General features: G+C 61.4%; 96 protein-coding genes and 7 tRNA genes (2 of these 103 running past the window's edge). 42 read left to right on the top strand and 61 right to left on the bottom strand.

Features of this window, described 5'->3' with window-relative positions:
- From DESPIGER_RS04260 to DESPIGER_RS04235, 6 genes are all read left to right on the top strand, one after another.
- A protein-coding gene (locus DESPIGER_RS04260) for a glycosyltransferase family 4 protein (protein WP_072333496.1) crosses the window boundary here: on the top strand, positions 1–198 show its 3' end. 885 nt of this gene lie to the left of the window's left edge; only the last 198 of its 1083 coding nucleotides appear in the window; its start codon lies off the left edge, out of view; its stop codon occupies positions 196–198.
- Positions 195–638 (top strand): hypothetical protein, encoded by a 444-nt coding sequence (locus DESPIGER_RS04255; protein ID WP_072333494.1) that lies wholly within the window; start codon positions 195–197, stop codon positions 636–638. Before DESPIGER_RS04260 ends, DESPIGER_RS04255 begins: the two co-directional genes overlap by 4 nt.
- 7 nt (positions 639–645) lie before the next feature.
- Positions 646–1806: a glycosyltransferase family 2 protein gene (locus DESPIGER_RS04250; RefSeq protein ID WP_072333491.1), complete on the top strand. Its 1161-nt coding sequence runs from the start codon at positions 646–648 to the stop codon at positions 1804–1806.
- A 74-nt stretch (positions 1807–1880) separates the two neighbouring features.
- Entirely contained in the window at positions 1881–3062 is a 1182-nt protein-coding gene (locus DESPIGER_RS04245) for an ABC transporter permease (RefSeq protein WP_231927637.1), read from the top strand.
- Between the two features lie 7 nt (positions 3063–3069).
- Positions 3070–5019, top strand: coding sequence for an ATP-binding cassette domain-containing protein (locus DESPIGER_RS04240; RefSeq protein WP_072333486.1), 1950 nt, complete (start codon positions 3070–3072; stop codon positions 5017–5019).
- A 152-nt stretch (positions 5020–5171) separates the two neighbouring features.
- Complete coding sequence (locus DESPIGER_RS04235; RefSeq protein WP_072333483.1) at positions 5172–6179, top strand: GNAT family N-acetyltransferase; 1008 nt, start codon at positions 5172–5174, stop codon at positions 6177–6179.
- Positions 6180–6484: 305 nt separating this feature from the next.
- Here DESPIGER_RS04235 and glgP read toward each other — a convergent pair whose 3' ends face one another.
- The 6 genes from glgP to DESPIGER_RS04205 all read right to left on the bottom strand — a co-directional run bounded on the left by glgP (position 6485) and on the right by DESPIGER_RS04205 (position 18514).
- Entirely contained in the window at positions 6485–10735 is a 4251-nt protein-coding gene (glgP, locus tag DESPIGER_RS04230; RefSeq protein ID WP_072333480.1) for an alpha-glucan family phosphorylase, read from the bottom strand.
- A 104-nt stretch (positions 10736–10839) separates the two neighbouring features.
- The gene (locus DESPIGER_RS04225; RefSeq protein WP_072333477.1) at positions 10840–12051 is read right to left on the bottom strand and encodes a glycoside hydrolase family 57 protein; all 1212 of its coding nucleotides are present in this window, start codon (positions 12049–12051) and stop codon (positions 10840–10842) included.
- 1 nt (position 12052) lies between these two features.
- Positions 12053–13516, bottom strand: a complete 1464-nt coding sequence (locus DESPIGER_RS04220; RefSeq protein ID WP_072333474.1) for a glycosyltransferase — start codon at positions 13514–13516, stop codon at positions 12053–12055.
- Entirely contained in the window at positions 13516–15564 is a 2049-nt protein-coding gene (locus DESPIGER_RS04215) for an amylo-alpha-1,6-glucosidase (RefSeq protein ID WP_072333471.1), read from the bottom strand. Before DESPIGER_RS04215 ends, DESPIGER_RS04220 begins: the two co-directional genes overlap by 1 nt.
- A 265-nt stretch (positions 15565–15829) precedes the next feature.
- Positions 15830–17917, bottom strand: coding sequence for an HD domain-containing phosphohydrolase (locus DESPIGER_RS04210; RefSeq protein WP_072333468.1), 2088 nt, complete (start codon positions 17915–17917; stop codon positions 15830–15832).
- Between the two features lie 3 nt (positions 17918–17920).
- Positions 17921–18514 (bottom strand): transglutaminase-like cysteine peptidase, encoded by a 594-nt coding sequence (locus DESPIGER_RS04205; RefSeq protein WP_231927636.1) that lies wholly within the window; start codon positions 18512–18514, stop codon positions 17921–17923.
- Positions 18515–19078: 564 nt separating this feature from the next.
- Between DESPIGER_RS04205 and DESPIGER_RS04200 the strand changes: the two genes are divergently transcribed.
- The 4 genes from DESPIGER_RS04200 (at position 19079) to DESPIGER_RS04185 (ending at position 26633) form a co-directional block, all read left to right on the top strand.
- A complete protein-coding gene (locus tag DESPIGER_RS04200; protein WP_231927635.1) occupies positions 19079–20425 on the top strand; it encodes a TolC family outer membrane protein in 1347 nt (448 codons plus the stop codon).
- Between the two features lie 153 nt (positions 20426–20578).
- Positions 20579–22882, top strand: coding sequence for a type I secretion system permease/ATPase (locus DESPIGER_RS04195; RefSeq protein ID WP_083575290.1), 2304 nt, complete (start codon positions 20579–20581; stop codon positions 22880–22882).
- Between the two features lie 136 nt (positions 22883–23018).
- Positions 23019–24542 (top strand): HlyD family type I secretion periplasmic adaptor subunit, encoded by a 1524-nt coding sequence (locus tag DESPIGER_RS04190; protein WP_231927634.1) that lies wholly within the window; start codon positions 23019–23021, stop codon positions 24540–24542.
- Positions 24543–24563: 21 nt separating this feature from the next.
- A complete protein-coding gene (locus DESPIGER_RS04185; RefSeq protein ID WP_072333459.1) occupies positions 24564–26633 on the top strand; it encodes an HD domain-containing phosphohydrolase in 2070 nt (689 codons plus the stop codon).
- A 79-nt stretch (positions 26634–26712) separates the two neighbouring features.
- Here DESPIGER_RS04185 and DESPIGER_RS04180 read toward each other — a convergent pair whose 3' ends face one another.
- A complete protein-coding gene (locus DESPIGER_RS04180) occupies positions 26713–27309 on the bottom strand; it encodes a hypothetical protein (RefSeq protein WP_072333457.1) in 597 nt (198 codons plus the stop codon).
- A 196-nt stretch (positions 27310–27505) separates the two neighbouring features.
- Between DESPIGER_RS04180 and fdhF the strand changes: the two genes are divergently transcribed.
- Both fdhF and DESPIGER_RS12620 read left to right on the top strand, forming a co-directional pair.
- A complete protein-coding gene (gene fdhF, locus DESPIGER_RS04175; protein ID WP_083575289.1) occupies positions 27506–29536 on the top strand; it encodes a formate dehydrogenase subunit alpha in 2031 nt (676 codons plus the stop codon).
- Positions 29537–29539: 3 nt separating this feature from the next.
- Positions 29540–31459 carry a 4Fe-4S dicluster domain-containing protein gene (locus DESPIGER_RS12620; RefSeq protein ID WP_083575288.1) on the top strand — a complete coding sequence of 640 codons (1920 nt, stop codon included), beginning with the start codon at positions 29540–29542 and terminating at the stop codon, positions 31457–31459.
- 297 nt (positions 31460–31756) lie between these two features.
- Here the strand turns inward: DESPIGER_RS12620 and DESPIGER_RS04160 are convergent, their stop codons facing one another.
- From DESPIGER_RS04160 to DESPIGER_RS04145, 4 genes are all read right to left on the bottom strand, one after another.
- A complete protein-coding gene (locus DESPIGER_RS04160; protein WP_072333454.1) occupies positions 31757–32611 on the bottom strand; it encodes an EamA family transporter in 855 nt (284 codons plus the stop codon).
- 116 nt (positions 32612–32727) lie between these two features.
- A complete protein-coding gene (locus DESPIGER_RS04155; RefSeq protein ID WP_072333451.1) occupies positions 32728–32967 on the bottom strand; it encodes a hypothetical protein in 240 nt (79 codons plus the stop codon).
- An 81-nt stretch (positions 32968–33048) separates the two neighbouring features.
- On the bottom strand, positions 33049–33213 hold the full coding sequence (locus DESPIGER_RS04150; RefSeq protein WP_072333448.1) for a bacteriocin-type signal sequence: 165 nt from the start codon (positions 33211–33213) through the stop codon (positions 33049–33051).
- Between the two features lie 14 nt (positions 33214–33227).
- Positions 33228–34667, bottom strand: a complete 1440-nt coding sequence (locus DESPIGER_RS04145) for a putative sulfate exporter family transporter (protein ID WP_072333445.1) — start codon at positions 34665–34667, stop codon at positions 33228–33230.
- A gap of 445 nt (positions 34668–35112) precedes the next feature.
- Here DESPIGER_RS04145 and DESPIGER_RS04140 point away from each other — a divergent pair.
- The 4 genes from DESPIGER_RS04140 (at position 35113) to tnpA (ending at position 37392) form a co-directional block, all read left to right on the top strand.
- Positions 35113–35189 (top strand) — tRNA-Pro (locus DESPIGER_RS04140).
- A gap of 463 nt (positions 35190–35652) precedes the next feature.
- Positions 35653–35729, top strand: a tRNA-Pro gene (locus tag DESPIGER_RS04135).
- A gap of 193 nt (positions 35730–35922) precedes the next feature.
- Entirely contained in the window at positions 35923–36657 is a 735-nt protein-coding gene (locus DESPIGER_RS04130) for a DUF4851 domain-containing protein (RefSeq protein WP_072333442.1), read from the top strand.
- Between the two features lie 279 nt (positions 36658–36936).
- The gene (tnpA, locus tag DESPIGER_RS04125) at positions 36937–37392 is read left to right on the top strand and encodes an IS200/IS605 family transposase (protein WP_072333439.1); all 456 of its coding nucleotides are present in this window, start codon (positions 36937–36939) and stop codon (positions 37390–37392) included.
- Between the two features lie 340 nt (positions 37393–37732).
- Here the strand turns inward: tnpA and DESPIGER_RS04120 are convergent.
- From DESPIGER_RS04120 to DESPIGER_RS04065, 12 genes are all read right to left on the bottom strand, one after another.
- Positions 37733–37809 (bottom strand) — tRNA-Pro (locus tag DESPIGER_RS04120).
- A 247-nt stretch (positions 37810–38056) separates the two neighbouring features.
- A complete protein-coding gene (locus tag DESPIGER_RS04115; RefSeq protein WP_072333436.1) occupies positions 38057–38959 on the bottom strand; it encodes an NAD(P)-dependent oxidoreductase in 903 nt (300 codons plus the stop codon).
- A 65-nt stretch (positions 38960–39024) separates the two neighbouring features.
- The gene (locus tag DESPIGER_RS04110) at positions 39025–40689 is read right to left on the bottom strand and encodes a formylglycine-generating enzyme family protein (RefSeq protein WP_083575286.1); all 1665 of its coding nucleotides are present in this window, start codon (positions 40687–40689) and stop codon (positions 39025–39027) included.
- A complete protein-coding gene (locus DESPIGER_RS04105) occupies positions 40679–41956 on the bottom strand; it encodes an FtsX-like permease family protein (RefSeq protein ID WP_072333431.1) in 1278 nt (425 codons plus the stop codon). Before DESPIGER_RS04105 ends, DESPIGER_RS04110 begins: the two co-directional genes overlap by 11 nt.
- Positions 41957–41960: 4 nt before the next feature.
- Positions 41961–42698: an ABC transporter ATP-binding protein gene (locus DESPIGER_RS04100; protein WP_072333428.1), complete on the bottom strand. Its 738-nt coding sequence runs from the start codon at positions 42696–42698 to the stop codon at positions 41961–41963.
- Positions 42699–42710: 12 nt separating this feature from the next.
- Positions 42711–44642 (bottom strand): vWA domain-containing protein, encoded by a 1932-nt coding sequence (locus DESPIGER_RS04095; RefSeq protein ID WP_072333425.1) that lies wholly within the window; start codon positions 44640–44642, stop codon positions 42711–42713.
- Positions 44643–44652: 10 nt separating this feature from the next.
- Positions 44653–45738, bottom strand: a complete 1086-nt coding sequence (locus DESPIGER_RS12865) for a sel1 repeat family protein (RefSeq protein WP_072333422.1) — start codon at positions 45736–45738, stop codon at positions 44653–44655.
- Between the two features lie 2 nt (positions 45739–45740).
- Positions 45741–48374, bottom strand: a complete 2634-nt coding sequence (locus DESPIGER_RS04085) for a virulence factor SrfC family protein (RefSeq protein WP_072333419.1) — start codon at positions 48372–48374, stop codon at positions 45741–45743.
- A 24-nt stretch (positions 48375–48398) separates the two neighbouring features.
- On the bottom strand, positions 48399–51521 hold the full coding sequence (locus tag DESPIGER_RS04080; protein ID WP_072333416.1) for a virulence factor SrfB: 3123 nt from the start codon (positions 51519–51521) through the stop codon (positions 48399–48401).
- 2 nt (positions 51522–51523) lie between these two features.
- Complete coding sequence (locus DESPIGER_RS04075) at positions 51524–52822, bottom strand: SrfA family protein (RefSeq protein ID WP_072333413.1); 1299 nt, start codon at positions 52820–52822, stop codon at positions 51524–51526.
- Positions 52819–54009 (bottom strand): S1 family peptidase, encoded by a 1191-nt coding sequence (locus DESPIGER_RS04070; RefSeq protein ID WP_072333410.1) that lies wholly within the window; start codon positions 54007–54009, stop codon positions 52819–52821. Before DESPIGER_RS04070 ends, DESPIGER_RS04075 begins: the two co-directional genes overlap by 4 nt.
- A 58-nt stretch (positions 54010–54067) precedes the next feature.
- A complete protein-coding gene (locus DESPIGER_RS04065; RefSeq protein ID WP_072333407.1) occupies positions 54068–54823 on the bottom strand; it encodes a glycine zipper domain-containing protein in 756 nt (251 codons plus the stop codon).
- A gap of 203 nt (positions 54824–55026) precedes the next feature.
- Between DESPIGER_RS04065 and DESPIGER_RS04060 the strand changes: the two genes are divergently transcribed.
- From DESPIGER_RS04060 to DESPIGER_RS04050, 3 genes are all read left to right on the top strand, one after another.
- Positions 55027–55980, top strand: coding sequence for a TAXI family TRAP transporter solute-binding subunit (locus tag DESPIGER_RS04060; RefSeq protein ID WP_072333404.1), 954 nt, complete (start codon positions 55027–55029; stop codon positions 55978–55980).
- Positions 55981–56016: 36 nt separating this feature from the next.
- A complete protein-coding gene (locus DESPIGER_RS04055) occupies positions 56017–56532 on the top strand; it encodes a DUF1850 domain-containing protein (RefSeq protein ID WP_072333401.1) in 516 nt (171 codons plus the stop codon).
- 91 nt (positions 56533–56623) lie between these two features.
- Complete coding sequence (locus tag DESPIGER_RS04050; RefSeq protein WP_083575283.1) at positions 56624–58690, top strand: TRAP transporter permease; 2067 nt, start codon at positions 56624–56626, stop codon at positions 58688–58690.
- A gap of 186 nt (positions 58691–58876) precedes the next feature.
- Here DESPIGER_RS04050 and DESPIGER_RS04045 read toward each other — a convergent pair whose 3' ends face one another.
- Complete coding sequence (locus DESPIGER_RS04045) at positions 58877–59140, bottom strand: hypothetical protein (RefSeq protein WP_072333395.1); 264 nt, start codon at positions 59138–59140, stop codon at positions 58877–58879.
- A gap of 162 nt (positions 59141–59302) precedes the next feature.
- Here DESPIGER_RS04045 and hslU point away from each other — a divergent pair, with 162 nt between their 5' ends.
- The 5 genes from hslU to DESPIGER_RS12855 all read left to right on the top strand — a co-directional run bounded on the left by hslU (position 59303) and on the right by DESPIGER_RS12855 (position 63069).
- Positions 59303–60613: an ATP-dependent protease ATPase subunit HslU gene (hslU, locus tag DESPIGER_RS04040; RefSeq protein ID WP_072333393.1), complete on the top strand. Its 1311-nt coding sequence runs from the start codon at positions 59303–59305 to the stop codon at positions 60611–60613.
- A 246-nt stretch (positions 60614–60859) separates the two neighbouring features.
- Positions 60860–61654 (top strand): endonuclease I family protein, encoded by a 795-nt coding sequence (locus tag DESPIGER_RS04035; RefSeq protein ID WP_331712393.1) that lies wholly within the window; start codon positions 60860–60862, stop codon positions 61652–61654.
- A 68-nt stretch (positions 61655–61722) separates the two neighbouring features.
- Positions 61723–61809: transfer RNA gene (locus DESPIGER_RS04030), tRNA-Leu, on the top strand.
- Between the two features lie 236 nt (positions 61810–62045).
- Positions 62046–62468 carry a hypothetical protein gene (locus DESPIGER_RS12860; protein WP_156831631.1) on the top strand — a complete coding sequence of 141 codons (423 nt, stop codon included), beginning with the start codon at positions 62046–62048 and terminating at the stop codon, positions 62466–62468.
- Positions 62455–63069 (top strand): hypothetical protein, encoded by a 615-nt coding sequence (locus DESPIGER_RS12855; protein WP_156831630.1) that lies wholly within the window; start codon positions 62455–62457, stop codon positions 63067–63069. Before DESPIGER_RS12860 ends, DESPIGER_RS12855 begins: the two co-directional genes overlap by 14 nt.
- Before the next feature lie 40 nt (positions 63070–63109).
- On the opposite strand, the gene DESPIGER_RS04025 is transcribed toward DESPIGER_RS12855, so the two are convergent.
- Positions 63110–74635 (bottom strand): PLxRFG domain-containing protein, encoded by an 11526-nt coding sequence (locus DESPIGER_RS04025; protein ID WP_162273850.1) that lies wholly within the window; start codon positions 74633–74635, stop codon positions 63110–63112.
- 604 nt (positions 74636–75239) lie between these two features.
- Here DESPIGER_RS04025 and DESPIGER_RS04000 point away from each other — a divergent pair.
- The 3 genes from DESPIGER_RS04000 (at position 75240) to DESPIGER_RS03990 (ending at position 76671) form a co-directional block, all read left to right on the top strand.
- Complete coding sequence (locus tag DESPIGER_RS04000) at positions 75240–75494, top strand: type II toxin-antitoxin system Phd/YefM family antitoxin (RefSeq protein ID WP_072333374.1); 255 nt, start codon at positions 75240–75242, stop codon at positions 75492–75494.
- Positions 75495–75496: 2 nt separating this feature from the next.
- The gene (locus DESPIGER_RS03995) at positions 75497–75757 is read left to right on the top strand and encodes a Txe/YoeB family addiction module toxin (RefSeq protein WP_072333371.1); all 261 of its coding nucleotides are present in this window, start codon (positions 75497–75499) and stop codon (positions 75755–75757) included.
- Between the two features lie 149 nt (positions 75758–75906).
- Positions 75907–76671 carry an endonuclease gene (locus tag DESPIGER_RS03990; protein ID WP_072333368.1) on the top strand — a complete coding sequence of 255 codons (765 nt, stop codon included), beginning with the start codon at positions 75907–75909 and terminating at the stop codon, positions 76669–76671.
- A gap of 503 nt (positions 76672–77174) precedes the next feature.
- Here the strand turns inward: DESPIGER_RS03990 and DESPIGER_RS03985 are convergent.
- From DESPIGER_RS03985 to DESPIGER_RS03870, 24 genes are all read right to left on the bottom strand, one after another.
- Complete coding sequence (locus DESPIGER_RS03985; protein ID WP_072333365.1) at positions 77175–78725, bottom strand: hypothetical protein; 1551 nt, start codon at positions 78723–78725, stop codon at positions 77175–77177.
- Between the two features lie 9 nt (positions 78726–78734).
- On the bottom strand, positions 78735–79517 hold the full coding sequence (locus DESPIGER_RS03980; RefSeq protein WP_072333362.1) for a hypothetical protein: 783 nt from the start codon (positions 79515–79517) through the stop codon (positions 78735–78737).
- A 12-nt stretch (positions 79518–79529) separates the two neighbouring features.
- Positions 79530–80162 carry a hypothetical protein gene (locus DESPIGER_RS03975; RefSeq protein ID WP_231927633.1) on the bottom strand — a complete coding sequence of 211 codons (633 nt, stop codon included), beginning with the start codon at positions 80160–80162 and terminating at the stop codon, positions 79530–79532.
- A gap of 26 nt (positions 80163–80188) precedes the next feature.
- Positions 80189–80728, bottom strand: a complete 540-nt coding sequence (locus tag DESPIGER_RS03970) for a GNAT family N-acetyltransferase (protein WP_072333356.1) — start codon at positions 80726–80728, stop codon at positions 80189–80191.
- Positions 80718–81494 (bottom strand): hypothetical protein, encoded by a 777-nt coding sequence (locus tag DESPIGER_RS03965; RefSeq protein WP_072333353.1) that lies wholly within the window; start codon positions 81492–81494, stop codon positions 80718–80720. The genes DESPIGER_RS03970 and DESPIGER_RS03965 overlap by 11 nt, the downstream gene beginning before the upstream one ends.
- A complete protein-coding gene (locus tag DESPIGER_RS03960) occupies positions 81484–83331 on the bottom strand; it encodes a hypothetical protein (RefSeq protein ID WP_072333350.1) in 1848 nt (615 codons plus the stop codon). Before DESPIGER_RS03960 ends, DESPIGER_RS03965 begins: the two co-directional genes overlap by 11 nt.
- Before the next feature lie 2 nt (positions 83332–83333).
- Entirely contained in the window at positions 83334–83744 is a 411-nt protein-coding gene (locus DESPIGER_RS03955; RefSeq protein WP_072333347.1) for a hypothetical protein, read from the bottom strand.
- Between the two features lie 56 nt (positions 83745–83800).
- Complete coding sequence (locus tag DESPIGER_RS03950; protein ID WP_072333344.1) at positions 83801–84013, bottom strand: hypothetical protein; 213 nt, start codon at positions 84011–84013, stop codon at positions 83801–83803.
- On the bottom strand, positions 84013–84690 hold the full coding sequence (locus DESPIGER_RS03945) for a hypothetical protein (protein WP_072333341.1): 678 nt from the start codon (positions 84688–84690) through the stop codon (positions 84013–84015). The genes DESPIGER_RS03950 and DESPIGER_RS03945 overlap by 1 nt, the downstream gene beginning before the upstream one ends.
- A 1-nt stretch (position 84691) precedes the next feature.
- Complete coding sequence (locus DESPIGER_RS13400) at positions 84692–86053, bottom strand: hypothetical protein (protein ID WP_072333338.1); 1362 nt, start codon at positions 86051–86053, stop codon at positions 84692–84694.
- A 2-nt stretch (positions 86054–86055) separates the two neighbouring features.
- Positions 86056–86379: a hypothetical protein gene (locus DESPIGER_RS03935; protein ID WP_072333335.1), complete on the bottom strand. Its 324-nt coding sequence runs from the start codon at positions 86377–86379 to the stop codon at positions 86056–86058.
- A gap of 63 nt (positions 86380–86442) precedes the next feature.
- Positions 86443–87087 carry a hypothetical protein gene (locus tag DESPIGER_RS03930; protein WP_072333331.1) on the bottom strand — a complete coding sequence of 215 codons (645 nt, stop codon included), beginning with the start codon at positions 87085–87087 and terminating at the stop codon, positions 86443–86445.
- 45 nt (positions 87088–87132) lie between these two features.
- Complete coding sequence (locus DESPIGER_RS03925) at positions 87133–88947, bottom strand: hypothetical protein (protein ID WP_072333328.1); 1815 nt, start codon at positions 88945–88947, stop codon at positions 87133–87135.
- A 9-nt stretch (positions 88948–88956) separates the two neighbouring features.
- Positions 88957–89493, bottom strand: coding sequence for a hypothetical protein (locus DESPIGER_RS03920; RefSeq protein ID WP_072333325.1), 537 nt, complete (start codon positions 89491–89493; stop codon positions 88957–88959).
- Positions 89493–90197, bottom strand: a complete 705-nt coding sequence (locus DESPIGER_RS03915) for a DUF6682 family protein (protein WP_072333322.1) — start codon at positions 90195–90197, stop codon at positions 89493–89495. The genes DESPIGER_RS03920 and DESPIGER_RS03915 overlap by 1 nt, the downstream gene beginning before the upstream one ends.
- Before the next feature lie 2 nt (positions 90198–90199).
- Positions 90200–90691: a hypothetical protein gene (locus DESPIGER_RS03910; RefSeq protein WP_072333319.1), complete on the bottom strand. Its 492-nt coding sequence runs from the start codon at positions 90689–90691 to the stop codon at positions 90200–90202.
- 10 nt (positions 90692–90701) lie between these two features.
- Positions 90702–91736: a N4-gp56 family major capsid protein gene (locus tag DESPIGER_RS03905; RefSeq protein WP_072333316.1), complete on the bottom strand. Its 1035-nt coding sequence runs from the start codon at positions 91734–91736 to the stop codon at positions 90702–90704.
- A gap of 9 nt (positions 91737–91745) precedes the next feature.
- Positions 91746–92639, bottom strand: a complete 894-nt coding sequence (locus DESPIGER_RS03900; RefSeq protein WP_072333313.1) for a hypothetical protein — start codon at positions 92637–92639, stop codon at positions 91746–91748.
- Between the two features lie 15 nt (positions 92640–92654).
- Positions 92655–92885: a hypothetical protein gene (locus tag DESPIGER_RS03895; protein ID WP_072333310.1), complete on the bottom strand. Its 231-nt coding sequence runs from the start codon at positions 92883–92885 to the stop codon at positions 92655–92657.
- A complete protein-coding gene (locus tag DESPIGER_RS03890; protein ID WP_072333307.1) occupies positions 92882–95017 on the bottom strand; it encodes a hypothetical protein in 2136 nt (711 codons plus the stop codon). Before DESPIGER_RS03890 ends, DESPIGER_RS03895 begins: the two co-directional genes overlap by 4 nt.
- Before the next feature lie 8 nt (positions 95018–95025).
- Positions 95026–95343 (bottom strand): hypothetical protein, encoded by a 318-nt coding sequence (locus tag DESPIGER_RS03885; protein WP_156831629.1) that lies wholly within the window; start codon positions 95341–95343, stop codon positions 95026–95028.
- Positions 95344–95541: 198 nt separating this feature from the next.
- Positions 95542–95769 (bottom strand): hypothetical protein, encoded by a 228-nt coding sequence (locus tag DESPIGER_RS03880; protein ID WP_072333301.1) that lies wholly within the window; start codon positions 95767–95769, stop codon positions 95542–95544.
- A 1-nt stretch (position 95770) separates the two neighbouring features.
- Complete coding sequence (locus DESPIGER_RS03875; RefSeq protein WP_072333298.1) at positions 95771–96052, bottom strand: RNA-binding protein; 282 nt, start codon at positions 96050–96052, stop codon at positions 95771–95773.
- 12 nt (positions 96053–96064) lie between these two features.
- Positions 96065–96661, bottom strand: coding sequence for a glycoside hydrolase family 108 protein (locus tag DESPIGER_RS03870; protein WP_072333295.1), 597 nt, complete (start codon positions 96659–96661; stop codon positions 96065–96067).
- Positions 96662–96830: 169 nt separating this feature from the next.
- Here DESPIGER_RS03870 and DESPIGER_RS03865 point away from each other — a divergent pair, with 169 nt between their 5' ends.
- Complete coding sequence (locus DESPIGER_RS03865; RefSeq protein ID WP_072333291.1) at positions 96831–97136, top strand: HigA family addiction module antitoxin; 306 nt, start codon at positions 96831–96833, stop codon at positions 97134–97136.
- 189 nt (positions 97137–97325) lie between these two features.
- On the opposite strand, the gene DESPIGER_RS03860 is transcribed toward DESPIGER_RS03865, so the two are convergent.
- From DESPIGER_RS03860 to DESPIGER_RS03810, 11 genes are all read right to left on the bottom strand, one after another.
- Entirely contained in the window at positions 97326–97985 is a 660-nt protein-coding gene (locus tag DESPIGER_RS03860; RefSeq protein ID WP_072333288.1) for a hypothetical protein, read from the bottom strand.
- Position 97986: 1 nt separating this feature from the next.
- Positions 97987–99444, bottom strand: a complete 1458-nt coding sequence (gene terL, locus DESPIGER_RS03855) for a phage terminase large subunit (protein ID WP_083575281.1) — start codon at positions 99442–99444, stop codon at positions 97987–97989.
- A gap of 4 nt (positions 99445–99448) precedes the next feature.
- Positions 99449–99997: a hypothetical protein gene (locus tag DESPIGER_RS03850; RefSeq protein ID WP_072333282.1), complete on the bottom strand. Its 549-nt coding sequence runs from the start codon at positions 99995–99997 to the stop codon at positions 99449–99451.
- The gene (locus DESPIGER_RS03845; RefSeq protein WP_072333279.1) at positions 99997–100233 is read right to left on the bottom strand and encodes a hypothetical protein; all 237 of its coding nucleotides are present in this window, start codon (positions 100231–100233) and stop codon (positions 99997–99999) included. Before DESPIGER_RS03845 ends, DESPIGER_RS03850 begins: the two co-directional genes overlap by 1 nt.
- The gene (locus DESPIGER_RS03840; protein ID WP_072333276.1) at positions 100223–100612 is read right to left on the bottom strand and encodes a DUF1064 domain-containing protein; all 390 of its coding nucleotides are present in this window, start codon (positions 100610–100612) and stop codon (positions 100223–100225) included. The genes DESPIGER_RS03845 and DESPIGER_RS03840 overlap by 11 nt, the downstream gene beginning before the upstream one ends.
- Positions 100613–100624: 12 nt before the next feature.
- Positions 100625–101233, bottom strand: coding sequence for a hypothetical protein (locus DESPIGER_RS03835; protein WP_072333273.1), 609 nt, complete (start codon positions 101231–101233; stop codon positions 100625–100627).
- Positions 101230–102267 carry a hypothetical protein gene (locus DESPIGER_RS03830; RefSeq protein ID WP_072333270.1) on the bottom strand — a complete coding sequence of 346 codons (1038 nt, stop codon included), beginning with the start codon at positions 102265–102267 and terminating at the stop codon, positions 101230–101232. The genes DESPIGER_RS03835 and DESPIGER_RS03830 overlap by 4 nt, the downstream gene beginning before the upstream one ends.
- 1 nt (position 102268) lies before the next feature.
- Complete coding sequence (locus tag DESPIGER_RS03825) at positions 102269–102520, bottom strand: hypothetical protein (protein WP_072333267.1); 252 nt, start codon at positions 102518–102520, stop codon at positions 102269–102271.
- An 11-nt stretch (positions 102521–102531) separates the two neighbouring features.
- A complete protein-coding gene (locus DESPIGER_RS03820) occupies positions 102532–103065 on the bottom strand; it encodes a phage regulatory CII family protein (RefSeq protein ID WP_072333264.1) in 534 nt (177 codons plus the stop codon).
- Between the two features lie 195 nt (positions 103066–103260).
- A complete protein-coding gene (locus tag DESPIGER_RS03815) occupies positions 103261–103542 on the bottom strand; it encodes a hypothetical protein (RefSeq protein ID WP_072333262.1) in 282 nt (93 codons plus the stop codon).
- A 96-nt stretch (positions 103543–103638) separates the two neighbouring features.
- Positions 103639–104430 carry a phage antirepressor KilAC domain-containing protein gene (locus tag DESPIGER_RS03810; RefSeq protein ID WP_083575280.1) on the bottom strand — a complete coding sequence of 264 codons (792 nt, stop codon included), beginning with the start codon at positions 104428–104430 and terminating at the stop codon, positions 103639–103641.
- Between the two features lie 334 nt (positions 104431–104764).
- Here DESPIGER_RS03810 and DESPIGER_RS03805 point away from each other — a divergent pair, with 334 nt between their 5' ends.
- The 14 genes from DESPIGER_RS03805 to DESPIGER_RS03745 all read left to right on the top strand — a co-directional run bounded on the left by DESPIGER_RS03805 (position 104765) and on the right by DESPIGER_RS03745 (position 114534).
- Entirely contained in the window at positions 104765–105463 is a 699-nt protein-coding gene (locus tag DESPIGER_RS03805) for a S24 family peptidase (RefSeq protein ID WP_083575279.1), read from the top strand.
- 58 nt (positions 105464–105521) lie between these two features.
- Entirely contained in the window at positions 105522–105944 is a 423-nt protein-coding gene (locus DESPIGER_RS12850) for a hypothetical protein (protein WP_072333258.1), read from the top strand.
- Positions 105944–107257: a ParA family protein gene (locus DESPIGER_RS12845; RefSeq protein WP_072333256.1), complete on the top strand. Its 1314-nt coding sequence runs from the start codon at positions 105944–105946 to the stop codon at positions 107255–107257. The genes DESPIGER_RS12850 and DESPIGER_RS12845 overlap by 1 nt, the downstream gene beginning before the upstream one ends.
- Entirely contained in the window at positions 107257–108711 is a 1455-nt protein-coding gene (locus DESPIGER_RS12840; protein ID WP_072333254.1) for a hypothetical protein, read from the top strand. Before DESPIGER_RS12845 ends, DESPIGER_RS12840 begins: the two co-directional genes overlap by 1 nt.
- Before the next feature lie 374 nt (positions 108712–109085).
- Entirely contained in the window at positions 109086–109442 is a 357-nt protein-coding gene (locus tag DESPIGER_RS13450; RefSeq protein WP_231927632.1) for a DUF3873 family protein, read from the top strand.
- Positions 109443–109606: 164 nt separating this feature from the next.
- Positions 109607–109681: transfer RNA gene (locus DESPIGER_RS03780), tRNA-Pro, on the top strand.
- A 76-nt stretch (positions 109682–109757) separates the two neighbouring features.
- Positions 109758–109832 (top strand) — tRNA-Ala (locus DESPIGER_RS03775).
- Positions 109833–109836: 4 nt separating this feature from the next.
- Positions 109837–109926 (top strand) — tRNA-Ser (locus tag DESPIGER_RS03770).
- Positions 109927–110300: 374 nt separating this feature from the next.
- Positions 110301–110945 (top strand): hypothetical protein, encoded by a 645-nt coding sequence (locus DESPIGER_RS03765; RefSeq protein ID WP_072333248.1) that lies wholly within the window; start codon positions 110301–110303, stop codon positions 110943–110945.
- Between the two features lie 106 nt (positions 110946–111051).
- The gene (locus DESPIGER_RS12835) at positions 111052–111192 is read left to right on the top strand and encodes a hypothetical protein (protein WP_156831628.1); all 141 of its coding nucleotides are present in this window, start codon (positions 111052–111054) and stop codon (positions 111190–111192) included.
- A gap of 2 nt (positions 111193–111194) precedes the next feature.
- On the top strand, positions 111195–112019 hold the full coding sequence (locus tag DESPIGER_RS03760) for a PD-(D/E)XK nuclease-like domain-containing protein (RefSeq protein WP_072333245.1): 825 nt from the start codon (positions 111195–111197) through the stop codon (positions 112017–112019).
- Positions 112019–113299, top strand: coding sequence for a recombinase RecT (locus DESPIGER_RS03755; protein ID WP_072333242.1), 1281 nt, complete (start codon positions 112019–112021; stop codon positions 113297–113299). The genes DESPIGER_RS03760 and DESPIGER_RS03755 overlap by 1 nt, the downstream gene beginning before the upstream one ends.
- A gap of 114 nt (positions 113300–113413) precedes the next feature.
- Positions 113414–113800, top strand: coding sequence for a hypothetical protein (locus DESPIGER_RS03750; RefSeq protein WP_072333238.1), 387 nt, complete (start codon positions 113414–113416; stop codon positions 113798–113800).
- Between the two features lie 17 nt (positions 113801–113817).
- Entirely contained in the window at positions 113818–114534 is a 717-nt protein-coding gene (locus tag DESPIGER_RS03745; RefSeq protein WP_072333235.1) for a hypothetical protein, read from the top strand.
- 85 nt (positions 114535–114619) lie between these two features.
- On the opposite strand, the gene DESPIGER_RS12600 is transcribed toward DESPIGER_RS03745, so the two are convergent.
- Positions 114620–115343, bottom strand: the 3' portion of a protein-coding gene (locus DESPIGER_RS12600; RefSeq protein WP_083575277.1) for a DUF2971 domain-containing protein. 68 nt of this gene lie beyond the right edge of the window; the window shows 724 of its 792 coding nt (coding positions 69–792); its start codon lies beyond the right edge, outside the window; it ends in the stop codon at positions 114620–114622.

Genomic DNA, 115343 nt, shown 5'->3' with positions numbered 1-115343 from the left:
GAGAGCGGCCTGCTCTCGCCGGTGGGGGACAGCGCCGCCTTTGCCGGCAACTGTGCCGCGCTGCTGGCGGATCCCGCGAAGGGAGACAGGTTCGGCCGGGCCGGACGGCAGCGGGTGGAGCAGAGTTTTTCGTTTGAAGCCATGGTGGCGGCGCATGAGGCCATCTTTCTGCGTCTGGCGGCACGGGAGCGGGCATGAAACATCTCGGAGCCTGTCTCTGCCTGTGCTGCTGCCTGGGCGCATCCCCGCTCTGGAGCCTCGCTGCCGGCCCCGCGGGAAGTCACGGGACCTATGAGGTGACGGAACTCTGGACGGGCGACATCCTGACGGCCAGTTTCCGCATGGGCATGTGTTTTGCTGCCGACGGCAAGTTGCGCGGTGTCGTCCTGCTCCGTTCCTCCAGCGGGCAGGTCGATGTCTATCATGTTTATGGTTCCGTGCAGAACAACACCTTTTCTGCCACGCATGGTTCAGGGCACCAGATCACCGGGCGCTTCCTGTCCGGCGACGATGTCGAGGTCAGGATCCGTCTGGGGAACGGCATGCGCTTCACGACAGTGGCCAAACGTTCCCGGGATGTCCCGCTGACGGACGACTGCGCGCCCCTGCCTGAAACATCAACGCATCAACAAAATTGAGGTCGTTATGGGGACTACCTTCTTTGTGCTGGCGCTGTTGCAGTGTGCCCTGCTTTTTTTCCTGTCCCGGGTGGGCAGCAGGCTTGACCGCGAAGAACGCAAGCCCGCCCCCCAGCGGACGCACTGGCCCCGCACCGGCCTGATCGTGCCTGCCGGGGGGAACCATCCGCGTATGCGCGAGGCCCTGGAAAGCCTGCTCAGGCAGGATTATCCCGCCCTGTACCCCGTCATCGTCACGGCTACCGCCGACGAACCGGCAGCCGGTATCGCGCGCGAGCTGCAGGCCCGCTATCCGCAGCTGCGGCATGTGGTGGCCGGTTTCGCCAAGGGCTGCGGCCAGAAGAACCATAACAGCCTCAAGGGGGTGGCGGCCGTGGAGGACGAGGTCGAGCTGCTGGCGTTCTGCGACAGCACGCATATCGCGCCCCGCGACTTCATCCGCCGTCTGGTGGCGCCCGTGGTGGACGGTGAGGATTTCAGCACCGGCTACCACAAGGTCGTGGCGCTGGACGCGGGCATCGTCACCATGGCCTATGCCCTGTGTGTCCAGCTGATGCGCTATCTGCAGGGCATATCGAGCTTCACCCAGCTGTGGGGCGGCGCCATGTGCTTCCGCCTGTCGGCCTTCCGCCGCTACGGCGTGCGCGAGTTCTGGATGACCAATGTGGTGGACGACTGTTCCCTGGCCGACCGCCTCATCCGGCTGGGGGCCCGTATCCGTCTGAGCGCCGATGCCGTCCTGATGACCGAGGCCCGCGATCATGATCTGGGCGTCTGGCGCCACTGGATGGACCGGCAGATCCTGTTCCTCAAGTTCTGTATCCCCTGCCAGTGGGTCCTGCTGGGCGTGCTGGCCTGCCTTATGCTGCTGCCCGTGCTCTGGGCAGTGCTCGCCCTGCTGGGCGTGCTGCTGGGCAAGCTTTCCTTCGGCTGGCTTCTGGGCGTGCTGGCCTACGCCGCGGCCCTGGCGCTGGTGCTGCGCGGCTGGGCCCGTTTCCAGGAATCCGTTTTTCCCGTCTGGCGCTGGATGGTCGCTTTTTGCGCCAGCGCCTGCATGTTCGTCTGGGTTTATCTGGGTACCATCCTTGCGGAGGGCGTCCTGTGGCAGGGCATCTGGTATGAGGTCGGCCGTCAGGGCCGCGTCATCAGGATGCGCCGCCAGAAGTAGGCCTTTCCGCCGCCGGTACCCGTTCAGCTATCTACAATCAGGATGCAACTCCTTATGGTGACAGCATGATTGCAATGTCGGACCTTTTTCGCGTGAGCTTGCGACAGGTCGTCCGCCAGCGTGGGTTTGGCGTGATCCTGTCCATCGCTCTGGGCATCACGGCCTTTATCGCCCTGTCCGTGCTGGGGCAGGAGATCCGCTACAAGGTGGGGCAGGACATGGTGCTCATGGGCGGGGTGAACATCATCCGTGTCTATATGGATGATGCGCAATATCCCGGCCAGCCGCGACGCGATTTTTCTCCCCGCACGGTGGAAGCGCTGCGCAAGATCCCCGGTGTGGGCATGATCAGCGAGAACATCCGCAACGGGGTCACGTTCAGCCTGCGGGCCAGCGGGGAACGGACGCTGGGGGTCCATTTCATCGGTGTGGACCAGTATTTTGCGGAGACCTATTCCCTGGAGCTCGTGGCCGGCCGGATGCTGTCCACGGATGATGTGCGCGGCCACCGGCGCGTCTGTATGCTGGGGCGCGAGGCCGCCACCAATCTGTACGGCGATCCTTCCCTGGCCGTGGGCAAGCTGCTCTTCCTGGGCAAGGACGTCATCGAGGTCGTGGGCGTGGTGACCGGCGTCATGCTGGGCGAATGGAACCAGGGCGGCTTTTTGCCGACCACGGTCATGGAAGACAGGAACTGGGGCTCCGGCAAGATCACGCGCCTGTTCGTCCGTGCCATCGGCTGGGAGGACGTGGCCCCGGTGGTCCGTCAGATCCCGGCTGTCGTCAGGGCCAATCAGGACGCGCCGTACCTGGTCATCTCCACGCAGGACGACCAGCTCGACCGCATCAAGACCACCTTCATGTGGGTGGAGGCCCTGCTCTGGCTGGGCATCGTGGCGTCCCTCATGCTGGGCGGTTTCGGCATCTGGTACGGGACCTTCGCGGCCGTGCGGGCCCGCACGCGTGAAGTGGGCCTGAAAAAGGCCATGGGCGGTTCGGACAAGGACATCCTGGCCCAGTTCCTGGCCGAGGCCCTGTGCAAGTCCGTGGCCGGCGGCCTGCTGGGCATCCTGGTGGGCACCCTCAGCGTCGAGGTGGGAGCCTGGTCGCTGGGCACCTCCATCTCGTATCCGCTGCTGGCGGCCAGCAGTGCCGGCAGTATTCTTTTCTCCGCCATCATTGGGGTGGCCGGCGGCCTGTATCCTGCCATTCAGGCCAGTCGCATGGATGTCGTTTCCGCCTTGCGTTTCGAGTAGGTGAACTATGGCGCCGGTTATCATTGCCAAAGATCTGTACAAGTGCTACGCGGGCTTTTCGCCTGTTTTGCGTGGCGTCAACATTGAGGTGGAGGCGGGGGAACTCGTGGCCATCATGGGCCCGTCCGGGTGCGGCAAGTCGACCATGCTGCACGTGCTGGGCATGCTGCATGCGCCAGATTCCGGTACGCTGGAGATCCTGGGGACCAATGTCCTGGAATTCAACCGGGAGCAGACAGCCGCTTTCCGGCGGGGCAACATGGGCTTCGTGATGCAGTCGAGCAATATGTTCGATCACTCCACGGTATTCGAGAATGTGGAATTCCCCCTTATTTACGAAAACGTGCCGCCTGCGGAGCGCTGGGAGCGGGTCATCCGGGCCCTGGAGCTGGTGCGGCTCTCCGCCCGCGTCCATTACCGCAGCAACCGTCTTTCCGGGGGCGAGCAGCAGCGTGTGGCCATCGCCCGCGCCATGGTGAACAATCCCCGCATCCTTCTGGCGGACGAACCCACCGGGGCCCTTGACGCCCGCACCAGCCGGGTGATCATGGACAACTTCCGCACCCTTTGCCACAAGGGCGGGGTCGCCATGATCATGGTGACCCACGACCCCAAGATGGCCGAGTTCTGCGACAGCATCTACACGCTGGAAGACGGCATCCTGGTCTGCAAGAAACACGAGCCCGTGCCCGTCAGCCCGGACCAGCAGCAGAACCTGCTGGCGGCGCCCACGCCCATCCTGCGCGGTGCCCTGGTGGCGGAAAAATTCCCCGAAGCCTCGGGCCGCTGCCTGATGGAAGAGGCCCACCGCATGCATGCGGCCGGGCTGCTTTCCCGCATCTACGCCATCGAAGGCGCCAGTTTCCTGAGCAGCGATTCGCAGGGCTATGCCCTGCCGCTGCCGGTGCGGCATATCAGCTCGTGGCGTTTCGTCTCCGTCATGCGCATGCTGTTCTCGCACTTGCGCGGCACATCCGCCACAGCCTGGGAGCTGTGGAAGTCCATCCCGTCCGGGAAGGGGGGCTTTTTCCACAACCTCTGGCTCATGGGCTGCGGGGCCCTGCTGGCCCGCTGGTGCCTGGAGGAGAAGATCGAGTTCCTGTACGCATCAGGCGCCCATGCCCCGGCCTCCGTTGCCTGGGTGGCGGCCCGCATGCTCCAGATCCCCTTTGCCTTTGCCGTGCGCACGGCGGATCTTGCTTCGCCGGCCAAGGACTGGCTGGTGAAGGCCGAGCAGGCGGCCTTCGTGCGCTGTGATACGGAGGCCACACGCAAGGCCGTCTGTGAGCTGCTGCCGTCCGTTGATCCGCAGCGCATCGTGCTCCTGCGTGACGCCCTGACCCTGACCCCGCCGGACGAAGATATCGCCATGCCGCCGTCCAAGGTGCCGGAACCGTTGCAGCTGCTGGCCGTGGGGACCATGACCAGCCGCAAGGGGTACGATATCCTGCTGCGGGCCTGCCTTGCCCTGCAGAAAGCCGGGGTGGACTTCCGCCTGACCCTGGTGGGGACCGGTCCCTGGCGTCTGCGCCTGCGGCTGCTTTCCTGGCGCCTTGGCCTGCGCAAGCTCGTCTCCTTCCCAGGGCAACTGCCGCACGAAGCCATGACCGACCTGTACCGCCGTGCGGACATCTTCATCGCGCCCGGCCATATGACCAGGGGCGGGGATATGGACGGCCTGCCGTCGGCCCTGACCGAGGCCATGGCCTTTGGTGTGGCTGTGGTGGTGAGCGATCTTCCCGGCCAGCTGGAAGTGGTCCAGAACGGCCGCAACGGCCTTGTCGTGCCGCAGAATGATGTCACGGCCCTGTCCCGGGCGTTGCTGGATCTGGCAGGCAGTGCGGAAAAGCGTCGCCATCTGGGCGCTGAAGGCTGGAAGCGCATCCGCGAGGTCCTGGACGAAGAGGCCACGGAAGCACGGCTGACCGCGCTTTTCAAGGCGGCCTGCCGGCGCTGAGAGCCTTTTTCCCCCTTTGTGATAAAACGGCCGGTCCTGCCACGGACCGGCCGTTTTGGCTGTGGCGCTGGCGGCATCAGGCACACCGCAACGTTTCCCGCTGACGGCAACACAGGGGCGCTGCCACCCGAAGCAACAGAAAAAGTCAAGTCATGGAACTGGAACATATCATGGAAAAAGACGCTCCCTGGCGGCCTGAGCTGTGCCGCATCTGGGAGCGGAGCGTCGATCTGGAGGCGCAGCCGGACCCTTTTTGCTGCGCACCGGTCTGGCAGCTGGCCGCGCACAGGGCCTTTGTCCCCGGGCGCCGTGTGCTGGCACACGGTACGGAGGACAGCGTCCTTGTCCTGGCAGAAGCCGCCTTGTCTTCCGGGCAGCCGCTCCTGACCTCGCTGGAGGCCCACTGGTTCTTTGGCTGTCCCCTGCTGGGGCCGGATGCGACCGGACTGCTGGCTGAGGCCCTGGCCCTCATGTCCCATAGATACGGGCATCTCCCGGCCCTGCTGCTGGGAGGGATCGTTCCGGGGAGCCGGAGGGCCCGTGAGCTGTTCACCTGCTGCGATCCGCTTTTCGACATCTATCTGGCGGGGGAATGCATCCAGGGCGGGGCATCGCTGGAAGGCGGTCTGGACGGTTTTTTGAGCCGCCGTTCCGCCAATCTGCGCAGCAAGTGGCGCAAATCTTTCCGCCGGGCCGCCGGCAGGGGAGTCACGTTCGAGCGCTCCTGTCCCGCTGACAGGGCAGGAGCCGATAGCGTCTATGCCCGGATGCTGGCCGTGGAACAGCACAGCTGGAAAGGACTGGGGCACTGCGGCATGACGGAATCCCCTGCCCGGGAATTCTATGCCGGCATGATCCGCCGTCTTGCCGTCCGGGGCGCGGCACGCGTGATGTTCGCCCGCCATGAGGGCCGGGACATCGGCTTCATTTTTGGCGGGATGCTGGGGCCCTGCTACCGCGGACAGCAGTTCAGCTATGATGCTGCCTGGAAGGACCTTTCCATCGGCAACCTTTTGCAGGTGGAGCAGGTCCGGTGGCTGTGCGAGGAAGGCGCTGTGCGCTACGATATGGGGACGGCCTCCGGGGATGCCATGGCCTACAAGAGGCACTGGACGGAAATGCATCCGGTCTCGCAGACCTGGTTCTTGCGGCCGCGCTGAACGCGAAGGCGCTGCCCGGGGGAGAAGACGGAGACCGTGATGGCCGTGCCGGCGAAGGGGGGATGCCAGTGGCTTGTGCCCGGGGCGCTGGGGGCAGCGGCAGGTTTTTCTTCGTGGCGGCATGACGGAAACGAGGAGGGCCGGCATCCTTGACGGATACGCCGTGCCCGGCCTTTTCAAGGGCCCTTGCCGCAAAAGGCATACGGCCGTCGCGGACGGCCCGCTGAAAAGCCGGACCGTAAAAACAAGAAGGGGGAATGCCGCAGGCAGCATCCCCCCTTCGGGTCATTTCATGGCCCGGGGCCTTAGCCCCACAGGACGAGGCGTGTCTCCAGGGGGGAGGAAAGCCCTTCGGTGCAGGGCATGACGCGGACACCGTACACATGGAGCCCGCTGCGGGCAGGCGTATAGGTGCAGACAAAGGTCATGGTCCCGTCCACGCCCTCGTTCTCCGGCGTCATCTCCACCACATCAGGCGTTTCCGTAAAGGTGGCCCCGTCACCGGGACCGGCCACCAGCTGGACCAGCAGTTCGTCGAGCTTCATGCTGCCGGGATGCACGGTCACGGCCACATGGAGGGACTGGCCGTCCAGCAGGCTGTCTTCCTTGATCCCTTCGATGCGGATGGTGTCCATCTGCACGGAGCCGAAGCGCACGTTGACATCCTGCTTCCAGTGGGTCAGGTGGCGGGCCAGGGCGTAATGATTGCTGCGGATCTCCAGATGACTGGTGGCGGCCGGGATGTAGTAGTCACTGAGATAGTCGCGCAGCATGCGGTGTGAACTGTACTGGGCGATGAGTGTCTGCATGGCCTTGCGGACGCGCAGCAGCCAGTTGTGGGGCCGGTTGTCCGCATCGCGCTCGAAGTAGAGGGGGATCACCTTGTCTTCCAGCAGGGAGTACAGGGAGGCGGCATCATCATAGTCGCTCTGCTCGGGGCCCAGGCTGTCCTTGCCCACCAGGGGGCCGATGGTCCAGCCATTGGCGCCGTTGTAGCCTTCGCACCACCAGCCGTCGGCCACGCTGAGGTTGAGGCCACCGTTGACCGATACTTTCTGGCCGCTGGTACCGCAGGCTTCGTAGGGACGGCGGGGATTGTTGAGCCACACGTCGCAGCCCTGCACCATCAGGCGCGAGACCGCCAGACTGTAATCCTCCATGAAGAAGATCTTGCCGAAGAATCGGGGCGACAGCATGTGCTGGTAGACTTCCCGGATCAGGCCGATGCCCTGGGCATCGGCAGGATGGGCCTTGCCGGCAAAGACGAAGATGACGGGCTGACCGGCCTTTTCCAGGATGCGGGCCAGACGGTCCACATCGGCGAACAGCAGGGTCGCACGCTTGTAGGGGGCAAAGCGGCGGGCAAAGCCGATCACCAGGGTCTCGGGCGTCAGGCGGGACGTCATCTCCTGCTGCTTTTCGTAGGGGATGGCGAATTTTTTGAAGAATTCCGGCAGACTGGAGCGGAGGGCTTCCAGCAGGTGCTTTTTCTGGGTCTGCCGGGCCATCCAGAGGTCGGCATCGGGAATGTCCGTGATGCGGGTCCAGTGCTGGTCTTCGGGCTTCAGTTCCTGCCAGCCTTCCCCCAGATACTTTTGCAGCAGGGGGCGCATGGCCGGCCCGGCGTAGGATGGCACATGGACGCCGTTGGTCACATGGGAGATGGGGATCTCCGCCACCGGGACACCCTGCCAGCCCTCCTGCCACATATGACGGGAGACCACGCCGTGCAGGGCGCTGACGCCGTTGGCCTTCATGGAATACTTGAGGGCCAGGACGGTCATCTCGAAGACGTTGCGTTCGCTGCCTTCAAAGCGGCCCATGTTGACCAGGGTCTGCCAGCTGATGCCCACGGTCTGGATATAGGGCTTGAAATAGGCCTCCATGCTTTCCAGCGAAAAGCGCTCGTTGCCGGCATCCACGGGCGTGTGGGTCGTGAAAAGGGTGCTGCCGCGCACGACTTCGCCGGCTTCTTCGAAGGACAGGCCGTTTTCCTGCATCAGCAGGCGGATGCGCTCGAAGACGAGGAAGGCCGAATGCCCCTCGTTCATGTGATAGGCGGCAGGGCGGATGTCCAGGGCGCGCAGCATGCTCACGCCGCCCCGGCCCAGCAGGATCTCCTGCCGCAGGCGGATATCGCGGTCCGCTTCATACAGGCGGGCCGTGATCTTGCGGTCCTCGGCCGTATTGGACGGCAGATTGGTGTCCAGCAGGTAGAGCCTGACCCGCCCCACACGCACCAGCCAGATCTGGACATGCAGGCGGCGGCCCGGCATCTGGAGATAGAGCTCGCGGGGTTTGCCGTCCGGGTCCTTGACCTGTTCGATGGGCAGCGTGGAAAAATCGTTTTCGGGATAGACAGGGGTCTGGTTGCCGTCCTTGTCGATGAGCTGGCGGAAGTAGCCGTTCTTGTACAGCAGGCCCACGGCCACCAGCGGGATGTTCAGGTCACTGGCGGATTTCAGATGGTCACCGGAAAGGACCCCCAGGCCACCGGAGTAGATGGGCAGGCATTCGCTCAGGCCGTATTCTGTGGAAAAATAGGCCAGAGGCTGCTGCGGGGTCAGGGGGCCGAAGCTTTGCGGCGTTTCGGCCATGTAGGCGTCGAAGGCCGCCATGGTCTGGTTGTACAGGCGCAGGTAGTTCTGCTCGTGGGCCACGATGATCAGCCGTGCCCGTGTGGCTTTTTCCAGTGTGGCGATGGGATTGTGGTTGCTGCGCTCCCATTCCTCTTCATTGAGGGCCGAGAACAGATGGTGGCATTCGGGATGCCAGCTCCACCAGAGGTTGTGGGCCAGTTCCCGCAGGCGGCCGATGACCGGGGGCAGTGAGGTCAGGGCCGTGAAGCTGTGCAGGTTGGGTGTGGTGGACATGGTGGCCGCCAGCACGCGGGTCAGGGTATTGCTGCCGCCGGGGGCATGCTGCGAGCCGCGCTGGCGCGCCTTGTCCAGGGCCAGGCCGTAGGCCTGCACATAGTAGGGGAAGAACTGTTCCCAGGAGCAGCCTTCGGCCACATGGCGCACCATGCACCGGTGTTCCTGCATCTGTTCTTCGGGCAGGGAGGCATACTGCAAAAGCACGTCGCGCAGGCTGGCAGCGGTCTCGTCATAGGACGTCTGGCGGCGGCAGAGGATGGTCACGCCGTTCTTTTCGCGCTGGCTGGAACGCACCCACAGACCAAAGCCGGAAAGGTCGGTGGTGACGGTGGGGACGGCGTGGGCGGCGCTTTCCTGCGGTGTATAGCCCCAGGGTTCATACCAGGAGGGGAACACGCCCAGATCGCAGGCGGCCAGCACCTCGTCATAACGCATGTTCAGGAAGCCGTCCTTGCCGTCGAGCTGGGCAGGGTCGAAGATGACCTGCACATGGTTCTCCGGTCTGTTGTCCAGGCCCAGACGCTGGCAGGCGTTGAGGATGGGGTCATTGGGCTGGTTGTAGACATGATGGCTGCTGATCCAGAAGGCGCCCTGCCCGGGGACTTTGGCCGGATCGCCGCTGACCGCGTCGGCATTGACCCCGCTGTGCCCGCCCATGACCGCGCACAGGGCCAGCACATTGGACTGGGACTGGCTGAGGGCCGTGTTGACCATGCCGAGGGCATCGAGAAAGACATCGATGCCCTTGTTGTGGTATTCGTAGCGGCCGGAGACGATGAAGATGCGGGTATCCGCGGGCAGCTGGCGGCGCAGCAGGCGGCCGGCGGCCTCCAGCAGACGCTGCCGGGAGGTGGCGGCCAGGTTCCGGTCCCGGCTGTAGTCGGGGATGACGCGCATGTCCAGGCCATTGAGGGTCAGCACGTCGGGCGTACGTCCCAGGAAGACGCCCGCCTCGTCGGCCGTGATGCGGCTGACGGTGGTGAAGCAGTCTGCTTCACGGGCTGAGGCCGTCTCCATGGAGCATTTGGCCGTGATGTTGTAGGCCCCGGCTTCATGCTTGGGGTTTATCTGGTGCATCTGTTTGTAGATGTCGAAGCCGGAGCCGGCCATGGAGCGTCCCAGCATGGTGGCGTGCGTGGTGAAGACCGTGCCCACATAGGGCGCGTTGGCCTTGAGGTAGAGCAGGCCGCCGCCGCACATCCATTCATGGAAATGGGCCAGGGCCGGGCCATCGGCGGGGATGTTCAGTGCCTTGCAGGCGGCCTCGATCACTTCGCCGCAGGCCGTGCTGAACATGACCGGTTCCACATAGTCCCAGCCGCCGGAGATGGAGTCCACACCGTAGCGGTTCCAGAGCGAGAACAGCAGCTGGCTCTGGTCATAGCGGTCACGGTAGCCGACCAGGACGACCTTGGGGCGGCCGGGGATGTTCCAGCGCCCGAAGCGGCAATTCAGGTTGCGCCGGTCGGTCTCCTGGCGCAGTTCCTGCCAGCAGGGCTCGTCGGTCTCTTCAAAGTCGGGATTGTTGCCCAGGTCGGGGCCCAGAAGGAAATAGTTCTCTCCAAAGGTGGCCAGGGCCTCCAGGATCTTGCTGCTGACGACGGCATAGATGCCGCCGACCTTGTTGCAGACCTCCCAGCTGACCTCAAAGAGGGTCGCGTTTGACAGATCTTGTGACATTGAGACGGATCTCCTTGCATTCATGGAAAGCCCCCGGGGATGACTTCCGGGCCATGCCTTCGTGCAGGGCATGATCCGTCAGGCAAACCGTGCCGGGAGACGCGCTAGCCGCGGGACGTTCCGGCAGCGGGCAGGGGGACATCCAGGGTCAGGCCGAAGTCGGCCAGTACGTTCATGTAGTTGATGTAGGCATCATAGGGGGTGCCGTACGGGTTGAAATAGCTGTGCACGTCGCCATCGGCGAACCACTTGGTGCACATATAATAAAAATGGTCGGAAGTCTGCAGGCGTCGCCAGGTGCGCAGCAGGTCTTCGCTGGCACTGGCCTTCACCTTTTCCTCCAGGCGATAGACGGCCGTGATGGCATCCTGCTGCATGTCGTTGCCCAGCCAGGCGGTGAGGTCGCGTTCGGCGTCGGCCCAGGACATGAAATTGTGCACGTCGAGACTGGCCACGGGCTGGAACATGACCGCCGCTTCGGTGGGGGTCACGAAAGTGAAGCCCGGCCGGGAAAGCAGGACATCCGGCAGGGCCTCCATGAACTGGAAGATGCCCGTGGATTCCCACTGGTGTTCCCCGAAGGTCTCGTAATCCATGAACAGGTTGATGATGTCCCCGGCGGCCCCGGCGGCCTGGGCCCAGCCGGCGAATTTTTCCGCCGTCAGCGGGAATTCCGGCCATTCATGGTTGGAGAAGCGGAAGGCGATATCGTCGGAAAGGCGGTAGTTCTTGAGCAGCAGGCGCAGGGCCCCGCATCCCGCCGGCCTGTAGACGAAGTTGGGGCTGCGCCAGCCCAGCACATGGTCGGCGCCTTCCGCCAGGATGGCCTTGTAGCCCATCTCCTCGACGGTGCGGGCCAGGGCGTTGTTGTAGATGAGCTCGGTATTGCGGAACGAGGTGGGCCGTACCCCAAAAAGTTCCTCGATGCGGTCGTCGTGCAGACGGACCTGCTCCCGGAACTCGTCAGGCGAGTAGAGGAAGGCCAGGGAATGGTTGTAGGTCTCGGAAAGCAGTTCCACGCAGCCGGTGGCTACCAGTTCACGGTAGCTCTGGATGACTTCCGGGGCATAGGTCTCGAACTGGTCCAGCGCCGTGCCGGAGATGGAGAAGCTCACCTTGAACTGTCCCTCATGGCGCCGGATGAGCCTGAGCAGCAGGGCGTTCATGGGAAGATAGCATTTGCGTGCCACCTTGAGCAGGATACCGCAATTGGCGTTCTCGTCTTCATACCAGGAGTTGGCCCCGATATCGAAGAAGGTGTAGTGGCGCAGACGGTAGGGCTGGTGTACCTGAAAATAGAAACAGATGGCGGCCATGCTATATCCTCCCCGCGACAAGCTGGTCGTAGATGACGCGCAGCTTGGTGGCGGCATTTTCCCAGCGGATGTTCTTCAGTTCTTCACGGCAATTGCGGACTTCCTCGGCGGCCAGCAGGGGATAGGCAAGAAGGGCGCAGATCTTGTTGGCCATTTCCCGCACATCCCAGAAGTCGACCTTGATGGCGTTGCGCACCACTTCCGCCACGCCGGACTGGCGCGAGATGAGGACAGGGACGTCGTAGGCCATGGCTTCCAGCGGTGCGATGCCGAAGGGCTCGGAAACGCTGGGCATGACGTAGAGGTCGCTCATGGCGTACATGCGGTCCACTTCACCGTTGCGCAAGAAGCCCGTGAAATGGAAACGGTCCCCGATGCGCAGGTGGGCCACCCGGCGCACCATATTGGGCAGCATGTCGCCGCTGCCGGCCATGATGAAACGCGTGTGGGGCAGGCGGTCCAGCACCAGCTTGGCGGCTTCGACAAAATAGTCGGGGCCTTTCTGGTAGGTGACGCGGCCCATGAACAGGACCCGCTTCTCGTGGCGGCAACGCTCGGGGATGACCACGCTCTTGTGGATGTCATTGCGGGAGACGGCGTTGTGGACCACGGAGATCTTTTCCTCCGGGATGCCGTACTGTTCCATGACTTCCTGCTTGGTGTAGTGGCTCACGGCCACGACGCGGTCGGCGGCCTCCATGCCGGCCTTTTCGATGCCGGCCACGGCCCTGTTGAGGTTGTCGCCGCTGCGGTCATGCTCCAGGGCGTGGATATGGGCCACCAGGGGTTTGCCCGTCAGCCGCTTGACCAGCATCCCGGCCGGATAGGTCATCCAGTCATGGACATGGATGACGTCGAATTCCAGGCGCCGGGCGATGGCCGCCGCCGCGCAGGCATAGCGGTAGACTTCGCTCATGAGGTCCTCGCCGTAGCCGCCGTGCAGCGTCAGCGTCTCGTACTGCTCCTGGACCTCTGACAGCTCGCGCAGATACCGTTCCCGTTCCGGGCCTTCATGCTGCAGCACTGACCGCAGGGTCGGATCGGACAGGCGCTTGCCGGCAAGCAGGCGCTGGAGCTCGCGGTGCTCTTTCAGGTAGCCGGCGCTGTCCAGATAGGGACGCAGCGGAGAATCGATATGCTCCAGGTGCAGTTTTTCACGCCAGATCTCTTCGATCTCCTCCCGGAAGCCGGGGACGGTCTCCGTGTGCGGGCGGTCATGCCGGCTCTCGCGCACGCCTTCTTCACGGCGGAGGCGGGAGCTGCGGGTGCAGATCCGGGTGCCCGAGGCGGAGAGCATGGTCAGGCCGTCCTGCAGGTGGACGGGACGGTCGCTTTCGGCGCGGGGCAGGACAAAAAAGATTTCCGTGCCTTTTTTGGCCAGTGCCGTGGCCATGCCCTGGCAGGCCGTGCCCAGTCCGCCGCTTTTGAAAGGAGGGAATTCCCAGCCGAACATGAGGACGCGCATTACCTGTCTCCTTGCAGCAGGGCCTGTTCCCACTGCGCATAGGCCTGTGGGGCGACCTTTTCCAGCCTGCCCAGCAGGCGCAGGCATTCCGCCACGCTCCAGGCCTGGGCGATGCAGCCGTTGGGCATGTGGGGCGGGTCGCCGTCGAAGATCTCGGAGATGCTCCCTATACCGGCACCGCCCAGATGGCTGCCGAAGAGGGGGATCAGGGTGTGCAGCAGATCGCGCGCCGCGCCCTCCTCATCCCAGGCCGCCCGCAACAGGGCATCGCCGTAAGCGCCCAGGAGCCAGGGCCAGACCGTGCCCTGGTGATAGGCTTTGTCGCGGGCCTCGGGGCCGCCCTCGTACAGGGAACAATACTCGCTGGCGCTGGGGGCCAGGGTGCGCAACCCGCAGGAGGTCAGCAGGCACTGGCGCACACGCGAGACCACAGGGGCGAAATTGTCCTCCTCAAGGATGGGGAAGGGCAGGGAAACGGCAAACAGCTGGTTGGGCCGCACGCGGAAGTCCCGTTCGCCGTCCCGCCAGACATCGGCCAGATAGTCCCCCCGGTAATCCGTGATCCAGTGCCGGTGGACGAAAACGGCGCGCATGCGGTCCCGCTGGGCCACGGAATCCTGCCAGTGGGGCTCGTCGAAACGCCGGGCAAGATGGTCGGCAAAGGCCAGGGCATTGTACCACAGGGCGCTGATCTCCACCGGCTGGCCATGCCGCGGCGTGACGGGCCTGCCGTTGACCACGGCGTCCATCCAGGTGAGCTGCGTATGCTCGTTGCCCACATCGAGGAAGCCTTCCTCGTCCGCATGGACAAAGGGGACCCGGCCTCCGGCATAGGCACTGAGGATCTCCCTGATGGCGGGCCAGCAGTGCTCTTTCACGAAGTCCATGCGCCGGGGATCGGCCTGGAGCAGCATCTGCACGGCCCAGACATACCAGAGGGAAGCGTCCACCGAGTTGTAGGCATGGTGCCCGTCAGCGGAAAAGACATTGGGGACGAGCCCGCCACGCATGGCAGCGCCCATGCCGGCGAGGATCTGTTCGCCCAGGGCCTGGCGACCGGCAAAAAAGGTCAGCCCGGGCAGGGCGATCATGCTGTCGCGTCCCCAGGAGCCGAACCAGTGGTACCCGGCCACGATGCTGTCGATCCGGCCGGTCGTGCTGCCGGGCGTGGTGATGAGGAAGCGTTTCCCTTCCCGGGCCAGGTGCTTCTGCAGGCTGTCCGCCTTTTCCTCCTTCTGGAGACGGCGCCGGCTCTCTTCCTGCCACAGGCGGTCGAGATCATGCCTGCGGTGTTCCTTTTGCAGGCTTTCCGTGGAAACCGTGAGGTAGACGGCATGGCCGGGGGCAAGGTCCACTTCGAAGATGCCGGGCATGAGCAGGTCTTCCTGGAAGGGGAAGCCCCGCTCCTGCTCCACGAGGTATTCGATGTTGTAATACCAGTCCTGGGCAGTCTGCCAGGAGAAAGGGCCGTCCATCTGCAAAAAAAGTTCGGGCAGCTGGGGATCCGGGCGGACGGAAGCCCCGTACAGCGTGGGTGAAACACCGCTGTCGACGGGCCTGTCGGCCCGGATGACGGCATGCATGTTGCGGAAGGCCAGCAGGGGCTTGATGCGCAGGCGCAGGGGAGGGGTCTCGGGGCTGGCGATGCTGGCCTTGTAGCGCACGAGGAGGACATGCCGTCCCGGCAGCAGCATGAGCTCGCGGGTCAGGGTCACATCACCGAAGCGATAGCGGAAAGAGGGCCAGAGCCCGGCAGAGGCGGCCTGCATGTATTCGTGCCCGCGCGGGAAGTAGACGCCCGGATGTTTGCGGCAGGAGAAGAAGAACTCCCTGCCTGCCATGAGCAGGGATTCCTCAAGCGTGGAGAGCAGCACATGGCGGCCTGCGGGCCGGGCCAGCTCGGTGACGAACAGGCCGTGATACTTGCGCGTATTGCAGCACACCAGGGAGCTGGACGCGTAGTCACCCAGGCCGTTGGTTTCCAGCCACTCCTTGCGGAGGGCCTTGCGCAGGTTCTGACAGGCGGGACGGTCAAACTGGAACTTCATGTATCCTCCTCAACCGGAAAGGATGGACATATCCGCGGAGACCGTAAAGAAGGGCCGCTGCATCCGCGAAAGCTGCAGGGCAGGGGAAGTTGAAACAGCGTTTTTCCGGGGCTGACGACTGGTTCGTGTTTGGTGTCAGTATAAATCAGGTCCTGCGGGGATGTCAAAACGGCTCCCCTGGAGAAGGGGGACGCATGCTTCCGGGACAGGCCGGTATGACAAGGGGGCGGCCTGTTCACGCCGCCCCCTTGCGGGATCCATGCCATCAGGCCGGGGAAGACCGGTCTTCCCCAGACAGGGCGGCGCGCAGGGCCTCTTCGGGGATCGCCCGCAATGCCTGGACGATGGCGGGATCGAAGGCGGAGCTGGCCGACAGGATGTCCAGGGCCTGGCCGATGGGCATCCCCCGCCTGTAGGCCCGGTCGCTGACCATGGAGCAAAAGGCGTTGACCACGGCCAGCAGGCGGGCATGGGGATTGATCCGGTCGCCCTTCAGGGCCCGCGGGCCGCTGCCGTCGAATTTTTCATTCATGTCATGCAGGGCGTCTGGGACAGGCAGCCCGAAATTGATCCCGCCCAGGATACGGAAGGCATACTCCGAAGACTGCAGCACGGCCTGCTGTTCCTCGGGGGTGAGCTTGCCTCTTTTGCGCAGCAGGTGGTGCGGCACGAAGATCTTGCCGATCTGCGAAAGCTGGGCGGCCATGCGCAGGGTCAGGACAGCCGTATCGTCCAGATCCATGTGCCGGGCCAGCAGCTCCGCCACATGTCGCATTTTCTTTGTATGGCCCACCAGGTTGGGGTCCACATATTCCACGGCGCGCACCAGGGCCTCCATAAGATGCCGCTGGCGTTCCTGGGCTTTCTGGGCCTGCCGGCGGAAGCGGGTGATGTCCTTGAAGATGGCCACGACGCTTCCGGGGAGGGGGGCCGCTTCGGCAGCGTCCGGCTCCTGCCTGTCCGGGAAAACATAGAGGGAGACCCTGTAAAGGTGCTCCTTGCCGTCAGCGCCGGGCAGGGCCAGCTCAACGCCGTCGAAGGACGGCTCCCTGAGCTTGCGGGCGATGCCGTCCTGCAACGTGAGGGCGGCCCCTTGGGGAAAGATGTCTTTGGGGTACTTGCCCGCAAGGTCTTCCTGCCGGGTGCCGCTGCAGATCCTGGCGAACTCGGGATTGAAGATGCGGATGCCGTCCGTAGCGCTGAACAGGACAAGACCCAGCCGCATGGAATTGTTGACGCTGTCCAGCATCTGTTTCTGGTCGCGGATGACGGTATACAGGGTCTTGAAGTAGGCGGCAGAGGCGCGGTGGGCGCGGCCCACAAGGCAGGAGAGCGCGAAGGCCAGCAGCAGGCCGATGCCCAGGCTTGCCAGCAGGCCGACGGCATAGATCTGCAGGGACCGGTGCCGGATCTCCCGGTCGATGTCCGCAGCGGGCAGGGAGGCCACCAGCATCAGCGTATCGGGAAGCGAGGAGGTGAAGGCCAGGGAATAGACGTCATCCCCTCCAGACATGGCAGGGCGTTTCTTGAAGTCCAGCGAATGGGCACCGGCCACGCCCGTGCGCAGGGGAAGCCGTTGCAGGGCACCGTCCTGCAGCAGGAAGACACCGCTCCTGTCCGGGCACAGATCCACCAGTCTGAGCAGGCTTTCCTTGTCCTGCAGGATGTTCGTCAGGGCCGCGTCCATGGGGAAGCACAGGAGCAGGCAGCCGACGACACGGGGCCTGTCCTTGCCGCTTATCTCGAACAGGGGCGCACCGGCCTGCAGGGCAAAATGGTCATCATGCTTGTGGATGGCGCCAAAGGAAAGCGTCCTTGAGGTGATGGCCTGCCGGACGAGAAGATCGTCGTCATGGTTGTCGGCAGCATCAGAGGCGCTGTCCACGATCTTTTGGCCATCGGGAAGGAACATGCGGATACGGTCAAGGCCGTTCTGGTAGGCGATGTCCGCCAGCAGTTGCTGCATGTATTCACGCTGGTCCAGCAGGGACAGCTGGTCGCTGTCGGACCCGGGACCGGCGGTACGTGAGTTCTTGTCCAGCAGGTCCGGGGGCAGGGCGGTCATGTCTGCGGCGAACAGGCGGACGCTTTCCGAAAGGGCCAGGGTGTTGACCTGTTCCAGCATGCCCCGCCGCCATTCCTGCAGGCGGATCTGCATGGTGTCGATCCTGGAGAGGAGGAAGCGGTTCTTGTCCGCCAGGATGGCCTGGGTGCTCCGGTCGACCTGCAGGGAACACAGGGCATAGGAAAGCAGCAGGACCAGCGCGAACAGGACGAGGCTGATGCTGATGCACAGCCGTTTGCTCATGAAGTGATGCGGCTTGGCGGGGATGTCGGGATCAGGAGTGTGCATGGATTACTCGTTTGTTTTTTTGCCTTTCATATGGGCCCAGCGTGCCTTCTCGTTGAACGAGAACTGCGGGACATAATGGCGCAGGCGTCCCTGGGGCAAAATGGCATTACTGATGTTGTCCAGGATGACGATGTCATTGTCCATGTAGACGGCCAGAACGGCATGGGACAGACGGCGCAGGGTATCGCGCAGGACGACGATACGCAGTTTGTCCGTATCCATGCCCAGTTCTTTGAGCGTGAAATACTTGATGATGGCGTAATCTTCGCAGTCCCCTGACTTTTTAAGGAACAGACTGGGCCAGACCCAGTAGTCGGCCTTGCCCCAGTTGGCGATATCCTCGCGGTAGGGGAAGCGGTTCCAGAACGTGTTGACATAGCGCAGCAGGTCCATGCCGCTTTTGCCCCGTGCCCCCTGCTTGAAGGTGTCCCAGGTGGCGGTCCTGGTGAAGACCTTGCCGGTAACGAAGATGGGTTCCAGCTCGTTCATGCGGCGGACCTCAGCCCAGGCGGGCAGGCTGTCGAGCGGGCGCCGGAACTCCACGGTGCCGAACAGGGGGATGGCCCCGGCCTGCGCCGGGAGGGGGATGAACAGCACGGACAGGAGGGCGGCAAGGCAGAGGACGGCACAGATGATCCGGTGCGGACGAATGACCGGTGACCGGAGGGAAGACCGGGCCGGATGCAGGGCGGGATGTGGATACGCAGGGATCATGGGACCGTCGGAAGGCTGATGTCTGGGAAGTCGGGACTTTTTTTGTACTGCGGTGGACGGCCCTTGTCGAGACAGGTGGGGGAAATATCCCGCGGGCAAAGATTGACTGGATATTTTTAAAAAGTTGGCATAGGACATGGCTTGTCCCGTGCAGTGGACATCCATTTTTATAATTTTTTATAACTCACTGTAACAACTACAGAATATCCTGTATTAACTTTTTTGTGAAAAACGGCAAAATCGTCATAACAAACTGACATGCCATATATATTTTTCAGGGATTTTCCGAAGTGGTGAAAAAGTGTAAACGTTGACTAAAAATATCAATTTTGCATAATAGAACTATCTATCAAATTTTACGAGAGAGGATGATAGCATATGGCGGCTTGCAGAAAATGGGGGGCGATATTCATTGCAGCATGTTGCCTGCTGGCCGGAGGGACACACATGTCCTGGGCCAGGGAAACTCCGGCACAGGGCAATGGCGCTGCGCACATCACGGTGAACGATACCGTCTACGGTGTGTTGCACAATCATCGCAGCCTGATGAGCATCAAAGAAAATCGCGAGGTTCTGGAACACGAGCTCAGCAAGGCCCGTGCCGGATTCGGTCCGCGTGTGGATGTGGCGGGGGAGATCGGCGTGGGTGTCCTGAGCGACACCACGTCACGCGGCCTGGATCTTGATGACCAGTGGCTGAGCGTGGGCAGTGTCTCCGCCAAGCTGGTGCAGCCCATCTGGGACGGCTTTGCCACGCGCAGCCGCGTACGCACGGCCCAGGCGACCCTGGATTCCGTCAAGGCCAGGGTCTTCGACACGGCCACGTCCCTTTCCCTGGACGGCATCATCGCCCATATCGATCTGCTGCGCCGCATCAAGCTGGTGGAGCTGGCCCGCAATAATGTGGCCCGTCACGAGACCATCCTGGCGCAGGCCCGTGACCGTGCCAGTATGGGGGCGGATACCCAGGCCGATGTGACGCAGGCGGAATCCCGCCTGCAGCGTGCCCATTCCTCCCTGTCCGAAGCGGAAGATGCCCTGCGTGTGGCCTATGCCACCTATTCCCGCCTGACCGGCATCTATACGGTGGGCAGGCTGGATGTGGTCCCCATGCCTGCGCAGATGCCCGACACGGCGGCCGCCTTCATCCAGATGGCGGAAAAGCACAATCCCAAGCTGGCTGCCTACCTGCAGGACATCCGCGCCGCCAAGGGCGAGAAGGAACTGGCCCAGTCCGCCATGTACCCGACCTTCCAGCTGGAGGCGGGTCCCGAGTACAGTGACCGCGGCGGCGACCGTGACCGCTGGCTCTACAGCTTCGATGTCCTGGCCACCGTGCGCTGGAACGTGTTCAACAGCGGCGCCGACGTGGCTGGCATCCGTGCCGCATCGGCGCGGGAACGCGAGGCCCGGCAGAACCTGTACGACTATATGGATACCCTGCGTCTGGACATGGAATCCACCTGGAGCAACTATCTGGCGGCCAAGGAACAGTACAAGTTCTATACCAGGGCCGTGGAAAACAATACCTATACGCGGCAGGCCTACCATGACCAGTTCCTGCTGGGGACGCGCAGCCTGCTGGACGTGCTGGACTCGGAGAACGAACTCTACAATTCCGCCAGCCAGGCCGAGACAGCCCGCGGCAACATCCTCGTAGGGGCCTACCGGATGTGCGCCCTGGCCGGTGATCTGCTGCCCCGCATGGGGGTCCCGGCGGAAGAGATCGCGTCGGGTCCCAAGGAGGCCCGCCCCGTCCAGGGGGAAGATTTCGAACTGGGCTGGTTCAAGTAAGCAGCACGTGCGGGCTTCTGGAGCCAGGCTTCCCTGTTCCCGGCAGTGTCGTGCTGCCGGGAACGGGTCTTTTGCAAGACAACAGGCAGGATACGTTCTGCCTGTTGTTTTGCGGCAGGACGTCCACAGGGTGGACATCAAAGGATCGTTTGTATGTCGGGAAACGGATCAGGGGAAACACGGGGCCCGGAGATGGCGGCCGGGGGACTGCGTCCTTCCGATGTCGATTTCATGCCGCCTTTGCTGCGCAGCCTTTCTTCTTTGTGCCGCCTCCGCGGCAAGGCACTGTCCCCCCAGTTCCTGCTGGCCGGGCTTTCGGGCAGCACCGTCTCGGCCCAGGCATGCCTGCGGGTGGCCCGCAAGGCGGGGCTGACGGGCAGTGTGCTGTACCGTCCCCGGCTGGCTGACCTCTCCAACCTCACCCTGCCCTGCATCCTGCTGCTTTCCGGGAACCGCAGCTGTGTCCTGACCCGGCTGCTGCCGGGGGCTCCGGCAGGGAAGGAGGCGGACGAAGCCGGAGCCGCCAGCGGGCAGGCCCGGGCCGAGGTCATCTTCCCGGAGACGGAAAGCACCAGCCAGCTGGTGCCCCTGGAGGCGTTGCAGGAAGAATATACCGGCTATGCCCTGTATGTGGCTGTTCCCGGCCGTCCGCAGGAGCATGTGGAAAAGCTGCGCCTGGCCAGGGGAAAGCGCTGGTTCTGGGATGTCCTGCGCTATTACGCGCCCATCTACCGGCATGTGGCGCTGGCCAGCGTCATCATCAACCTCATCGCCCTGGCCAGCCCCCTGTTCGCCATGAACGTCTATGACCGGGTCGTGCCCAACAACGCCATAGAGACCTTGTGGGTCCTCGCATCCGGTGTGATCATCATCTATCTGTTCGACTTCCTGCTGCGGGCCCTGCGCACGCATTTCGTGGACGTGGCCGGTCGCAATGCGGACATCGTGCTCTCCAGCAATCTGGTGGACAAGGTCCTGACCATGCGGCTGGAAAGCAAGCCGGAATCCACGGGATCGCTGGTCAACAACCTGCGTGAATTCGAGCAGTTGCGTGAATTTTTCAGTTCGTCCTCGCTGCTGGCCTGCATTGATGTCCCCTTTCTGGTCATCTTCCTGCTGCTGATCTCCTTCATTGCCGGCCCCATGGTCTTCCTGCCGCTGGCAGCCATGCCCGTCCTCATTGGTCTGGGGCTTTTTCTCCAGGCGGCGGCGCGGCGCTGCGCCGAGCAGAGCTACAAGCAGAACATGCAGAAGAATGCCCTGCTCGTGGAGATGGTCAACGGTCTGGAGACCATCAAGGCCTGCCAGGCCGAGAGCCGCATGCAGCGCCTTTGGGAGGCCGTGGTGGGCCTTTCCGCCAAATCGACGGCAGAGTCCCGCCGGTACAGCAGCCTTGCCGTGACGGCCTCCGCGCTGGTGACCCATCTGGTCACGGTGAGCATGATCATCTGGGGGGTCTACCGGATATCGGAGGGCCTGATGACCATGGGGGCCCTCATCGGCTGCAACATCCTTGTGGGTCGGGCCATGGCGCCGCTGATGCAGCTGGCTTCCCTGCTGACCCGCCTGCAGAACTCCCGTGTCGCCCTGCAGGCCCTTGATCTGCTCATGGAACTGCCTTCGGAAAACCAGTCGGAAAGTTCCTGCATGGACTTCGGCGAGTTGCAGCCCTCCTTCACGGTGGAGAACGTTTCCTTCGCCTATCCCAATTCCATGAGCCTGGCCCTGGAGGACGTGAGCTTGCGCATCAACCCCGGTGACAGGATCGGCATCATCGGTGCCATGGGCTCGGGCAAAAGCACCCTGGCCAAGCTGCTGACGGGCTTTTACCAGCCGCAGAAAGGCAGCATCAAATTCGGGGACGTGGACCTGCGCCAGCTGCCGACCACGGAGTTGCGCGGGCGCATCGGCGTCCTGCCGCAGGATGTGGTCCTGTTTTACGGCAGCATCCGGGAGAATATCGTCCTGGGGGACCCCACCATCAATGACCATCTGGTGTTCCGGGCCGCGGCCCTTGCCGGGGTGACGGACTTTGTCCGCAACAATCCCGCCGGGTTCGCCGCCCAGGTCGGCGAGCAGGGCAAGGCCCTTTCCGGCGGGCAGCGGCAGGCCGTGGCCCTGGCCCGTGCGCTGGTCCGCGATCCTGAAGTGCTGATCCTGGACGAGCCCACCAGCAATATGGACACGGACTCCGAGCTGCGCCTGCAGCAGCGCCTGGCGGCTGCCTCGCAGGGACGGACCCTGATCCTTGTGACCCATCGGCTGAGCATGCTGCGCATGGTGGACAAGCTGGTTGTCATGGAGAACGGCAGGTTGAGGATGTTCGGACCGCGCGATGCCATTTTGAAGCGTCTGCGCGACAGCGCCGCCGCAGCCCGGAAGCCTGCCCCGGCAAAGGGCAGGGAGGCTTCCGGGGCAACATCTGCCGTGAAGGAGGGGAAGGATGGACGCCCATAAGCCGGATCCCGCGGCGCAGGCCGGCGAACGGCCCGGCACGAGGCCACCGGAAGATATATTCTCGGCTTTGCCCCCGGAGGCTCCCGCACCTGACGGGCCGGACGGGAAACGCTCTTGGCCCGCACGCATCTGGCAGGTGCTCCGCCTGATTTTCATCGGGGATGCCGAGCACGAACAGCGTCCTGCCACCGGCATGGCAGAACGCCTGCGCGAGAATTTCAGCCAGGCGTCGTCGGCCGGTGCCAGACCCATGACGCGCAAGGAGCTGTTCGCGGCCCTGGATGCCCCCCTGCACGGGCTGATGCCGGATGACATCAATTATGCCGGCGAGGTGGACGCGGCCCTTTCACGCCGGCCTGCCTTCACGGCCCGCGCCCTGTCCGTGGCGGTGGCCCTGCTCATGGCGGCGCTGCTCCTCTGGGCGGCCTGGGCCCCCATCGACGAAGTGACCCATGCCGAAGGTTCCGTGGTGGGTTCCCGGCGCACGCAGTCGGTCTCCAACCTGGAAGGCGGCATCCTGCAGGCCGTGCTCGTCCGGGAGGGCGAGATCGTGGAAAAAGGGCAGGCCGTGGCCCAGCTGGAAAACGTCATGGCCGAAAGTTCGTACAGGGATGCCCTGTACAAGCTGGTGGAACACCGTCTGGCCATCCTGCGCCTGGAGGCCATGCTGCGCGACGAGGAACCGGTCTTCCCCGGCGACCTGCGGGCCTTCCTCAGGGAGATACTGGGGGAAGAGCCCGACAGCGCGCTTGTGGAGCGCGCCCGCCAGATCGTGGAGGACCAGCTGAATACCTGGAGGGCCCAGAGCTCGAAGCTGCAGGCCGAACTTTCCATGCTGGAGGCCCAGTATGCCCAGCGCCAGAGCGAGGTGGCGGAGCAGCTGGCACGCAAGAAACAGCTGGACGGCAGCCTTGTGCTGGAGACGGAACAGCGGGATACGGCCAAGCGCCTGTTGCTGCGCAACAATTATTCCCGCATGGATTATCTGGGGCTGGAGCAGAAGATCATCCAGACCCAGGGCGAGATCGACATGCTGGCCGCATCCATCCCCAAGGCACAGGCCATGATGGAGGAGGCCCGGCAGCGCATCGGCAGCCGGGTGGCCGAGGAACAGCTGGCCATCAGCCAGGAGATCAACAAACGGCGCACGGAGCTGGGTTCGGTGCGGGAATCCCTGACCGCCGGCGGCGACCGCGTGACGCGCACCGAAGTGCGCAGCCCCGTGCGGGGCAGCGTCAAGCAGATACTGGTCAATACGGTGGGCGGGGTCGTCAAGCCGGGCGAGGCCATCATGGACATCGTGCCCATGGACGAGAGCCTCCTGGTGGAGGTGCGCGTCCGCCCGCAGGACGTGGCCTTTTTGCGTCCCGGCCAGGACGTGATGATCAAGGTCTCGGCCTATGATTTCTCCATCTACGGCGGTCTGCCCGGCAAGCTGGAATCCATCAGCGCGGACACCATCGAAGACAAGAAGGGCGATTTTTATTACCTTGTCAAAGTCCGTACCAAGGAGACGGCCATACGCCATAATGACGAGATCCTGCCCATCATCCCGGGCATGATCGTGGTGGCCGACATCATCATCGGCAAGAAAACAGTGCTCGACTATATCCTCAAACCTGTGATGAAAGCCAGGCAAAACGCGCTGACAGAGCGCTGATCCCTGCCGTGCGGAGATCCTATGCGGAATCCTGAACGTGTGTCACTGCTGCCCCTGCTGACGGGACTGGTCCTGCTGCTCGCCCTGACGCTCATCGGGAGCATGCGCTTCAACAGCGCGGAGCAGCGCGAGATCCTCGACAGGACAGGAAACCAGCTGTCAGCCCATGCGTCCACAGCGGCGGCCATGGTGACGGTCTGGACCGGCGTCCAGCGCGATGCCGTGGCGGAGATGGCCCGCTATGACATGCTGCGCCTGCTGGCGTCGGAGATAGCGGAAACGGACCTTCCCGCGGCCCTGCTGCGCGAACTGGGGGAGAGCCCCTGGACAGGGCAGGAGCACGGGCGGCACAGCGGCCTTGATGCCCGGGACCGTCAGGCCCTGCGGGACATCTCGCCCCACGCCGCGCTCATTTACCGCAAATTTGCCGAATTCGTGTCCCGGCACGACGTTGCCGGGGCGACGCTTCTGGACCGGACCCTGGAACCGGTCATCCTTGTGGGGCAGGGATGGCAGGCGGAGACCAGGACGCTGCTGAAACAGCGCCGGAGCGAGGGCCTGCTGTCCGGGGATGGCATGCTGCCCGTCCGGCTCCAGGGCGAACGCCTGCTGGTGGATTTTTACTGTCCGGTGACGGCGCCGGGCTATGTTTCGGCCGATGGCTCGCCCCAGGGCATCCTGCTGGTCTCCTGTGACATCGGCAGGCTCCTGGAGGGGATAGGCCAGCCCTCCGGGATGGGCTATCTGGGCCTGCTGCTGGAGACCGGTGGCGGGCTGGTCCAGGCCATCGGCATGGGCGAGCGGCCGAGCCTCAACCAGGTGACCCTGCCCGCGGGCTTCGGCCAGGACATGACGCCCCGGGACATGGTGCTGCCCGCCATTGCCGGGACCAGGGACTGCCTCGTGGTCGGCCAGCCCGTGCCGGGGACGTCCTGGTATGCGGCCGTGGCCTGCCGGGCGGACAGCGTCCGTCAGGAACAGGACGACAGGGCCCGGCGGGTCTGGACCGTGGCCGGGCTGCTGTTCCTTTGTCTGGCCGGGGTCCTGGTCTGGTCCTACTGGTGGCTCGGCATCCGCCGGGAGCGGGGCGAGGTCCGGGAGCTGAAAGACCTGTACGCGACCATGTCCCGGCAGCGCTGCCTGCTGGACACGGTCCTGCGGGCCATGCATTCGGCGCTGGCCCTGGTGGATGGTGAGGGGCGCATCGTCTATGCCAATACGGAGTTCGCCCGTCTTGCCCGCTGCCAGGGGGAGGTGCTCCACCTCATGCAGGTGAGGCATCTGCCGGACTATCTGGCCCGGAGCCTGGAGCGTCATGTGGAGTTCGTCTGGCGGACAGGGACGGAATTTTCCGATCAGGAAGACATGATGGTCGAAGGCAAGCTGGTGCACCTCAATGTGCAGTGCCTGCCCTTTGGAGCGGAAGACGGCGCGCCAGGGAGCGTCGTGGTGGTCTACCGGGACATCACGGCCCATGTGGAGGCGGAACAGCGCCTTGCCACCATGCTGCGCCAGACCGTCGAAGCCTTCACTCATGCTGTGGAAGCGGTGGACCCCTACTTGAAGGGACAGTCCGGGCTGACCGGCGAGCTCGCCTATCATCTGGCGGCCTGGCTGGGCAAGGACGATCCGGCGCTGGAGTCCACGCTGCGCACGGCGGCCAGCCTGTCCCAGGTGGGCATGATCCGCCTACCGCACGAGCTGCTGACCAAGGCCGGTCCCCTGACGCCCGAGGAACGCCTCCAGATGGAAAAACATGTGGAGTATGCCGTGGAAGCCCTGCGGGGCATAGATTTCGGCCTGCCTGTCCTGGAGACCATCGAGCAGATGCACGAGCGCATGGACGGCTCCGGCTACCCCCGTAAGCTGCAGGGCGGGGCCATCTGTCTGCCGGCCCGCATCCTGGCCGTGGCCAATACCTTCTGTGCCCTGATGCGTCCGCGCTCCTACCGGCGCCGTCATGATGAACCGGCGGCCCTGGCCATTTTGCGGGAGCGCCCCTTCAAATATGACCAGCAGGTGGTGGATGCGCTGGCGGCGTTCCTGCAAAGCGCGCAGGGCAAGGAATTCGTCCAGACATTGCAGCAGTGACAACAGCATAAAGGGCGGTGCCTGTTCCGGTGCGGGAAGGGCACCGCCCTGTGGTCGTGCGCCGGGCGGTCTGGATGCCTCAGGGCATCCAGAGGTCCACCCCCTCCAGAGGATGCGCGGCACGCCAGCGGCGCAGCCCTTCCAGCGTGCGCACGCCCCCTTCCAGGACAGCCCGGTAATATTCCACCCCGTGGATGCCCTCGTTTTCCGGCGTCTCATATTTGAGGCGGAGGATGGTGTCCCGCGTTCCGTCGTCCAGGCGCCGGCAAAGACGGTCGGCAAAGCGTTCGAAAAAGCCGTCGAACGTCGAACCGCTCTCCATGTGGATGATGTCGATCTGCCAGGGGGCGCCGCCGGGGCGTTGCCAGATGCCATGCCATTCCAGACAGCGTTCCTTTGTCCTGCTGCCGTCCACGAAGTGCAGGCTGTTCAGGTGCGGCGAGCGGGCCAGGGCCGCCATGACGCGGAAGCTGAGGTCATGGTCCAGGACCGGCGTGTAGACATGGAAGTCGATGTCCCTGTGCCGGACCAGAAGATTTGTCCTGAACGAGCCTACGGCATTGACCACGGCGCCTGCGCGGCGCCAGTGTCCCCCGATATCCAGCTCTTCCGCAATGTGTCGGGCTTCTGCCTGCGCCATGCGGGCCATTTCCTGCCAGGGGGTGGCGTCATCCATGCGGGCCTCCTTGTGTGGTGCCGGTCTGTCTTCAGAAAAGAAAGCCCTTTCTCTTTGACATGTTGGGCACCTTTTTTTATGGAAAAAAACGACAAAATTTTCCACCCCGAAGCTGGAAAAAAGGCTCATGCCGGCGTGTGACGGACAGAGGACGTGCCGTCCCGGCCGGGCATGATGCGATATTGCGGAGAGACTTATGGATATTCGTCACACGGCGACAACCTGCCCGTACTGCGGCTGCGGTTGCGGCCTGACCCTGGAAACTGCGGAAGGACGCATTCAGCGTTCCGTGCCCACGCCCGACAGCCCGGTCAACCGGGGCAAGCTCTGCGTCAAGGGCTGGAACGTGCATGAATTCATACAGCACCCTGACCGTCTGAAAACGCCCCTGCTGCGGACGGGGCAGGGCTGGCAGCCCCTGGACTGGGAAAGCGCCCTGGACCATGCCGCCCGTGAGCTGGCCCGCATCCGCGACCAGTATGGCCCTGACAGCATCGGCGTGCTGACCTCCGCCCGCTGCACCAACGAAGAGAATTACCTGCTGCAGAAGCTCACCCGTTGCGCGCTGGGGACCAACAACATCGATCACTGCGCCCGCCTCTGACACGGCCCCACTGTGGCAGGTCTTGCCACTTCGTTCGGCAGCGGCGCCATGACCAACTCGTTCGACGAGCTGGCGCGGGCAGGCTGCCTGTTTGTGATCGGTTCCAACACCACGGTCGCCCATCCCATGGTGGGCATGCGGCTCATGCGCTGCCAGCGCGAGGGCGGCAGGCTCATCGTGGCCGATCCCCGCCGGACGGATCTCGCCCGTCTGGCGGACGTGCACCTGCGTCTGCGGCCGGGGACGGACGTGCCGCTGGTCAACGGCCTGATGCACATCATTTACGAAAACGGCTGGCACGATGCGGCCTTTATCGCGGAGCGCACGGAGAATTTCGACGAGCTGCGTGAAAGCCTGCGTGCATGGACGCCCGAGAAGACCGAGGAAGTCACCGGCGTGCCGCGTGAGCTCCTGTTCCGGGCTGCGGAACTCTATGCCCGCTCGGAGACCAGCGCCATCGTCTACTGCCTGGGCATCACCCAGCACCGCTGCGGCGTGAACAATGTCCGCTCCCTGGCCAACCTGTCCATGCTTTGCGGCCAGATCGGCCGCCCCTGCACGGGCGTGAACCCGCTGCGTGGCCAGAACAACGTGCAGGGCGCCTGCGACATGGGCGGGCTGCCCAACTACTATCCCGGCTACCAGTTCGTGGATGACGAGGCGGTCCGTCTGAAGTTCGAGGCGGCCTGGGGGCGCCCCCTGTCGCCCGCCCGCGGCCTGACGGCCATGGAGATGATGCACGGCCTGCAGGAGGGCAGGCTCAAGGCCATGATCATCATGGGCGAGAATCCCGTGGTCAGCGACCCGGATTCCGGCCATGTGGTGAAGGCCCTGTCGTCGGCGGAGTTCCTGCTCTGTATCGACATTTTCCCCACGCCGACCACGGAACTGGCGCATATGGTCCTGCCCGGCGCTTCCTTCGCCGAGACCGACGGCACCTTCACCAATTCCGAGCGCCGTGTGCAGCGCGTACGTCAGGCCATCCCGCCCATGGCGGGGCGGACCAACGGCCAGATCATCCAGGCCCTGTCCCGGCGGCTGGGCTATGACATGCACCATGCCTCGGCTTCCGAGGTCTTTGACGAGATCTGTTCCCTGGCGCCCAGCATGGGCGGCATGAGCTATGCCCGTCTGGAAGGAGAGGGGCTGTGCTGGCCCTGTCCCACGCCCGGCCATCCCGGCACGCCCATCCTGCATCTGGGGCGCTTCACCCGCGGCAAGGGGCTTTTTGCCGCCATTCCGCATGTGCCCCCGGCGGAACTGCCGGACGAGGAATACCCCCTCCTGCTCAGTACCGGCATGCGCCATGCCCACTACCTGACCGGGACCATGACGCGCCGCTGCGCCATGCTGGAGCGTGAACTGCCCGAACTGGTGACGGACATCAATCCCGCTGATGCCCGCAGGCTGGAGATCCGCGAGGGCGCCCGTCTGCGCATGGTCAGCCGCCGCGGCGCCGTGGTCTCGCGCATGCACATCACGGACGATGTGCCTGAGGGGCTGGTCTTTGCCCCCCTGCACTTTGCCGAAGCCATGGTCAATCTGCTGACCTGCACCGCCCTGGACCCGGTCAGCAAAACCCCTGAATACAAAATCAGTGCCGTCAGGCTGGAGAGGGTCTGAGCCATGCCCGCATACTATACCATGAATCCGGCGGATCTGCCCGCCCTGCTGACCGCCTGGCAGTCAGGCTCCCGTGTCCTGTGCCCCTGCAGGGAGCAGGACGGGACCACGCGCCTGGAGAGCTTTGCCCCGGACAAGGGCCTGTGCCTCGAGTATGCCAATCTTGCCATGCCGCCGGTGGATGTCCTGAACGGGTATCAGGACGTGCTGTTCCGCTGGGAAGGCAACGAACGTACCTATGTGGCCGAGCCCGGGGCGGAATCCATGGCCCCGACGGTCATTTTCGGCATGCGTCCCTGCGATGTGGCCGCCCTGGAATATCTGGATGATTTCTATCTGGGCGAGTACAGGGACATCAATTATTCCCTGCGGCGTGAAGCCGTCACCATCGTGGGCATGAACTGCCGCACGCCCGGCAAAAGCTGTTTTTGCGCAGCCACGGGCACAGGTCCTTTCGCCCGCAGCGGCTTCGACCTGATGCTGACGCTGGATGGCGGTCTGTGCTGGGTGGAATGCGCCACAGACAAGGGCGAGAACCTTGTGGGGCAGGCCCTGGTCTTTTTCCGGCCCGTGACCGAAGCGGCCCTGCGTGCCCGTCTGGACGAGCTGGAAAAGGACTGTCGCGAGGCCTTTCAGGAGCTGCCTGACCTCTCGCAGATCCGCACGGCCCTGCTGCAGGGCTTTGACCATCCGGTGTGGGAAGCGATCACGCCCACCTGCATACGCTGCACGGGCTGCACGGCCGTCTGCCCGACCTGCACCTGTTTCCAGTTCAATGAAGAACGCCTGGATGCCCGATCCGGCCGCCGTGTCCGCGTCAAGGATTCCTGCCAGACGGCGGGCTTCACGCGCAATGCCGGCTGGCACAACCCGCGCAGCAAGGCTGCCGCCGTGCGTCACCGCATCATGGACAAGCTGGTCTACATCCAGGACCGCTTCGGCAAAAAAGGTTGCGTGGGCTGTGGGCGCTGCATCGACGTCTGCCCGGCGGGCATCGACATCCGCAAGATAGCCGCTACTGTGGTGCGGGACTGCCCGCCCGAGGGGCAGCGCAAACCCGTGCCGGTCTCCATCCCGGAACGGGCATCCACCCGCATCGATCCCCAGCTGTTCACGCCCTATCCCGCGCGCATCGTGGCCATCCATGACGAGACCCCGGACATCCGCCGCTATGTGGTCCGCTACATGGATGAACGCCTTGCCGAGACCTTCCGCCTGACGGGGCAGTTCTTCATGGTCACGGTCTTTGGCGTGGGGGAAGTGGCCCTGTCCATCCCCTTCGGGGATCAGCACGACGGCCAGTTCGAGTTCTGCGTCAAAAAAGTGGGCAAGGTGACGTCGGCCCTGGCCAGGCTCGGCGTGGGGGATGTCATCGGCCTGCGCGGACCTTACGGCAAGGGCTTCCCCTACCGTTCCTTCGCTGGCCGTGACGTGCTGGTGGTGGGCTCCGGTGTGGGCCTGGCCCCTGTGCGGACCATCATCGTGCGTCTGCTCCAGGAGCGGGAACGCTATGGCCGTATCGCCATCATCGCCAGTGCCACGCGCTACGAGGGCCTGGTCTACAAGCAGGATCTGAAAGACTGGAGCAGGATCCCCGGCGTGACCGTGCAGTATGCCCTGGCCAGGCCCACGGATGCCGTCCAGGCCCATGTGGGCTACATCAATGACCTGCTGCCGGAACTGGATTTCGACTGGGCCAATGCCCGGGCCATCCTGTGTGCTTCGCCGCGCCGCATCAAGCTGGTGGCCCGTGACCTGCTGGGCCTCGGCATGAACGGCAGGGACATCTTCACCTCCCTGGAGACCCACATGCGCTGCGGTGTGGGCAAGTGCGGCCACTGCAAGGTAGGCGCGCACTACATGTGCCTGGACGGGCCCGTGTTCACCTATGAGGAAATGCTGCAGCTGCCGGAAGAATTCTAGGACCGGCGGAGAGCACACGAAGAAGGCGGGGACCCGATGTGTCCCCGCCTTCTTTTCGTATATGGCTTTGGCCTGCCGGATGTTGCAGATGCTCCCCCGCCATGCGGATGGTTTTGCTTTGCGGGAGAGCGGCGGAAGTGCGCCTGTATCCTCCGGCAGAGAGCCTCAGGAAAGGTGCGTATTCTTGGAAGAGGCACAATGGCGTGTTCCGTCAGACAGGGAACAGGCGCCGATGCGGGAAGGGACTGTGTCCCTGACGGTGTTGGGAAAGGTCTGTCCCGTATGGGCCGGTGTTGATTATTGCTTTCTGATGGTCAGCGTGGAGCCGATGGACGCACTGATGATGGCCGTGAGGGCCGCCCACTGGGCAAGGCTCAGCTGCTCGTCCAGGAAAAGGAAGCCGGAAAGGGCGGCAAGGGCCGGTTCCAGGCTCATGAGGATACTGAATGTGCGCGAGGGCAGGTTCTTGAGCGCGATGATCTCGACGCCGTAGGGCAGGGCAGAGGAAAAAATACCCAGGATCAGGGCCAGTGGCAGGACCGCGGGCCTGAACAGGTCCATCCCCGAGGAGAGCAGGCCCACGGGGAAAATGGCACAGCTGCCCACGAGCATGGCCAGGGCCACACAGGATTTGTCCAGGCTGCTGCCCGCTTTTTTGCCGAAGATGATATAGAGGGCCCAGCAGGCGCCGGAACACAGGGCAAGCACGGCGCCCAGCGGATCGATGCTGTCCGCGCTCTGACGCAGGGGCAGCAGGATGGCCAGGCCGGCCGCTGCCAGGATGACCCAGATGAAGTCCACGAGGCGGCGGGAAGAGAGCATGGCCACCGTCAGAGGACCGGTGAATTCCAGACCGACGGCGACCCCCAGCGGGATACGGCTCAGGGCCTCGTAAAAGCAAAGATTCATGCTTGCCGTGGCCAGGCCGAAAACGGCGATGATCTTCCAGGCGCTGCGGGGGATGGCTTTTTTCCAGGGGCGCATCACCACGAGCAGGATGGCGGAGGCCACCAGCAAACGCAGGGCCGTGGTACCGGCCGGGCCCACCAGGGGAAAGATGGTCTTGGCAAGCGAGGCGCTGGCCTGGATGGAAGACATGGAGACCAGCAGGAGCAGGACAGAGACGAGGGGAGAGGTGGCGGAAATGTTCATGGAAGCTGTCCGGTAGCCCTGGTGGCGGCGGGGTGGAGAGGGAAAGATGCCTTGCCACACCGCAAGGGGAGGCGCACGCATGTTCCCCCCCTTGCAGGCGTCAGCGCCGTGTGGTGCTAGCTTTGCTGCTTCTGGTCAGCATCAGGAAGCAGGGCCGCCTCCCACATTTCCTGATAATACATGCAGGTACCGGGATTCCAGGCCGTAGCCGTGGCATGGTCGTAGCTTTCCGTGATGGGCCAGTCGGTATGGGGACGCAGGGCTTCCTCAAAGGAAGGGGCCTCCACGATGCCGTCATACTCCAGGTTCAGGGTATAGTTGGGGCCCTTGAGGTAACGCAGATGATAACGCGGCATGATAATGTCCTTTGTACGCAAGAGCCGGGAAGGGCGCAGGCCCTTCCCGGCATCCTTATTACGTGTTCAACAACCCGAGGTCTAGTGGGTGGTCATCACGAACTTGCTGATGAGGAACAGCACCACCAGCAGGGCCACACCCAGACCCCAGCTCCAGTGGATGAGCTTCATTTCCGTCTCATCCAGGGGCTCGTATTCCATCTTCTGGACTTCTTCGTGGAATTTGACTTCTTTGTCTTCCATCATTGTTCTCCTTTAAACTAGGCGCCAACCACAGGCGGGGTCATGCCATGGAAGAAGGCGTAGGAAATGAACAGGCCAACCCAGATGATGAAGCCGAACAGGCAGACGATGTACACGATGGCCAGGCGGCCGATGCCTTCTTCCATCAGCTTGCGGAAGTTGGAAACCATACCGATGCTGAAGAAGGTCATCAGGAAGAAGATGACGCGGAAGCCGTTCATGGCGCCGGACATGGCCTTGCCGACCTTGTGCAGTTCAGGCGTGCTCAGGCAGACGATGAGCAGGATCAGGAAGGTACCCAGGTAACCCAGCACGAAGCGGGGGAAGCGGTCCATGACGTCGCCCCAGGTCATGGTGCGGTCGCCGCGGGTCTTGTCGAACTTGGCCGTCCAGATGTAGGCCAGGACCAGAGCCCAGATACCGATGAACATATCGATGAAGATCTTGACGGTGGTGGTCACCATCACGATCCAGCCGGGTTCCCATTCAGTGCCCAGACCGGCCATCTTGGCCAGAATCAGGGATTCGGTGATGGCACCGGAAGCGATGGCGCCACCGTCGGACTTCACGGCCAGGCCCATCCAGCCGCCGGCCACCATGGGCTCGGAGTACAGGAAGTACTGGGCGATGAAGGGCAGGATCAGCATTTCAATGCAGGTGAACACAACGACCAGGGAAGAAACCATGATCGGAACCACCGGCCGGGCGCGGATGGCACCACCGGTGGCGATAGCGGCGGACACACCGCAGATGGAGATACCGGAAGCCAGAGGGGCGGCCCATTCCTTGTTGAACTTGAAGTACTTACGGGCAACGTAGTAAACCACGGCCCAGTACAGCAGGTAAGCTTCAACAATGGCGCACAGGCCTCGGAAGATGACGTGACCGGCGAAACCGGCGGCGTCAGCAGCCTTCACACCCAGTTCGGCACCCAGAACCACGATGGCGATCTTGACGAACAGCTCGGGGCGGCAGGCATCGCGCAGGGTGTCAGCAACGCTGGGGGCGAAGTTACTGATCAGGATGCCCATGATCAGGGCGACAATCAGGCCGGCTTCCGTGCTCAGGCCCAGAGCCCACGGGATGCCCTGCTTGGCCAGCTGAGTGGGGTTAGCAGCGATGTAGGCATTGGCGCCGGCGGTGTAGCAGGCGATGGCGATGAAGAAGATCACGGTGAAGGAGCCCACGAAGCGGCCCACATTACCCTTCATCAGTTTGACGCCGAGAGCCAGCAGAGCGGTCACGAACACATAGGTGGCCACCAGAGACTGCCAGCCGGCCATCAGGCCCTTGGTAGCGGGCTTCCAGGCATCGACGGGGCTGTCCACCCACATGCCTATTTTCACCACCCAGCCAAGGAGATCCAGTCCAGCGAACTTGCCCAGGCCCAAGATGAAGATAATGCAGCCAAGCAGCAGGGCTACTTTGTCTTCATTAAAGGCTGATTTGGTTGTCATATCCAACCTCCTGATTGCAGGTTTCTCAACCTGGTGAAAAAATCCCTTCCCTGTAACATACTATGAAATATTATGTGACACAAGTAGGGAAACCGGAATATCCAGCCGGCATCCTGACCCCCCAGGCTGCACGGCCATCTGTCTTCTACACAGGAAAATTTTTTTGTCAATGCAGGTGGCTGCGTGGTTTTTCATAAAAATGTCCCGGCAAGAGAAGGAAAAAACAAGCATCCTGAGAAAAAAACGGGAAGAAAATGTTTTAAAAATAAATTAAAATCAATATGTTGCCAATGTTTCATGATATTTGTCATGGTTGAGAAATGCTTCACAATGTAACGGAATTGACAAAAATCGTCCTGAATTTTCACAAAAGCAAAATTTTTTTCTTTCCAAAGAATTTGTTGTTGACAAAAAATCATGCCAAGAGTAGATATCTTTTTCGCGTCGGGATGTAGCGCAGTCTGGGAGCGCACTTGAATGGGGTTCAAGGGGTCGAAGGTTCAAATCCTTTCATCCCGACCAGAAAACAGAAACCCCAAGGGATCTACGGAAACGTAGGTCCCTTTTCTGTTTTGCGGGGCAGAAGGCCCAGGCCTTTCCCCGTGTCCGGTGCCGTATGGTGCCGGGCGCCCGGGTCGTGACCATGCGGGTGGCGGGCACAAGGCGGAGCGGAGGGCATACCGCTCCCAGCCGGATCGATGGCCTTTCGCAGGCAGCCAGCGGTGGCAGGTCCTGACGCCGTATAGGCTGCGGGATGCCGCAGGCCGCCTTGTGCCCGCCATCCATCGGGTATGACAGCGCGGTGGGGCATGGCTGCGGCCGGGAAGTCCCCGCTCTCCTTCCGTACCGGGCAGAAGGCCGGAGCGCGCAGACCGTGACGCGGTTCTTGCCCTTTTCCGCACAGGGGGCCGGTGGCGCTGTTTGTAAAAAAACAGGATGTTTTTGTTGACAAGCCTGCTGTCTTCGTCTATCTACATCTTCGCGTCGGGATGTAGCGCAGTCTGGGAGCGCACTTGAATGGGGTTCAAGGGGTCGAAGGTTCAAATCCTTTCATCCCGACCAGAAAACAGAAACCCCAAGGGATCTACGGAAACGTAGGTCCCTTTTCTGTTTTCTGGGGTCTGGAATTCCTGTTACAAGGCTTCTGCCGGGATCAGATCCTCGCAGGGAACAGGGCTTTTGCTCTGCCACGGATACGGTTAACATGCTTGCGGCGGACGTATGGCTCCTGTCTGCCAAGCGTTCTGGAGGGACCATGAAAATCCTGCTGATCATCGTTGCCATCATCGCTGTGGCTGTTTTCGTTTTCTTTATGGGTGGGCAGCCTCCTTTGCGGGGAGCGGGCCAGCTGGCCGCGTCGGGCCAGACGGTCATCGTTTCTCGTGCCCGTCCCCCGTTCAGCTTTGCTCCGGCTGCGGACATGCAGCTGCAGAGCCTGGGGAACCGGACGTTGCGTCCCAAAACGCGGCACTCCGTGGATGGTGATGCCCGCATCTGGTTCGCTGTGTACAGCAATGGTACCGGCACCCTGATAACGGCAGTGGCGGACACAGAAGGGACCTGGGAATGGGAAGCCGCGCATCATCCGGCGTTCCCGGCCATCCGGGCGCAGCAGTACGCCTATAAGGGCGAGACCCTTTACGAAAATCTCATGCAGCTGGACGGCGGCAGCGATCCGTTCTGCACGGATCATGCAGCCTGTCTTGTGTACAGGGCCAAGCTGCTGCTGAACTTCCGCAGGACCCAGGTCATCATGGAATACCATGAACCTGTCCCGGAAGCCCGGATAAGGGACATCGCCTTTGACGGTACCGCCCTCAATGCCTTCCAGCAGCGGGCCCGCAAGACCTGCGAGATCCTGATGACGGATAAGGCCTGGCTTGAGGACAATATCAAGGGATTTAAGAAGCTGGATGGGGCTGACGACCGCTATTCCAGGACACGTCTTTCCCGCTGGGTCGGCGAAATGGAACGCGAGGGCCGCCCCTAGAAGTTTTTGTTCCTGTAGACAGCGGAGGACAGCAGACATACGGAAAGCATGACAGCTGTCTGTCATCCCCGATTTTTTCACGCATACAAAAAAGCCACGGAGGGTTACCTTCGTGGCTTTTTACTTATGGGCTTTAGCCTGTTGAGCGCCTGACAGGCGCGAAACAAAAAACCACCCGCTATGCGGGTGGAGACAATACGTTATACACACAAAAACACCTTTCCGCTACGATGAAGTTGTTCAAGCCCATCGCAACATTAACGGAAAGGTGTTTTTGTTATGGGAACCAAGGCTCATAGCCTAGCGCATACGAAATGGTTGTGCAAGTATCATATCGTCTTTACTCCAAAATATAGAAGGAAAATAATCTTCGCACAGCTCCGTGAAAGTATAAAAGAAATTCTGCAATGCCTCTGCAAATATAAAGGGGTTGAGATTCTGGAAGGGCATCTGATGCCGGATCATGTCCACATGCTGGTGTCCATTCCTCCTAAAATCAGTGTGGCAAATTTCATGGGCTACCTGAAAGGGAAAAGTTCGTTGATGATATTCGATAAGCACGCAAACCTTAAATATAAGTTTGGCAACAGAAAATTTTGGGCCGAAGGATATTATGTCAGTACGGTGGGGCTTAATGAGGCAACGATCAAAAAATATATCCAGGATCAGGAACGTCACGACATTATGAGAGACAAGCTGACATCACGCGAATATCAAGACCCCTTTAAGGGGTAGCCAAGGCGGCAAGGGCACTGGGCTTGAACAGCGTGAAAGCCAGCGTCTTTAGGCGCAGCCGGTAACAGGCCCTTACAGGGCCAGAGCAAACCACCCGCTTTGCGGGTGGTTCTGATTGTGAGCGAGGGCCTGTCTGACCGGCTGGCAGAAGCCCGATACTCTTCCCATAGTCCAAGGACCAGCGGGAAGTTTGGTCCCGTATGATCCGGTCCCGCGACATGGCCGGCAAGCAGGAACACCGGAAAGAGGGAAAGGGGCCAGCTCCCAAGCCCGGCTCCTCAGGCGCCAAAAACAGAAAAGGGACCCACGTTCCCGTAGATCCCTTGGGGTTTCTGTTTTCTGGTCGGGATGAAAGGATTTGAACCTTCGACCCCTTGAACCCCATTCAAGTGCGCTCCCAGACTGCGCTACATCCCGACACAAGAAAAGGCTTGTACGCGCCTTCCGTTTTGATGTCAACAATAAAAACAGCAGCTGCCTCAAAAAAAGGCAGTACGCCACTGACCCGGCCGTTTGAAGCTCATGGCATGAGGAAACGGACAGGCCGCGGGCGGCGCCAGTATCCCGGCAAGCCCATCCCGGCGCCTTCCGGCGCGCTCTCCTGCAGGACCGGAACAGCGGGGAAAGGCTGGCAGTTTTCAGGAGGACGCGTCAGGGACGGCGCTCAGGCGTGGGCCCGCCACTGTTTGCCGGACAGTTCGGCAAGTACCTGCAGCAGGACCTGCGTACCGTCCTTGCCGTGTCCCCGGGCCTGGGCCAGACGGTAGACCTGCTCCGCCAGCGCGACACCGGGCAGCACCAGCCCCATGCGCTTGCATTCCTCCAGGCACAGGCCCAGATCCTTGATGAAGTGTTCCACAAAGAAGCCGGGGGCATAGTCACAGCCCAGCAGGCGGCGTCCCAGAGTCCCCATGGCCGTGCTGCCCGCGGCGCCGGGCACCACCAGTTCCAGCCACTGGCGTACATCCAGACCGGCTTCCTGGGCAAAAAGCAGGGATTCGCAGACGCTGAACATGACGCCGGCGATGGCCACCTGGTTGGCCAGCTTTGCCTGCTGGCCCGTTCCGGCCGCACCGCAGTGCAGGATGTTCTTGCCCATGGCTTCGAAGCAGGGGCGCACACGCTCGAAGGCTTCCTTGTCACCGCCCACGAAGATGGACAGGCGGGCCTCACGCGCCCCGATATCCCCGCCCGTGACGGGGGCATCCAGACTGGCGCAGCCCCTGGCGGCAGCGGCGGCGGCGATGCGCCGGGCCAGCTCGGGACTGGAGGTGGTCATGTCACAGAGGATACCGCCCCCCTCCAGGCCGGACAACGCGCTCTGTTCACCCAGCATCACGTCCTCCACGTCACGGGGATAGCCCACGATGGAGAAGACGATATCGGCATTCCGGGCCACTTCACGAGGCGTTTCCGCCCAGCGGGCACCGCAGGCCAGCAGGCCTTCGGCCTTGGCTTTGGTACGGCTGTAGACGGTCAGCGGATAGCCCGCAGCCAGCAGATGCCCGGCCATGGAATGTCCCATGACGCCGGTGCCTATCCAGCCTAAACGCGGTTTGTTGTTCATCGAACCAGCTCCTTGTCTTGCCGCTGGTGCGGCGTGGGTGAATGCAGGCGGTATGCCCGGGAAAGCTACTTTGAACGGGTCTCCAGGATCTCCTGCAGCATGGCCCTGCCGGCGGGGAGTTTGCCTGCCCGCTCATTTTGGACATGCTGCCGCAGCAGTTCCGCATTGCGGCGCATGTTCTCGTTGAACAGGTCTTCTCCAGCATAATCCTTGAGCAGGCCGGCAAGCGCCCGTTCGAAATCGTCTTTGTCCAGACGGGCGGCCTCTTCCACTCGGGTCCGGTAGAAGGAGAGGGAACGGTCGATACCGGTCCGGAACTGTTCCAGTCCCTGTTCAGCCGTGTTCATGATACGCCGCAGGGTGGCGAGGGTCTCGCCCTTGGCGCTCCGGCTGTCCCGTTTCATGCTCTCATACTGGCTTTGCAGGGAATTGCGGCGGCTGGCATAGTTGCGGATGGTCTCCAGCATATAGACGGCCGTGCGCAGGGTGGACTGCATCTCCAGCTGTTGCTGCTGCTCCTGCAGGATGTTGTTTTCCTTAATGGCCTCGCGCAGGGCCAGCAGATTCTTGCGGCTGTTGTCGTCAGGCGCGGCAGCAAGGAGCCTGTCCAGCTCTTCCAGAGGGTTGCGGCCGGCATCTCTGGCCAGGGGGTTGCTCCGGCCCGCGGCGTTCCAGGCCTGTTGCAGGGCCGAAGGCCGTTCGCCGCCGGGGGTGTTGATGCCGGAAATGACAGGACGGAAGCCCAAATCGCGCGCATGGGCGGGGCCGTCCGCCAGAAAGAAGGCGCTTTCCTCACGACGGCCGGGCATGATCTCCGCTTCGCCGGAAAGGAAGGAACCGCCCTTGCGGACGAAGCCTCCGGCGGAACCGTGCAGGCGGCCGCCCACGGAGAAGCGGAACATGTCCAGCGCCATTTCGGCCGCATTGCCAGCCGTGTCATACAGGCCCAGCGGGTTGGGCTTGCGGGAGCCGATACGGGCGCAGTCTTCGGCGATGCGGGCCGCGCCTTCGGGACGGTAGACCGCATAATCGGCCAGGGGCGCGCCCGCGGGGAGGGCAAAGAAATCCTTTTCCATCAGCAGCTCGGGCCCGGCCGTCTGGCCGCCGCGGGCCGCGTATTCCCATTCGGTTTCCGTGGGCAGGCGCACAAAGCCCACATTACGGCTGTCCCCGGCGTAACGGGGCAGGGCATCGGGGGCATGCTGCAGCAGCCATTCCGTATAGCGGCGGGTGAATTCCACGGCCGCATACCAGCTGATGTCCGTCACGGGCCGGGCGGCATCCGCCACAGGCGCTTCCGCGCCGTTGCCCATGATGCTTTGCCATTGCAGGCGGCTCACTTCATATTTGGCCACCAGATAGAAAAAGTAGTCGCCTGCCGGGGCCTGGGCACGCCACCGGGCGGGCAGATCGACCCGGGAGAAGGGCGCGGAGAGAAAAGCCCTGTAGCGGCGGTCGTAAAAGGCCCGGTCGCTGTTGGCGGCATCATCGCGGCCGGGCCGGGCGGACATGTCCCAGAGCAGGCCTTTGCTGGGGACGGCCACCAGGCGGAAGACCATGCTCAGCCCGCCGGGCATGGGCAGGACGATATCGTCCTTGTCCGGGTGCGGGTTGCAGGCCTCGGCCGTGGAGACCTCACCGCCCCGTTTGGCCAGGGCAGCGTCGGCGGGCGCTGCCGGCAGGGCCGCCAGCAGCAGGAGCAGGAGCGAAAGGAGCAGCCTAGATCTCACGGATGACCTCCGAAGGTTCGGTACGCGCACCGCGCAGGGACGGCAGCAGGGCCGACAGCAGGGAGAGCAGACAGACCAGCAGCAGGGTCACGACGGCATGTTCCGGCAACAGGCGGCAGACATGTTCCATATCATCGAGACCGGCGGCAAAGATGCGGTTGACCACGCCCTGGGCAGCCGCATAGAGCCCCAGCGCCAGCCCCGTGCCCAGCACGGCCGTGAGCAGGGCCTGCAACAGGGGGAAGAGCAGGAGTTCCAGCGTGGAAAAGCCCCCCAGACGGAGCAGGCCGAGGAGCCGTTGCTTGCGCCGGACGGCGGCCAGGGTGCTGCTGGTGGTGGAGGCGGTGAAGCCGGCGGCAGCGGCCCCGCCGATGAGCAGGAAGATGATGTCCAGAGACGTGGAAAGGCGCCTGACCTGGTCGATGGCCTCGGCCTCGGTATGGACGGTGATGCCCTGCTGCCGGAACAAGTCGCGCAGGGGCGCCACGTCATCCAGGCTGCGGGCATACATGCGGAAGCCCGCATAAAGGCGCTCGGCAGGCGGCTGGTCGCCGTCAGCGGCATGTTCCGGGCCGAACAGGGGCACGGCGCGCCCGTCACGGAAATCTTCCGCCGCTTCCAGGAAGGGCAGGGGCACATAGGCCACATTTTTTTGCTGGGCGGCCAGGGGCAGCACGCCGATGACCTTCAGTGTCAGGCGCACGGCCTGCACCTTGCCGTTGCGGGTGCGTTCGAGCCTGCCCGTCAGCTGGTCGCCCGCCCGCAGGCCCAGGCGTTCGGCCACGGGTGCGGAAAGCACGACGCCGCTGGCAGCGGCCCGGGTGCGCAGGCGGCCCGGGTGGTCGGGATCGTCTTCGCTGTCCAGCAGCAGGGCCGGTACCGGCAGGGCATGGCGCGCCAGCAGGGGGTCGTCATGGCCGGTGGGTTCCATGGAAACGTGCAGGGGCGTTCCCCGCTCCGGCAACAGTTCCACCGTGGCGGCCAGGGTGCGGGTACGGGGCATGACGAAGGCCACCCGGCCGTCATCGCGCCACCGTTCCATATCGGCGGCGGAAAAATGCCCGCTGCCCACGGGGGAGATCTCCAGCGTGGCAGGATCGCTGCGCAGGCGTTCGGTCAGGGTCTCCACCACGCCGAACTTGACGCCGAAAAGTATCAGCAGCGGCGCCAGGACGGCCGCCAGCCCCAGGACGGCACAGGCGGAGAGCAGACGCTCGTGCAGGTAATCCCGCAGGGAAAGGTGGCAGATCTGTACAAGGGTATGCATGGCGTTACCGTTGGGGATGGTCGATGACGGAAAGGGGCCCCTCTTCCGTGGTGGAGCAGGCCAGGGGCACCAGCGTGAACCCGGCCTCCCGGGCCATCTGCGGATCGTGGGAGACCATGATCACCGTGGTCCCCTGCTGCCGGGCCAGACCGGCAAAGATGCCCAGGACCCTGCGGGACTGGTCCGGGTCCAGCGCGGCCGTGGGCTCGTCCGCCAGCACGATGGCGGGCCCGTGGGCCAGGGCACGGGCGATGGCCACGCGCTGCCGTTCTCCCACGGAAAGGCTGTCGGGCATCTGCAGCAGCAGGCGATCTATGCCCAGGGCCGTGGCCATGTTCCATACCGCTTCCAGACGGCGTCCCATGATCCCCAGACAGCGGCAGGGGAGCAGGATGTTGTCGCGGGCCGAGAGGAAGGGCAGCAGGCCGCCTGTCTGGAGCACATAGCCCAGATGTTTGCCGCGCAGACGGGCCAGGGCATCGAGACGGCCCGCCCGCCACAGGGCCAGCATGTCCGTCTCGCCGTCGGCCGTGCGCAGCAGAAAGCGGGAACCGTCGCCGCTGTCAGGCCGCAGGATGCCGGCCAGCACATCCAGGGCCGTACTTTTGCCGCAGCCGCTGGGGCCCGTCAGGGCCAGCAGCTGCCCCTGCCGCACATCCAGACTGCGGACATGCAGGCGGAACGCGCCCGCGCCCGGGCGGACGACACGCAGATCGCGCAGGGAGAAGACCGTATTTTCCATGCGTCCCCCGGCTTACGGCAACATGGACAGCGGCACCCGGTAGACCCAGTCCCCGGCGTTGCTCTGCCCGAAGCTTTCCCAGTTTTCCCGGTCGCGGTCATATTCCTCGTAGCGGGCCAGCCGGGACTTGAGGCGGTTGATGAAGGCCGTCTGTTCGCCGATGCTCATGCGGTACCAGTCTTCTTCACGCAGCAGCATGATGTCGCTCTTGTAGGGCAGGCCGTCCAGAAATTCGGCCAGCACGCCCAGTTCGGCAAGGCTCTTGCCCTGGGTGGGCATGTTGGGATCGCGGGCCATGCGGGCCGAGGCGGAAAGGATGCCCTGGAAAAAGTCGCGCGAATCGGTCTTCTTGGTCCGTTCGGCATTGTCGATGATGTTCTTCAGCTGGGTGCTGAGATCGCTGAGCTGGTTCTTGGTCAGCAGTACGGCCACTTCCACGCTGGGCACCTGGCGGCCCTGGGCCAGACGCTTGAGGTCCATGTCCGCGATCCAGGAATCCACCACGGACGGGGCGCGGTTCTCGTTCTTGCGGCCCAGATAGTCCAGCTGCATAGCGTAGCCCAGCCGCTCCGCCAGCTGGCGGGCCTGGGCTTCCTCGGTGGCGGGCACGGCCTCGTCCTTGGGACGGGTCATGATCTTGCCGCTGGCCGTGTTCTTGACCATGTCCACCATGGAGGTGGTCAGGATCTTCGTCACGATGCCGAACTGGCGGGCGGCCTCCTTGTGGCTGGAGGCGTTGACGGCCTGATAGTTGGCCTGATCGCCGGAAAGGCGGCTCAGGGCCCGGTAGGCCTGCTCGGCATAGGCGTGGTTCTTGCTGCCGCCGGGCGTCTTGACGTGCATGGTGGTGATCCAGATACCTTTCTGGCGGGCAAGGTCGTTCATCTCCGCGGCGCCGAGACGCTGCGAGGCGTACGGGTCATCGCCGCGCAGGGGCCCGGCATCCGTGACCAGCAGGATCAGGCGGGTGGAATAGGGGCCCCAGTTGAGGGAATCGATGGCCGTATAGATCCCGGCCAGCGAGTCTTCGTTGAAATCATGGCTGGAGACGGCCGCCTGTTCCACTTTGGCCAGGCGGCTTTCCAGGGCCTTGCGGTCCTTGGCCGTGGCAAAATCGCTGATGACCTGCGAGGTGTAGCCCAGCCTGGGGGTCTTTTTCGTGCTGCTGCGGAAGGCCACCACGGCAAAGCCCACGTTGTCGGTCATCCTGTCCTTTTCCAGACGGTCATAGAGCTGGCGGATGATGTCGCGGCTCTGGTCGATGTAGGGCTTCATGGAGATGGACGTGTCCATGACCAGGGCGATGCCGGTCTTGGGCGGACCGGCCACCGCGCCGGACGGGCTGCTGCCGGGATCGATGGAGGCCACCTGCAGCAGGTTCACGCCTTCAAAGGCCCGGTTCATGCCGAGGATGGGCATGAGATAAAAGCGCTTCTGGGCCACGGCCCCTTTCTGCTCCGCCGGTTCCGAAGCCAGGATGGGCAGACCGGCTGTATCCTTGCCGCCGGCCGCGGCCGCCACGAGGCTGTCCAGCTGCTTTTCCATGTCGGCGGCTTCGCACAGGCCCTTCAGGTCTTTTTCCGTCTTGAAGAAGAGCACGGGATCCCGGCCGGTACGCGGGGTGAAGAGCAGGGTCAGGGACTGGTTCCAGTCCGTGGCCTGATTCTTTTTCAGCCAGCCCAGGGGCGTACGGGTATCAAGGCCCACCTGCAGCCAGTCGCCCTGCCGGGCGTAGACATAGAGCACGGTAAAGGGCACCAGGGCCTCGCGCGCGGCCGGGGCGCCGTCGCGGGCCTCTTTCAGGGGCATGGCGCCGGGATGGGAGACAACGCGCTGGTACAGGGTCTTCTTGCCTTCCTGCAGAAGGGGCGCCGCCTGCGGGGCAGGCACGGCCACCAGCAGGAGCAGCAGGAGCGCGAAAAAGCGGATGCAGGTTCTGGGCATGGTCTTCTCCTTATTTCCACTCGCGCAGCAGGAGCGAGGCCTCGGCGTTGCCCTTGGCGGCTTCGCCTTCCACATGGCGGCGCAGGGCCGCCAGCGCCTTGTCCGCTTCCGCATAGCCCTTGCTTTTGGCGTTTTCATACCAGTGTTTCGCCTGGCTCATGTCCGCGGGGATGCTGCCGCGCGGCAGGTCCGACTGCGGATCATAGAACTGGCCCACCAGGAACATGGCTTCGGCATTGCCCTTCTGGGCAGCGTCTTCCAGCAGCAGGAAGGCCGCGTCGCTCTCATCGTTGCCGGCCTGGGGCGTACGTAGGGGACGGGCCAGCTCCAGGCTGGTGGCGGGGTCCGCCGTGCCTCGCAAATGTTCGCGGGCCTGCTGCAAGGGCGCCACCGCGGCAGGAGCTGCCGGGGCTTTTTTCGTCCCGGCCGCTGCCTCCTGCTGGGCCGGCGGAGCTTGCGGTGCCATGGGCGGGGGCGGTGGAGGCGTGGCCCGCAGGAAGAACCACCAGACAGCGGCCGCGGCCAGGGCCAGCAGGACGAGTCCCAGGACGATCCAGAGCAGGCTGCCGGATGATCTTTTTTCCTTCGCGGTCTCCGCAGCGGGCTGGTCCATGTCCAGCGGTGCTCCGGCCAGCAGCGGCGAAGGCTCCGCTTCCGGTTCGGGGTCGGCAGCCGGTGCGGGCATGGGGGCCGGTTCCGGCTCAGGCTCAGGGAGCAGCACCGGCTGCGGCGCGGACGCAGGCGCAGCAGGGGAGGCCGCATGGCCCATGCCGTCCCCGCCCTGCATGCGGGAATAGACGAGATCCTGGATCTGGAGAACGCATTTCTTGTCACCGGCCATGAACAGATAGCGTTCCAGCTTGTCCAGATTGTCCACCACGGCCGCACCTACCTGCAGGCGCAGGCAGCCGCTGTCGTCATCATGGGCGTCCACAGGCAGAGGGACACGGCTTTCCTGCCAGCCGGAAGCGGACAGGTATTTGCCGTCGCCCGAATAGATGGCCACATCGGCCGGGCCCGCGCCGGGGGCATCGTACACGCAGATGACGGCCGCGCCGGGCGTACGCGCGGCATCAGGGGCAATGATGGCTTTCATCGTTATCCTTTGAATGCCTGCAGGATGTCATACAGGCGTTTGTTCTGTTGGGGGTTGCGGATCTGCCGGCCGTCGAAGTCCGCGTTGGCGGTGATGCCGTGCATCAGGGCGCGCAGCCAGTCGGTATACCATTGCCGGTCATAGGGCGCTTCCACCTCGCCGATGAGCGGTTCTCCCACGGGATCGCTGACGGCCGGGAAAAGGACCACGGGCTTGTCCCGGAAGAGGATGGTGCGTTCCTGCTCGCTGTGGCGGCGCGGATCGAAGCCCAGCCAGTCCACGAAGGCGTTGATGGCATCTGCGGCCAGGCTGGCCTGTTTCCAGAGCAGGCGTTCCCGCTCGAGGTTGCTGTAGGCGGAGCAGGCACGCAGGTCTTCCTCCATCTGCTGGCGTACCCGGCAGCGCTGGGCCGAGAGCAGCAGCTCGTGGCAGAACTGGTCCAGCTCGCGCGCGGGCATGGCAAAGAAGGTGCGCGTCTCCGCGTCGGCCGCGAACTGGCGGGCCTGCTCCACCCAGGCATCGAACACGGCTTCGGCCAGCTCGGCCGCGCCGTCCTTGCCTGTGACGGGTGGCGTACCGGGCATCCCGGTGGCCACAGGGGCTTCATCGCCGAAAAGCTCGTCCAGTATGTCCTGCTGCGAGACGCGCACCCCGATGGAGGCAGGCGCGGCCCCGCCGTTTTCCGCCTCGGGCGTGGCGGACGTGACCTGCGCGCACAGCACATACAGGTCATGATCGCTGACCTGCAGGCGGTGGAGCATCTCGCCGAAGGTCTGGTTCTGGGCCACGCGGGCCAGCAGAACGGCCAGATCGCGGGCCAGGGCCTCTTTCTGACGGCGCAGTTCCTCGCGGTCATCGCTCTGGTAGTAGACACGCAGCGCCGTCAGGACGCGTTCGGCCTGTTCGTCCAGCCCCACACCGATCTGATGCCGTTTGAGCTCGGGGTTGCAGAGGGGGCGCAGGCGCTGTCGCAGCAGGCTGATGCCGCCGTCATTGAGCGTCATGGCCGCCTGCCAGACGGCTTCGGGATCATCCACATGGCGGCGCACCAGCGGCGAATCCACAAAGGCCCGGCGCACTTCTTCCACATAGGCGGTCTGGTCGGGACGGATGCCGCTTTCGTTGCCCTGGGCATCGAAGGTGAAGATGGCCTCGCAACGGAAATTGGGGTTGCGCAACAGGAAGATGTTGCGGAAGGGGTGGGCGCCGTCCCAGTTGGTGGGCCAGTCATGCTGCTTTCCGAAAAAGTCCAGCAGGGAGGACTGCAGGCGCGTGTTCCAGCGCTGTTCCACGGAAGGCGATCCGGCTTTTTTCTCGAACTCCATGTCCATCTTGGTGAGCACGAAAAACAGGGAGGGCGCCTTTCCGGCACGGTGGGCCGGGTCTTCGCCGTGGGTGGAGCAGATCCAGTCGTACACGGCACGGGGCAGATCCTGCACTTCCTGGTTGCCGGGGCCGATGCAGAGCAGCATGCTGGTCAGTTCATGCTCTTCGCAATAGCGTTCGAACAGGTAGGCCACCTTGCCGCGCAGGAAAAGGTTCTGCAGCGCGCCCTCGCGTTCCAGCTCCTTGTCCAGGTCCAGGATCTTGAGGCGGGAGCGGTAGCCAGGAAAGTCCAGCAGGTCCGTGTAGGAAAAGAAGTCGTCCGGCTGTTCCCTCATGAAGATGGTGATCTCCGCCGTCAGGGCAGTGACCACGGCACGGGGCAGGGCGGCCTTGCGTCCCCCCGTGCCCAGCAGGGTCAGGCGGTCTTCCGTACTGCCGGTCCCCAGCCCGGCCAGCAGGGCCACGTCGATGATGCTGGTCTGGCGCGGCAGCAGGGCCTCCAGCGGGCAGTCGGCCTCGGCCGGGTTGCCCAGGGCCTCCAGGGCCTGGCAAAGTTCGAGGAAGAGCTGCTGGAATTTGGGCTGGCTGTTCCAGATGATGCCGAAAAGTTCCGCCCGGTAGCTCAGGGGCAGCAGGGGGGCCAGGCTGACGGCCTGTGTCCAGTAGCCCTGTTGCAGCATCTGGACGCGCGGCTTGGAAAGGAAGTTGCGGTTGAGGTATTCGCGCAGGTCTTCCATGTCATCAGCGGTGATGCTGCTGACGCCGGGCGACGACTGGCGGGCCGTCTGCGTCAGACGTTCGAGGGCGGACCGCATGGCGTCGGCATCGGGCATCTGCTTGTGCTCGCAGTCGGCATAATAGGTATTGGCCAGCACACGGACCACGTCCATCTCGGAAAGCAGGCGCAGACGGATGGGGAATTCCGGCGTCAGCCCCTGGGGCGGCGTGGTGGTGAAGCGGGTCACCAGGCCGGTGGATTCCTTGCCGCCCTCGGGATTGATCTCGGTGATGAAATCCGATGTGCGGCCGCAGAAGTCCGCCAGCAGATCGCCGCGGCTGTCGCGGGCCAGGGCCGAGATGAGGTAGGATTTGCCGGACTGGCTGGGGCCGAAGACGCCCACGCACATCTTGCGGCGGGCGGCCTGTTCGCACTTGCCGAAAAAGCGGGCGGCCCGGCGCATCTCTTTTTGCAGCGTGGTGCATTCGCTGCCCACGGTCTCGCGATTGTCGGCCAGCCAGGCGGCGGCATGGCGCGACTGTTCCGCCAGACGGGCACAGCGTGCTGCCAGCTGGATGTCTTGTTCCTGCATGATGATGCTCCTGTCTGTCCGTCGCTAGTTGGCGGCGTTCACGACGCCGGTGTCCAGCCAGTAGCCTTCGTCCGTGGGCAGGGTCTGCAGACGGATCTCCAGATCCCGGGGCGGGACGAAGTTGCCGGCATTGTCCGTGATGGCGGTGATGCTGAATTCCCCTTCGCTGCGTTCTTCCCGTTCGCCGCCGCTGGCGGGCATGTCCTCGTCATCCAGCACTTCGGCCACGTTGAGGGTGACGTCCACCTTGTAGGGCAGGCGGCCGGAGGCGCGGGCGCGGGCGTCCTCGCTGGCGAAGGTCAGCAGGTGATAGCGGGTGGCCGGCCAGCGCTCGGCCCCCAGCTGGCGGTAGCCGATGCCCAGCTGGCCATTGAAGGCCACGGTACGGTTCAGCTCCACGCCGCTTTTGGCGTCCACATCCACCTTGAACCAGACCTTGGCGGCACGCAGCTGGGTATTGATGTCCAGCTCGCCGATGTAGCGGGCGGTGGAGGTCAGGCGCAGGGCGTTGGAATCGAAGGAGAACCCTTCGATATGCCCTTCGGCCAGAGCGCAGAGGATGGCGCCCACGACCACGGTGGTCTTGGGGTCCTGGATGCGGCCCAGCGTATCGGGGAAAGGATACCAGCTGCCCACATGATAGCGGCGCATGGGGATGATGCGGTCCGGCGGCACGGGCAGTTTGGCCATGATCGTGGAGGCGACCACCTTCCAGGCGCTGGGACGGCCCGTCAGCAGCAGCATGTCGGTATCGTACAGATGCACCAGCTCGCAAAGGGCCGAGAGCGTGGGGGCCAGCGTCCGCTGGATGGTGGCCTGGAGCTTTTGCGGGCTGACCGTGATGGGCACATCCATGATGGAAAAATCGTCCAGCCCGGGCACGGTGTCGCGTACCAGGGCCGTCACGGCATCCAGGGTGGACTGCTGCGGGCGCAGGGCCAGGGGGCCGGGACGGAAAGCGGCGTTTTCGTTCCGGGCATCGTCTTCTTCGTTCCGGCCGTTTGCCGGGGCATCGCCCACGGCAGGTTCGAAGAAATCCCCCAGGGTGCAGGTCTGGTCCAGATGGACGTCGCTGTCCTGCTCGCACACACGCAGCAGACCCAGGGCCACAGGCAGGGCCACCTGCCGCACCAGACGGATGCGGGTGTTGCGCTGCTCCTGCGACATGCCGATGGTATCGCGGCCGAAAAGCTGGGCCAGCAGCAGGCGCGGCTCCTGGACGCCCCGGGCCTGCAGGGCATCGGAAACGGCCGGGATGATGTGCTGGAGCACCACCTCGCGGGCCACTTCGTCACCGGCGATGTTGAAGCCGTCGCGGAATTCGGTATGCGGTACGATGCGGGCCGTGTCGCCTTCGCCGCTGGCCAGTTCATAGGTGGTGATGGACAGGTCCGTGGTGCCGCCGCCGATGTCGATGGACGCGATGCGCACGCAGGGATGATCGTTGTAGCGGGAACGTTTCTTGCCCATCAGGCGGAACAGATGGTGGGCATCGCCGTGCTGCTTGACGGTGAGCTCGTTGTAGAGCAGGACCAGCTGGGAGCAGCTGGCTTCGTCCCAGTCGCAGCGTACCAGCGGGCTGGTGCGGTAATCCCCGGACCGGATCCTGTTCTGCTGCTGCGGCGGCACATACCATTCCGACCAGCCGAGACCTTCCCAGATGACCTTGACGGCCCAGAGAACCCAGCGCCGGAAGATGCGTTTTTCCGCCACGGGCATGGCCGTGGGCACGGTGAAGATGAGGCGGCGCAGGCGCCGGGGCAGGTTGGGCAGCCGTCCCCGGGCACGGGTGGCGGGCGAGTTGATGGTGATGAGCGTCTGGGTGAGGATCTCGCCCAGCATGAACATCATCAGCGAGGAGCGCGTGAACAGGGACTCGAACACCGGTTCGGGCTGCTGCTTCCTGAGGGAAGGGCTGCGGCGGAACAGGGGATCGTCGAAGCAGGAGAGCGGCGTGCCCTGGGGATTGAGCTGGCGGGCGAACAGACCGCGGTTGACCATGGGTTCGGTGTTGCCGCTGGTGTTGTAGCGCCAGGTCTGCTGCCACGGGCGTTCGTCCCAGAGGTAGCGCTTGGGGCTGGACATGCCGGTGGTGCCTTCCGCGCAGACGGCCTGCGTGGCCAGGCGGGCCGCTTCGGGGCCGATGCGCACGGCCGAGGGCCAGGCAAAGGCCGGGGTCTGGCGGCCGGAGCGGCGGCTCAGGGTATCGTTGCCGAAGGTGGCGTCCACGAATTCCACCCGGGTCTCGAACGGGTCGGCATATTCCAGATCGGGCTGGCTCAAATCGCGCAGGCGCAGCACATAGCTCTGGTTGAGGTCCGTACTGCACTGGGGCGGCGTCTCCACCAGGATGCCCGTGGTGCGGGAGTTGCCGATGTCCAGGATCAGGTCCACGTCCACCGGTGTGTCCCGGGCAGGATTGATGACCTGCACGGCCACGTCCCTGACGGCCAGACGCACGATGTCCAGCCAGGTGAGATAGCTGGCCAGATGCTTGAGCACATAGGGATCCTCCTCGCCCCAGGCCGCGCCGCGGCGTTTGCCCTGGTTGCGTGCCGTGTACAGCTCCAGCAGCCACTGGTCCACCCAGGCCTCGTTGAGGAACCAGGAATTGTCCCGCACATGATGCGCCAGCATGAAATGCCCGTGGGCGCTGACATCCTGGGGGGACAGGGCGTGATAGCGGTCCTCGCCGGCGGGGCGCTCTTCCACGGTGGTATCGAAGAGGATGACCACGCGCAGCACGTTCGGGTCCCTGCTGGACGGCATGACCCGGGCCCGGGCCCAGTTGGAGGGACCGCATTCGAAGCATTTGCCGCCGTCGGGCCAGCACTGTTCCAGCGTGCGCAGGAAGGGCACGGGCAGCCACTGGCCGTCCCAGGTCCTGAGCTCTTTGGCGGCCTGCATGGAATAGGTGTCGCCCGTATACTCCCTGCCGGTCAGCTGGTCGGTGAAGACGTTGTCGCGGTTATCCAGGCAGTGGAGGAAATGCGTGTAGCGGCCGCCGCTGCCTTCTCCCTTGAGCTCTTCATAGAAATAGCGGACATGCTTGCCCAGGGCTTCCAGCGGCAGGGCGAAGTCCAGAAACTGGGGGCATCCGCCGGGGATGATGCTCACGGGCGAAAGGTAGTGGGGGATGGCATCCATGCTTATTTCCTCTTGAAGTCAGCTTTCCAGCGCAGGTTGCGTTTGCTCTGTTCCACGCCCTGGCAGCGGGTGCTCTTGTCGTTGCCGGTGCACTGCACCTGCTGGGGCACATACTGGTTGCCCCTGGGGCAGGGGGCCGTCCCGGCCCGCCAGACAAGGCGGTTGCCCTCGAACCTGGCCGTGGCCGGGCCGCTGCAGACCTGGCCGTTCTCCTCGCGCACGAAGCGCCGTCCCTGTCCCTTCTTGTCGAAGCAGTACTCGGCGATAATGGGCGTATTGGACGGGTGCGAGAACAGGCCCGTATCGCTCTGCCAGCAACCTTCCAGGAAGCTCAGGTCGTTCTTTTTGGCCGCATCGGCGGGGATGTTCAGATCCTCGTTCTTGCGGGGCTCGGGCTTGGGTTCCGGTTTGGGCTCAGGTTTGGGTTCCGGCTTGGGCTCGGGCGCAGGTTCGATGGGTTTGTCAGGCACCAGCTGGGGCGTGACCACTTCAGGATCGGGCTTTGCGGGTTCATGCTTCGGTTCCGGCTTGGGCTGCGGCGGTTTGCAGAGCAGGGCTTTTTCCCGCAGCTGGCGCAGCAGCTCTTCCAGTTCGCTCCGTTGCTTTTCCGCTGCCTGGGTGGCCTGGTCGAGACGGGGATCGGCCGCCGGTCTGAGGCAGGACGCGGGCAGGGGAGAGGGCAGGATGCCCAGGGCCGCCAGCAGCAGCCAGAGCAGGAGCAGGGCCAGCAGGAGCGGCAGCAGCCAGCCAAGACAACCGCTGCCGGCAGCGGCCACGGGCACGGCTGCCGCTGCAGCGGGGGCCGCCGCGGCAGCCACGGGGATGGCGCCGCCCATACGGCTGAGGTCCTGAGGCATGGCACCGACGGCTCCCGGGGCAAAGCCCCAGTTCACCAGTACGGGCTGGCCGCCCACGGACCAGAGGTCGTCTTCTTGGGGGTGTTGCAGGACCAGGGCGAGCATCTGGCCGGCCAGGGCCTCGCGGCTTTGGGCGTCCTTTCCCCATTGTTCCGACAGGTGCAGGATGTCCCGGGCCAGCTCCCCGGCACGGGCCCGCAGGCGTTCCGCCTCTTCGGCGGGGAGCGCGCTTACCGGCGTGGCGGTCCCGTCCACGCTGGCGTACCAGTCGATGCGCTGCTGGCCGGGATCGTGCTGTGGCTCGGCGATGAGGGCCGCATGGGCCGGACCCAGGTGCTGGGCGATGATGCTGCTGACCTGGGCGTGGCAGTCCGTGGCGAAGATGCCCTGGCTGGCCAGGGCGCGCATGGCGTTGCGCTGGCTGGTAAGCAGGAAAACGCTCATGGTCTCACCCCTTTCTGGCCATCGGCCTTTCCATCTTGTGCCTGCGCGGCGGCAGGCGTTGCTGCGGCCTGGGAGAATCCGATGCCGATCTCCCGCAAATAGGCGGTGATGCTGCTGCCCACGATGGCGATGCTGGACTGGCGGTAGGAGGCATCATCGAGCTTGATGAAGGTGTTGATGCCCACCACCTGCCCCTGCTCGTTGACCAGGGGGCCGCCGCTGTTGCCTTGCGAGACCGTGGCCGTATGCACGATCAGCGGCGGTGTGCGGTCCAGGATGACGCTGACAACACCTTCCGTGTACACTACCTCGGGCACGGCCGAGGCATTGCCCTGCAACAGGGCCATGAACTTGGGGTCGTCATTGGTCACGGCGCCGGGAAAGCCCCAGGCGCTGACGCGCTGGGTGCGCTCCACACCGGGTGCGAATTCCAGCGGCGTGATGGCCGCATCGGCCGGCAGCTCCAGCAGGGCGAAGTCCCGGCCCCCGGTCGTGCTGCGATGGCGCACGGTGGCCTGCAGGACACCGCCTGTGGCCTTGTTGATGATGAAAGCCTGGCCGGCATTGCCCACCACATGGGCATTGCTCAGCACATGACGGCGGGAGATGAAAAAGCCGGATCCCATGGACAGGCCCTGCGGCTGCCGGGCCAGCACAAGGACCGTGCTCTGTTCCAGCAGCTGGGCCATGCTGCCGGGGCGGGCCGGGGCTTGTTGCGGTGTGACCGGCGTGCCCTGGGGCGCCACATCGGACGGGATCTGCAGGGGCTCGCCGGAGCGGCCGCCGGGCACGGCACCGGGGACGGCGTCGGGAGGGGGCGGCAGCTGCGCCAGCTTTTCCTTGATGACGCAGGGCTCTTCCTTGAGCAGGGCCCGCAGCTGGGCAAGATAGGCGTCCATCTCGGCATTTTTGGCCAGCCGGGCTGCCAGGGCGGCTTCCTGGGCCTGCTTTTCCGCCTGGGCGGCCTGCCATTGCTTCCAGAGCAGCCAGCCGAGCAGGGCCAGGATCAGCAGGGACAGGACGATGCCCCAGAACAGGGGACGGCGGTACCAGGGGACAGGGACCGGGATGCCCTGGGGGGCGGGCCCCATGCCGCCGGAAGAAGCGCCGTCACCGGGGGCGTGCGTGGTTTCAGCGGTATCGGGGCGGGGGCCATCAGCGGTGCTTTTGCCGGGATCGTCAGCCATGAGGATATGCTCCGAAAAAAGGGCGCACTTCTCGCGGGGGAAGAAGGGCGCCCTGCTGTTACAGCATCAGATTGTTGACGGTCTGCTCATACGTGGCCAGGCGCATGTCCACGTCCTGGCGGGTACTTTCCAGCTCGCGGCGGGAATTGTTCCACGCCTTCTTTTCCTTGCGGGGGGCCTGCTGGCGTTGCGACACCTGCCCCTTGGCCTGAGCCTGGGCCAGGGTCTTCTGGTATTCGGCGTCGCGCTCGATGACATGGTCGGAGGTGAGCTTCAGGATGCGGGAGGTTTCCTCAAGACCGCTGCGGATCTCCATGTAGCGGTCCTGGAAGTCCTGCCGGGTTATGCTTCCGGCCTTGTACTGGGCCGCGGCCTTTTTGAACTGGTCATCATAGCAGCGGGCCGAGAGACGGGCGGCGGCGGTGGCGCGATCCATGCCCGCGCTGTCCTCGCCCAGCTGGGCGGCATAGCTGGCCAGCAGCCGGCGGTCGTTCTCCCGCTGCTGGGACTTGCCGTAGATGTTCCCGCCCACGGCGCCCGCGGCTCCACCGGCCACGGCACCGGCCAGGGCGCCTTCCACCTTGCCGGTGGCCAGGCCGCCGATGAGGGCGCCCAGCAGGGCACCGCCCGCAGCCCCTCCCGCCGTGCTGTTGGTGACCCTGTCCTCATCGGCCCGCAGCTGGGCCACAGGAGAGTAGCACTGGGGGTAATAGTTGACCTGGGTCGTCTGCGCGCCGTATTTGCTGGCGCAGCCGCCGAGCAGGAAGATGCACGCCGCTGCCACGGCCAGAAGGCTGAGATGACGCTTGACCATGTGTATCTCCTTGGCTGGATGCATGGTGTCTCGCTTTTGCCATGATATGCCTTTGCCGGGGAGCAAGTCAAATGGCCCGGCCATCGGGAAGGTGCAGGGCGCCTGATTTGCCCTTTTTGCGCATTTGGTATATGGACAACGATGGTAGTGAGGACGCCGTTTTTTGGGCGATGCGTTCTATAACCTCTTCTCGGGAGAGTCGTATGAAAAAAGTTCTCAGTCTTGTCCTGGCCGCGGGTCTGCTGCTGGCCGCTTCGCTGGCCCATGCCGATACCAAACGCCTGACCCTGGCTACCGGCGGGACCTCCGGGGTGTATTTCCCCCTGGGCGGTGCCATTGCCCAGGTGATCACCAACAAGAGCAACGGCGCCATCTCCGTGACGGCCCAGGCTACCGGTGCTTCCGGTGAGAACATGCGTCTGGTCCAGGCCGGTGATGTGGACTTTGCCATGGTGCAGAACGACGTTGCCGATTCCGCCTTCAACGGTCTGGCTCCCTTCCGCAGCAAGCTGGACAACGTGCGCGTCATCGGCCGCCTGTATCCTGAATATCTGCATGTGGTGGCCAGCAAGGACAGCGGTGTGAAGTCTCTCGAAGACTTCAAGGGCAAGAAGGTCTCCGTGGGCGCCCGCGGCAGCGGCAACGAAGTGAACTGCCGCCAGATTTTCGGCTTCTACGGCCTGGATTACAAGAACATCGAACCCATCTTCCTGCCTTACGGTGAAACCGCCGACCAGTTCAAGGACCGCCAGGTGGACGGCTTCGTGTTCACCATCGGTACGCCCAACCCCGCCATCCAGGACATCACCACCGCCCAGGAAGTGGTCTTCGTGCCCCTGGCCGGCCAGAAGGTCGACGAGATCGTCAAGAAGTTCCCCTACCTGGTGAAGGACTCCATCCCGGCCGGTACCTACCTGGGCCAGAAGGACGCTGTGCCCACCCTGTCCGTGCAGTGCATCCTGGTGGCCAACAAGGACATGCCTGACGATGTGGCCTACACCCTGACCAAGACCCTGTATGACAACCTGCCCGATGTGGCCAAGGCGCATAACAAGGGTTCCGAGATCTCTCTGGCGCACGCCGCTGACGGTGTGACCATCCCCTTCCATCCCGGTGCGGTCAAGTACTTCAAGGAAAAGGGCCTGGACATCAAGTAATTAGGGCCCCCAGGCAGACAGTTGATTCGGGATCATATGATGATGCGGCGCAATACCATCGCTTTTCTGCTGGCCATGCTGGTCTGCATGGCGGGCATGCTGTGGGTTGCGCCGCATCTTTTTTCCAGTGTGCAGGCGCAGGATATGCAACGCCTGGTGCTGCGCGACAGCAGCGGCAGGGAACTTTTCAGCCGTCCAGCACCGGACGGCAGCGCGTTTGCCATTCGTTACAGGCATTCCGTCGCTCTGAGTCCGGTGGAGGACTGGTTCAGTGTCAGCGGGGGCTGCATCTATCTGGAAAAAACGGTCTATCAGGATTTCGGGGCCGGCCTGCCGCATCAGCCGGGCCCGGGACAGCGGATGTATACGGAAAACGGAAAAGTTGTCATCAGCGGGTATCATATGGCCCTGCCTTCCTTTGACGTGCGCGTGGGACGTGTGGCGAACCACACCCTGCTGCTGCCTGAAGAGGGCGGGGGACAAACGGAGATCCCCCTGAATTCCCTGCTGGAGCCGGGACAAGCCATTACCCTTACAGTCGTTTTACCCTGATGCCATTTGGGAACATTGACTTGGCGTGACAGGTCACGCCGCGCATACTTACACAGGACATGAGAGGATGAGCCACGAAAAAAGAATGCATATGATTGATGAAAAAGGGGCAGGGGGATTTGCCCTGGAAGAAGGCAACAAACTCGATTCCGACGCCGTGGAAAGGATCCAGGAGACCGTGGACGTCTCCGAGATCGTTGCCAAATACGACAAGGAATCCGTTTACCGCTCCTTCAAGGGGTGGCTCGATATTTTTATCAAGATCCTCTGTATCGCCTTTTCCGCCTTCCACCTGTACACGGCCGCGACGGCGCCCTTTGCGCCGCAGATCCAGCGCGCGGTACATCTGGGCTTTGTGCTGACCCTGATCTATCTGCTGTACCCTGCCCGCGCCACGGGCAATATGAACAAACTGGCCTGGTATGACGCCATCCTGGCCATCGCCGGGGCCGTTGTCTGCGGCTATATCGTCTGGCAGTACGACATCATCGTGCTGGATGCCGGTCCGGCCACCGAGCTGGACTTCATCATGGGCTGCGCGTCCATCCTGCTGGTGCTGGAAGCGACCCGCCGCATCGTGGGCCTCCCCATCACCCTGGTGGCCGTGGTCTTTCTGCTGTACGCCAAGTTCGGCAACCTGATCCCCGGCATGCTGGGGCATCCCGGCTTCTCCGTACAGCGTATCGTCTCGCACATGTACCTGACCACGGAAGGCCTGTTCGGCATGCCGCTGGGCGTGTCGGCTTCCTTTGTCTTCCTGTTCATCCTGTTCGGTGCCTTCCTGCACAGCACCGGTCTGGGCAAATTCTTCATCGACCTGGCCCTGGCCGCCGCCGGCCGCTATGTGGGCGGTCCCGCCAAGGTGGCCGTGCTGGCCAGCGGTTTCTTCGGCACCATCTCCGGTTCTTCCGTGGCCAACACGGTGTCTACCGGTACCTTCACCATCCCGCTCATGAAGAGCGTGGGCTATCGCGGCGCCTTTGCCGGCGCCGTGGAAGCCGCCTCGTCCACCGGTGGCCAGATCATGCCGCCCATCATGGGGGCTGCGGCCTTCATCATGGCCCAGTTCCTGGGGGTCGGTTATGTGGAGATCGCCAAGGCGGCCCTGATCCCCGCGCTGCTGTATTATCTGGCCGTGGGCTTCATGGTGCATATGGAAGCCAAACGTCTGGGCCTCAGGGGGATCCCCAAGGAACGCCTGCCCCGTACCTGGGTGGTGCTGCGCCAGGGCGGCTATCTGCTGATCCCCATCATCGTGCTGATCTACATGCTCATGCAGGGCTACACGCCGCTCAAGGCCGCGTATTACTGCATCGTGACCACCGTGGTCATTTCCCTGGTGGCGGAAAACTGGAAAACCTGGCACGGTGCCCGCTACAGCAATGAAAATGTGGCGCGTGCCCTGGCCCAGACCAACTACCTGTCCCTCAAGGGCGTCCTGCAGGCCATGGAAAACGGTGGCCGCCTGGCCCTGGGGGTCGCCGCCGCCTGCGCCTGCACCGGCTTCGTCATCGGCGTGGTGACCCTGACCGGTCTCGGCCTGAAGCTGGCCAACGCCATCCTGACCATCTCGGCCGACAGCTTTGCCCTGACCCTGCTGCTGACCATGCTGGCCTCCATCGTTCTGGGCATGGGCCTGCCCACCACGGCCAAGTACATCGTGCTGGCCACCATCGCGGCCCCGGCCATCATGCACTTTGGCGTGCCTGCCATGGCGGCGCACCTCTTCATCCTGTACTTCGGCATCCTGGCCGACCTGACGCCCCCTGTGGCCCTGGCGGCCTATGCAGCGGCGGGGATCGCACGATCAGAGCCGAACGCCACAGGCTTCATGGCAGTCAAGCTGGCATTGGCCGGCTTCCTGATCCCGTACATCTTCTGCTACAATCCCGGCCTGCTGATGATCGGCGCCACCGGCTGGGAAGTGCTCTTCTACGCCTCCACCGCGGCGCTGGGCATCGCCAGCCTGTCCTTTGCCAGTGTGGGGTACTGGCGGCGTGATCTCTACTGGTGGGAACGTCTGATTCTGCTGGCGGGCGCCATCACCCTGATCACCCCCGGCGCCATCACGGATGCCATCGGTTGCGGTCTTCTGGTCGTGATCTATATCAGCCAGAAGATGCTGACCAAGGGCCCGGCGGGCAAGGTCGCCGAATAGGGACTGCGCTAGGGCAGCCAATAAAAAAGGCCGGTTCGTCCGGCCTTTTTTATTGGCTGCCGTGCGTGGAGCACGGACAGGACGCGTACTGGCCCGAATGTATGCCGTATGTCCTGGCGGAACGTCACGCGGGCACCTGGGCACACGTCCCGAGGACGGTGCAGGCGGGCATACGCGACGCCGGGTTCAGGATCTGCCGCTTGGCCCTTTTTTGCCTGAATCGCGGCCCGGCATCAGGCACCAGACGGCAAGCCCTCCCAGGGCGAACATGGTCAGGTCACGATGCGGGAAGGCCGCCAGGGCCAGCAGAAACAGAAGGATCATCAGGCATCGCCGGCAGGTGCCGCGCACCGCCATGCCCAGGAGCAGGAGGAGGACCGCCATGCCCAGCAGCGGCGGCAGCCAGTCAGGGGCCGGAGGCAGGGGGGGAAGAATAGGGGGAAGGTGCATGAGGCATGATAGAAAAAAGGCGGGTTCCCAGCAATGGGGGCATTGTCAGAAGAAAAATCATGCCCATATATAGAAAGGCATGACTGCCGAAAAAATGCCGGACCTTTTATACGGTACTGTCCGGCTGGAAAAGAGAGCGTCAATGGACGTGCAGGAGATGCAATGAGCACACTCACCCCGCGTGAAATCGTGGCAGAACTGGATAAATTCGTGGTGGGACAGGAGCAGGCCAAGCGCATGGTCGCTGTTGCTGTCCGCAATCGCTGGCGTCGTCAGCATCTTCCTGAGGAGCTGCGTGACGAAGTCGCGCCCAAGAACATCATCATGATGGGCCCCACCGGTGTGGGGAAAACGGAGATAGCCCGCCGTCTGGCAAAGCTGAGCGGGGCCCCCTTCATCAAGGTGGAGGCCACCAAGTTCACGGAAGTGGGCTATGTGGGCCGCGATGTGGAATCCATGGTGCGTGATCTCATGGAGATAGGCATCACTCTTGTGCGGGAAGAGGAAAACACCCGCGTCCGGGCTGCCGCCGAAGCGGCGGCCGAATCCCGACTGCTGGATCTGCTGCTGCCCAATTCCTTTGGCGGTGATCGCAATGACACCCGTGAAAAACTGCGCCAGCAGTTCCGGCTGGGTTTCATGGATGACCGCGAAGTGGAAGTCGAAGTGACTGAGCAGCCTGCCCAGGGGGTGGACATGTTCGCCATCCCGGGTATGGAGCAAATGGGGAACCAGGTGCGGGACATGTTCAGCAAGGCGTTCCCGCCGCGTCGCAGCCGCCGCAAGATGAAGGTCCGCGAGGCCTATAACGTCCTGATCCAGGAAGAATCCGGCAAACTGGTGGATCAGGAGGCCCTGGTGGACAAGGCCCGCGAGCGTGTGGAGCAGATGGGCATCATCTTCATCGATGAGATCGACAAGATCGCCAGCTCTTCCCAGAACCGCACCTCCGATATCTCGCGCGAAGGTGTGCAGCGCGACCTGCTGCCCATCGTGGAAGGCTCAGCGGTCAACACCAAGTACGGCATGGTGCGCACGGACCATATCCTGTTCATCGCGGCCGGGGCTTTCCATTTCAGCAAGCCGTCCGACATGATCCCCGAACTGCAGGGGCGCTTCCCCCTGCGGGTGGAACTCAATGCCCTGGGCCGGGAAGAGTTCCTGCGCATCCTGACGGAACCCCACAATGCCCTGACGCGCCAGTATGCGGCCCTGCTGGGGACGGAGCAGATCCGTCTGCAGTTCTCGGAAGACGGTATCGAAGAGATCGCCGCTTTTGCCGAAGAGATCAATGCCACCAGTGAGAACATCGGCGCGCGTCGTCTCTACACCATCATGGAAAAGATTCTGGCGGATATTTCTTTCGATGCACCGGACATGCCCGGTGCGCAGATCGTGGTCAACCGGGCCTATGTGCAGGAGCACCTGCGCGATGTCCGGGAAGATCAGGATCTGAGCCAGTATATTCTGTAGCCTCGTATTTTCGCTGCCCCTGCTGAGGCAGGACATGAAAGGCCCGTCTTTTTGGAGAGGGCCTTTTTTTATGGGCTTTTCCCGGATGTCACCGAGGTATATATAAAATTTGATATAGATAATTTTATTTTCTATACCTCTCGAAGATAGTTCGCGGAGTTCACGTTCTGGACGGACCGTGACCAGACCATGCGCGGACATTCTCGGGGGATCATCATGAGGAGAGCCGGAGCGCTGCTGTGGGCCGTGCTGCTGGTCCTGCCTGTGCAGGGCAGGGCAGCGGGCAATACGAACAATGACAGTTTCGCCAAAGCCAAGCGGCTGCTGGAGCAGGAAGTGTACTACGATCATCGCCAGACGCTCTATTGCGGCGCCGTGTTCGATGAGCACAAACGGGTCCGGTTGCCGCAGGGATTCACGACCGACAAGCACCGCAAACGTTCACTTCGTGTGGAGTGGGAGCACGTTGTCCCGGCCGAGAATTTCGGCAGGGCATTTCCAGAATGGCGGGAAGGTCACGCCCGTTGCATCGACCGCAAGGGCAAAGCCTTTCGGGGGCGGGCGTGTGCGGAAAAAATGAACGCCGATTACCGCCGCATGCAGGCCGACATGTATAACCTGTATCCCGCCATAGGCTCGGTCAATGCCGTACGGTCCAACAAAAATTTCCAGATGCTGGGGCCGGGTGTCCCTTCCGCCTTTGGTTCCTGTTCCATGAAGATCATCGGCAACAAGGCAGAGCCACCGGAGCGGGCACGCGGGCAGATCGCGCGTTCCTGTCTGTACATGGCTGACAGCTATGGCAGGCAGTACCGCATGAGCCGCCAGCAACGGCAGCTTATGCAGGCCTGGGCGCGTCAGTATCCTGTGGATGCCTGGGAATGCCGCCGGGCAAGACGCATCGAACGGCTGCAGGGGAACGAAAACAGATTCGTCAAGGAGCCTTGTCTGTCTGCAGGCCTTTGGCCTGAGCAGGAGACGGTATTTTTGCCAGAAGACGATGGAGATATTTTTTTGAAGAAATGCAGGCAGCAGAGGTAAAAAACTTGACGAAGGCAGGCATCGCCTGTACTCTCTAACGACTTTGTGGGATTCTAGCCTGCAGCTACGCCGGGATGGTGGAATTGGTAAACGCAACGGACTCAAAATCCGTCGGTGGCAACACCTTGCGAGTTCGAGTCTCGCTCCCGGTACCATAAAAATCAAGGGTTTACGGAAACGTGGGCCCTTTTTTCGTACCAAAATTCCGCACCAAATCTGCACCAAAAACGGCCTTTGCACCACGTTTGTACCAAATCTGCACCAAGCTTGCACCAAAAGGAAAGGTATGCTGGAGCGAAGTTGTCGTATGATGGAAATGTATTTTCTGTCTAAATTTTAGAGCAGTGATAATTGCGGCGGCACAATGAATTTTTATTCAGCTATGGGATATATGAATATTATTATTTTATTTTTGGCTTTGATAGCCATTATTATTATAGTTTATTCAGTTATTCCATATATCGTTGATAATTATAAATCTCAAAATTTATTATGTGCACTTTTAAAATATATGAATAGTCACAAAAATATTTCAATAATTGTTCTTTCGATTTTTGTAATTATTTGTATTTATATAAGATATACTTTCTATTTTGATAATACCATTCCTTCGTGGAGTGAAGAGAAAAATATAACTACTAAAGAGCAACAGCAATATGGGAAATATAAATTAAAACAGCACGTAAGAAGTGAAGATGGAATTTCTGATAATGGAGAAATTCCAGATAGTGATATTATATCTCCACGGTATACTGAGATGCCGAAAGATTTATCAACGGATAAGCCACAAGGAGCTATACGTGTTTACAATTAAAAAAATTAGCAAGTTTAGTATTTTTACATTTTGCTGCCTCTGTTGTTTGTGTATTGTATTTACTTCTGTTCCTTATTCAAAATCTCAGGAAGGCAAATATACGCATGGATTCAAATTATATCAGTATAATTTAGCTGTTGGTGATTCTGTTGCTGACAATCCCATACCGAATGCTGAATTAGGATCTTTTGTAGCAGAAAAATCAGAGTTTACTTATAAAGAGGTTGTAAATTATATTGGTGTTCCGCTTCATACAGCACGACTATATAGAGCAGTTGGGTTTTTAAGAGTTAAAGATGCTGGTTCATACACAATAATTATGACTTCAGAGGGAGGCTCTAAGTATGGATGCATTTTTGTAAAGCAGCAATTGGTTACATCCGGTCGTCATTCTCCATTTGTATTCACAGCTCCTGTTGCCTTTGATAAGCCTGGCGACTATGAAGTCGATATGAGAATATATGACTATATCGATAAAGATTTGGTAGTTCCTAAAGGTCATTCTTACCCTGGAAGATCAAAATTTAGTTTTATGATAAAAATTCCTGAGCAAGGAAAGCCACAACCAGCCCATAGAGTTCTTTTTCTTCCCCTGAAGTAAAAACGGCCCCGCCTCCTCTCGGAAGCGGGGCTTTCCCCTATTACACTCCCCACGTCGCCATCTGGGCTGCGCCTTTTTCTCTCTGGTCCCTGGTGGGCCTGTTCTCCCGCCTGCGTGCGGCCACACGCCGCAGCACGTCCTTGGGCATGATCTTCATGGCCGGCTTTCCTTCCGCTTCCATCTCCTTGTTCCACGCCTGCAATTTTTTATGCAGCTCGCGCATCATGTACGGGCGTCCCTTGCTTTCAAGGTCATCCAGGGCCTGGTTGGTGAAGTCGTCTATCCTGTCGCTACGCATCGACGTGCGCCTTTTCTCAGCCGCATAGGCTTCATAACTCTTGGTACTGCTGGTGGGCTGAAAACCCAGCGCCTTGCCAAAGGCTTCTCCGGTGGAAAGCTTCCGGGCGCCGGGCTGGCCAGGGCTGTTGATGGGCCGCCCGCGCATGGTCGTCTGTCCCTCCGTAGTCAGGCGCCAGGCTTGCATAATATTGGCCACAAAGGTCGGCACAAGCGCTTCCACCGCCCTGTAGTCAGCGCCGAAGCGCCTGGCTTCCAGGAATTTGGACGGCTTGTTCACGGCCAGATCATAGGGGATGCCCAGCAGATCGCCCAGGCTTTCCGTCATGGCCTCCTTGAACGTCTCGCCACGCTTCATGCCCTCCGTGAAGGGCGTCTCCATGCGCAGGGAGCCGCCAATATTCACCCCAAGCAGGGATGGCAGTCCATAACAGGCCACGTCCCGCAGCAGGTTGTTTGCCGGCAGGGCGTTCCTGATCTTTGCGGTCCAGTCCTCGTCATCCCCGGAAGCCGCGGCGCACAAGGCCGCCAGCGTCGCATAGAAGGGGAAGGCCGTCAGCCCGCCAAGGGCCACGGTCGCCCCCAGGCTCTTGCCAACGAAGGCGCGCCCCTCCTTGCCCTCATAGAGCAGGGCCCGCCACCACAGGTTCAGGATGTTGGCCCCGAAGCTGCGGAACGTGAACACGGGGGAGAGCATGCGTCCGGCCACATTGCTGCGCAGGAACTCCGGCTGGTTGCCGCGCCCGTATTCAAAGTGCGTATCGCGCACCAGCATGGCCGCAAAGTCCCGTGCCTGCTCGTGGGTCATCTTCTGGCCCGGCTCAAGCCCATATTCTTTTAAGGCCTTGGTCTTGAAGGCCCCGACACGGGCCGCCCGGTAGGCTGCCAGAGCAAGGGAGGCCCGGTTGAAGATCTCCACCTTGCTCATGGGCCAGCCCAGCAGTCGCGTGAAGCGTTCCCACATCCGCAGGGACGGCGAAGCAGAGATCTGCCCGCGGATTTCTTCCATGTAGGCATCCGTGATGACACTGTTGCCGTACAGTTCTTGCAGCATGGCCGTTTCTTCGGCAGTCAGCTTCTTGGCACCGTGCAGTCCCTTGCCAGAGTAGGTCAGGCCGATGGTATCCATGGCGCTTTTCAGCCAGTGGCCCCCGCCGCCGGTGACATACTGCTGCAAGCGGGGCACGCCCACCACGGCATTCTGGGTCAGGTTGACCACGGCGGTCTTGATATTCCCGCCCAGATACCAGGCAAAGGCCACGGACTTGATGTTGCCGGTGATCCTGTCGATCTGGTCACTGTTGCGCAGCATATCCTTGGTGTACTGCGCAGCATATTCCCACAGTCGGGGAGAGGCGCTGGCATCAATCTTGCCCAGGGCCCGGGCAAAGTCCGCAGCGGCTTCCATCTTGGTCAGCCAGCCGTTGAGACCGGCCATGTAGCTGTAAAGGACGCCCTTCACGTCCTGGGTCTCGAAGCCGGGGATATTCTGCCGGTGGATGCCATGGGCCCCGAAACCGCGGGCTTTCAGGACGTCGGCCACGCCAGAGAGCAGGGTGGAGCGCACGCGCTCGGCCTGTTCGCTGTCGCCCAGCCGGGACGCCGCGGCGGAGATGATCTGTTCCATGGCTTCCGGATCAATGGGAGCCCCCAGGATGTCATCCGGCAGCTTTTGGGCTTCGCGCGGATCCTCCCATGTGGCGTCGGGAAAGTCCTTCCTGTGCTCGGCAACGATCTTGGCCCATTCCTCGCGCACCGACGAGCCAAAAGGTACGTCAAAATGCTTGCGGAAGACCGTTTCCTTGCCCACCTTTGCCACTACGAAATATTTCCCTGTACGCTGATGCGGGAAGTAGTTGTGGATGTTCCCGAACTCCGTCCGGTATATTTCCAGGTCGGTATCGGCAAGGTCTGACATGGCGGCCATTTTGTTGTAGGCACGCAGGAAGGCGGCATCCAGAGCTTCGCGCACCTGCCCAAAGGCCTGCTTCACGCGCTCCGGCTCCGGCTGTTCCTTCAGCCATGCCCTGAACTTTTTCTGGTAGTCCGGGTTCAGCTCCAGGACGTCGCGTCCGTTCACAGTCTGGTCAACGACGTTGAATTTCTCGATGGCGTTCAAGGGCCCGATCTGCTTCCCGTCCCACTTCCAGATCATGGCAGCCAGCTGTTCCTGCTCCTTCTGGCCCAGACGCTTGCTGGCATCACCATCAAAGAGCAGAGGCACCTGCTCCAGCGTGGCCTTGAGAGCGGCGGAGCGCTCTTCCACACGCCGCAGCTGTCTGTCATAGACCTTGGCGAATCCGGCATGGTCCTTGGCCACCCAGTGCGGCAGCTTGAACAGGCGTTCGGCCAGGCTCAGGTCATGGCGCGGGATCAGCTTGCCCATTTCTTCATTGGACAGGATGTCTTCCACGTCAGCGCTCACACCACGGCCCATGACCTTTCGCAGTGCCCGGATGCCGGAAGCAACGCTCTCGGTAAGACCGGACGGGCGAGAGGCGAGGGAGGCCAGGGGAGTATTTTCCCCGCCCCTTCCGTGATCCGCCGGCTTGACCACGTCCTTTTCCGTGAGTATTTTAATCCCACGATAGCTCTCGCGGTTCACCACACTGGACAATTGCAGTCCAGCTCGTTCTCTGAACCAGCGGGAGCTACGTGTTTTGTCATAGTAGCGCAGGTTTCCTGCTGCGATCTGGTTCTTGGCCCACACCCAGCCCGGAACAGTTTTCCCCGTGTCGCGCCTCGTGCTGCGGTCGTGAATACTGGCAATATCGTTAACGCGAGTACGCCCTCTGTCCACGTCAAAATGAATGGCTGCGACAAGGTTTTCCCCATTCCGCTCCATTTCCGTCAACATGACATACGCGTTGGACATGGTGGCCGACTTGAATACCATGATTGGATTCGCCAGATGTTTCGGCAGGTCTCGAAGCGTATCAAGTGGGATATCGTGCTTCGTCAACACCTTTGTCAGATTGTGCCTCGTTATTTCCATCGGCAGAGGTTTGGCCCCCAGACGCTGTAATACATCTGGTGTGGCTCCAATCGTGAGCCCGCTGATTTTGTTTCCGCGTCCATCAGCAATGTCATCAAGCTGCCTTCCCCAGGCTTCCATATCCTTCTGTAGCTGCATCCAGGCAGCACGGGCGGCTTCCTGCTGGTCAGCGCTCAGGGAAGCGAAGGCACCGGCACTGTCCGTCCCTTCCTCCAAGGCCGCGTCAGGCATGGCAACAGGCCTTCCCTCCATCACATGCCCCTGCAGGGCGTCCAGCAGCCGCTCCATCTGGCTACGGCCCATGCGCCCCCTGCGACCGGTCAGCGTGTAGACCATGCCGTTCCAGGCACGCACAATGGCATCGACGACCCGGCGCCACAGGCTTTGTTCCTGCGTGCTGCGCAGCATCCTCTGGGCACGGCGTTCCGCCAGATTGGCCAGTGCTTCTTCCATGATGAGCAGCCTGGCAGCTTCGTTGCTGCGCGGGTCTCGTCCATACCGGCTGGCGATGTCGCGGATGCTGCTGTTTCCCATCCCGCCCATGATCTGCCAGAGCTGGTTGAGCAGCAGTCTACGCTGCGCCGGTGCCAGTGCAGAGCGCAGGCCATGATGCACCACGTTCTCGTGCAGCCAGACCTCTGCGGCCCGTTCAAGGCTTTCCAGATTCTCGACCACCAGCCACACGGTATCCGTTGTCGGATCGTACAGGCCTTCAACGCTGTCCGCCTGAGAAGCATAGGCATCGCGCAGGTTCTGCGGCAGGGCCCCGGCATTTTCCACGATCTCCACGCGGGCGGCATTGGCGGCCATGCCATTCATTTTGTCAGCCAGGCGACGCACAGCCTCCATGCTCGGGGCGCGTCTCCCCTTGAATTTGGGCGGCAGGAACTGGCCGGCGGTCCGGAACAATACCTGCCCCGTCCCATCATTGACGCCCAGACGTTCCCGAAGTATGTTCATCACATCACCCCGATTGGTCCGGTGTCCAGACGACCCTTCACTCGAAGGACCTTCACTTGAAGGATGGCCCGGCTTTAGCCAGTCGGGGCTTATTATTTTTGTCAGCTCGTGATCGTAAAAACGGTTGCCGTTGACATCTTCACGCAGCACGAAGCCCACCACATAATCCTGTTCGTCCAGCCTGATCTTGCCGGCAAAAATATGGGACAGAAGTTGAGGCGTCTTCCTGATGCTGTCGACATGGATACCGCCCTCAATGATCTGCGGGATGAAGGGCACGGATCGGGCCAGCAGCTCATCATATCCGTGGTGAAGACTGGCCTTAATACCAGATGGTGTCACCTGCACCCTCCATCCGGTATCCGCATTGTCCACCGTCGTCCCCTGGGGAAAGGCGGTACGCGCCCAGTCATATACTGCCTTGCGCATATTCCGGCTGTCCGCATCAATAGCCTTTCCCGGCCCGAACCACTGCGTGCTGTCGGCCTCGATCGTGGGCATGTCGGCAAAGCGTGAAGGCAGACTGTCCGGCCTGCGCGCAGGGCGTGAGGCCAGTGACGCCAGGGCCTGACTGTCCGTATCAGCCATGATTTTGCGGGCTTCATCCCGGTTGTTGTCGGCTACGAATCCGTAGCCCTGGCCTGACAGCGCCTGCAGGATGCCGGCGGCCTGACCTTCGGAAAGATGCCGCAGCACCATGCTCTGCCCGGAGCGGATGAAGTCTTGCCCCGCAGCCTCAAGCACGTCCCTGTTCAGGAAATACTGCGCCCCCTTGGCCTTGGACGAAGGGACGGAAACAGTGAAATCACTCCCGTCATGGGACAGTACAAGGAGCTTGTCCGCCGTTTTGACAGCAGCCTTGCCGGGCAGACCCCGCAAAAAGCGTATGGCCGCATCGGGCGACAGGGAAACATCCATCCCGTCAAGAAGTTTCTGGGGATCGGTGTCCTTGGGCAGCATGATGCCCGGGATCGTATTCCCCTCATGATCCTGAAAGGTGATGACATTGCCCTTTCCATTGACTTTCTGGAAGGCGGCCAGGATGTTGCCGGTGATGATATGGGCCTTTTCCCTGCTTTCTCTCTGGGCAGAATCGAACATCCCGTACAGCACGTCAGGATCGCGATGCGATGGAGTGACCGTAAGGGCATCTTCCTTCCTCACGGTCTGTGACAGCGGGATGGTGATCTTTCGGGAGGCATCCGGCAGGGCAATGTCCATCTTCCAGGTGCTGAGCGCCAGGGGATTCTCCGCGCTGCCCTTGTGGTACAGCCTGAGCATGACCCCTTCCATCAGCAGGTTTTCCCCAGAGATCAGCACCGGTGTCCCTGGGCGCATCCTGGCCGCATCAGCAATGACATCCCGGGCAAGGTTCAGCCGGTTCTGCTGGTTTGCTGCGGCCTCGTCGCTCATGTCCCTGACCTTGCCGTTATGCCAGACCTGGGCCTCCTGAAACAGCTTTTCCGTATCTGGAACATCCGCAGCCTGCACCATCTCCTTTACTTTCGCGGACGGCCAGGGCTTGCCCAGTTTCTTCACGTCATACGTCCCGATCCTGGCCGCCCCGGCAAAGGGGGTATCCTTGCCCACATCCTTGGCCGGCACTATCTCCACCTCATCCAGCAGGCGGGCATCCAGCGGCAGGCTCTTGGCCTCAAGGCCAGTGCCGCCCATGGCTTCAAGCTGGGCAATGAGGTCGTTGTACTCGGATTCCAGCAGAGCATAGAGTTGTTCTTGCTCCTTGACCGGCAGCAACGGGATGCGTCCCGTCACTTTGCGCATGGCGTCCTCGCCGTCTTCCTTGACCGGAGACCCAAGTTTTTTGGAAAGCTCGGGATTCTCGTCCATGACTTGCTTGGCGACACGATCCCCGTACTTGTTGAGGAAGTCAGGGATATTTTTGAATGACGTGTCGGATTCCTTGGATGCCGTTGTGTTGGCATTCAGGCTGCTCATTTTCTTCGCCAGGACAGCGGCAGGACGTTTTTCCGCTGGCAAATCGGACATGATGAGCTGATAGGTTGGCGGCACGACCTGACCGGTGCGGAAAACTCGGCCCAGCGTCTGCATGAACACGTCGATGTTGGATTCCGCCTGCGCGATGATCATGTTGCGCCGACGCTGATCCTTGAACCGCTCTGATGAATGCAGGCTGATGCCCGTGCTGCCCGCCTGGTTGAGGATGACCACATCCAGTTTGCCGGAATTGAATTCGTCCACGACACGGATGCGGTCAGAAGGACCAGTGGCACGCTTGGCGTAGGTCGGGACGTCTGTGGTGTAGTCGATACGCTCGGTACGCCCGGTGATCTCGTCCGCCTTGATACCTCTGGCTTCAAATTCGGCCAGCATCCTGTCGATGACCGAGACCTGAAGACCGCCAAAATCGGAGTTGCGAATAACGGCCAGGGCATTGTTGTAGGCCTGCACGCCGTCGGGCCCCAGCTCTTCGTCCGTAAGGCGGCGCTTCGTATCGGCTTTTTTCTGTCCGGCTTTTTTGATCGCGATCATCCGCGATTTTTCCAGATAGCGGACAAACATGTCATTGAAGGTGAAGTTGATGGGGGAACCGACGGCAATGCCGTTCTGTTCCGCAAACTCCTTGATCATGCTGCCCATGGTATTGGACAGGGCGATGACGACTTTCTCCCCTCTGGCCACGTCATTTGCCGCGGCTTCGACCACAGCATCCACTTTCTGGGCCAGCAGGCTCTGGGCAATGACGTTGTGCATGACAGCCGTGAAATTGGTGCTGGAAGCACCTCCCTTGCCGGTGCTTTTGTTGTCACCAACAGAACCGCCCGTCTTTGCCGCCGCCTTGTCAGCCGCTTCCACAGCCGCTTCTTTGGCATCGTCAAAGGCCATGATGGCCCGCATGATGTCGGCGGTCTTTTCAGCACGGTCTTTGTTGATGGAAACCGTGGAGGTCTGCACCTCCGCCCCTTCAAAGGAGCGCTCCCGGCGCAGATACTGTCCTGTCTCGGTCAGCTCCGCGGCCACTGCCTGCTGCATGGGGATGCCGCCACGTTCGATGGCCTCGGCCAGCTTGCCCATATCATCGGCGGCGTACTGCATGTCCGTCTTGAAATACAGGGACATGACGTCAGGGCGCTTGGCATAGGTGGCGCTGGAATAGAATGTTCCCTGCCGCGAGGATTGCAGCATTTTGCGCACGAACTGCGCACGGTCGTCTGCGGCATTGGCTTTTTTGCGGGTGGAGGCCTGTCCGCCGGCATTGTGGGATTCATCCAGGATGAAGACGGCATTGGGCGCGATGTCCATCATGAACTGACGCCGGAAGGTATCCTGCCCCTTGACGGGGTTGAGCTGGTCGTACGTGGTGAAAACGGCATCATACGCTCCCATGCCGTTTTGCATCACGTCGCGCAGGATCTTTTCATGCGCTTGCGCAGACTTTGTTTTCAGCTCCCGTCCGTCAGGGAGAAGGATGGCATCGCTACCAGAAAGGCCCGCGTTTGTGGGCAAGGGGTTGAATCCCTCCATGCCGATATCCGCCAGGTCGCGGACCATATCGGCATAAAGGTCAGGCTTCATGGTCACAAAGACCGGGATGTAGCCCTGACGCTTTGCCCAGCGGATGATGCCGGCATTGACTCGGCCCTTTCCGATGCCGGTCTGGTCGCCAATAATGAAGCCGGAACCATCGGCAATATTGCTGATGGCCATGCCCAAGGCGTCCACCTGCTCGGCGGCAAAATAGTTGCCGAGCTCTGCGGCAGGATAGCCGAGCTGATCCGCCACATACTGGTCAATGCCGCCGTGACGTTTTTCAAGGTCTGCCAGGGCTTGTCTGGCAGCGGTAGCCATGTTTTTGGGCACGAGCGTCCCCATGCTCTGCATGGAGCTGGCCGGTTCATAGGCTACCTGAAATTCTGTGGCTTTTGGCTTCTGGGCAGCCGCTGGCTTGTGACCGGTCTTTTGCTGCCGGGCAGGGGAGCTTACTCCCAGCTCGGGACGTACATCCCCGCTGTCACCGAGTTCGCCCACTCTTCCAGCGTCATCTCGTCCGCGCCGTTCTCCGGTGTCTCTTCGGTGGCCGTCTGCGGCCAGGTCAGACTGTCCTGTCCCTCCGGCACGCCCGCCTTCTGTATCAGCAGATACGTCATTTCCGGATTCGCCAGCAGGCCGTTCACTTCCCAGTATTCGCCCTCCGCCAGTTTCCGCAGATCGGTCATCCCGTACCCGAGGATCGAGGCGTTTTCCAGATCGCGCACCATCTGTCCCAGCGTCTCTTCCGGATCGTACGCGTCCTCTATCAGCGTCTGCAATTTCAGCGTCAGCAGCTCGATCAATTCGTCCTGACTGGCTATCTGGTCCGTCTCCCACTCGTCCGGTATCTGGACCGTCAGCGCCGGGCGTTCGCTCGGCGGCGTCCACCACTTGCCCATGCAGTACCTCCTCAAGGTCACCAAAAGACGTGTAATGACGCGGCAGGGCGGCGCCCGGGAACACGCGGCCACGAGAGGGACCGCTGTTCTCAAGAACAACGATGTCTATGGGGTATCCTGCCCCCTGACGCTCATACAGTTTACCATCGACGCTGAAATGATCCAACACCCGGTAATGCTCGAACAGCCAACCCCAAAAGTGTACCTGATCGGCGGCACGGTACTTTTTGCTCCGGCTGTCGTCGTCACCTTTCTTCCCGCCGATGATCAGTACGGCACGGCCATCTTGTTTCAGCGAGCTCAGAGCACGAGCGACGATGGCATGATCAAGTTCTTTCGTCGTGAGACCGTTGGCGGAAAATTCTTTGGTCTGCCTGCCTGCATCCTTCACGCGACCAAAAGGAGGGTTGGCGATGACCACGTCCATGCCGGAAGGCGCGTAGTCCACAGCATCCCGTTCGGAGACGGTGAAGCCCTGGGAGCGCAGGCGCTCTGCCCGGTCAGCGTTCAATTCGTTGGCCGTGGTATTCTTGGGGGCTGCCTCCATCAGCAGCATACCGTTACCGGCTGTGGGCTCGAATACCTTGGTGCCCGTATCGATACCCGCCAGACGCGAAGCCAGGAAGGCGATGGGGGCCGGTGTGCTGTAGGCCTGCTGGGCCACACTGGTGCTGGTGCGCACGCTCAATCGGGGCTGACGCTGGTACAGGTCCACCAGTGCCCGATAAATGGCCGTATCGTTCTCCCGCCGTTCCCGCATTTCCGCCACAGTCTTGCGCGCGGCAAGTGTCACTCCCAGCTCGATAGCTTCATCCACGGCCTTGGCCGTTTCCGTGGCCGGGCGTATGGCGCCGCCCAGCAGCGAAGCTGCCTCCCTGCGGGCTTCGACGATGGTGCCGAATTTCCTGCCTGTCAGGAAAGCCGCAGAAAAATGATGGGCAAGAGCGATGGTATCAGGCTTGTCCACCGTGCCGTATGATGTGCCGTTTGCCGCAAGCTGATCTTCTGGGGAAGATTCCTCGTTACGTCCATGCTGCGCCGCCAGTTCTTTCAGCTTGCTGAGCGGAGCCCCTTTGTGAGCCTTGCGGAGGTCTTCCGGCAGGCTTTGCAGAATGGCTTTCCGCTGCTCGGCTACTGATGATGTACCGGATTTCTGCCTTTTCGCCGGTGTCCCTTTGGATTGTGGCGGCATCGGTGAGCCTGCGGGGCCGGTAATGGTCGCCACTACGAGATGGTCCCGCAGGAAATCATCCTGTGGAGACGGCTGCTGCGTCGCGTCGTGGGCATCTTCCGCGGCATAGGGGAGAATATCGCTATTGATGCGCTCCCAGAGCGCGTCATGCGTCACGCCAACATACTTTCGCTCCTGCTGGATCTCTGCCACGGCCGCCTGCATCCGCGCGTCGCCAGCAGCCTTTGCCTTCTGTTCGGCAGCCTGAAGGATGCTGTCAGCCTGATTCTCCCGCCTGTCGTCCCCGATGGGCATACGCGAGATGGGAGCCCCCCTGTACATGAGAGGAGCCGTCACTTCGGGAGCCGCCTGTACGGAAGCGGGCTTCTCCTCTCTGCGGGGAGAGGCGTCAGGGGCTTCCTGACGTGGCGCATCCATCGGCGTCATTTCAGGCATGGGGACGACAGGGCGTGCCACAGGCTGCTGTGCCGGCATGGCCGAAGGCGCCGCCATATCGCCAACTTGCGGCGCAGGCTGTGCCTCCCGCGGTATGGCATCGGGAGCAGGCATGCCCAGCGCCTCGGCAGGGGCCGTGGTATCGGCCCGCGGCGTGGCCTGGATATTCAGCACTTGGGCTTGTGTAGGCACAGCCGTGACAGGAGGCTGCCGTTGAGGTCCTGCCTGTCCCATTTGGGAGAGTACGCCACCAGCGGGCAGGGGAGAAGGTCCCACCGGGAATGCCGGCGCGGCCATGCCCTGCTGGTTCGGCTGGGCATGGATGCCGTTATCGCTCCGGGGGGACAAAAGCGGTGAAGTTTGGCGTGGAATATCAGGCCCGGGAGCAGGAGCATGCACGGCCGGAGCGGATTTTACAGGGGCGCTCGGCCGCCCGGGTGCCGGGCTATCTTCCTGCTGCGGGGGCGTAGCGAGCAGGTCGACGGTTTTTCCTTGGTCAAGAGATTGTGCCATACCGGTCGTATCTTCTTCTACCGCCTGCTCCGCCTCCTCAAAACGCCGCACAAAGTCTTCGGTATCTTGGGCCGCAGCAGGATCCGTGAACGGATCGCCGGGGATGAAGGCAGGATCTGGCTTGGGGGCATCCGTGCGCAGGTGGTTCCAGCCCCTGGCAGATGCCTCCCGGTTCCACATGGCTTCGTCGATGCGAGCTTCCGGGGCGTTCCATTCCGGTCCACTGAGGGAGCCAAAGTCACTGGCAGGGGCAGTGTTGTTTGGTCCGGCAGCCGGAGCCTCCGGCCTGTTTTGGCTTCCTTCCTGTTGGTCAGGAGCCGGAGCCTCTTCGACCTGTTGGCCACGGTCATAACGGCGGGAGAGCAGGTCCAGCCCCTTCTTTCCGCCAGCCATGAGCGTCGTCTGCCAGAACGTGGCTGGCGCCACCTCCCCCAGCGCCTGCAAGACGCCCGGAGCCTCATCGCGCAGGCCCAGATCGGCCTCGATGGATCCCTGTCCCATCTGGGTGGCAGTTTCAGTCGCCATCTCCTCGCCATACAGGCCGGCCACACGTTTTGCGGCGTTACCTATGCCACCCGAGAAAACCCGCTTCCCAAGAGGGCCCAGCAGCTTGGCCATGAAAAGATTGCTCAGGGCTTCCGGCCCGGCTTCCCACAGACCGTACTGCGTCGCCTCGCTGTCAAACTCCTGGGCTATCCTGTCCCATTCGTCCTGGGTCGGCGTGCGTCCCAACATCTTGGTGGTCTCGGCCAGCATATTTTCCATGAAGTTCTGCTTGCTGGCCCGGTAGGCGACAGCCCCGGACGCTGCCATGCCTGTAGCACCGCCCACCACCGGTCCCGCAGCCATAGTCGTCGGGATACCGGCACCCAGGCTGGCTCCCATGGTTGCCAGGCTGTAGGGCATGGAGATCATGGCATCAGCCACACCATCAAAGGCTTTCCCCTGATATTTCTGCACATAGGCAGCCTGCTGGCGGGCGCGCTCCTCACGGTCCCGCATGGCCTCGGTGTCCGTCACATCGATATCGCCGCCGTGCCAGGTATCGCGCACCGTGCCCACGATACCGCCGGGCAGCATGGTCAGCCCCTCGCCGATGGCAAGGGCCGTGTTTCCCAGACGTGCCAGAAAGCCGGGCTCGTCAGTCTGCTGTGCCGCAACATCGGGACCTTGGGCACTGCCCTGTCCCGCATACTGCGAAAAATCGACGTTGGAAAAGTCGAACAGGTAGTCCTGATAATTGGTCTTGGTCGGGCGATGGGATTCTCTGGCCATCTATGTTCTCCATGGGTATGGACAACGGCCGGAGGAGAGGAGTTGACAAAATAAACAAAATATGTACTCGTTTCTGTACAAAAAGGAGACGCATATGTCGCAGGCCATCACCTACACCGAGGCACGGCAGAACCTTGCGGAAACCATGAACCGGGTTTGTGACCACCACGAACCCGTCATCATCACGCGCCAGAAGTCCCCCTCCGTCGTCATGATGTCCCTGGAGGACTACAACGCCATCATGGAGACAGCCTATCTACTGCGTTCCCCGGCCAATGCCGCCCGGTTACGGGAAGCATTGCACGCCGCTGACGCGGGAAAGACGGTACAGCATGACCTTGAGGATTAGCCATGCTGCTGACCTGGACGTCCCAAGCGTGGGAAGATTATCTGTACTGGCAGGCGACCGACAAACGGACGGTGAAGCGCATCAATGAGTTGCTGCGTGATGCGCTCCGCAATCCGTTTGAAGGCCTTGGCAAGCCGGAGCCGCTCCGCTTTGACCTTGCGGGATGCTGGTCCCGCCGCATCAATCAGGAAGACCGCCTTGTGTATCGCCTCGATGCGCAGGGGATGGCCCTGATCGTCCTCCAGTGTCGCTACCACTACTGAGTTTCACCTTCGCTGCCTACCTGTGCTGGCAGCTCTTTGGCCGACAAGGGGCGGCTCTTCGGGGCCGCCTTCTTTTTACCTCTTCTTTCACCGTCCCTGTTGCCCCGCCCCCTGCCGCGTGGTAGCCTCTCCGCATCATAGGAGAAATCATGTACCGACACTTCCGCCAGATCACCTCTGCCTTGACCGCTGCCCTGATCTTCACCTTCTTGTGCATAGGTGTCACCTTCGCCGCCGGCAATGAAACAAACGATAGCTTCGCCAAAGCGAAAAAGATGCTGGAGCGTCAGGTCTACTTCGACCACAGGGTTACGCTCTACTGCGGAGCCATATTCGATGAGGGAAAAAACATCGACTTGCCCGACGGATTCGTGACGGAGAAGCACCAGAAGCGTGCTTCCAAAGTCGAGTGGGAACATGCCGTACCGGCTGAAAACTTTGGGCGAGCCTTCGAAGAATGGCGTGAAGGTCATCCCCAGTGCGTAAGCAAGGGCAAACCATTCAAGGGCCGCAAGTGCGCTGAGAAGGTGAATATGGAGTACCGGCATATGCAAGCTGACATGTACAACCTGTTCCCCGCCATCGGCGCTGTGAACGCGGTCCGGGGCAATAAGCAGTACTCAGAACTGCCTTCGGCTAAGTCGGCCTTTGGCACTTGCGAAGCCAAGATGGACGGAAATCGCTTTGAGCCCCCAACCCGTGCTAAGGGGCAGGTAGCCCGCGCGGCCCTCTACATGGCAGACAGCTATGACGAGTACCGTCTCAGCCGTCAACAGCGTCAGCTTTTCGAAGCGTGGAACAAGATGTACCCTATCGATCAATGGGAGTGTACCCGCGCCAAACGTATTGAAAAACTCCAGGGAAACGAAAATCGATTCGTCAAGGCACCCTGCCAGCAGGTGGGGCTTTGGTAAAAAGGAGGGGGAGATGAAAACGATGATGTGGAAAATCCTTGGCACAGTAGCGGTGGCAGGAATGCTTTTTTCCGCGCCGGCATGGGCGGAAGAAACCGAGGTCTTGTCCCAAACGCAGCCCTTGCAATGCGCCCCAGACCTCTCACAAAATGATGACGACCCGCTGGCTGGTATCTTGAGTGTCCAGCGCGGCTGCTGCTCGTGGCATGGCGGAGTATCTGGGCGGTGCCATAATGGGCGCGTCGTGTGTAATGACGGGACGCTGAGCCCGTCGTGCCGGTGTCAGAACTCCGAGGTGGAACTGGAAGCAGCTTCGTAGGTTGAACACCATATTTGGTTGAGGCCCCGCTTCGGCGGGGCTTTCTTGGTCCCGTCAGCTTCTCTTAAGCCTCAACGTGGCCGTGGCGCTGGGCCGCTAAAAAACATGGGCCGGGAACCGGATGATTCCCGGCCCTTTCCTCTCCTCTCTATGCCGTTGTCAAAGAGCTTAAAGTCCTGGCTGGCTAGTAGTAGCCTGGGATGGATGTCGGGGCCTTGGGATCGTTCAGGTCATCAAGGACCCCTTTCCCCATGCCACCCAGCAGCTGGGGCAGATAACCTGGCTCGTTCCAGAATCTCTCCGCAGCAGAGGGAGCGGTCTTGTCTGATGTCGGCGCGCTGGCACTGGTGGAGCCGGATTTGCCGTCAGCAGCTTTTCTGATCCTTTCCCCAAGACCATAAAGCACACCTTGCTGGCCTCCGGCATGGGCACTGCCACCGGCCTGATTGCCGGAATTCCGTTGCACAGGGGCTCTCCCCCGCATCATATCCAGCACAGCTTTTTCTGCGGTCTGCCTGTTGGGCGCTCCCTGTTGCATGGCTATGGCCACGTTTTCGTCAAAAGCGGCCAGGACAGCGTCGGCAGAAAGCCCATGGCGCTGCATGAAGTTTTCAAGAGCGGCGACCTTGCCGTGGTCCACACGTTCCTCTCCGCTGTTCGGATCCATGACGGTACAGGCCCGGCGCAGGGCAGAGCGGTCGCCGTCGGTCAGCTTGAAACCACCTGCGGTCTGGTCATTGCCGCTGCCTTTCTGCTTTGCCGGCCTGTAGGGGCTCATACCGGCTTGCAGGACGCCTTCCATGCCATCATACACACCGACTTGTCTGCCGCGGCGGTCAAAAACCAGCAGCCTTGGCTGGGCGCCGTAGTCATCCACAGGATTCTGGATCACGCCCAGGCCGACGACATTCCCGTCGGAATCGTAGAGGGGGATCTGTTTCTTCGGGTCGAGCCTGTTCTCGGCATTGCCCATGACGGTACCCCAATAGTAGCGGGCAGCTGCGGCATTGAATCCCGGGTTGACGGGATGCAGTTTCCCGTCAAGACCGCGCAAGACGGACTGTTCGCCCTGCAAAACCTTGTTCACCTCGTTCATGGCTTCCTGTGGGGTGATTACTTGGTCTGTGGCCGTCCATCCTTGGTGCTGGTCAGAACGGAACAACACCCTGAACTTTCCGTCCTGGGTTCCTTCAAGCCGGTAGGGCAGAGGGGATGTTGCAGCCAGCTGCTCCATAAGGGGCATGAACTGCTGCATATCTCCTGCCTGGAAGGCTTTGTTGACCGTCATGGCTTGCATCCGCCAGTCCTGGTATTGCTTGTCGGCAGCGGCATCCATGCTCTTCAGCATCTCCAGGCGGCCCTTTTCCGTGCCGGCCCTGTCCTTGACGAATTGCCCCACAGCCTGGGCGTGCCAGTAGTCCTGCATGTCCGGGTTGTTCTGGATGCTTTCAAAGCCACCCTGTCCAAAGGTCTTGCTCACGTCGTCATAGGCGCTGCGCAGTTTGTACTGGTCGTACATGTCCCACGCGCTGCCCGCCGCATCCACCAGGGAATTGACGCCTCTGCCCACAGCGGCGACCGCTGCGGCCCCCTTGTAGATGTCATCCCAGACGTTGCCTTCTTTCTTGACCTTGGTGGTGGTCTGCTTGGTCTGTGAGGCCGCAGCCTGTGTGGCGGCATTCATGGCGGATTGCGCCATCTGGGAAGGATTGATGCCCGTCTTGTAAAGAGCCATGACGCCCCCCTAGAAAAAGAAAGAGGTCAGAGCGCCGATACCGGCGCCGATGAGCGTCCCCACACCAGGGGCCACGGACCCGGCCGCGGCTCCGCCTGCTAGGCTGGAAGCAAGGGACGTTGCCGCCATGCTGCCGAGCACACCGCCAGCTGCACCCCCCACGACTTTGCCCACCTGGCCGCCCGTATTCCCGCCAATGGCTTGTCCCAGGGTCTGACCGCCCAGCGAACCAAGCACGCCGCCCGCGGCTGATCCCAGCATCGGACCAAGGGAAAATCCCGATCCCGCGCCAGCCGCGGCGCCTTCCGCAGTCCCTGAAGCCCCGCCGGACACGCCTTCGCCGATGGGTTTGGTCAGGTCTCCTGACATCGGGCCAAGGCTTTGGGCGGCCTCCTGGGGCGCCATGTGCAGCCCGGATGTCGCCACGTCACTGGCAGCGGCCTGAGCCCCTGTCTGGGCCTGCACGGCGGGCAGGGCAAGGTCGGCGGCCTGTGCCGCCTGGACACCGCCTGTGGCAGGCGCGGCTCCGGCTCCTGCGCTGGCTGCTTCCGCAGCGGCATCCGGGGCCCCAAGTCCTGCCAGAAAACCGTAGGCGTCCTGCCCCATGCCATAGAGCTGCTTGCCCGTGCCCACCACACCAAGGCCTTGCGTGATGACTTGCCCGGGAGTGGGCGGCGCCGGCTCATATTCTGTCCTGGGCCCTTCCTTGGTCCGGCTGCCCATGGTCTGAGTGGCCTGCTGAAAGGTATCGCTTGCCCGGTTGAAAGGATTTTTGGAGGCGTACAGTGCCATGATGATTCCTCCTTAACTGGACAGAGCGCCAAGCCCGCTCAGGATCCCGCCCGTGGCATTGAAGCTGGCGGCATTCTTCAGACGTTCATAGTTTTCCTGTTCCGCACCCACACGGGCCTGCGTTCTGGCGCCTGCAAGCTGCGCGGCCTTCTGGGTATCCAGCGCGGCGTTGACGCCTTGAAAGCGTCCGCTGTTCGGGTTGACGCCCATCCGGGCATTTGCCCGCAGTGTCTGCCCCTGCACGTCCTTCCAGGCGCTGGAGGCATCAGCGGTAGCCAGGGCCATGCGTTCATTGATGTCAACGCCGGAGGTGGACGCTTCCAGGAACTTCTGGGCGGCTTCCGTCTGCTGGGGCAGCAGCTGCGTGGCTGCCTGTAACTGGTTCTTGTACAGGTTCGTTTCCAGCGGCAGCATTTCCATGTTGGCCTGGGCCTGGGCGATCTCATAAGGCTTGAAATGCGTCTGCCACATTTCAAAGTATTCCCGTGCCCAGGCCTGCTGCTCTTCGGAAAGCGCCGCCATGCGGGCGTTGTACTCATAGTCCACGGTATTGGTCGTGCTGCTGCCGCCCCCGCTACCGCCGCACAGGGCTACGGGCCCGTCGTAATCGTAGGCATCCGCTTCGATCACGGACATATCGTCCATTTTGAAAACGATTCTGGTGTAGATCCTCATTTCTCTATCCCCAGGCTGTCACGGGTCACGGCCACGAGCATGGCGTCAGCACTTTTGCCGTTTGCAGCATCAAAAACTCCATGGGGGATGACGCCGATCTGGCGCGCACCACATAGGAGAGCCAGGCGCCACGCCAAAGCATTTTTCCTTGGCGTCAGGCCCAGCAGTACGTCGAACAGGTAGCCCTGCTGATCCTTGAAGGTCAGCACGCGGGAGAATATGGCCCGCCCCATCTGGCAGGTGGTCTGGTGGCCCCAGAAGTCGCGGAAGAACACAAAATGCCCGTAGGCGCTCTTCCCCCGGACGGTATTGAACCAGCAGAAACCGGCCTGACGTCCTTCCCAGAAGACCAGAAAGGGCAGGCTTCCGGGGTGCAGGATGTCCGCCAGGAATTCTTCCTCGCTGCGGATCGTGCCGTCATAGTAGGTACAGGAGAGCGTCTTTTCGCTTTTCAGACGTCCGTAGATGGCACGCAAAAGATTGCGCTCGGCGTTGGTGTCCCCCAGATAGTGCATGTGCAAACGGCTATCCTGCATCGTCTGCCTCCTCTCCTGCCGCGCTCCAGGCAAGCGTCCCGCTGCTGATGGTCTCGATTGTCCCGTCTTCCAGGGGCGTTTCAAGGCAGCAGCGGGCGGTGAAGGTCCAGCGTCCTGTGGCAGTATCCTTGTGGAGATTTTCAAGTGCTACTTTAAGGTTTCCTTCTGCCGGTCTGGACGCATCATCCGGGAAGGGCATCTTGAACCCGGCAATGGCGAGAAGCGGCATCATGGCAAAGTTGCCCAGCAGCGTTACCTGCTCACCATCCGCCGCTGTGCCGGCTTCCTGGGCCATGTCGAAAAGTGTCCCGGGCGCCATCTTCTCCGGTGTCACAGCTCCGTCCGCCAGCTTTTCCGTGGTGATGGCGGCATCGGCAACCCGCGATGTGGTGACAGCCCCAGGCTGTAATTCTTCTTCACCAACGGATTTGACCCCCAGCTCACGGCTGCCGATGCTGCCCATCTCGATCTTGGCCCCGGTGATGGCGTTGTCAGCGATCTTGGCAGAAGTCACGGCTCCGTCTGCCAACTTGGCCGCCGTTACAGCTCCATCAGCCAGCTTCGTTGTCGTTATCGTCGTCTGGGTATTCCCTCCCAACGTGATACCGGAATCTCCACGCCGCACGGCCTGCGCTTTTTCAGAACCACGAGACAGGCCGGCCAAACGCCGAACGACAGCGTCGAGGCTTTGCAGGTAGATGGTCAGTCCGGAAGGCAGTCCGCGTGGGACGCTTTGCAGCCCGCGGTCGAGGCTTTCAGATACCATTTTCTACCCCTTCGATACTGCCTCCCAGGCGCGCCTCGTAAACGTCGGCCGTCCCGGACAGGCAAAAACTCCATACACGTTCGGCGCGTGTCGGCCGTATGCGTACGGCCTTGTCACCGGTCAAAAACAGGGTTTCCCTTTGCCGTACGCTGTCCGGGCCAAAAATGTCCATCTTGACAGGATTTCCAGGGGACATCTCTCCCTGCACACGGGCAGCGGCCATGGCACACAGGGCCGAGGAAAAGAAGGTCTTGCTGTGCCAGCAATAGGGCAGGGGGGCGGCATCGTCGGCTTCAAACTTCCAGATACCAGGGCCATCCGGCGTTTCCACGCTCAGATACAGGGCATCATCCTCGCTGTGGTGGTACAGGCAGCGCACCTTCCATCCTTCCGGCAATTCCAGGCGGGTGACGTCCGCACGCCCGATGTGGAACAGGATGCCGCTGCTGCTCCCCTCAAAGAAGCCGATATAGCGGTTCTCATGCACGGCCCCCATAAGCCGTTCCGGCCCCAGCGCCTGCCACTGTTCCCTGCTGTATGTTTGATCTGTGGCCAACGTCTGCTGATTGCTGGAAAACAGCATCAGCCCGTCCGGGCTGGCATACAGCACACCTCCGGGCAGCGTGGCCACGCTGCGGGCGGAGACGCAGGCCTGCTCGATGGGCAGGTGGGTCAGGGCCAGACTTTCCGGCACCGAGCCTTGCGCCAGATACGGGCGGCCTGTGGTCAGCACGACGATGGTATTGTCCACATGGGCCAGGGCCACGATGCTGTCCTCGACAGTCAGGCGGTAGGATGCGGGGAAGGCATAAGGGATAAATGGTTCAGAGATCAGCAGTTCATTGCCTCGAAAGGCAGCATAGATGCCGTTGTCCGTCTTGATGAGACCGCGGGCATTGTCCGGGATGGGGTCCCAGGTGCTCGTCTGGAGGACTTCGGTGGAGACGTCCTTGTCATGCAGGGCGTCCGTGTATTGCCAGTCGGCCGTCTCCAGCTCTTCCACAGGGATTTCGACCACCAGACGGAACTCTGACGATTCCAGCCCGGAAACCGTACGGTACAGACGGATGTGCGTCACGGTCAGCCCCTCCAGATCCGGCAGAGCGAACCCCGTCAGTGTCACGCCGTCGCCGTCCAGCACGTCGATGACCTCAGAAGCGGGAGAGGGCGCACTTTCATATTGGATGACCCCACCAGCCAGCATTTGGACGTAGGTGTACACATAGGCTGTACTGCGCTGGATGCCGCTGTCCGTTATGGGAGTGTCGTTGTCCTCTTCCTCGCTTTCTCCTTCTTCTATGAGCGTAGCGCGGGACAGCACTTCCACCTTCGCCGTGTCGCTGTCCTGAATGATCCCGCACAGCGCGTCGCTCTCACTGCCATATCGGGCCGGTGCGGCAGCAATGTGATCCGCAGACCAGGCGCGCCCTTCCGTCTCCTGTAGCTGGGCACCTGCTGCGGCAGCCAGCGTCAGGGCTGCCGCAGGACGGGGAATGCCAAGACGATACACGTCCCCCCCTGCCAGATACATAGTCGGGTACGCCCGGTCTCCGGTCACCAGCAGCTGCCCCAGGGGCTTTTCCCCATCGGCGTCCAGTACCGCGCTTTTGACTACGCTGACCTCGCCGGGCCAGTGCAACCAGCCGTCTGTGTCGTGCTTGAATATGGTTCCCGCCGGATCGGGCAGGGCAAGCACCTTATTCGGCCCAGCCAGCGCGCGCAGGGCGCCGCTGTCCAGATCACAGTTCACGCAGTCACGGGCATTCTGGCTTTCCAGCAGCCGAGAAGAAATACGAGGTATGGCACCTGCAAAAGCCGCAACGGTAATGGTGGGCATGATCAGTACGCATCTCCCGGACTGTAGCTGTGGTACTTCTTCTCATGATCGGCAATGGCCGTATTGATGGCACTCTGCACACCGCTGATCTTGCATTGCACGGAAGGATCAAGGCCATCGAAGGAGAACGATCCAGATATGTCGCCGGTAAATGTTATGGTCACCGGTGATGCCAGGCTTTGGGCCGCCTGGGCCGTTTTGGCCGTCTTGGCCACGCTGGCCTCGTACACCACAGCATCCAGTTCCCCATGATCGTCATTGCCCTTGCGGTGAACGTCGATACGCATCCAGGGGGACCATGCCCCCTGGTGCGTCGTGCGTACCTTGATGATGTTCTGGTCGCTGCCCGGTTCGTTGCAGACAGCGATCTCCATTTTTTCCGTGGCATTGGAGACGACGAATCCAAGTTGCATGGAGTTCTCCGTCAGCGCAGTTCAGGCGGCATCTGGCGGCCGGTGCGCTCGCTTTCTCAACTCAGTTCGCAGTGGCGGATGGAGGTCCCACCACGCTGTTCTCTGTCCCACCAGAACAGTATGTCGATGAGACGGCAGGGCCAGGAGCGCACATCATCTTTGTGCCAGCGCCAGCAGCGGGAGCTGAGGGTCTCGTCGGGCCAGCCGCCCAGCAGGGCATTGAGGAGCTGGTCGCAGGCCACCAGCAGGCCGTGCAGATAGGCGGGCATCAGATGGCCTCCACGTCTTCTACGGTCTGCGCGGCGGCCACGGCGGCCTTGCGCTGCCCGCCTTCGGCCATCTTCGCGGCTTTGTGGTTCAGGGCGGCGGCGTAGATGGGCAGGAAGGTTTCCGCCGTCAGGTTCAGGATGACCAGCTCTCCTTTGCTGTCCGCCGTGTGGTTGCGGTAGGCGTTCCACGGCGTAGACGTGGGGATGCCTCCGCCGGCTGCTGCCGCCAGCTGCATGGACAGAGCGGCGTCGGCAAAGTTCTGCTGGTCGAACTCATCATACGAGAAGTGTAGAAGCTCCGGCGTGCTGGCATCCGGCGGCGTTGCTACACACTCGAAACCGGCCATGATGGCGGCCGAGGTCTGGGCGTCGATGGCAACCAGCTTGCGGGCCTTCACGTTCTCCAGGGAGTTGTAGGCTTCCTCGGCGGCCGCCGCTTCAGCTTCCAGCCGTCTTTTCTCCTCTTCCCACAGGGCCACATAGGGGGCCACACGCTCTTTGTAGTCGTCGGCGGAAAGCTCCTCGTTGGGACGGTCGCCTGCTGGTTCCACATGTCCCGCGCCGTCGTGCCACTGGAGGGCGTGGAAGGTCTCGGATGTGATGCTGTCCAGAAACAGCACTTCCCCGTCCACAGAGACGATGCCGTCGGACGGGATGACGGTAACGTGTGTTTTCATGCTAGACCACCTTGATGAAGTAGTTCATGGCGAGATGCGGGTCGGTGTGCGTGCCGGAGACGGAGCCGGACAGGGGGTGCGTGTGGGAGCCGTTGCCACATCCGCCATGCCAGCCAGTGCCACTAGTTACCGTTGTGTCGGGCGTACTGACGACACCGGCGCCAGTTTTCGCTACAAAACTCGCGGGCTCAGTAAAATTAGATGAGCCCGGCGTCCGTAAATTCAAGCGACGCGCTGTTGGGTGGATATGGTCTGGAATCTGCGTTGAAGTAAGCGTCGTTGCCCCGGTATTGCCAGAAATGTTGACATCTATGTCTTCACTACCACCATCTGTGCCTTCGGGCTCGGCCTCGCTGGCGCCCCGGACATAGCGTCCGCGCAGGTCAGGCACCACATCCCCCTTGCCGTCGCTCCCGCCGTCGCAGAGTACCCACTCTTCCCTGGCCCCGGACTCTCCCGGCATGATGGCCCGGCGCCCGTCGCTGCCGCCCAGTCCTGCGCCCCAGATGGGGATGGGCACGAAGGGTGGGAACATGTCCCAATAGTCGGCCTTGGGAACCCAGCTTTCATCCAGCGTTCCGTCTTTCCCGGCCTGGGGCACGGTGTTGGCCGCCGCCGTGGTGCTGGCTAGCACGCTGCCGCGCTGTATGGCCGTGGCCTGGCGGACGCGCAGGGTGCCGTCCTCTTCCAGCGTGAGGCCATCCTCGTCGCCTGTCTGGGGCATGACTTTGCCTGCGATGGCAGGGGTGGCGATGGGGACAGTATTCGCGGCGGCATCAGCGGCGCTCTGGGCTGCATCGACCAGCTTTTTGAGGTCGTTACCAGCCTTGGCGCTCAGGGCCACGTCCGTGGCGGTGGAGGTCAGGTCCGAGGTCAGGGGAGGGGTGTCTCCCTTAGGACCTTGCGGGCCTTCTGGGCCTTGGGGACCCTGGATGCCTTGGATGCCCTGTTCGCCCTTGGGACCCTGGGGGCCGGTGTCGCCGGTATCGCCCTTGGGGCCTTGGGGGCCTTCCGGTCCCTGTGGACCTTCGGGACCTTGCGGACCGGTGTCGCCGGTATTCCCCTTGGGACCGGTTTCCCCTTGTTCTCCCTTCAGGTCCACGGGGCCGGCGACGATCGTCCCGTCCTTTTTTTTCCATTTCAGGCTGGTCCCTTCCATGACGGGGGTAGGCATCTGCTGTTCCACTGCGTCCGGGATAGCCGCACCATGCGCAGTGGGGTCGTTCACATGCTCGGCCAGCAGCTGCGCCCCCTCCACAACGGTCTTCTGCGCCTGCTGCAAGGCAGCGATGCTTTCATTGACCTTGCCGATGACTTCTTCCGAGGTGGGCGGCGTGGTCTGTGCTTCGGTGGTCTGGCTCATGTTTACTCCTGCGCGGCACTGGCCGCGTCGTAGCCGTGTTCAGTCGCCCACAGTTCCAGTTTGGTCAGTCTGTCCGACGTACTGATCTGTTCCGCCTGGAAGCCGGACAACAGTTCTTGCATGTCCGTATGCGTGTGCCCCTCCTTGCTCAGGCTGGGCCACGCTTCCAGCAGGCTCTGCCCGCCCGGCACGCGCACACTGTGGGCCGTGGTTTGTGGCGCCAGCATGACAGTTGTCCCCGCCGGGATAGTGACTCCTCCAACAGCAAGGGGCTTCTCCAGGGTGACGAACATGTACTGTGCCAAAATTTTCATGCTTTCCGGCATGATGCCTCCATAACAGGGCAGGGGAGTTCCCGCTCCTCCTGCCCCTTGCTGCGTGCGTCAGGCCTACACGCCGGGCACGGTATAGTCTTCCACCACCACACGCAGCTTGCCGGTGTAGGCAGTGGCGTTTTCGATGCTGTTACCGAAGGCGATGCCGGTTTCACCGGTCAGCTCCTTGCCGTTGAAGACCAGGTTGCCGGATTCGGCCTTGCTGATGGCATCCAGCACGTCCTTGTTGGCATGGCTGTGTTTGGCCGCCTCCAGGGCGTCGATCAGGGCCTTGAGGGCCTTGCCCTGCTCGGCGGAAAGCACCTTGTCCGCGCCGCCCGTGGTCAGGTCATTGACGATCTCGCTCTTCTTCACATGATCGGCCAGCAGGGCGTCGATGCTGTCCTTGTTCTCGTTGATGGCATTGACCAGCTCGGACAGGCGGTCGATGGTGCCATCGTCGGGCTCGCCGGTCAGGAAGTTGTTGACCGTGGTGGAAAGGCTGGAGAGGCTGCTCTGCAGGGTAGCGATGTCGCCGGTTTTCACCGCTTCGATGGCCGTATCGATCTGGCCCTGGATGCTTTCCGTGCTGGGCGCAGCGGCCAGGTACTCGGCAAGGGTCTTGCCGGAGGTCTTGTCGAACACGTCCTCGCTCTGGATGCTCGCAGCGTTGCCTTCGGCGTCGAAGAAGCGGAACAGTTTCTTGGTGGTTTCAGCCATGGGTAGTCTCCTGTATTGGGTTAGGGGTGGATAGGGATACAGCCGCTACGGCGTGTATTCTTCAAATTTGGCGACCAGGGCCGCATTGGAGGGGGGCGTTGCGCCGGGTTCGACCAGGGTCACAGGGGCCACGGTCACACCGGGCGCGATCTCCACGCCTTCCGGCGGGAGTTGCGGTTCGGGCTCTATCCAGTCGGGGTCTTCCGTCACATGGCGCAGCTCAAGTTTGGTCACACGGTCGCTGAGCGTATAGAACTGCTCGGCAAGTCCGGCCACGGCCATCTGGACGGTGTAGGAATCCTCCAGTTTTCCGGCAAAGCCTTCCGCCCTGGCTGCGGCATCTTCCGCGCTGTCGCTGGCTTTTTCCGCCCTGTCGGCGCGAACGTTGGCATAGTTGGCCTGCCGTGCGGATTCCGTGGCGCTGTCCTTCGCCTGTACGGCGCTTTGCGCTGCCGCAGCGGCGTGTCCTTCCGCTTCGGCGGTGGCACGCTCCACGGCTTCTGTCACCACCTGCGGCGTGAGCAGATCCACGGCGACATCCAGAATGGACTGGTCCACATCGGTGGCGATCTTTTCAACGTCTGCCCGCTCTGCTTTCACAGCCTGCAAATCACTGGCGGCCGCCTGCTGTGCGGCAAGGGCCTGTTCCGCTGCCAGATTGGCGTCGTCGGCACTGGCATCAGCGGCCTGGGCTGCCTTCTGGGCAGCCAGGGCGGAACCTGCGGCATGGTCGGCGCTCTTTTGTGCGGAATCTGCGGCAGCCTCGGCCCGCTGGGCGTCGGCATTGGCACAAGCAGCAGATGTTTCTGCCTTCTGCGCGGCATCCAGGGCATCGTCGCGGTAGCGTTCGAGGCCCTGAGCGGCATTTTCGGCCCGTTCGGCGCACTGGCAGGCCTTGGTAGCCGAATTCGTCGCGGCAGCCGCAGAACAGGAAGATTTCTTGGCTGCGCTTTCCGCCCGCTCCACGAGGTTGAGGACATCATCCTCGTATTCGGCAGCGATCTCGCGCAGTTCTTCCAGGGCGTTGTCCCTGGCATCCGTGATGTCGTGGACAGCGTTCTGGCCGGCATTGGTGATGCTGGCGATGGCTGACCCCTGGGCATCACTGACGGCCCGGCTCATATCATCCAGGGCTTCTCCGCTGCGCTGCTCGATGGCCTCAAGGGCAACAGCTTCCTGTTCCCGGATGCAGCGCGTGGCATCGGCCACCAGGCGGCCGGCGGTCTCTTCCACCCGCTGCGTCACAGAGGTCTCAAAGTCGCTGATGCTGCCTTCCACGCTGTCCACGAGGCCCTGTGCCCTGTCCGCCTGTGCGTTGGCGTTGCCCTCCGCAGCCTGTGCGGCCGTCTTGGCGGCCTCGGCCTGCTGCACGCTGGCCGTTACCTGTGCCAGGGTCGATGCCGCAGCCTCGGCCTGATCCCGCGCCGCCTCAGCGCTGCCGGCCGCCTGCGCGGCATAACCGGCCACTTCCTCCGGCAGCAGGGATCCCGCCGGCAGTGGCTCGCGCGGGGCCAGGTCCATGATGTCCATGAGGTTGCAGTCCGCATTGGGCACAAAGACCTTGGCGCGGATGGTCCGCATGGGAGCTGTGGCGGGGACGCTGCCGCACACACCGGCCCCGGATGCAGGAAAGCTGATATGCACGTCATAGACGCTGCCTTCGTAGCCAAGGGCATTGGGAAAAACACGCAGCACACAGCGTCCGGTCTTGTCCGTCGTTCCCGTGACCTCACGGGGGACCACAAGGCCCTGATACTTGTCAGGGCTGCACAGCCGCATCCTGACCACGGCACCGGCACAGGCATGCCCCTGCTGGTCGTTGATCTGTGCTGTGACGTTGACGAGAGGCAGGTTGCTCATGACAATCTCCTACCGGGACATGGCCCGGATACGCGCCCGCGCCACACCTTCGTTGTATTGTTCCAGTGCCACCTGAGCTCCGGCAGCATCCGTCCAGGTGACATTCTGGCCGGACATGGCCTTGAGGCGTGCCAGCGCACCATAGGCAAGTACGTCGCCCCAGGCTTCGATGAGCTGTTCGGGCAACCGTTCTGACAGGCGGGACGGACACAGGGCCGCATCCACCACGACACTGCATTCCCGCGGCAGGACCGTCCGCAGGCAGAGGCTGTTTCCTTCGGCCCGGTAGTCGTCCGGCAGCAGCCTGTTGCCGTCCAGCCAGACGCCCAGAATCATGACCAGCCGGCTGCCAGTGGGCAGTGAAAGCGGGATATCCGCTTCTCCCTGCAATCCTGTTTCTTCCAGGCGTTCTCGCCAGACAGCGGCTTGCTCGCAGAAATGCTTGGCCACAGCCTGCAGGGCATCCAGCACCATGCCGCGCGGGCAGGGGAGCACCTGCGGCAGGACCTGGCGCACGAGGATGTCCAGAGATTCCATGCGTACCATTACGCTCCTCCCACGCTGCTTTTGGCTTTGGGCCAGACGCTGTCCACCTGCGTTTTGACGCCCAGCAGGGCATTGAACTGCTGCATGTGGTAGCTGGCCTTGGTCGCATTGCTGCTTTCATTGTCCCCGGACAGAACGGAGGCCAGCATGTGGTGCACAAGGGCCTGGGCATAGTCATCAGCCACTCCCAGGGGTTGGTCCGGCGTCTGGATAGCCGTCGGCGCCGCGTAGTAGGTGGCTTCCACATACACATCGACATCGTCCGGGACAGGCGGGCACACGTAGTACACCTGGCTGTTGCTGGTCCGGTCGTAAGCAAAGTTCTCCACCCGGCAGTCAGGTCGCACGCTGTCGGCCCAGGCCATGAGCACGTCGGGCTGCGCGGAAACGATGGATGCCCCGGGGTGTTCGCCGTCCATGCCCATGTTCCGCACAAGTCCGCAAAATCCCGTGGCATCGCGGCTGGCGCCGTGCCGCCTGCGAGAAGGGATATGCTGCAACATGCCTGGCTCCAGGCGGATGACCTCCGTCACGGCACAGCAGTCGGGGCGTTGCAGGGCCACAGCCCGCAGGGCGGCATTGAGAAAGTCGAGCAGGCCGATGCGGCCCTCTTCGGCTTCCCATGGCCAGCGGGCGGCCATGCCCGGCTCAAGGTCCTGCAACGCACCCGACACCAGGCGGAGGACGTCAGCCGCCAGCAGCATGGCTAGGCGTCCTCCGCCTGGTCGTTCTCCGTCGGTGTCTCGACAGAAAACGAGAAGCGGTTGACATGGCGGAATACGGTCCTTTCCTGGCCGTTGGGGTCGCGTTTCACCTGCGGTACTTCCATGATGGCCAGCTTCAGCGCTTCGGCAACGGCCCTGGGGACCAGCACAGGCTCATCACGGTTGATGCGGTAGGCATAGCCGTTCACAGAGACCATCACCGGCGTGGAATCGTTGGGCTCGCTGTTGATGGTCAGCAGCACCTTTTCCTGCTGCCTGAGCTGGTGCATGGCCCGCTTTTCTTCCATGGCGGCCTGCATGGCGGCTGTTTTGCGCAGCGTCTTCACTTCTTGCGCAGCGGCCTTCTGTTCCTCCTCGGCTTTCTGCAGGGCCTGACGGGCCTCCGCAGTCTCTGCCCTGGCCGCCTCCAGTTCGGTGCGCAGCTTCTGCACATCATCGGAAGGGGTTTGGTCCTGAGTCTTGTTTTCAGCCATGATCGCCCTCCTACAGGCGGGTGACGGCCACTTCCACACGGGCCATCCACATGTCGTAAAGGATCTCGGCCGTGCGGTAGGCCTTCCAGCCCAGGCTGCCACGCTGGCCCAGCGGGTCACCACCACGCGGGGTATTGGGGTTCAGCGCCATGACATTCACAGGGGCCGCCCCTCTGGCCCGCTGGGCGGCAAAGGGCGTCACACCAAAGGCATTCTTGCCCAGGTAGAGGATGGGGTAGACATCGGCGCAGGCGCCTTCATTGCTTTCCACTTCCATCCCGCCTGCGGGAGCAGCACCGGCATCCAGCCACGGTTCCATGAGGTTGGTGGTCACATAGCGCACGTTCTCAACGGAGCCGACTTCCCCTTCCATGGGCTTGTACGAGCCGTACTTTTCCACGGGCACAAAGCCGGGCATGTTGCGGATGTCGGCTTCCACGTCCGTGTGGCAGACAGCCACATAGGATGGGGCAATGGAAAAGGTGGAGAAGTTGGCGCTGGCAGCCACCACATCGGTGATGGTGCGGGCTTCCTGCCGCTTGAGGGCGCGTGTCACACGGCGCTGCAAGGTCAGGGTCAGCGGCTCGTTTACGCCATCGCGGGTAGTTGCCTGGATGCCGCCCGTCTTGCCGGAGAAAAACACGTTGGTGCCGGCCAGCAGCTTGTTGGTCACCACTCGTTCCAGCATGATGGCGGACTGCTCTCCCAGGATGTCGGAGAACTCGACCCAGATGGGGTCTTCGATGGTGTCCGACAGCACGTCGGTGATCTCGATGTAGTCGCCGTACTGCTGGAGACGCGACACCACGTCGCGGAAAGTGGGTTTGGAAGCCGCTGGCGTCACGCCTTCCACAAGGGCCTTGGGGATGTTGTCCAGGGGCAGATAGCCGCGGAACTTGATCTCGTTGCCGTGATTCTTGGGGATGGGCTGCTGCTGGCCGAAGCGGGACAGCACGATAAGCGGCTGGGCACGCTTGAGCAGCTCACCGCAGACGAAGCCCGCAGTGCGGTAGGAAATATCCCCGGTACCGGTGATGGGCGGCATAGGTTATCCTCACTTGGACGAAAGGGAGAGGGACAGTCCGGCGTCGAAGTCGTCCTTGTCTCCGATGCCGGCCGGGGCTACGGTCCCGCCGCGTCCCGGTACCGCAAGGGCGCCCGTGGGGTCAGGCCTGCGGGCGTTGCGCTCATTCTTGAACTTGGCCAGGAGACTGCCGACTTCCTGCGGATCCTGGCTGTTGGTGAAAATGTCCATGAGCGGGGCGGCCTCCGCGTAGGGCTTGGCCTGGATCCACTGCAGGACGTCATTGCGGAAACGCATCTGGGCCGCCTGGTCTCCTCCGGTCAGCAGGGCATGGAAATCAGGGTGATCCTGCTTCATGACCTGCAGGAAGTGCTGCTGCCGGGCCGTGACAGCCTGTCGGGCCTGCTCCTGCCGCATGGTCTCACGCTCGGTGTCTTGCTGGCGGCGCATCATCACAAGGCTGGCATGGTCATAGGCAAGCTCCGCACCGTACTGCTCAAGCCTGTGACGCACGGCTTGCCCTGCCGGGCTGTCTTCCAGGGCCATCTTCGCTGCTTCGGGATCCATCTCCTGCAGACGCTCGTATTCGGCTTGCAGCTCTTCAGGCAGCTTGACCGCAGCAGGCTGTGCAGGCGCTGCCTCCGGTTCTGCCTTCTTTTCCTCTGCTGTCTGCTGGGGAGTACCGGCAGGGGACGGAGCAGGGGGCTCCTGCGGCATCGGGGCCGCTTCAGGGGCTTCAATGCCGGCAGGAACGCCTTGTGGAGCCGCTTCATGATGGGTACTTCCCCCTGCATCTTCGGGGTGCTGCGAGCTGTCCTCCGGCTGTTCATCGTCCTTCAGGGCTGCCGCAAGCCCTTCGGCGAAATGATCTTCCTCGCCCGGGATTCCCGTGGCGTCCTGCTGTTCCATGGGCTGCTGGCTCATCCTGGAACTCCTTGGTTAGTGTTGGTTACGGGTGAGAGCATCGAGGATTTCACGCGCCATTTGCGCTCGTCCCTGCGCTCGAAAAATGGCAATGCTGTCCGTGACGGATTCCAGTTCCTCACGCGCTTCACTCAGTTTTGCCTGCATGAGGGTGCATACGGCATATTCACTGGCGGCCCCGGCTTGGCGGATGTCTCGCAGAGACTTCCGGATCAGATCCCGCGTCGTCTGTGGCGTTTCACTCATGGCGCCACCCCCTGTGCGGTTGCTCCTGGAGCGCCTTGATGACCGGTCTGCTGAGGTCCAAGCTGGGCCAGCAGAATGATCATCTGGCGCTGTATTTCTTCCGGCGGCAGCCCCTGCTTCTGCAATTCCTGCGTCAGGGCCTGCACGTTGGCCTGGGCAGTGGCAGCCTGCATTTCCTGCTGGTTCCGCTGGGCTTCTTCCTTGCTGTAGAGGATGCGCTCCACAGGCAGGTCGGTCTGTTCAAAGGCCACTTCGAGCAGACCGCGTTCGTTGATGTGCGGTGAGAAGGCGGGGATCCCGAGCCACTGCATGATGCCGGGGATCTGCTGGGCCCTGACTTCCTTGGCGATGAGCGATTGCGAACCGCTGGCCACCACCTCGAAGTCGCCTTTGCAGTCTTCACGCGGCGACCACTGCATGAGCCAACGGTACATGGCGCGGATGAAGGGGCTGATGACGTTATCGTCGAACAGCTTGATGTGATCCTTGAGCAGGATGTTGCTGGCGCCCATGAGCATGGACAGGCCCGTAGCCGTTTTGCCCGCACCGCTCACGTTGCCGTCACCGGCATTGAAGCGCGGCGTGCTGATCTCGTCGGCACAGTTGGCCCAGAACTGCTGCTGGGTCAGATTCTCGGAAATACAGGACGGCACGTTGACCGCCTGGAAAGCTTGGGGCATGGTCACGCCGACCTTGTCAAAACGCAGCATGCCCCGGGCCATGGCTCCCTGCAGGTCGGCAGCGTCTTCCGCGCACAGGGCCTGCATGTTGAAGGCGAGAAAGGGGCTGGAAGCCATACCGGCATTATCCTGCATGGCGCGCACGGCGGCATTGATACCGGCCTGCGGCGAGCGGAGCAGGGAGGCGATGCCTTCCGGCCAGAAGGTGGAATCATCGCGGGAATACGGGTACCAGTAGTACGGGATATCCACGCCCTCGAGCGGGTTGACCATGGCCTTGATGACGGTGTTGTCACCGATCATCCAGACGTTGGAGCTGTAGACCCTGGCATCATCTCCTTCCGGGACGTCGGCCCCGGCATCACGCAGCTCCTTGCCGCTCAAAAATCCCCAGCGTTCCCAGACCCGGAAGCGCTTTTTGAGAGGGGCCGTCCCGGTACTTTCGCTATCCAGGTTGCGCAGGCTGGCTTCCCATGTCTCCAGGGTGGCGTCCCCGTCCTCGTGCTCGCGCAGATAACGCGCTATGGCCGAGCCGTCGAAACCGGGAAACGTCCTGAGCTCCAGCACGTCCTTGTCCGTCATCAGGTGACACTGCCAGACGTAGCGCAGTTCCGAAGGATCACGGGCATCGGGATCGGGGAAAACATCCCAGATGGGCACGGCCTCATGATAGGGGCGCAGTTCCTCGGCATAGACTTCTTCGGACCAGCACAGCTGCCCCGCCTCGTCTCGCGCACAGACATAGCGTTTGGTCTGGACCTTTTCGACCAGCGGCCCCTTGAGCACGCCCATGCCGTACAGGCAGGCATCGTGCACCACGCTGCGACAGTTCTGTGCCCAGGATGGACGCCGCTGCCCGTTGGCATTACATTCCTTCAGCAGGTCGTCGATGAGGGTCTCCATGCGTTTCGCGCGCTCACTGGCCACGCGCTGGACATTCTCCGGCGTATTGAGCTGGGCCGTGACCTGCTCATAGGCGGCCGCCATCATCTTTTGCATGGCCAGGTTGTCCGGGATGATGTGCCGTGCCTGCAACTGCTGCATCTGGGGCATCAGGATGGCCGCCATGCCGGCATTGACGTCATCAGCCATATCAGCAGCCAGGATGTCTGGAGGCAGCATGGGGTCAGGCGTGGCGTTGATGCTCCAGTTCTTGGTGCGCTGCGGGAAGAGCAGGTCCATAAGACGGGCCACCATGGTATTGATTTTACTGGTGGTCAGCCGGTAGTAGACACGGGAACGCTTGCTCCCCTTCAACGCCGCGGTGATCTCCGGCGCATAAACGCCCTTGTACTGGCGCAGGTCTTCCAGCCAGCGCAGCTCGTACAGGGTACGGGCCTTCTGGGCCTCGCCCAGCTCCTGCCCAAGCGTGACGCCCAGCACGTTGCGGTCAACGGCGGGTCGCGCTGCCGGAGCAGGAGAAGGGGATGTGGTGGAGGGAAGCATGGACATGGCAGCCTCTACTTGTCAGCGGGCAGGCATTCGTCGCCACGGAAGGGACATTGCTCGGCGTGGCGCTTGCGTGTTTCCGGGGGCATCCCTTTCCTGATGTCGTTGATGTCGTCAGGATTCATGAGGTCCACAACGGACAGCCCCAGACGCTTGAGGAACCACAGCTTGACGGTCTCTCCTCCCATGCCCGCGGCGGTCATGGATACGGCGATCTGCACTTCCGGCGTCACACCAGGGACGACCAGGGGCAGCAAAAGCGCACAGCTCACGGCCAGGGCTGTGGTTAGAATCGCGTTGAGTAGAACCGTGACGGCCTTCTGGGCCATGGTTCTCTGTTTATATCCGCGCTTGACCTGTCTGGCTGCCGATGCCACGGCCACAGCGCCGGCAATGAGCACCAGCGGCCAAGTGCCTTTCACGACACCAATGTATTCCGCCGCGTGTTCCGCGCTGTCTTTTCCGAACTGGTTCACAGTCCATTCTCCCCCGTCACATCGTGGATCCATGTTGCCAGGTGTCCGGCATCATCGCTGTCCATCCACAGGCCCATCGTTCCGTTCAGGCTGGCCCGTTGCAGGCTGGGCAGTACCGGCAGTGCCGGTATGTCCCGGGTTGAGCTGGTCGAGCAGCACCCCGGCGCCGTCATCAGCCACACGGCGGCGAAAATCAGCAGCACTGGCCGCATCCAGCTTTTCCAGCAGATGCAGCCCCATCTGCAGCAATGCGAGGAGGATGGATGCCAGGGACTGCACATTACTTTCCTTTGACAGCCTTGACGGCGTCCTGGACTTCCGCGCTCTTGCCATCGGCCACAGCGCCCTTGTTCTGGCCAAAATGGGCGGCCATGGAGTGCACGAGGGCGTAGACGGTGGCATACAGACCGGTGGTCGCACTGGGGACAGGCATCCAGATGGTGGCCACGGCGCAGATGCCGCAGAGCGAGGTCAGCACGGAGACCACGACGGCGACCCAGGTCGCGTCGGGGTTCTGGCTGGCGAATTCGGTCAGGGCCGAAAAAACGAAACTGATGTCCATATGCTGGTCTCCTTACTTTGATTCGAGCAGGAACTTTTCCAGGGCATCGGCCCGGTTGAGCCAGCCCTCCAGGAAAACGGCCTGCGAAGGATCGTCGCGGGCCAGCTCCTCGTAGAAAATGCGGCGCGCCTGGATGACGGCCCTGATCAGGGCGTCCGTGTCACAGGCCAGGGCGGCCCGTGTCTTGGGGCCAAGGATACCGTCCACGTCGAGTGCCACATTGCTGCCGCGTGCGCAGGCGTTGAAGCCGCGCTGGGCCAGCCTGACGGACTGGGCACAGCCGCTGTTGACGGCGGCGTCATACAGGGCGCAGGCAGGCCGGAACGGCATGTCATCCAGACGCAGCCGGTCCCAGAACTCGCGCTTGAACATGGCCCGGGCCATATCAGGCGTCACGGAACGCATGGATGCCTTGTTGACGGGCAGGCGGAAGCCGATGCGCTGCAAAAAGTCGCGGCCCTGCTGGGTCGCGGCGATGCCCTTCACGAACTTGAGCGAGGCCCCGTAGGCCGTCAGGCCGCCATTGTCGGCAGGGTGGTCGGAAAAGCCGCCCTCCCAATGGGCGGTGAAGGCATGAGCGCGGGAAAAACTGTTGTCGTTGTCAGGCATGAAAAAACGCCTCCGGTTTTGCCGGAAGCGTAGCACGGGCTTTTGCCCTGTTGGGAGCTGTAAGGGGGCTGCAGGGGGGCTGCAGGGGGGCTGGAAGGGGGTTGACAGGTTTTTGCCACCCCGTCAATTTACTGCAAGGCAGTGAACGTAAAACAGAACGTGAGATCCCATGCGTGTCCGTACCCATCCCGGCGAGGTCCTGCTGGAAGAGTTCCTGATTCCGCTGCATATCAGCCCGCATGCGCTGGCACTGGCCCTTGGCGTCCCGCCGACGCGCATCGCGGATATCGTCCACCAGCGTCGTGGCATCAGCGCAGATACGGCGGCCCGTCTTGCCCGCTATTTCGGAACCAGCGCCTCCTTCTGGTGCAACTTGCAAAGCGCCTATGACGTCTCCGTGGTGGAATCCTCCCGGCAGGCGGAGCTTTGCCGCATCGTCCCCCATGCTTCGGCGGGAGCAGTGGCGCAGGCATGAGCTCTGCCCAGACGCCAGTCCTGCAGGGCCGCCACTTCCGCGCTGTAGCGCATCCGTGACCCGCTGCCTTCCACGGCAATGGGAGCGCCTGCCGCCGCCCATTGTTTGACCACGCTGTCGCCCACGCCAAAGGCCTCGCAGATCTCGGTCATGGATTTGAGGACCTTGGGGATATACACCACAGCCATCTCAATACCCTCCCAGGCTGTCGGCCGGTCCGCCGGGCGTTCCGTGGCCATATCCGCGCCACTCCGGCATGGGTTGCATGTCGAGGGCTTCCAGCGCCCAGCACAGGGCGCAGACGGCCGGCCATTGGATCATGGCTGCCGTCATGCTGCCCGCGGCAGCGGTCGAGGCCAGTCCCGCCTCGGCAGGAACCGAGCTGGTGCTGCTGAAATGCAGGGTCTTGTCCCCCACGATCCGTGTTTGCACCAGGGAGAGGTAGTAGGGCAGCAGGCCTTCTCCTTTACCGTGCCAGCGCAAGGGCGGCTCGGTACGCAGAGGGGGCTTGCGCTCCTCCCGCCGGCGGTCGTTCTCCACGTCGATCAGCAGGATGCGGTCATCATCCTCGGGGGTGATGATGCGCGGCGTCCCGTGCTGGAACTGGAAGCGTTCCGCGGTGCGCAACAAGGCGGCCGGGTCATCGCTGCGCTGCTCCGCCAGCAAAAAGACGTGCCGCGGCGTTCCTATGCATGTGGGCCGGTGGCGCAGCTCCCCCAGCACCAGGACGCAGCCGGGCAGGGGGTGCCATGGCCAGGCCAGGGCACAGACCGTGCGGCGGTACTGCTGTCCCGTTCGATCCTGCAAATAATGTTCACCGGTGATGTAATCCGTCAGTCGTCGCAGCATGTTAGCTCCAGTCAGCACCGGCCAGCATGCCGCCGGTGGGCATAAGCAGGGTATCGATGGCATCCACCACCGTATCCACCTGGTCGTCATGGGCATGGGTCATGGCCGGCGAAAAGGCGCACAGCTCCGCGATGAGAGCGTCCGCCCATGGCTGGTCATCAGGAATGTATAGCCGCCCCCCGGCCACATAGGGCAGCACGTCATTGGCGCGGCTCACCTTGTCCCGGTTGCGCTGCACCGCGATGACGGGGATGGACGTCTGCGCCCGAAGGGTCTGTATCAGGCCGGTACCGCTGGCTTTGTCCTCGATATGGCATCCAGTGAATCGCAAAGGATTGCTGATACGGTGCGGCTTGTGCCGCTCCCAGAAGGACTTGGCCCGTTCCAGCAGGACCGGTGCCGTCCATTTCCCCCTGTCCAGGTCCAGGATATATACGTCCCTGTCGTCCGTAGCCGCGTAGAGCAGCACGGAATAGTCGTTCTTCTCGCCTTCCTTCATGGCCGTGTCACAGAATATCCCGGCCCGCACCAATCCCTCCGGCCTGCCGCGGAAGCGCTGGATCATGTCCCGCTTGAACATGACACCGCCCAGCGAGGTAGGGCGCTGCTGGTACTGGGCCGCGAACGTGAACGGATCCTTCTCCCGCAGCTCTTGCAGGGAGGCCAGGCTCTCCTTCTCCGGCCAGTAGCTCCGCTCTTTGTCGGTGTCTTCGTCCAGTACGGCCTGGATCTCCAGATGCGTGAAGTCCAGAGCGTAATCTCCGGCCAGGGCGTGTCCCGCGGGGTCGTCTTCGTGGAGCCGCTGCATGATGAGAATGACGGGCGTATGCTCCGTGCTGGCACGACGGCTGCGTATGGTGCCCGTGATCTTGCGGTTGGCCGCCTCGCGTTTGGCATCGCTCCACACGTCGTCGGCTTTGAGCGGATCGTCGATGATGATGGCGCCGGAAAATCCTGGCCGGATGTAGCCGGCACGAAAGCCCGTCACCTGGCCGCCGGTGGACGTGGCATAGACCCCGCCAGCCGTCCTGCCGCCCACGTCGATGTTCCAGCGGCTCTTGGCACGCGTATCCGGTCTGATCCGGCGCGGCCAGAGGCTCTGGAACTCGTCCAGCTCGATGATTTCTTTCACCGTAGCCGAATTGAGGGCGGCCAGCTCCGCCGCTCCTGAGAGGTGCAGAAAGCGGCAGTGTGGCGAACGGGCGAAACACCAGGCCATGAAGTGGATCACGGCCAGTTCGGTCTTGGTCCCCCCGGGCGGCATGGTGATGATCAGGTTGTGGATCTCGCCCCGGTACACGGCCATGAGGGCGTCCACGATCCTGGCATGATGCCAGTTGACCAGGAACGGCTGGGCCATGCGTGCACGGAACATGAGCGCCGTGAAGGTCAGCAGGTCCTGTTCACAGGCCAGGCGCAGGGCCTCTCGCTCCGCTGTGGATGCTTTGGCAAACAGCACGGGCCTACTCCTCGTCCCCATCCAGGGTACCGGCAAGGACGGCCCGCACGACGGTATCAGCGGCCGGTGGAGCAGGGGGCAGAGGAGCCGCGGCAGCCTGTGCCTGGGCATGCTGCTGCACGTTGACCGTGGTATGCTGCCCCTTGTCCACCTGCGGCATTACATTGCGCGCCGCGCGGGACAGCAGCTCCAGCTCCGCGGGGCTCTCCGCCGCCCTGGTCATGGCCGTGCCCTTCATGGCCACGGCCCGGGCAAAGTTCAGGGCGGCCCCTTCCGTCCGCAGGCGTTCCTGCACCACCTCCTGCAAGGTAAGCTGAAAACGCAACGGCAGCTCTTGCATTTGCGTTTCCACGGCCTGCATTTCCTTGGCAGCCGCCACCTTGCGTTCCACAAGGTCTTGCATTTTCCCTTGCGTCCAGCCTTCGGCCCTTGCACGGCGCGAGACACTGGAGGTGGCCACGCCAAAAGCCTTTGCCACTTCTCCCAGGCTCACGCCGTGGACCTCATATTCGGCACGGGCCTGCTCCCATTGTTCCGCAGACAGACGGGCCATCAGAAGACCTCAAGCATGCGCACGGGGATCTCCTCCCGCAGCGGGTCGTCGTCGCAGGGATAGACCCTGTATGTGATATAGGGCTTTTTGCCCCTGACGATGGCATGGCGCGAGATCGCCAGCTCCTGACGGTCATGGTGTGTGAAGATCTGGCAGGCCTGGTCGAGGCCGCTTTTTGCCTTGTCGAGTGTGCCTTGAAGGCTCTTCTGGAGATGGACACGGACTTCAACGAACATACGGGGCTTCCTCAGTTTTTTCATGTTTCCAGGCGCCGAAGCGCTCTATTTCCCAAACGCCGCCTCTGGCCCTGACCGCAAGGAAGCGGAACCAGGGATGCTGTTCCGCGGCCACCTTGATCTTGACCCTGGCGTCGTCTTCCCAGTGGCCTTTGACCTCATGCAGCTCCATGGCTCCATCGGCGCCGATGACGAGGAAGTCCGGCGTGTAGAAGGTCGCGGCAGCTAGGCGCAATTTCACGGGTTCATAGGCCCAGCCCAGGATCGTCCCGGCCCGTTTGAGCGCTTCCAGGTGGGCGGCGTACAGGCGCTCCGTCTTGTTCATGCCCTCGCCCTTGTACGAACGGCCCGGGCCGGGTATGCGTGCTTTCCCGTACATAGCATTCTCCTCCTACCAGTTCTCGGCCGGGGCCGCGTCCTGCCGCTCCCGCGCCGGGATATGCCGCATCCTGCGGGCATCCTGCCGCATATCCACGCCCACGCGCATCTGCGGCCTTGGCGTGCCGGTATCCAGTCCCGCAGGCCACAGGCAGCCGTAGCCGCGCCAGCGGTCATAGGCCACGGGGCCGCCCTTGAAATCCGGCGGCATGATGTCCACCCCGGCCTCGCGCATGGCCTTGAGGTCCGCCGGGACCCGGCTGCCGTCGGCGGGTGTCTGGCAGTACGGGCAGGGCACGACAAAGGTGTGCCACCTCTCCTTTTCCGGCTCCTGGGCCCAGCAGTGGAACACGGCCTGATCCTGGCAATGCGGGCAGTGCTCACGGACGATGCGGCCGGGATTCTGGCTCTTCCATGTCCCCCAGGCGTCCATGAGCGCCTTGCCCACGTTGCGGGGCAACTCGTCCCGGCCGCAAAGCTGGTCGGCCAGGAAAGGCGCGGCCTCGTCGGGAACATCACGCACTTTGTCCCAGATCACGACTTTCACGTCGCCCACAGGGGCCGTCCGTCCGAAGGTCGCGTAGACCTGCCGGACAAGCTCATCGAATTTTTCCAGCCTCATTGCGCCACCCCCCAGGGAAAGTTTTGCCGCGCCCGCCGCTCCGCCGCTTCGCGGGCCTCACGCCGCGAAGCATCCATGCGGGCCAGAAGATCGTCGCCGGTGTCCTGTCGTGGCTGTTGCGGTTCGACATAGGGTTGATCCTCCCAGCCCTTGCCGTGCAGCCACTTGGCCATGCGGGGGACTTTGCCGCGCCTCCAGCGGCTGTCGCTGGCAATCATGGCAGCGATGGCCTCCCGGATGGCATAGCTCGGCGCCAGCGTCCCGTTGCCATGCAGGCGCATCCACTCGCGCCAGGCTTCCTCCTGCCCCTGCTTCACGGGCCAGAGTTCCCAGCAGCTCAGAAATGCTGTCCATTCCGGGTGGCCCTTGCTGGGCGCGTCGGTCTTGGCAGGCGCATCCCTTCCGGCAGAGGAGGGCTTTTCCCCCTCCTCCCCGCATGCTCCCCCCTGTGGGGGGGTAAGGGGGGGGATATCAGGATCAGGAATAGGATCAGGAATAGGAATAGGGGCATTGCGTTCGGCATGGTTGGGCATATGCTGGTTCATGCTGCCCGCATTGCTCGCAGCATGCTGGCAGCATGCGTCAGCATCATGCGCAGCATGCAGGTCGCATACAGCGGCATTGCTTGCGGCATCGTCCGGCTTTTCCTGCCGCATGCCGCGCTTGTTGCGCCAGCGCGTTTCAGCAGCGGCCCGCGCCTGCTCCCGTCTGCTTTCGGCTTTGCTGACGTATGCCTGCCGCTCTTCCCAGCCATGCAGGGCGTATGTGTCTTCACCGGAGCATCCCGGAGAGCATTCCATCCACCCGCCGGACAAGAGCAGCTCCACGAATTTTCCCGGCTCTCCCTGCCAGTCGGCGGCGATCTCGATGTCGTCGGCGTCCATGCCGTGCAGCAAGCCGTCCGTCCGCTCCTGCGCGCAAAAACACCACAGGATCTGCAGGCTGCGCACGGCGTCCAGGCCGCCCTTGCGGATCAGTTTGACGGTCTTTGGATGCCGCCAGAAATTCGTCGATAAACGGATGTCGTCTGCCATATCACTTTCTCCCCCAGCGCCAGCTGGCGTAGCTCTCAAGGCCGTTGAAGAATCGCCGGCGCACCGCCGGCGGACACTCGGATTCCAGCACCCAGGTCTCGATAAAGTCGTTTTCGCTCAGCTCCTGGATCTCTCCCGTCTCGGGCAGGTTGACCTGCCACCGGCGCCGGGGCAGGGGAGAGGCATAAGCAAGCTGGTACGGCCTGGTCACCGTGATGGCGCGCTGGGCAGAATTGGGGAGTGACGTCTGCATGTGGTTCCCTCCTACCGTTGAAATATCTTCTTCCACCACGGAGTCGTGGCGGGCTCCTGCCGCAGGCTGAACAGCGGCTCCGCTTCTGTGATGTCGCTGGCGCTGGCCAGTTCCAGCAGCATGTCCTGGAGATGCTGGCAGTCCAGCACCACGTCCTGGAGCAGGCTGCGCAGCTCGCGGGCCCGGAAGGGTGTGATGCCGCTGCCCTCAGTATTGGCCAGCGTGCGCTGCACATCGCCCAGGCTGGCAGCGGCGCGCGCCGCCGCGGTCAGCACTTCGGCCCGGCTCGTGGCCTGTTCCACCCGCTTCTTGCTGCTAATCTGGGCCTGGAGCCATTGGAGCAGCACGTCATTGTGCATGGCACGGCACAGGGCGGGGATCTTGTCCAGGCCGGGGAAGTAGTCGTCAGAATCCATGGCCAGGTAGCGGCGCACGGCGGCGGGCCTGATACCGGCTGCCGCCGCGATTTCTTCCGCCGTCATGCCGGAAACGTCCTTGGCGTGACGGATGGCCTCTGTGGCCGTCATGGTGGGATAGTCAGGCATGGTAGTGCTTCTCTTTGGCGTTTATGCAGCCGCCCGGGAGCATTGCTCCCGGCGGCTGTCCTCCTGTAAGGTTGGGATCACCACATCCATTATCCAAATCAGGAGGAAATCTTATGGGTCTTATTCCTTCCTCAACGTCGCCTGAACAACAAATTGCTAAGCTTCAGGCTGAATTGCGTGACGCCAACACTCGAATTACCCAGCTTGAGATTCTGACGAGCCAGATCCGTAAGACGCTTGAAGCAAAGGGGATTCATATTCTGCCTCGCAAACCTGCAAGTCGCTGAAGCTGACCTCGACATCCACGTTTTCGATCTTGAGCAGGGCGGAGAGAGCCCTTCGGATTTGTTCCTGAACGTCAAACAGGTCTTCCAGACGTTCGGTCCGGCACCAGGCAAAAGCGTGGACATTCATGTAGCACGCGTACCCTTGGGGGATGTCTCCGCCCTGTTCGTCCTTGTCTCTTTGGTCTTTCATGGGACTGATCCTTTCTTGCGCCCCAAAGGGGGCAATTACCGGAAGATATGAACGGTTACCCCCTGGGGGGCAGTCAGGCAGTCTGGCAGCATGATGCTACGCAGTTTCCGCCGCCCTTTTCCGAAACAGGTTCACGAAGTAGATCTGGCCCCGGCCCGTCACCTTGGGCGTGCGGGTAATGTGGCATTCCCCGCCGGAGCCGATGCGCGTCCCTTCCTTGATCTCCATCCAGCCCGCGTCGATGCAGCGCTGCGTGGGCATGTTCCTGGCGCTGCCGCTCTTGTGCAGATAGCCGTGGGCGCGCAGCCAGTCGAAAAAGCGGTTCTGGCCCATCTCATAGCCCGTGGCCTGCTTGATGAGCTTGGCCATCTCGCCCACGAGGATGGAGGTCTTCGCCACCTCGATGGATTCCGCAAACACCACCTTGGGCCGGTCGGCCGCGGCCTGTGCTTCCAGCGCCTGCCGCTTTTCCCGCTCCGCCTTGAGGTTTGTAGCCAGCCGGATCAGGGTGTCCGGGTTCAGCAGCGCCTCCTCCAGCCTGGCGGGCGTCAGGTAGGCGCCGTGGCGCCGGATGCTGGGCATCACGTCCCCGGCTACCCACATCTGGTAGGGGAGGGCGGCCGCTTTGTCGGAACGGGCAAGGAAGAAGTAGAGCCCCTGCTCGGAGATGATGAGCATCTCCTGCTCGCCACCGGGGGTCATAATCCAATTACGACCCTTCCATTCATCCGGGACATGCCCGAAAAGGTTGTTGAGTTGACGAAGGGAACTTTCCGGGTAGCCCAGCGCCCGAGCCACATCCTTGGCCACGAACCAGGGGTCACCGTTTACATCCACGACGCGCACAGCGCCGAATTCGGCGTTCCTGAAGATCTGCATTTCACTCATACCGCCTCCTTCGCCGGGGCAGGGCTGGAACTCGTGTTCTCCTCCGGCGGCCAGAGGTCGGGACGGAGCTCGGACAGGGGGATGCCCAGCCCTTGAGCGTATTTCACAGCCGATTCTGCCGAAATGAGTCTGCTCCCTTTGCAGTGCTGAAGCACTGTTGATCGGGAGCGAATAGAGCAGCGGTCGGCAATTTCCTGAAATGACAGTCCACTGACCAATCGGAAGTGTTCGATGGCATTTTTCATGGGGATATGTTCACACATGTGGACATTTAGCGCAACATATAATTCTTGCGTTTCTTGCCGTGAACGCAAGCCTAGCCTACGAAATCAAGATGGATAAATGGGAATATACCGCACAAATGGCGTGGCAGGCGATACTCTCCAAGGTTCAAGCCATGAAGAGTGAGGGGAAAACGCTCCAACAAATTGCTGATATCATCGGCGTAAAAAATCGTTCTCTCATAGGCGAATGGCTCAATGGCAACAGAGAAGCTGCCAATGCTCCTTTTTCCAACTTGATGGGATACTTGGAACGCCTTGGCCTCGATTACCAAGATTTTTTTCCTGTCCGGACACCAGAAATCCGCAGGGTCTCAAGCCATGCCCCGACGGAGAAGGTCCAGGGAAAAAATCTGCAGGAGCTTTCCGTCTATGATGTTGCCGGAGCTGGCCCGGCCATCGACGTTGCCGAGCTGACACCGCTCTTCTCTGTCTACGCGCCTCCCAGCTATCTGCGCCAAGCTGATTTTGCCATCCTGGTGGATGGGCACAGCATGGAGCCCTTAATCCCACATCGCTCTGTTGTGGGGGTCAAAAAGGATGCTCCCTTTGTCGCCAATGAACTCTACGCGGCGCGCATCCCCTATGAAGGGATGGTGGTCAAGCGTATCGGCGTTGATCGCCAGAAAAACGAGTTCGTGTTCAAGTCTGAAAACCCCAACAAGGAATCCTATCCAGATTTCCGCTTGGGTATCGCTGAAGCAGAACAAATCATTGTAGGGCGCGTTGTCTGGGTCATGTGGGGGTACTAATTCTTCAAAGTCTTGGCCCCAAGTCTAATACACTGTAATCTGGGAATGAAGAGATAAAATGTCTCAACAAAATAACATAGTAGCTGATTTTAAAGATGCTTTTCGACGTCACAGAGATGATGGCGATATTCTCTTTGGACAAAATCGTTGGGCCAACTCTGATCATTTGTATGGACTTGCAGCAGAATGTGGACTAAAAGCAGTAATGCTTGGATGTGGAATGGCTGTAGATAATAATAATACTCCAACTGATAAAAAACACAAACAACACATTAATAATCTTTGGGATGAATATATACGTTTTATGCAGTCTAATAATGCATATATTTTGAGCGGGGCAAATATATTTAACGATTGGCATGTAAACCAGCGATATTCAATACAAACTGATTTTACAGAATTAATTGTATTAAATCATAAATCTGGGGTTAGTATAATCGAATCTATTGTAAACAAAGCAGAATCAGATGGGGTTATCTAATGACATTCGATCACCTTTTAAATAAAGTAGAGGAAATATTTATTTCCTATAACGGCCTTATTGATTTGAATCAGTATAAAGATAAATTTTTTATAAATAGAGATTTATTTGGAAAAATTTCAATTGTTTGGGATGAAGATCATCTGAACGAAAATTCTCAAATTAAAAATGCTCTTGAAAATATCTGTGCTACCATCGAAGCAACACTTGGAAAACATACTTACCCAAAGCAACGGATTATTCTTGAACGGGAGGCTCCATTTCAGGCAGAAAAAGAAGGAGCTGTTATTTTTAAGTATGGCTCTCAAGTAAGATTTACAGTCATTGATAGAGTTCTTACTGAAAGTTCATGGTACCATCGAGATGAAAATTTCAGTATCTCTGATAAAATAGTCGTATTTTATTCTATTAAAGGTGGCGTTGGAAGATCAACTGCTTTAACCGCTGCGGCATGGAACTTTGCCCAAAAAGGGAAGAGCGTCATGGTCGTAGATATGGATTTAGAATCTCCTGGTATTTCTAGTAGTTTACTGCCTGAAGACCGCTGCCCAACTTATGGACTTCTTGATTGGCTAGTTGAAGATTTAGTTGATAACGGAACTGAGCTAGTAGACTCTATGTTTGGCCTTAGTCCCTTGGCCAAAAACATTCATGGGAATATTTTTGTTATTCCAGCACATGGAAAAGAATACGGGGAATATATTTCAAAAATGGGGCGTGCATGGATGCCTCAATTACGAAATGGCTCTCGTATCCCATGGCCTCATCGTTTACGTCGTGTTTTATTAGAGTTAGATAAAAAACTTCATCCCGATGTAATCCTTATCGATGCACGTTCTGGCTTAGATGAAATATCCTCTGCATGTGTACTAGGGCTTGCGCCAAAGTCAGTATTACTTTTTGCACTTGAAAATATGCAAACCTGGTCTGGGTATTCTATGCTCTTTAAGTACTGGAATACTGTCGAAGTTGCTAAAAAAATTCGTGAGTCCCTACAGATTGTTGCCGCAATGATTCTTGATGGAGAAAATAAAGAAAGTTATATTAAAAAATTGCGTGAAAGTTCTTGGGACTGCTTCGTAGAGCATCTTTATGACTCTATCCCTGCTGAAATTGATTCAGAAAATGATTTTTTTACCTTTGATCTTCTAGCGAACGAGGCCCCTCACAGTCCATGGGAAATAAAATGGCATCAAGGAATTAGTTCATTGAGACAACTTTATACTCTTTCTGAAAGCTTTGATCCAGTAATGATCAAGGCTATATTCCCATTTGTAGACAATTTATATGAAATTTTTTTTGGAGATGAATAATGATCTCTGTACATGAGATTCAAACTGCGCTCGTTCAGGCTACTGAAGATATTCTTACCTCTACCGAGTATGAATCTCCTACGCTAGCGACATTCTATGCCCCTCAATCTCATATCAAGGCTTTGAGGTTATATACTCAGCTAGTAGTTGGAGCACGAGGTGTAGGAAAAACATTTTGGTCTGAAGCACTACAAAATAAAGAGGTCAGAGGGGTACTTGGAAAAAGACTTCCCGAGCTTGAAAATGTATATGTCGTAGTTGGATATTCTACTCAAAATAGCCCTAGCTACCCTTCCCTAGACGTCTTTTCTTCTCTTATCAAAAAATATGAGCCTGAAAGTATCTGGCGAGGTGTTTTATTATATTGTATTATATACAATAATCTTTGTACAACTATTTATGAACAAATTCTTCATATAGAAAGCTGGGATGAACGAATAGCCTGGGTTGCACAACACCCAGAGAAAGTTGATAGAATCTTCTATAATGCTAACCAAGAATTATTGACAAAAGAAAAAAAATTGCTCGTTATTTTCGATGCGCTTGATCGCGTAGCAAAAACTTGGGATGATATTGATCAAATTACAGATGGACTATTACGCACTGCTCTTCAGTTTTCAACATATACAAATATAAAAACAAAAATTTTTCTTAGGGAAGACCACTGTAATCGTCTTTCATTTTCCTTTCCAGACTCATCAAAGCTTTTGAGTTCAAAAATTGCTCTTGAATGGACGCGTGCAGATCTTTATGGACTTTTATGGAAACGTCTTTGCAACGGTAAAAGAAAGTCTGGAGAAATATTGCGAGATATATTTTGCACAGTAATTCCCCATGGACTTGAAGAAAACTCTAGTGTTTGGTTTTTTGACGAGTATCTTCGCTTAAATGACGACATCTTACGCCCTCTCTTTCATAAATTAACAGGACCTTTAATGGGGAAAGACAAACGAAGAGGCGTTCCGTATGTCTGGACCGTAAGTCATCTCGCAGACACCTTACAGCAAACATCTCCTCGATCCTTTCTTGCAGCAATACGTTCAGCATGCGCAGACTCATTACAGCGCTATCCAGATCATACATTCCCAATTCATTATGAAAGTATTAAACGAGGAGTTTTATCTGCTTCCGATATTCGAGTAAATGAAATGGGGGAGGATCATCCTTGGGCAAGGAACTTACTCCAAGCTCTACGGGGGATGAATGTCCCTTGCTTGTTTACGGATGTAGAGTCTAAATGGCGGGCGCTTTATCCTGATGGTCCTATGACGCTTGAGCAATATCCCCAACATATGACAGCTACCCTTTCTCCAAAGAGTTGGACTATCATTAGGGATCAGCTAGCAAAATTAGGTTTTTGTGTAACGCTTAATGATGGTCGATTTAACATTCCTGACTTATATCGAGTAGGTTTTCGCTTGGGGCGCCGTGGCGGGGTTAAGCCATTACCCTAGATACTACAGCTGCGAAGGATCCCGCCCTTACAGGGTGGGATTTTTTATATCCTATTTGTTTCTTATGGTGAACATTTTTTCTTGACTAGGTTCACATATGTGAACATAATAACCTCACGAACACCGGGAAAGGTCGGGAACACGGGCCACGGCCCAGAGTACCACAAGCCTCCCCCGGTGGACGTTCCCCACAAGTACCGAGCTCGGCAAGCCGCAAGCGGTCAGGGCGGAGGGCGGATGCCCGAGGAGGCCCAGATGCAGCGGGAAAGCACGCGACGGCAGGGAAGGGGAGAGGCAGAGACCGGGAGAATGCCCCGGCAACACTCGCGGGCAGACCGCACGGGGCGCAAGTGTGAGCCGTAGAGCCGGACAGCATGACGACGCCGAAAAAGCCGGGACAACTCCCGGAGATGCGAAGGCGGGGAAAGCCGCTGGGCCGATACCGTTTTCTGATTCCAGACTGGCATCCAGCGATGGGTGGCGGAAATGGAACCGGAAATCCTCAAGTTGTACTTCAAGAAAAGGACATAGCCATGTCATTGACCCCTCGCAATCTCGGTAACGGACAGGAGCAGTACGAAACCTTCACGTCCAGGATGCTCAGAAAGCCCTCTACATACGTTCAGTATGACTACCGGCACACGAACGGAAAGCTTTTTTCGTGCGTCGCCAAGACGCTTGATGATGCCCGCGCCAGACGCGACCAGTGGATCAAGAAAAACTATGCCTAGGAATCGCCTCCCCTGACCGGCAGTGACCACAAGACGCGGTGTTTTCCATTTTGGAAATAACCACTTGTCGTTGCCGGGACTGGGGCCGCGATGGTTTGTGCGGAAGCCAGACAAAAAGGCTGCCATCGTGGCCGTGGCCGTCGGCATCGGGCTGGCGGCCAGCTCGGAGCGTAGCGCAGAGGCAGCGCGCCTGCTTTGGGAGCAGGCGGTCGCGGGTTCGATCCCCGCCGCTCCGACCATGATTTTCCCGCCGGGTCATTCTGTACTTTCCCCGGTGGCATCCCAGGCGGTCATCAGGCCAGACCGCCTGGATCTGGGGCCATAGCTCATCAGGGAGAGCGCCGTCCTTGCACGGCGGTGAGGCGGGTTCAAGTCCCGCTGGCTCCACCAAAACGGAGGGATGGCAGAGCGGCTGATTGCGGCGATCTTGAAAATCGCTGGAGGTTTACGCCTTCCGGGGGTTCAAATCCCCCTCCTTCCGCCATATGTTGCTTCATAGAGACCGCGAAGCTCGCGGGCTCACCTGGAGCAGCAGGCCAGCTGGCGCGTCCCTCACTGCGTATGCCGGGGGCGTGTCCTGTCACGCTGCGGGCCGCTTCCATCGGGGAGGCGGCCTTTCTTTTTCCCTCTGCTCCCGCTCCCCGTGGAGAGCCCGGCAAAAGCTGCTGATAGCCGGGACAGCGCGACCGAAAGGCGGCCCGCCGGGCCGTGCCCGTTACGACGAAGGAAGTTACGGGCATCGACAGCAGAGCGCAACGGGGCGGCGCTTCATTCCGTCGTCATTCCCCCGAACGACAGCGGCAAACGCCCGGTGGCCTACCTTCCCGCCGGGCGTCAATTTTTCTCAAGGAGTCCGATATGCCAGACAGCACCACCCGAAAGCAGGCATACTTTTTTGCCTGCCTGGCCGCCATTGCTACCATTGGTGGGGCGGTCGGGAGTTACGAGTACCGCGAATTGAAAGAGGCCTATCACGCCGAACAGGCCCGCTCCAGCGCCCTGGCTGCACGGCTCCAGGAGGCCATGGCCGCACGGGATGAGGAACAGGACGAAGATCAGGGCACTGACAGCGGCGGAGAAATGGCGGTAGCTGCCGTAAAGACGCTCGCCATTCGCAACAACAATCCCCTCAACGTCAAGACCGTAAAGGGGAGACCGTGGTTCGGGCAGATAGCCGTGGACAAGCATGGGCACGCTGTCTTCGATACGCCGGAACACGGCATCCGGGCCGGGGCCAATGTCCTGCTCAATTACTACACGCGCCACGGTCTGGACACGTTGGACGGCATCCTGAGCCGCTTCTGCACCGGCAACAGGGCAGAGTACGCTGCGTTCCTTTCCAAGCGGCTTGGCATCCAGCCGGACAAACAATTTGACGTCCTGGCACGACTGCCGGAATTGCTGCACGCCATGGCCCGCTTTGAAAGCGGCCAGGAGTGGCCCCGTGAACTGTTCACAGGCTACAGCCTCGTGGCCACAGCATATCGCAAGGGGCAACGATGATGTCCCGTCGCCTGTGCTTCGTTTACGTCGGCAAAGCAAAATACCTGAAACAAGCCCTCGCTACGTTTCGTATGCGGGGGCTTTCTGCATCAAGAAGGTGAATTCCATGTGCTACAATAGCTGCACCTGGTTCGAGCCGTGGGTGGAGCGCTGCCGCAAGCCCCGTGGCGAACGCTGCTGGGAAGAGATCCCGGATGAGGAAGAGCGCCTGCACGCGCTCGTGGAAGAAGACAGTGAGGAGGGATAGCGATGGAAGGAATGATCATTAAGGATGAGCAGGCTGCCTACTACGGGCGCCTGGCCCTTTCCAATTCCGGTATGGGAGAGCTGTTGCGCTGTCCCGCTCATCTGAAAGCCATGCTTGACCGTTGCGGTCAGGATGACAAGACGAACGATGCCTTCACTGCTGGCAGTCTGCTGCACTGCATGGTTCTTGAACCATCAGAAGTCAGTAGCCGCTACCGGGTGAAGGTCAATCGCGGCAACACCAAGGCAGGGAAGGAAGAGGCGGAAAAGGCAGCAGAGGATGGCGTCCAGCTCGTTTCCCAGGACATGTGGGAGACCTGCTCAGCCATGGCCGATGCTGCCTTGCGTCACCCTGTCATGCGTTCCGCGCACGCTGCCGGAGATCTTCGAACAGAGCAGTCCGTGTATTGGACAGAGCGTGGCGGGACGGTCCCCTGCAAGGCCCGTGTCGATGCGCTGGTGACGCTCCCCAACTATGGGCTTTGCGCCATCGACCTCAAGACCACACGGGACGCCAGCCTCGCTGCCATCGAAAAGAGCCTCTACACATACGGCTATCACCGGCAGGCTGCCTGGTATCTACGTGGCCTGCGCTCCGCCGGCATGGAAGTCCGCGCGTTCCTCTTCCTGTTCGTCGAAAAAGAGCCTCCGTATCTCACTGTCGCCACCAATATTTCCGAAGGCGCGCAGGAGCTTGCTCTTGATGAGATCAGAAACTGTGTCGACACCTTCGCGGATTGCATGGCTTCCGGCATCTGGCCCGGTTACACGGAATCCCCCGTCATCGAATTAGACCTGCCCGCATGGGCCTACAAGAGGAATCAGTAATGTCCCAGATCCAGACTGCCGTAAAAAAGCCCCAGACCATCGGTCAATTGCTTGAGGCCCAGATGAGTGCCATCGCCATGGTGGTTGCAGGCAGCACTCCCCGCGAACGCATGAAGCGGGCCGAAAAGTTTGCCCGCATCTGCCTGACCGCAGTACGCAATACCCCGCACCTTTCTGAATGTTCCATGCCCAGCCTGGCTGCGGCCATCATGACGTCCGCCCAGCTCGATCTTGAGCCCAATACGCCGCAGGGACTTGCCTACCTCATCCCGTATAAAGGGAAGAAAGGCTACGAAGCTCAGTTCCAGATCGGCTACAAGGGGCTTCTACAGCTGGCGTATCGCTCCGGCATGGTGCAGTCCATCAATGCCGATATCGTGTACAGGGCGGAGATAGAAGCCGGGCTGTTCAGTTACGCCAAGGGGGCATGCCCCAACATCATCCACGAAACTGATCTGCTTGGCGATTATCGCAAGGGCGAGATCGTTGCGGCGTATGCCGCCTGCACGCTCAAGGGCGGCCAGACCATCATGCGCGTCATAGACCGGCAGGACGTGGAGCGCGCCCAAAAGACGAGCGCCAGTTTCAAGGCCGCGAGATCCTGCAACAAGCCAGACATGTCCCCGTGGTATACCAATCCAGAGGCCATGTGGATGAAGACAGCCATCAAACGCCTGGCTGCCTGGATGCCGCAAGTGGAGATTCTCAGTATGGCTGTGGAAGAAGACAGCAAGGCGGATCGCGAGGCCCTCGCCGCCTCCGCAAAAAGCGAGACGGAAGCCATCAATGACGCCTTGGCGGCTACGGCTGTCGTCCCCCTTCCCCAGGCCCAGGAAGAGGATGACAACGATGCCATTGAGACCAGCGCTGCCCCTTCTCCGCAGCCGCAGGAAACTGCACCGGAGCGGAAGCCCCGCATGACGCAGGAAGAGCTGGATGCGTTGCGCCAGCAGGCCCTGAATGCCGTGCTGGAGCGCGGCTACGACAGGGGCAAGGCCGAATGGCTGGCCGGACGTTCCATGGATGCCTGGACGGCAACGGACTGCAAACGCGTCCTGCGTGAAGCGCAAAAGCTGCATCTCCAGGAGCCACCCGCCCCTGACTCCACGCAGGCCGGAAGCGCCGACACAGCGCCGGAACCGGAACAGGCCTTCGTCCCGCCGTACCAGACGTTCACCTGCCCCCACAACGGCGCCCAGGTCACGGAAGACGACTGCTACGACTGCAAGCACCGCACAGGCTGCCCGGCACACGATGACGCCCCGGCAGCGGATGCGTGATTCTCAGCCATCCATCATCCCCAAGCGCCCCGCCGGAGGCCTCGTACCCGGCATCTTTTCAACAAATACAGGCCGCTCTCATCTTGAGGGCGGCCTTTTATCAAGGAGACATGCATGATCCCTCTGAAAATCGAAACCCTGTACGGCGGCGGAGCCGTTGAACGACTCCAGGAAGAGATCCAGCGCGTCATCGCCAACATCTGCGACCCCAACACTCCGGCCAAAAAGGTCCGCAAGATCAAATTGGAGCTCGTAGTCAAGCCCAACGAGCAGCGCAATATGGCTGAAGTCGTCGTCAACACCTCGTCCACCCTCTGCCCGCCGGAACCGCTGGAAACCAGCATCTACATCGGAAACGACCCCCGGACAGGCGAAGTCGCCGCGTCGGAGATCACCAGCGGCGAGAATCCCTACCAGAATCTCCTGCCAGGAGCGCAGGAACACATGCCCGGAAAAATCACCCGTTTCCCTGATGCCAAAACCGCCAGTGCCGGCAACTAGCCGAAGGAGGAAATACTATGCTGGAAGCCCTGTATAACGCCATCCGCAAGGACGCGAAGCCCGTCGTCATCGAAGTCAACGGCAAAAAATATTCCACCAGCGACCTGAAACCCGTCCGTGAACCCAAGCCCGAAGCGATCACGGTGAAGAACCTGTCGTCCCTGGTGGACTTCCTGAGCCGCAATGTGGACGAACTTCCCCTGGACAAGCTCATCTGCCACGTCGAATCCCCTGATACCGTGAGCATCAAGTCCGCCCTTGTGGGCGACCATGAAGACCGCAAGACCTACATCATTGCCAAGCTCGACCAGCTCAAACTTCCGGTGAACGAATGGATCCCGTCCGAAAAATTCTGTATCGCCATGCAGGCCTGCTTCACGGATGACGATCTCAAGCCCACGGATCGCGGCCTTGTCCTGAAATTCGCCGCCAACGTCAAGACCACGCTGGAAAACACGCTGTCCGATGATGGCGTGACCCAGGGCGTCACCGTCCGCAAGAACCTCGTCAGCGTGGAGAATACCACGATGCCCAACCCCGTTACTCTGCGTCCCTTCCGCACTTTTACGGAAGTGGAGCAGCCCGCCAGCAGCTTTGTCTTCCGCGCCCAGGACAAGGACGGGATGAACTTCATGCTGGTGGAATCCGACGGTGGCGCATGGCGCAGCGAGGCCATGGCCAACATCAAGCAGTTCATGCAGGAGGCTGTGTCCGGCCTGAATGTCATCGCCTAGCCGGGAAAGTTACCGGCAAGTGAGCATCACCAACGAAAACAGGCCGTTGCCTTCGCGTCGTGCGGGGCAGCGGCCTGTTTGAGCGTTAGCCCTCAAGGGGAACAATGTTCAGCTTGTACTCCAGCTTGTCCATTTCAGCCTTGTAGAACTTCAGGTGCTCAAAGCCGCCTTGCTTAATCAATGATTCACGTAATGATTCAATATTCCCCTTAAACATACATCCAAAAATTATCCCTGAAATCGACTCTCTTTGTATAGCACATATACCTTGCTTCCCATCTATAGTTTTCAATCCTAGTACTTCAGGGGTGTAAAGATTTTCAACTGATCTGTATTCTTCTTCATACTTCCATAAAGACGATTTCGTAAAAAATACATCGGGTTCTTTTATACTTCCAATTGAAATATGTGGCCTTTGTGATTTATACTTTACTTTTCGAAACAAAATTCTCTCATCATTACTCGCCCTAAATCTAGATGAATCAAAAATAATAGCCACACCTTTATGGTTATCTGCATAATGTGACCACATTAAAATATTGCTGTTATTTTTGCTACAGCAAAACGTTCCATATTTATTCCTCAACTCATAAAGTTGATCATGAAAATGTGTACATAGTTTATCGAACATTTTTTCTTTTGTTTCAAATATATAAGGATCAAATTGTGATATATCAAATTCTATATGATCCCTACAAAAACGATCAATACAATATCGAACAGCATACTCGAGTTCATCTTCATTCTCTTCTCTGCCTAATGCAGGTAAACACTCAAAAGGATCATTAAATTCTTTTGATGGGGTAAAT

It is taken from the genome of Desulfovibrio piger, assembly GCF_900116045.1.
In the GTDB taxonomy this organism is placed as follows: domain Bacteria; phylum Desulfobacterota; class Desulfovibrionia; order Desulfovibrionales; family Desulfovibrionaceae; genus Desulfovibrio; species Desulfovibrio piger_A.
This window is presented reverse-complemented; position numbering and strand designations above follow the sequence as displayed.

Excerpts from the sequence above, each read along its gene's own strand:
- DESPIGER_RS04255 (WP_072333494.1), top strand. The coding sequence starts at position 195 with ATGAAACATCTCGGAGCCTGTCTCTGCCTGTGCTGCTGCCTGGGCGCA.
- DESPIGER_RS04250 (WP_072333491.1), top strand. The coding sequence starts at position 646 with ATGGGGACTACCTTCTTTGTGCTGGCGCTGTTGCAGTGTGCCCTGCTT.
- DESPIGER_RS04245 (WP_231927637.1), top strand. The coding sequence starts at position 1,881 with ATGTCGGACCTTTTTCGCGTGAGCTTGCGACAGGTCGTCCGCCAGCGT.
- DESPIGER_RS04240 (WP_072333486.1), top strand. The coding sequence starts at position 3,070 with ATGGCGCCGGTTATCATTGCCAAAGATCTGTACAAGTGCTACGCGGGC.
- DESPIGER_RS04235 (WP_072333483.1), top strand. The coding sequence starts at position 5,172 with ATGGAACTGGAACATATCATGGAAAAAGACGCTCCCTGGCGGCCTGAG.
- glgP (WP_072333480.1), bottom strand. The coding sequence starts at position 10,735 with ATGTCACAAGATCTGTCAAACGCGACCCTCTTTGAGGTCAGCTGGGAG.
- DESPIGER_RS04225 (WP_072333477.1), bottom strand. The coding sequence starts at position 12,051 with ATGGCCGCCATCTGTTTCTATTTTCAGGTACACCAGCCCTACCGTCTG.
- DESPIGER_RS04220 (WP_072333474.1), bottom strand. The coding sequence starts at position 13,516 with ATGCGCGTCCTCATGTTCGGCTGGGAATTCCCTCCTTTCAAAAGCGGC.
- DESPIGER_RS04215 (WP_072333471.1), bottom strand. The coding sequence starts at position 15,564 with ATGAAGTTCCAGTTTGACCGTCCCGCCTGTCAGAACCTGCGCAAGGCC.
- DESPIGER_RS04210 (WP_072333468.1), bottom strand. The coding sequence starts at position 17,917 with ATGCACACTCCTGATCCCGACATCCCCGCCAAGCCGCATCACTTCATG.
- DESPIGER_RS04200 (WP_231927635.1), top strand. The coding sequence starts at position 19,079 with ATGTCCTGGGCCAGGGAAACTCCGGCACAGGGCAATGGCGCTGCGCAC.
- DESPIGER_RS04195 (WP_083575290.1), top strand. The coding sequence starts at position 20,579 with ATGTCGGGAAACGGATCAGGGGAAACACGGGGCCCGGAGATGGCGGCC.
- DESPIGER_RS04185 (WP_072333459.1), top strand. The coding sequence starts at position 24,564 with ATGCGGAATCCTGAACGTGTGTCACTGCTGCCCCTGCTGACGGGACTG.
- DESPIGER_RS04180 (WP_072333457.1), bottom strand. The coding sequence starts at position 27,309 with ATGGATGACGCCACCCCCTGGCAGGAAATGGCCCGCATGGCGCAGGCA.
- DESPIGER_RS12620 (WP_083575288.1), top strand. The coding sequence starts at position 29,540 with ATGCCCGCATACTATACCATGAATCCGGCGGATCTGCCCGCCCTGCTG.
- DESPIGER_RS04160 (WP_072333454.1), bottom strand. The coding sequence starts at position 32,611 with ATGAACATTTCCGCCACCTCTCCCCTCGTCTCTGTCCTGCTCCTGCTG.
- DESPIGER_RS04155 (WP_072333451.1), bottom strand. The coding sequence starts at position 32,967 with ATGCCGCGTTATCATCTGCGTTACCTCAAGGGCCCCAACTATACCCTG.
- DESPIGER_RS04150 (WP_072333448.1), bottom strand. The coding sequence starts at position 33,213 with ATGATGGAAGACAAAGAAGTCAAATTCCACGAAGAAGTCCAGAAGATG.
- DESPIGER_RS04145 (WP_072333445.1), bottom strand. The coding sequence starts at position 34,667 with ATGACAACCAAATCAGCCTTTAATGAAGACAAAGTAGCCCTGCTGCTT.
- DESPIGER_RS04130 (WP_072333442.1), top strand. The coding sequence starts at position 35,923 with ATGAAAATCCTGCTGATCATCGTTGCCATCATCGCTGTGGCTGTTTTC.
- tnpA (WP_072333439.1), top strand. The coding sequence starts at position 36,937 with ATGGGAACCAAGGCTCATAGCCTAGCGCATACGAAATGGTTGTGCAAG.
- DESPIGER_RS04115 (WP_072333436.1), bottom strand. The coding sequence starts at position 38,959 with ATGAACAACAAACCGCGTTTAGGCTGGATAGGCACCGGCGTCATGGGA.
- DESPIGER_RS04105 (WP_072333431.1), bottom strand. The coding sequence starts at position 41,956 with ATGCATACCCTTGTACAGATCTGCCACCTTTCCCTGCGGGATTACCTG.
- DESPIGER_RS04100 (WP_072333428.1), bottom strand. The coding sequence starts at position 42,698 with ATGGAAAATACGGTCTTCTCCCTGCGCGATCTGCGTGTCGTCCGCCCG.
- DESPIGER_RS04095 (WP_072333425.1), bottom strand. The coding sequence starts at position 44,642 with ATGCCCAGAACCTGCATCCGCTTTTTCGCGCTCCTGCTGCTCCTGCTG.
- DESPIGER_RS12865 (WP_072333422.1), bottom strand. The coding sequence starts at position 45,738 with ATGAAAGCCATCATTGCCCCTGATGCCGCGCGTACGCCCGGCGCGGCC.
- DESPIGER_RS04085 (WP_072333419.1), bottom strand. The coding sequence starts at position 48,374 with ATGCAGGAACAAGACATCCAGCTGGCAGCACGCTGTGCCCGTCTGGCG.
- DESPIGER_RS04080 (WP_072333416.1), bottom strand. The coding sequence starts at position 51,521 with ATGGATGCCATCCCCCACTACCTTTCGCCCGTGAGCATCATCCCCGGC.
- DESPIGER_RS04075 (WP_072333413.1), bottom strand. The coding sequence starts at position 52,822 with ATGAGCGTTTTCCTGCTTACCAGCCAGCGCAACGCCATGCGCGCCCTG.
- DESPIGER_RS04070 (WP_072333410.1), bottom strand. The coding sequence starts at position 54,009 with ATGGCTGACGATCCCGGCAAAAGCACCGCTGATGGCCCCCGCCCCGAT.
- DESPIGER_RS04065 (WP_072333407.1), bottom strand. The coding sequence starts at position 54,823 with ATGGTCAAGCGTCATCTCAGCCTTCTGGCCGTGGCAGCGGCGTGCATC.
- DESPIGER_RS04060 (WP_072333404.1), top strand. The coding sequence starts at position 55,027 with ATGAAAAAAGTTCTCAGTCTTGTCCTGGCCGCGGGTCTGCTGCTGGCC.
- DESPIGER_RS04055 (WP_072333401.1), top strand. The coding sequence starts at position 56,017 with ATGATGATGCGGCGCAATACCATCGCTTTTCTGCTGGCCATGCTGGTC.
- DESPIGER_RS04050 (WP_083575283.1), top strand. The coding sequence starts at position 56,624 with ATGATTGATGAAAAAGGGGCAGGGGGATTTGCCCTGGAAGAAGGCAAC.
- DESPIGER_RS04045 (WP_072333395.1), bottom strand. The coding sequence starts at position 59,140 with ATGCACCTTCCCCCTATTCTTCCCCCCCTGCCTCCGGCCCCTGACTGG.
- hslU (WP_072333393.1), top strand. The coding sequence starts at position 59,303 with ATGAGCACACTCACCCCGCGTGAAATCGTGGCAGAACTGGATAAATTC.
- DESPIGER_RS12860 (WP_156831631.1), top strand. The coding sequence starts at position 62,046 with ATGAATATTATTATTTTATTTTTGGCTTTGATAGCCATTATTATTATA.
- DESPIGER_RS04025 (WP_162273850.1), bottom strand. The coding sequence starts at position 74,635 with ATGGAAAATATGCTGGCCGAGACCACCAAGATGTTGGGACGCACGCCG.
- DESPIGER_RS04000 (WP_072333374.1), top strand. The coding sequence starts at position 75,240 with ATGTCGCAGGCCATCACCTACACCGAGGCACGGCAGAACCTTGCGGAA.
- DESPIGER_RS03995 (WP_072333371.1), top strand. The coding sequence starts at position 75,497 with ATGCTGCTGACCTGGACGTCCCAAGCGTGGGAAGATTATCTGTACTGG.
- DESPIGER_RS03990 (WP_072333368.1), top strand. The coding sequence starts at position 75,907 with ATGTACCGACACTTCCGCCAGATCACCTCTGCCTTGACCGCTGCCCTG.
- DESPIGER_RS03985 (WP_072333365.1), bottom strand. The coding sequence starts at position 78,725 with ATGGCTCTTTACAAGACGGGCATCAATCCTTCCCAGATGGCGCAATCC.
- DESPIGER_RS03980 (WP_072333362.1), bottom strand. The coding sequence starts at position 79,517 with ATGGCACTGTACGCCTCCAAAAATCCTTTCAACCGGGCAAGCGATACC.
- DESPIGER_RS03975 (WP_231927633.1), bottom strand. The coding sequence starts at position 80,162 with ATGGACGATATGTCCGTGATCGAAGCGGATGCCTACGATTACGACGGG.
- DESPIGER_RS03970 (WP_072333356.1), bottom strand. The coding sequence starts at position 80,728 with ATGCAGGATAGCCGTTTGCACATGCACTATCTGGGGGACACCAACGCC.
- DESPIGER_RS03965 (WP_072333353.1), bottom strand. The coding sequence starts at position 81,494 with ATGGTATCTGAAAGCCTCGACCGCGGGCTGCAAAGCGTCCCACGCGGA.
- DESPIGER_RS03960 (WP_072333350.1), bottom strand. The coding sequence starts at position 83,331 with ATGCCCACCATTACCGTTGCGGCTTTTGCAGGTGCCATACCTCGTATT.
- DESPIGER_RS03955 (WP_072333347.1), bottom strand. The coding sequence starts at position 83,744 with ATGCAACTTGGATTCGTCGTCTCCAATGCCACGGAAAAAATGGAGATC.
- DESPIGER_RS03950 (WP_072333344.1), bottom strand. The coding sequence starts at position 84,013 with ATGCCCGCCTATCTGCACGGCCTGCTGGTGGCCTGCGACCAGCTCCTC.
- DESPIGER_RS03945 (WP_072333341.1), bottom strand. The coding sequence starts at position 84,690 with ATGAAAACACACGTTACCGTCATCCCGTCCGACGGCATCGTCTCTGTG.
- DESPIGER_RS13400 (WP_072333338.1), bottom strand. The coding sequence starts at position 86,053 with ATGAGCCAGACCACCGAAGCACAGACCACGCCGCCCACCTCGGAAGAA.
- DESPIGER_RS03935 (WP_072333335.1), bottom strand. The coding sequence starts at position 86,379 with ATGCCGGAAAGCATGAAAATTTTGGCACAGTACATGTTCGTCACCCTG.
- DESPIGER_RS03930 (WP_072333331.1), bottom strand. The coding sequence starts at position 87,087 with ATGGCTGAAACCACCAAGAAACTGTTCCGCTTCTTCGACGCCGAAGGC.
- DESPIGER_RS03925 (WP_072333328.1), bottom strand. The coding sequence starts at position 88,947 with ATGAGCAACCTGCCTCTCGTCAACGTCACAGCACAGATCAACGACCAG.
- DESPIGER_RS03920 (WP_072333325.1), bottom strand. The coding sequence starts at position 89,493 with ATGGTACGCATGGAATCTCTGGACATCCTCGTGCGCCAGGTCCTGCCG.
- DESPIGER_RS03915 (WP_072333322.1), bottom strand. The coding sequence starts at position 90,197 with ATGCTGCTGGCGGCTGACGTCCTCCGCCTGGTGTCGGGTGCGTTGCAG.
- DESPIGER_RS03910 (WP_072333319.1), bottom strand. The coding sequence starts at position 90,691 with ATGGCTGAAAACAAGACTCAGGACCAAACCCCTTCCGATGATGTGCAG.
- DESPIGER_RS03905 (WP_072333316.1), bottom strand. The coding sequence starts at position 91,736 with ATGCCGCCCATCACCGGTACCGGGGATATTTCCTACCGCACTGCGGGC.
- DESPIGER_RS03900 (WP_072333313.1), bottom strand. The coding sequence starts at position 92,639 with ATGAGCCAGCAGCCCATGGAACAGCAGGACGCCACGGGAATCCCGGGC.
- DESPIGER_RS03895 (WP_072333310.1), bottom strand. The coding sequence starts at position 92,885 with ATGAGTGAAACGCCACAGACGACGCGGGATCTGATCCGGAAGTCTCTG.
- DESPIGER_RS03890 (WP_072333307.1), bottom strand. The coding sequence starts at position 95,017 with ATGTCCATGCTTCCCTCCACCACATCCCCTTCTCCTGCTCCGGCAGCG.
- DESPIGER_RS03885 (WP_156831629.1), bottom strand. The coding sequence starts at position 95,343 with ATGGCCCAGAAGGCCGTCACGGTTCTACTCAACGCGATTCTAACCACA.
- DESPIGER_RS03875 (WP_072333298.1), bottom strand. The coding sequence starts at position 96,052 with ATGGACATCAGTTTCGTTTTTTCGGCCCTGACCGAATTCGCCAGCCAG.
- DESPIGER_RS03870 (WP_072333295.1), bottom strand. The coding sequence starts at position 96,661 with ATGCCTGACAACGACAACAGTTTTTCCCGCGCTCATGCCTTCACCGCC.
- DESPIGER_RS03865 (WP_072333291.1), top strand. The coding sequence starts at position 96,831 with ATGCGTGTCCGTACCCATCCCGGCGAGGTCCTGCTGGAAGAGTTCCTG.
- DESPIGER_RS03860 (WP_072333288.1), bottom strand. The coding sequence starts at position 97,985 with ATGCTGCGACGACTGACGGATTACATCACCGGTGAACATTATTTGCAG.
- DESPIGER_RS03850 (WP_072333282.1), bottom strand. The coding sequence starts at position 99,997 with ATGGCCCGTCTGTCTGCGGAACAATGGGAGCAGGCCCGTGCCGAATAT.
- DESPIGER_RS03845 (WP_072333279.1), bottom strand. The coding sequence starts at position 100,233 with ATGTTCGTTGAAGTCCGTGTCCATCTCCAGAAGAGCCTTCAAGGCACA.
- DESPIGER_RS03840 (WP_072333276.1), bottom strand. The coding sequence starts at position 100,612 with ATGTACGGGAAAGCACGCATACCCGGCCCGGGCCGTTCGTACAAGGGC.
- DESPIGER_RS03835 (WP_072333273.1), bottom strand. The coding sequence starts at position 101,233 with ATGAGGCTGGAAAAATTCGATGAGCTTGTCCGGCAGGTCTACGCGACC.
- DESPIGER_RS03830 (WP_072333270.1), bottom strand. The coding sequence starts at position 102,267 with ATGGCAGACGACATCCGTTTATCGACGAATTTCTGGCGGCATCCAAAG.
- DESPIGER_RS03825 (WP_072333267.1), bottom strand. The coding sequence starts at position 102,520 with ATGCAGACGTCACTCCCCAATTCTGCCCAGCGCGCCATCACGGTGACC.
- DESPIGER_RS03820 (WP_072333264.1), bottom strand. The coding sequence starts at position 103,065 with ATGCCTGACTATCCCACCATGACGGCCACAGAGGCCATCCGTCACGCC.
- DESPIGER_RS03815 (WP_072333262.1), bottom strand. The coding sequence starts at position 103,542 with ATGAAAGACCAAAGAGACAAGGACGAACAGGGCGGAGACATCCCCCAA.
- DESPIGER_RS03810 (WP_083575280.1), bottom strand. The coding sequence starts at position 104,430 with ATGAGTGAAATGCAGATCTTCAGGAACGCCGAATTCGGCGCTGTGCGC.
- DESPIGER_RS03805 (WP_083575279.1), top strand. The coding sequence starts at position 104,765 with ATGGATAAATGGGAATATACCGCACAAATGGCGTGGCAGGCGATACTC.
- DESPIGER_RS12850 (WP_072333258.1), top strand. The coding sequence starts at position 105,522 with ATGTCTCAACAAAATAACATAGTAGCTGATTTTAAAGATGCTTTTCGA.
- DESPIGER_RS12845 (WP_072333256.1), top strand. The coding sequence starts at position 105,944 with ATGACATTCGATCACCTTTTAAATAAAGTAGAGGAAATATTTATTTCC.
- DESPIGER_RS12840 (WP_072333254.1), top strand. The coding sequence starts at position 107,257 with ATGATCTCTGTACATGAGATTCAAACTGCGCTCGTTCAGGCTACTGAA.
- DESPIGER_RS13450 (WP_231927632.1), top strand. The coding sequence starts at position 109,086 with ATGACGACGCCGAAAAAGCCGGGACAACTCCCGGAGATGCGAAGGCGG.
- DESPIGER_RS03765 (WP_072333248.1), top strand. The coding sequence starts at position 110,301 with ATGCCAGACAGCACCACCCGAAAGCAGGCATACTTTTTTGCCTGCCTG.
- DESPIGER_RS12835 (WP_156831628.1), top strand. The coding sequence starts at position 111,052 with ATGTGCTACAATAGCTGCACCTGGTTCGAGCCGTGGGTGGAGCGCTGC.
- DESPIGER_RS03760 (WP_072333245.1), top strand. The coding sequence starts at position 111,195 with ATGGAAGGAATGATCATTAAGGATGAGCAGGCTGCCTACTACGGGCGC.
- DESPIGER_RS03755 (WP_072333242.1), top strand. The coding sequence starts at position 112,019 with ATGTCCCAGATCCAGACTGCCGTAAAAAAGCCCCAGACCATCGGTCAA.
- DESPIGER_RS03750 (WP_072333238.1), top strand. The coding sequence starts at position 113,414 with ATGATCCCTCTGAAAATCGAAACCCTGTACGGCGGCGGAGCCGTTGAA.
- DESPIGER_RS03745 (WP_072333235.1), top strand. The coding sequence starts at position 113,818 with ATGCTGGAAGCCCTGTATAACGCCATCCGCAAGGACGCGAAGCCCGTC.